100 protein-coding genes and 1 pseudogene (2 of these 101 cut by a window edge) are annotated in these 112,932 nt (G+C 72.0%); 50 read left to right on the forward strand and 51 right to left on the reverse strand.

The window, feature by feature from the left end; genetic code table 11:
• On the reverse strand, window positions 1–537 hold the 5' portion of the coding sequence (locus tag OG982_RS25875; RefSeq protein ID WP_266782668.1) for a response regulator transcription factor. It extends 114 nt beyond the left edge of the window; the window shows 537 of its 651 coding nt (coding positions 1–537); its start codon is at window positions 535–537; its stop codon lies off the left edge, out of view.
• 4 nt (window positions 538–541) lie between these two features.
• On the reverse strand, window positions 542–1,717 hold the full coding sequence (locus tag OG982_RS25880) for a sensor histidine kinase (protein ID WP_266782666.1): 1,176 nt from the start codon (window positions 1,715–1,717) through the stop codon (window positions 542–544).
• Between the two features lie 108 nt (window positions 1,718–1,825).
• Between OG982_RS25880 and OG982_RS25885 the strand changes: the two genes are divergently transcribed.
• From OG982_RS25885 to OG982_RS25895, 3 genes are read left to right on the forward strand one after another with little or no spacing between them, the layout of a single operon-like run.
• On the forward strand, window positions 1,826–2,737 hold the full coding sequence (locus OG982_RS25885; protein ID WP_266782664.1) for an ABC transporter ATP-binding protein: 912 nt from the start codon (window positions 1,826–1,828) through the stop codon (window positions 2,735–2,737).
• A gap of 36 nt (window positions 2,738–2,773) precedes the next feature.
• Window positions 2,774–3,523: an ABC transporter permease subunit gene (locus tag OG982_RS25890; protein WP_266782662.1), complete on the forward strand. Its 750-nt coding sequence runs from the start codon at window positions 2,774–2,776 to the stop codon at window positions 3,521–3,523.
• A gap of 40 nt (window positions 3,524–3,563) precedes the next feature.
• Window positions 3,564–3,998, forward strand: a complete 435-nt coding sequence (locus tag OG982_RS25895) for a hypothetical protein (RefSeq protein WP_266782660.1) — start codon at window positions 3,564–3,566, stop codon at window positions 3,996–3,998.
• 22 nt (window positions 3,999–4,020) lie between these two features.
• Here OG982_RS25895 and mug read toward each other — a convergent pair whose 3' ends face one another.
• The 5 genes from mug to OG982_RS25920 all read right to left on the reverse strand — a co-directional run bounded on the left by mug (window position 4,021) and on the right by OG982_RS25920 (window position 9,329).
• Window positions 4,021–4,569: a G/U mismatch-specific DNA glycosylase gene (gene mug, locus OG982_RS25900; protein WP_266791696.1), complete on the reverse strand. Its 549-nt coding sequence runs from the start codon at window positions 4,567–4,569 to the stop codon at window positions 4,021–4,023.
• Complete coding sequence (gene purB / locus OG982_RS25905) at window positions 4,566–5,999, reverse strand: adenylosuccinate lyase (RefSeq protein ID WP_266782658.1); 1,434 nt, start codon at window positions 5,997–5,999, stop codon at window positions 4,566–4,568. The genes mug and purB overlap by 4 nt, the downstream gene beginning before the upstream one ends.
• Window positions 6,000–6,070: 71 nt before the next feature.
• On the reverse strand, window positions 6,071–6,862 hold the full coding sequence (locus OG982_RS25910; protein ID WP_266782656.1) for an SGNH/GDSL hydrolase family protein: 792 nt from the start codon (window positions 6,860–6,862) through the stop codon (window positions 6,071–6,073).
• Between the two features lie 104 nt (window positions 6,863–6,966).
• Entirely contained in the window at window positions 6,967–7,992 is a 1,026-nt protein-coding gene (locus OG982_RS25915; protein ID WP_266782654.1) for a hemolysin family protein, read from the reverse strand.
• Window positions 7,989–9,329, reverse strand: a complete 1,341-nt coding sequence (locus tag OG982_RS25920) for a hemolysin family protein (protein WP_266782652.1) — start codon at window positions 9,327–9,329, stop codon at window positions 7,989–7,991. Before OG982_RS25920 ends, OG982_RS25915 begins: the two co-directional genes overlap by 4 nt.
• 216 nt (window positions 9,330–9,545) lie before the next feature.
• Here OG982_RS25920 and OG982_RS25925 point away from each other — a divergent pair, with 216 nt between their 5' ends.
• Window positions 9,546–9,971: a GNAT family N-acetyltransferase gene (locus tag OG982_RS25925; RefSeq protein WP_266782650.1), complete on the forward strand. Its 426-nt coding sequence runs from the start codon at window positions 9,546–9,548 to the stop codon at window positions 9,969–9,971.
• On the opposite strand, the gene OG982_RS25930 is transcribed toward OG982_RS25925, so the two are convergent.
• The 5 genes from OG982_RS25930 to bioB all read right to left on the reverse strand — a co-directional run bounded on the left by OG982_RS25930 (window position 9,972) and on the right by bioB (window position 14,467).
• Complete coding sequence (locus OG982_RS25930) at window positions 9,972–10,646, reverse strand: class I SAM-dependent methyltransferase (RefSeq protein WP_266782648.1); 675 nt, start codon at window positions 10,644–10,646, stop codon at window positions 9,972–9,974.
• A gap of 12 nt (window positions 10,647–10,658) precedes the next feature.
• Window positions 10,659–11,093, reverse strand: a complete 435-nt coding sequence (locus tag OG982_RS25935) for a hypothetical protein (RefSeq protein ID WP_266782646.1) — start codon at window positions 11,091–11,093, stop codon at window positions 10,659–10,661.
• A 123-nt stretch (window positions 11,094–11,216) separates the two neighbouring features.
• A complete protein-coding gene (gene bioD / locus OG982_RS25940) occupies window positions 11,217–11,936 on the reverse strand; it encodes a dethiobiotin synthase (protein WP_266782644.1) in 720 nt (239 codons plus the stop codon).
• Between the two features lies 1 nt (window position 11,937).
• Entirely contained in the window at window positions 11,938–13,260 is a 1,323-nt protein-coding gene (locus OG982_RS25945; protein ID WP_266782642.1) for an adenosylmethionine--8-amino-7-oxononanoate transaminase, read from the reverse strand.
• On the reverse strand, window positions 13,253–14,467 hold the full coding sequence (gene bioB, locus OG982_RS25950; RefSeq protein ID WP_266782640.1) for a biotin synthase BioB: 1,215 nt from the start codon (window positions 14,465–14,467) through the stop codon (window positions 13,253–13,255). Before bioB ends, OG982_RS25945 begins: the two co-directional genes overlap by 8 nt.
• A gap of 159 nt (window positions 14,468–14,626) precedes the next feature.
• Between bioB and OG982_RS25955 the strand changes: the two genes are divergently transcribed.
• Complete coding sequence (locus OG982_RS25955) at window positions 14,627–15,823, forward strand: 8-amino-7-oxononanoate synthase (protein WP_266782638.1); 1,197 nt, start codon at window positions 14,627–14,629, stop codon at window positions 15,821–15,823.
• Between the two features lie 25 nt (window positions 15,824–15,848).
• On the opposite strand, the gene OG982_RS25960 is transcribed toward OG982_RS25955, so the two are convergent.
• A complete protein-coding gene (locus tag OG982_RS25960) occupies window positions 15,849–16,070 on the reverse strand; it encodes a DUF397 domain-containing protein (RefSeq protein WP_266782636.1) in 222 nt (73 codons plus the stop codon).
• Window positions 16,071–16,082: 12 nt separating this feature from the next.
• Window positions 16,083–16,967, reverse strand: coding sequence for a helix-turn-helix transcriptional regulator (locus tag OG982_RS25965; RefSeq protein WP_266782634.1), 885 nt, complete (start codon window positions 16,965–16,967; stop codon window positions 16,083–16,085).
• A 197-nt stretch (window positions 16,968–17,164) separates the two neighbouring features.
• Here OG982_RS25965 and OG982_RS25970 point away from each other — a divergent pair, with 197 nt between their 5' ends.
• The 8 genes from OG982_RS25970 (at window position 17,165) to OG982_RS26005 (ending at window position 24,336) form a co-directional block, all read left to right on the forward strand.
• The gene (locus OG982_RS25970; RefSeq protein ID WP_266782632.1) at window positions 17,165–17,617 is read left to right on the forward strand and encodes an ATP-binding protein; all 453 of its coding nucleotides are present in this window, start codon (window positions 17,165–17,167) and stop codon (window positions 17,615–17,617) included.
• Window positions 17,618–17,958: 341 nt separating this feature from the next.
• On the forward strand, window positions 17,959–18,261 hold the full coding sequence (locus OG982_RS25975) for an urease subunit gamma (protein ID WP_266782630.1): 303 nt from the start codon (window positions 17,959–17,961) through the stop codon (window positions 18,259–18,261).
• A gap of 12 nt (window positions 18,262–18,273) precedes the next feature.
• The gene (locus OG982_RS25980) at window positions 18,274–18,585 is read left to right on the forward strand and encodes an urease subunit beta (protein ID WP_266782628.1); all 312 of its coding nucleotides are present in this window, start codon (window positions 18,274–18,276) and stop codon (window positions 18,583–18,585) included.
• Window positions 18,578–20,299, forward strand: a complete 1,722-nt coding sequence (locus tag OG982_RS25985; protein WP_266782626.1) for an urease subunit alpha — start codon at window positions 18,578–18,580, stop codon at window positions 20,297–20,299. The genes OG982_RS25980 and OG982_RS25985 overlap by 8 nt, the downstream gene beginning before the upstream one ends.
• Window positions 20,299–20,979 (forward strand): urease accessory protein UreF, encoded by a 681-nt coding sequence (locus OG982_RS25990; RefSeq protein ID WP_266782624.1) that lies wholly within the window; start codon window positions 20,299–20,301, stop codon window positions 20,977–20,979. Before OG982_RS25985 ends, OG982_RS25990 begins: the two co-directional genes overlap by 1 nt.
• A gap of 22 nt (window positions 20,980–21,001) precedes the next feature.
• Window positions 21,002–21,697 carry an urease accessory protein UreG gene (gene ureG / locus OG982_RS25995; protein WP_266782622.1) on the forward strand — a complete coding sequence of 232 codons (696 nt, stop codon included), beginning with the start codon at window positions 21,002–21,004 and terminating at the stop codon, window positions 21,695–21,697.
• On the forward strand, window positions 21,694–22,479 hold the full coding sequence (locus tag OG982_RS26000) for an urease accessory protein UreD (protein WP_266782620.1): 786 nt from the start codon (window positions 21,694–21,696) through the stop codon (window positions 22,477–22,479). Before ureG ends, OG982_RS26000 begins: the two co-directional genes overlap by 4 nt.
• Window positions 22,480–22,737: 258 nt before the next feature.
• A complete protein-coding gene (locus OG982_RS26005; RefSeq protein WP_266791695.1) occupies window positions 22,738–24,336 on the forward strand; it encodes an alpha/beta hydrolase in 1,599 nt (532 codons plus the stop codon).
• 47 nt (window positions 24,337–24,383) lie between these two features.
• On the opposite strand, the gene OG982_RS26010 is transcribed toward OG982_RS26005, so the two are convergent.
• From OG982_RS26010 to OG982_RS26035, 6 genes are all read right to left on the reverse strand, one after another.
• Complete coding sequence (locus OG982_RS26010; RefSeq protein ID WP_266782618.1) at window positions 24,384–25,094, reverse strand: 1-acyl-sn-glycerol-3-phosphate acyltransferase; 711 nt, start codon at window positions 25,092–25,094, stop codon at window positions 24,384–24,386.
• Window positions 25,095–25,195: 101 nt separating this feature from the next.
• Entirely contained in the window at window positions 25,196–25,354 is a 159-nt protein-coding gene (locus tag OG982_RS26015) for a hypothetical protein (RefSeq protein ID WP_266782616.1), read from the reverse strand.
• A gap of 32 nt (window positions 25,355–25,386) precedes the next feature.
• Window positions 25,387–26,343 (reverse strand): cytochrome c oxidase assembly protein, encoded by a 957-nt coding sequence (locus OG982_RS26020; RefSeq protein WP_266782613.1) that lies wholly within the window; start codon window positions 26,341–26,343, stop codon window positions 25,387–25,389.
• A gap of 92 nt (window positions 26,344–26,435) precedes the next feature.
• Window positions 26,436–27,464 carry a 6-phosphofructokinase gene (locus OG982_RS26025; protein ID WP_266782611.1) on the reverse strand — a complete coding sequence of 343 codons (1,029 nt, stop codon included), beginning with the start codon at window positions 27,462–27,464 and terminating at the stop codon, window positions 26,436–26,438.
• 190 nt (window positions 27,465–27,654) lie between these two features.
• Window positions 27,655–28,383 (reverse strand): type 1 glutamine amidotransferase, encoded by a 729-nt coding sequence (locus OG982_RS26030; protein ID WP_266782609.1) that lies wholly within the window; start codon window positions 28,381–28,383, stop codon window positions 27,655–27,657.
• 19 nt (window positions 28,384–28,402) lie between these two features.
• Window positions 28,403–29,641, reverse strand: a complete 1,239-nt coding sequence (locus OG982_RS26035) for a MurT ligase domain-containing protein (RefSeq protein ID WP_266782607.1) — start codon at window positions 29,639–29,641, stop codon at window positions 28,403–28,405.
• A 123-nt stretch (window positions 29,642–29,764) separates the two neighbouring features.
• Between OG982_RS26035 and def the strand changes: the two genes are divergently transcribed.
• A complete protein-coding gene (def, locus tag OG982_RS26040; RefSeq protein ID WP_266782606.1) occupies window positions 29,765–30,322 on the forward strand; it encodes a peptide deformylase in 558 nt (185 codons plus the stop codon).
• Between the two features lie 28 nt (window positions 30,323–30,350).
• On the opposite strand, the gene OG982_RS26045 is transcribed toward def, so the two are convergent.
• Window positions 30,351–30,995 (reverse strand): TetR family transcriptional regulator, encoded by a 645-nt coding sequence (locus tag OG982_RS26045; protein WP_266782604.1) that lies wholly within the window; start codon window positions 30,993–30,995, stop codon window positions 30,351–30,353.
• A gap of 206 nt (window positions 30,996–31,201) precedes the next feature.
• On the opposite strand from OG982_RS26045, the gene OG982_RS26050 reads away from it, so the two are divergent.
• Complete coding sequence (locus OG982_RS26050) at window positions 31,202–32,431, forward strand: acyl-CoA dehydrogenase family protein (protein ID WP_266782602.1); 1,230 nt, start codon at window positions 31,202–31,204, stop codon at window positions 32,429–32,431.
• A gap of 59 nt (window positions 32,432–32,490) precedes the next feature.
• Here the strand turns inward: OG982_RS26050 and OG982_RS26055 are convergent, their stop codons facing one another.
• A complete protein-coding gene (locus tag OG982_RS26055; protein ID WP_266782601.1) occupies window positions 32,491–33,285 on the reverse strand; it encodes a hypothetical protein in 795 nt (264 codons plus the stop codon).
• A gap of 91 nt (window positions 33,286–33,376) precedes the next feature.
• The gene (locus tag OG982_RS26060; RefSeq protein WP_266782600.1) at window positions 33,377–33,826 is read right to left on the reverse strand and encodes an SRPBCC family protein; all 450 of its coding nucleotides are present in this window, start codon (window positions 33,824–33,826) and stop codon (window positions 33,377–33,379) included.
• A 155-nt stretch (window positions 33,827–33,981) separates the two neighbouring features.
• Here OG982_RS26060 and OG982_RS26065 point away from each other — a divergent pair, with 155 nt between their 5' ends.
• Entirely contained in the window at window positions 33,982–34,167 is a 186-nt protein-coding gene (locus OG982_RS26065; protein ID WP_266782599.1) for a DUF5999 family protein, read from the forward strand.
• Window positions 34,168–34,310: 143 nt separating this feature from the next.
• Here OG982_RS26065 and OG982_RS26070 read toward each other — a convergent pair whose 3' ends face one another.
• Window positions 34,311–36,335 (reverse strand): NB-ARC domain-containing protein, encoded by a 2,025-nt coding sequence (locus OG982_RS26070; RefSeq protein WP_266949291.1) that lies wholly within the window; start codon window positions 36,333–36,335, stop codon window positions 34,311–34,313.
• Between the two features lie 161 nt (window positions 36,336–36,496).
• Window positions 36,497–37,471: a fibronectin type III domain-containing protein gene (locus tag OG982_RS26075; RefSeq protein WP_266949292.1), complete on the reverse strand. Its 975-nt coding sequence runs from the start codon at window positions 37,469–37,471 to the stop codon at window positions 36,497–36,499.
• A 238-nt stretch (window positions 37,472–37,709) separates the two neighbouring features.
• Here OG982_RS26075 and OG982_RS26080 point away from each other — a divergent pair, with 238 nt between their 5' ends.
• The 7 genes from OG982_RS26080 to OG982_RS26110 all read left to right on the forward strand — a co-directional run bounded on the left by OG982_RS26080 (window position 37,710) and on the right by OG982_RS26110 (window position 45,114).
• A complete protein-coding gene (locus OG982_RS26080) occupies window positions 37,710–39,308 on the forward strand; it encodes an ABC transporter substrate-binding protein (RefSeq protein ID WP_266949293.1) in 1,599 nt (532 codons plus the stop codon).
• A gap of 10 nt (window positions 39,309–39,318) precedes the next feature.
• On the forward strand, window positions 39,319–40,320 hold the full coding sequence (locus tag OG982_RS26085) for an ABC transporter permease (protein ID WP_266782591.1): 1,002 nt from the start codon (window positions 39,319–39,321) through the stop codon (window positions 40,318–40,320).
• Window positions 40,313–41,230: an ABC transporter permease gene (locus tag OG982_RS26090; protein WP_266782589.1), complete on the forward strand. Its 918-nt coding sequence runs from the start codon at window positions 40,313–40,315 to the stop codon at window positions 41,228–41,230. Before OG982_RS26085 ends, OG982_RS26090 begins: the two co-directional genes overlap by 8 nt.
• Before the next feature lie 125 nt (window positions 41,231–41,355).
• On the forward strand, window positions 41,356–42,399 hold the full coding sequence (locus tag OG982_RS26095) for an ABC transporter ATP-binding protein (protein ID WP_266791694.1): 1,044 nt from the start codon (window positions 41,356–41,358) through the stop codon (window positions 42,397–42,399).
• The gene (locus OG982_RS26100; RefSeq protein ID WP_266782587.1) at window positions 42,392–43,051 is read left to right on the forward strand and encodes an ABC transporter ATP-binding protein; all 660 of its coding nucleotides are present in this window, start codon (window positions 42,392–42,394) and stop codon (window positions 43,049–43,051) included. The genes OG982_RS26095 and OG982_RS26100 overlap by 8 nt, the downstream gene beginning before the upstream one ends.
• Before the next feature lie 98 nt (window positions 43,052–43,149).
• Window positions 43,150–43,344, forward strand: a complete 195-nt coding sequence (locus tag OG982_RS26105; RefSeq protein ID WP_266782585.1) for a hypothetical protein — start codon at window positions 43,150–43,152, stop codon at window positions 43,342–43,344.
• A 258-nt stretch (window positions 43,345–43,602) separates the two neighbouring features.
• On the forward strand, window positions 43,603–45,114 hold the full coding sequence (locus OG982_RS26110; RefSeq protein WP_266949974.1) for a hypothetical protein: 1,512 nt from the start codon (window positions 43,603–43,605) through the stop codon (window positions 45,112–45,114).
• Between the two features lie 20 nt (window positions 45,115–45,134).
• Here the strand turns inward: OG982_RS26110 and OG982_RS26115 are convergent, their stop codons facing one another.
• The 4 genes from OG982_RS26115 to OG982_RS26130 all read right to left on the reverse strand — a co-directional run bounded on the left by OG982_RS26115 (window position 45,135) and on the right by OG982_RS26130 (window position 48,117).
• A complete protein-coding gene (locus OG982_RS26115) occupies window positions 45,135–45,752 on the reverse strand; it encodes a cytochrome b/b6 domain-containing protein (RefSeq protein ID WP_266782583.1) in 618 nt (205 codons plus the stop codon).
• On the reverse strand, window positions 45,736–46,401 hold the full coding sequence (locus tag OG982_RS26120) for a molybdopterin-dependent oxidoreductase (RefSeq protein WP_266791691.1): 666 nt from the start codon (window positions 46,399–46,401) through the stop codon (window positions 45,736–45,738). Before OG982_RS26120 ends, OG982_RS26115 begins: the two co-directional genes overlap by 17 nt.
• Before the next feature lie 132 nt (window positions 46,402–46,533).
• Window positions 46,534–46,902, reverse strand: coding sequence for a CU044_2847 family protein (locus tag OG982_RS26125; RefSeq protein ID WP_266782581.1), 369 nt, complete (start codon window positions 46,900–46,902; stop codon window positions 46,534–46,536).
• Window positions 46,903–46,971: 69 nt separating this feature from the next.
• Window positions 46,972–48,117 (reverse strand): PP2C family protein-serine/threonine phosphatase, encoded by a 1,146-nt coding sequence (locus tag OG982_RS26130; protein ID WP_266782579.1) that lies wholly within the window; start codon window positions 48,115–48,117, stop codon window positions 46,972–46,974.
• Window positions 48,118–48,314: 197 nt separating this feature from the next.
• Here OG982_RS26130 and OG982_RS26135 point away from each other — a divergent pair, with 197 nt between their 5' ends.
• Window positions 48,315–49,379, forward strand: a complete 1,065-nt coding sequence (locus OG982_RS26135; protein WP_266782577.1) for a nitrous oxide reductase family maturation protein NosD — start codon at window positions 48,315–48,317, stop codon at window positions 49,377–49,379.
• A gap of 38 nt (window positions 49,380–49,417) precedes the next feature.
• The gene (locus tag OG982_RS26140) at window positions 49,418–50,521 is read left to right on the forward strand and encodes a methyltransferase (protein WP_266782575.1); all 1,104 of its coding nucleotides are present in this window, start codon (window positions 49,418–49,420) and stop codon (window positions 50,519–50,521) included.
• Window positions 50,522–50,621: 100 nt separating this feature from the next.
• On the opposite strand, the gene OG982_RS26145 is transcribed toward OG982_RS26140, so the two are convergent.
• Entirely contained in the window at window positions 50,622–51,755 is a 1,134-nt protein-coding gene (locus OG982_RS26145; RefSeq protein ID WP_266782573.1) for a SchA/CurD-like domain-containing protein, read from the reverse strand.
• A 257-nt stretch (window positions 51,756–52,012) separates the two neighbouring features.
• On the opposite strand from OG982_RS26145, the gene OG982_RS26150 reads away from it, so the two are divergent.
• Window positions 52,013–53,662, forward strand: a complete 1,650-nt coding sequence (locus tag OG982_RS26150; RefSeq protein WP_266791689.1) for an FAD-dependent monooxygenase — start codon at window positions 52,013–52,015, stop codon at window positions 53,660–53,662.
• Between the two features lie 72 nt (window positions 53,663–53,734).
• Here the strand turns inward: OG982_RS26150 and OG982_RS26155 are convergent, their stop codons facing one another.
• Window positions 53,735–57,232, reverse strand: a complete 3,498-nt coding sequence (locus OG982_RS26155; RefSeq protein ID WP_266791687.1) for a M28 family peptidase — start codon at window positions 57,230–57,232, stop codon at window positions 53,735–53,737.
• A 172-nt stretch (window positions 57,233–57,404) separates the two neighbouring features.
• Here OG982_RS26155 and OG982_RS26160 point away from each other — a divergent pair, with 172 nt between their 5' ends.
• On the forward strand, window positions 57,405–58,367 hold the full coding sequence (locus OG982_RS26160; RefSeq protein ID WP_266782571.1) for a LysR family transcriptional regulator: 963 nt from the start codon (window positions 57,405–57,407) through the stop codon (window positions 58,365–58,367).
• 16 nt (window positions 58,368–58,383) lie between these two features.
• Here OG982_RS26160 and OG982_RS26165 read toward each other — a convergent pair whose 3' ends face one another.
• Together OG982_RS26165 and OG982_RS26170 are read right to left on the reverse strand one after the other, a co-directional pair.
• Window positions 58,384–58,998, reverse strand: a complete 615-nt coding sequence (locus tag OG982_RS26165; RefSeq protein WP_266782569.1) for a TetR/AcrR family transcriptional regulator — start codon at window positions 58,996–58,998, stop codon at window positions 58,384–58,386.
• A 65-nt stretch (window positions 58,999–59,063) separates the two neighbouring features.
• The gene (locus OG982_RS26170; RefSeq protein ID WP_266949295.1) at window positions 59,064–61,052 is read right to left on the reverse strand and encodes a discoidin domain-containing protein; all 1,989 of its coding nucleotides are present in this window, start codon (window positions 61,050–61,052) and stop codon (window positions 59,064–59,066) included.
• Between the two features lie 222 nt (window positions 61,053–61,274).
• Here OG982_RS26170 and OG982_RS26175 point away from each other — a divergent pair, with 222 nt between their 5' ends.
• Window positions 61,275–65,498 carry a bifunctional nitrate reductase/sulfite reductase flavoprotein subunit alpha gene (locus OG982_RS26175; RefSeq protein ID WP_266949296.1) on the forward strand — a complete coding sequence of 1,408 codons (4,224 nt, stop codon included), beginning with the start codon at window positions 61,275–61,277 and terminating at the stop codon, window positions 65,496–65,498.
• 55 nt (window positions 65,499–65,553) lie between these two features.
• Here OG982_RS26175 and OG982_RS26180 read toward each other — a convergent pair whose 3' ends face one another.
• Both OG982_RS26180 and OG982_RS26185 read right to left on the reverse strand, forming a co-directional pair.
• Window positions 65,554–66,744 carry an aromatic amino acid transaminase gene (locus OG982_RS26180; RefSeq protein ID WP_266782563.1) on the reverse strand — a complete coding sequence of 397 codons (1,191 nt, stop codon included), beginning with the start codon at window positions 66,742–66,744 and terminating at the stop codon, window positions 65,554–65,556.
• Window positions 66,737–67,795: a DMT family transporter gene (locus OG982_RS26185; protein ID WP_266782561.1), complete on the reverse strand. Its 1,059-nt coding sequence runs from the start codon at window positions 67,793–67,795 to the stop codon at window positions 66,737–66,739. The genes OG982_RS26180 and OG982_RS26185 overlap by 8 nt, the downstream gene beginning before the upstream one ends.
• Before the next feature lie 139 nt (window positions 67,796–67,934).
• Here OG982_RS26185 and OG982_RS26190 point away from each other — a divergent pair, with 139 nt between their 5' ends.
• From OG982_RS26190 to recQ, 4 genes are all read left to right on the forward strand, one after another.
• On the forward strand, window positions 67,935–68,393 hold the full coding sequence (locus tag OG982_RS26190) for an Lrp/AsnC family transcriptional regulator (RefSeq protein WP_323139283.1): 459 nt from the start codon (window positions 67,935–67,937) through the stop codon (window positions 68,391–68,393).
• 109 nt (window positions 68,394–68,502) lie between these two features.
• Entirely contained in the window at window positions 68,503–69,069 is a 567-nt protein-coding gene (locus OG982_RS26195; protein WP_266782557.1) for a PadR family transcriptional regulator, read from the forward strand.
• Between the two features lie 72 nt (window positions 69,070–69,141).
• The gene (locus tag OG982_RS26200; RefSeq protein WP_266949297.1) at window positions 69,142–70,863 is read left to right on the forward strand and encodes an acyl-CoA dehydrogenase family protein; all 1,722 of its coding nucleotides are present in this window, start codon (window positions 69,142–69,144) and stop codon (window positions 70,861–70,863) included.
• A 124-nt stretch (window positions 70,864–70,987) separates the two neighbouring features.
• Entirely contained in the window at window positions 70,988–72,976 is a 1,989-nt protein-coding gene (gene recQ / locus OG982_RS26205) for a DNA helicase RecQ (protein WP_266949298.1), read from the forward strand.
• Window positions 72,977–73,013: 37 nt separating this feature from the next.
• Here the strand turns inward: recQ and OG982_RS26210 are convergent, their stop codons facing one another.
• Both OG982_RS26210 and OG982_RS26215 read right to left on the reverse strand, forming a co-directional pair.
• Window positions 73,014–75,773, reverse strand: a complete 2,760-nt coding sequence (locus tag OG982_RS26210) for a P-loop NTPase fold protein (protein WP_266949300.1) — start codon at window positions 75,771–75,773, stop codon at window positions 73,014–73,016.
• A gap of 55 nt (window positions 75,774–75,828) precedes the next feature.
• A complete protein-coding gene (locus OG982_RS26215) occupies window positions 75,829–77,313 on the reverse strand; it encodes a hypothetical protein (RefSeq protein WP_266949302.1) in 1,485 nt (494 codons plus the stop codon).
• Between the two features lie 420 nt (window positions 77,314–77,733).
• Here OG982_RS26215 and OG982_RS26220 point away from each other — a divergent pair, with 420 nt between their 5' ends.
• Genes OG982_RS26220 through OG982_RS26240 form a run of 5 tightly spaced genes read left to right on the forward strand, consistent with a single transcriptional unit; the run spans window position 77,734 to window position 84,912 of the window.
• Window positions 77,734–79,242, forward strand: coding sequence for an aldehyde dehydrogenase family protein (locus tag OG982_RS26220; RefSeq protein WP_266782547.1), 1,509 nt, complete (start codon window positions 77,734–77,736; stop codon window positions 79,240–79,242).
• Window positions 79,239–80,765, forward strand: coding sequence for a GMC family oxidoreductase (locus OG982_RS26225; RefSeq protein ID WP_266782545.1), 1,527 nt, complete (start codon window positions 79,239–79,241; stop codon window positions 80,763–80,765). The genes OG982_RS26220 and OG982_RS26225 overlap by 4 nt, the downstream gene beginning before the upstream one ends.
• A complete protein-coding gene (locus OG982_RS26230; RefSeq protein WP_266782543.1) occupies window positions 80,762–81,865 on the forward strand; it encodes a glycine betaine/L-proline ABC transporter ATP-binding protein in 1,104 nt (367 codons plus the stop codon). Before OG982_RS26225 ends, OG982_RS26230 begins: the two co-directional genes overlap by 4 nt.
• Before the next feature lie 52 nt (window positions 81,866–81,917).
• Entirely contained in the window at window positions 81,918–83,933 is a 2,016-nt protein-coding gene (locus OG982_RS26235) for an ABC transporter permease subunit (protein ID WP_266949303.1), read from the forward strand.
• 1 nt (window position 83,934) lies between these two features.
• Window positions 83,935–84,912: an ABC transporter substrate-binding protein gene (locus tag OG982_RS26240; RefSeq protein WP_266949305.1), complete on the forward strand. Its 978-nt coding sequence runs from the start codon at window positions 83,935–83,937 to the stop codon at window positions 84,910–84,912.
• A gap of 53 nt (window positions 84,913–84,965) precedes the next feature.
• Here OG982_RS26240 and OG982_RS26245 read toward each other — a convergent pair whose 3' ends face one another.
• The 3 genes from OG982_RS26245 to OG982_RS26255 form a co-directional block, all read right to left on the reverse strand.
• Window positions 84,966–86,408 (reverse strand): hypothetical protein, encoded by a 1,443-nt coding sequence (locus OG982_RS26245; protein WP_266782537.1) that lies wholly within the window; start codon window positions 86,406–86,408, stop codon window positions 84,966–84,968.
• Complete coding sequence (locus OG982_RS26250; protein ID WP_266949307.1) at window positions 86,405–92,254, reverse strand: ATP-binding protein; 5,850 nt, start codon at window positions 92,252–92,254, stop codon at window positions 86,405–86,407. The genes OG982_RS26245 and OG982_RS26250 overlap by 4 nt, the downstream gene beginning before the upstream one ends.
• 135 nt (window positions 92,255–92,389) lie before the next feature.
• Window positions 92,390–92,794, reverse strand: coding sequence for an FKBP-type peptidyl-prolyl cis-trans isomerase (locus tag OG982_RS26255; protein WP_266782533.1), 405 nt, complete (start codon window positions 92,792–92,794; stop codon window positions 92,390–92,392).
• 197 nt (window positions 92,795–92,991) lie between these two features.
• Between OG982_RS26255 and OG982_RS26260 the strand changes: the two are divergent.
• Window positions 92,992–93,261, forward strand: a pseudogene (locus tag OG982_RS26260) (WYL domain-containing protein); the annotation flags it as partial.
• A 67-nt stretch (window positions 93,262–93,328) separates the two neighbouring features.
• Here OG982_RS26260 and OG982_RS26265 read toward each other — a convergent pair.
• The 6 genes from OG982_RS26265 to rpmG form a co-directional block, all read right to left on the reverse strand.
• A complete protein-coding gene (locus tag OG982_RS26265; protein WP_266782530.1) occupies window positions 93,329–94,501 on the reverse strand; it encodes a GTP-binding protein in 1,173 nt (390 codons plus the stop codon).
• A 7-nt stretch (window positions 94,502–94,508) separates the two neighbouring features.
• Window positions 94,509–94,679: a 50S ribosomal protein L32 gene (gene rpmF / locus OG982_RS26270; protein WP_007267665.1), complete on the reverse strand. Its 171-nt coding sequence runs from the start codon at window positions 94,677–94,679 to the stop codon at window positions 94,509–94,511.
• Between the two features lie 128 nt (window positions 94,680–94,807).
• Window positions 94,808–95,047, reverse strand: a complete 240-nt coding sequence (gene rpsR, locus OG982_RS26275; RefSeq protein WP_266782527.1) for a 30S ribosomal protein S18 — start codon at window positions 95,045–95,047, stop codon at window positions 94,808–94,810.
• Between the two features lie 61 nt (window positions 95,048–95,108).
• Window positions 95,109–96,263 carry a GTP-binding protein gene (locus tag OG982_RS26280; protein WP_266949309.1) on the reverse strand — a complete coding sequence of 385 codons (1,155 nt, stop codon included), beginning with the start codon at window positions 96,261–96,263 and terminating at the stop codon, window positions 95,109–95,111.
• Window positions 96,263–96,517 (reverse strand): type B 50S ribosomal protein L31, encoded by a 255-nt coding sequence (locus OG982_RS26285; protein ID WP_266791685.1) that lies wholly within the window; start codon window positions 96,515–96,517, stop codon window positions 96,263–96,265. The genes OG982_RS26280 and OG982_RS26285 overlap by 1 nt, the downstream gene beginning before the upstream one ends.
• A gap of 37 nt (window positions 96,518–96,554) precedes the next feature.
• Entirely contained in the window at window positions 96,555–96,719 is a 165-nt protein-coding gene (gene rpmG, locus OG982_RS26290) for a 50S ribosomal protein L33 (protein ID WP_266782523.1), read from the reverse strand.
• Between the two features lie 69 nt (window positions 96,720–96,788).
• Between rpmG and rpmB the strand changes: the two genes are divergently transcribed.
• Window positions 96,789–97,025 (forward strand): 50S ribosomal protein L28, encoded by a 237-nt coding sequence (gene rpmB / locus OG982_RS26295; protein WP_266782521.1) that lies wholly within the window; start codon window positions 96,789–96,791, stop codon window positions 97,023–97,025.
• The gene (gene rpsN / locus OG982_RS26300) at window positions 97,025–97,330 is read left to right on the forward strand and encodes a 30S ribosomal protein S14 (protein WP_266949311.1); all 306 of its coding nucleotides are present in this window, start codon (window positions 97,025–97,027) and stop codon (window positions 97,328–97,330) included. The genes rpmB and rpsN overlap by 1 nt, the downstream gene beginning before the upstream one ends.
• Window positions 97,331–98,634: 1,304 nt before the next feature.
• Here rpsN and OG982_RS26305 read toward each other — a convergent pair.
• From OG982_RS26305 to OG982_RS26325, 4 genes are all read right to left on the reverse strand, one after another.
• Complete coding sequence (locus OG982_RS26305; RefSeq protein ID WP_266949312.1) at window positions 98,635–98,895, reverse strand: hypothetical protein; 261 nt, start codon at window positions 98,893–98,895, stop codon at window positions 98,635–98,637.
• A 318-nt stretch (window positions 98,896–99,213) separates the two neighbouring features.
• Window positions 99,214–99,993, reverse strand: a complete 780-nt coding sequence (locus tag OG982_RS26310) for a 5'-nucleotidase (protein ID WP_266782515.1) — start codon at window positions 99,991–99,993, stop codon at window positions 99,214–99,216.
• Window positions 99,994–100,410: 417 nt separating this feature from the next.
• A complete protein-coding gene (locus tag OG982_RS26320) occupies window positions 100,411–101,529 on the reverse strand; it encodes an acyl-CoA desaturase (RefSeq protein WP_266949314.1) in 1,119 nt (372 codons plus the stop codon).
• Window positions 101,530–101,536: 7 nt separating this feature from the next.
• On the reverse strand, window positions 101,537–102,592 hold the full coding sequence (locus OG982_RS26325; protein WP_266782513.1) for a ferredoxin reductase: 1,056 nt from the start codon (window positions 102,590–102,592) through the stop codon (window positions 101,537–101,539).
• An 86-nt stretch (window positions 102,593–102,678) separates the two neighbouring features.
• On the opposite strand from OG982_RS26325, the gene OG982_RS26330 reads away from it, so the two are divergent.
• On the forward strand, window positions 102,679–103,818 hold the full coding sequence (locus tag OG982_RS26330) for a helix-turn-helix domain-containing protein (RefSeq protein ID WP_266782511.1): 1,140 nt from the start codon (window positions 102,679–102,681) through the stop codon (window positions 103,816–103,818).
• Window positions 103,819–104,204: 386 nt separating this feature from the next.
• Here OG982_RS26330 and OG982_RS26335 read toward each other — a convergent pair whose 3' ends face one another.
• Complete coding sequence (locus OG982_RS26335) at window positions 104,205–104,336, reverse strand: hypothetical protein (RefSeq protein WP_266782509.1); 132 nt, start codon at window positions 104,334–104,336, stop codon at window positions 104,205–104,207.
• Between the two features lie 439 nt (window positions 104,337–104,775).
• Here OG982_RS26335 and OG982_RS26340 point away from each other — a divergent pair, with 439 nt between their 5' ends.
• From OG982_RS26340 to OG982_RS26380, 9 genes are all read left to right on the forward strand, one after another.
• Entirely contained in the window at window positions 104,776–105,438 is a 663-nt protein-coding gene (locus tag OG982_RS26340) for a hydrolase (protein ID WP_266949315.1), read from the forward strand.
• Window positions 105,439–105,443: 5 nt separating this feature from the next.
• Window positions 105,444–105,950, forward strand: a complete 507-nt coding sequence (locus tag OG982_RS26345; protein WP_266949316.1) for a DoxX family membrane protein — start codon at window positions 105,444–105,446, stop codon at window positions 105,948–105,950.
• Between the two features lie 92 nt (window positions 105,951–106,042).
• Window positions 106,043–106,621, forward strand: coding sequence for a Dps family protein (locus OG982_RS26350; protein ID WP_266949318.1), 579 nt, complete (start codon window positions 106,043–106,045; stop codon window positions 106,619–106,621).
• On the forward strand, window positions 106,621–108,045 hold the full coding sequence (locus tag OG982_RS26355; protein ID WP_266949319.1) for an NAD(P)/FAD-dependent oxidoreductase: 1,425 nt from the start codon (window positions 106,621–106,623) through the stop codon (window positions 108,043–108,045). The genes OG982_RS26350 and OG982_RS26355 overlap by 1 nt, the downstream gene beginning before the upstream one ends.
• Before the next feature lie 131 nt (window positions 108,046–108,176).
• Window positions 108,177–109,007, forward strand: coding sequence for an alpha/beta fold hydrolase (locus tag OG982_RS26360; RefSeq protein WP_266949320.1), 831 nt, complete (start codon window positions 108,177–108,179; stop codon window positions 109,005–109,007).
• A gap of 42 nt (window positions 109,008–109,049) precedes the next feature.
• Window positions 109,050–110,003 (forward strand): alpha/beta hydrolase, encoded by a 954-nt coding sequence (locus tag OG982_RS26365; RefSeq protein WP_266782497.1) that lies wholly within the window; start codon window positions 109,050–109,052, stop codon window positions 110,001–110,003.
• Window positions 110,000–111,886, forward strand: a complete 1,887-nt coding sequence (locus OG982_RS26370; protein ID WP_266782495.1) for an amidohydrolase — start codon at window positions 110,000–110,002, stop codon at window positions 111,884–111,886. The genes OG982_RS26365 and OG982_RS26370 overlap by 4 nt, the downstream gene beginning before the upstream one ends.
• A gap of 14 nt (window positions 111,887–111,900) precedes the next feature.
• On the forward strand, window positions 111,901–112,641 hold the full coding sequence (locus tag OG982_RS26375) for a GPR1/FUN34/YaaH family transporter (RefSeq protein ID WP_266782493.1): 741 nt from the start codon (window positions 111,901–111,903) through the stop codon (window positions 112,639–112,641).
• A gap of 45 nt (window positions 112,642–112,686) precedes the next feature.
• A protein-coding gene (locus OG982_RS26380) for a GNAT family N-acetyltransferase (protein ID WP_266782491.1) crosses the window boundary here: on the forward strand, window positions 112,687–112,932 show its 5' portion. The gene runs 69 nt beyond the window's last position; 246 of the gene's 315 nt are visible here — the first part of the coding sequence; it begins with the start codon at window positions 112,687–112,689; the stop codon falls past the right edge of the window.

Below are 112,932 nucleotides of genomic sequence, written 5' to 3' on the forward strand. Positions count from 1 at the left end.
GACGATCAGCTCGCCGGCGATCTCCACATTGGTCAGCCCCCGCGCCATCAGCCGCAGCACGGCCTCCTCCCGCTCGGTCAGCGCGGCCCGCTCCAGCAGCACCCGCGCCTTGCGGTTCCCGTACTCCGCGGCCAGGGCCCGCACCGCGGCGGGGAAGAGCAGGGTCTCGCCCTCCGCGACCAGCCGTACCGCGTGCACGATCTCCGAGGGACGGGAGCGCTTCAGCAGGAAGCCGTCCGCCCCCGCCCGCAGCGCCTCGTAGACGTACTCGTCGTTCTCGAAGGTCGTCACCACGAGGATCTTCGGCGGGCAGTCCACCGTCCGCAGCACCGCCCGCGTCGCCTCGATCCCGTCGAGCAACGGCATCCGCACGTCCATCGCCACCACGTCCGGACGCAACTGCCGCACGAGCGGGACCACGGAGGCCCCGTCCGCGGCCTCACCCACCACCTCGATGTCGGGCTGGGCGTCCAGGACGGCGCGCAGACCCGCGCGCACCAGGGGTTCATCATCGACGAGCAGTACGGTAACCGGCATCCGGTCAGCGTATTCGCTCCAGCGGAAGCCGGACGCGCACCCTCCAACTGCCCTCGTGTGGACCGGTCTCGGCCTCCCCGCCCAACAGGCCGGCGCGCTCCCGTATCCCGCGCAGCCCGCTCCCGCTACCCGACATCACGGAGGGTCGCTCCGGCAGCGGATTCGACACCTCCATCGCCAGCCGGCGCTCGCTCATCTCGATCCTCACCCGGACGGACACGGGACCGCAGTGCCGCAGCACATTGGTGAGCGCCTCCTGAAGGATCCGGTACCCCTCCCGGGTGACGGGCCCGGGCAACTTCTCCAGCGGACCCGTCAGTTGCGCGTCCACCGTGGCCCCGGAGGCGCGGGCCGACTCGAAGAGCCGGTCCGCCTCCACCAGCGTCGGCCGCTGGGAGGGCGACTGCCCGGACTCGCGCAGCACCATCAGCACCCGCTCCAGATCCTCCAGCGCGGCCCGGCCCGTCTCCTCGATCGCGCTGAGCGCCCGCTCGGTGAACTCCGGGTCGCCGGCGGCGCGGGCGGCGCCCGCCTGCACCACCGCCACCGTCAGCGCGTGCCCGATGGAGTCGTGTAGCTCGCGCGCGATCCTGGTCCGCTCCAGCAGCTGCTCGGTGCGTGCCTCCAGCGCGGTGAGACGCTCGGCCGCCGAAGGTCCCAGCAGCCGCTTGGCGATCGCGGTGATCAGGTCACCGAGCAACGCCACTATGCAGATGAGCAGGACCGGCGGCACCGGCACGAGCAGTGCGGCGGCCCAGCGCGGCGGGTAGAACGGCAGCATGTGATCCGCTGCCAGTGGATGCCCGGACGCGATCGCCACCAGCTCGACGGTCATGAACGGCAGCCACACCGTGGGGAACATGGCGGCGAGCGAGACCACGCACCGGACCTCCAGCCACAGCAGCGTCCGCCACCGGTCGCTCCAACGCGCCGACGGGGCCGTACTGATGGTGCTCTCGGCCCCGTCCCAGTCGTGCGGGGTGAGCAGGAACCGCGCCTGCAGCCCCTCGGCGAGCCGCACCCACGGAACCAGCCCCAGCGGAATGACGACGAGCAGCGGTACCCACGGCGCCTCGGGCTCTATGAACATCCAGACGGCCAGCATCAGGATGGGCACGCAAAGGTGCAACCAGCGTGAGTAGGTCACTGGTTGGAACGGGGCGCGGAGCAGTCGGTACATGCACTCATCGTGACAGGGTGCAGGTCACGGCCGTCTCCCCCACGTGGGGGAGACGCTACCCCCGCGTGGGGGAGGGAGGGGGAGGGGGCCGGCGGCGAGTCTTGAGCCATGAACAGCATCGAGATCCGAGAACTGACCAAGGAATACGGCCGTACCCGGGCCGTGGACCACCTCACCTTCGACGTTCTGCCCGGACGGGTCACCGGCTTCCTGGGCCCCAACGGCGCCGGCAAGTCCACCACGATGCGCCTGCTGCTGGGTCTGGACCGGGCCACGTCCGGTACGGCCACCATCGGCGGGCAGCGGTTCACCGACTTCCCCGACCCGCTCCACCGGGTCGGCGCGCTCCTGGACGCACAGGCGGCCCACGGCGGTCGCACCGCCCGGGACCACCTCCGCTTCCTCGCCGCCGCGAACCGCATCCCGATGAGCAGGGTGGAGGAGGTCCTGGAACAGGCCGGGATCGCCTCGGCGGCCAAGCGGCGGATCAAGACCTTCTCGCTCGGGATGCGCCAGCGCCTCGGCATAGCGGCCGCGCTGCTGGGCGACCCGGGGGTGCTGCTGCTGGACGAGCCGACGAACGGGCTCGACCCCGAGGGCATCATCTGGATCCGCGAGCTGATGCGCACGCTCGCCGCCGAGGGGCGCACGGTCCTGGTCTCCAGTCACCTGATGTCCGAGACGGCCGCGTTCGCCGACCACCTGGTCGTGCTCGGCCAGGGGCGGCTGCTGGCCGACACCTCGATGAAGGCGTTCATCGACGCCCGCAGCACCCCGAGAGTGCGGCTGCGGACCTCGGATCCGATCCGGCTCAGGGCCGCCCTCGCCCGGGACGACTTCGAGATGGTCACCGCCGATGACGGGCGCTGGACCGTCGAGGGCATACAGGCCGAGCAGCTCGGCGCCCTGGCGGCCCGTGAAGGCATCCCGATGCTGGAACTCTCCGACGAGCGCGCCTCGCTGGAGCAGGCCTACCTGGATCTCACGGCCGATCACGCCCAGTTCGCCGCCACCCGCTGACATTCCCCCGTCCCTCTCCACCCAGGAGGCTTCGCCATGAGCACCGCCCTGCCCACCAGGCCCGTCCTGCACTCGGAATGGATCAAGATACGGTCCCTGCGCGGCACGTTCGGGTCCCTGATCGCCATCTTGTTCGTCACCGCCGGGATCCAGGCGCTGACGTCCGCGGCGATAGGCCAGGCCGAGGAAGGCAGCATGGGGGACGATCCGCTCCTCGCGGCCTTCTACGGGATCACCTTCGGCCAGATAGCCGCCATGGCCTTCGGCGCGACCGCTCTCTCTTCGGAGTTCCACGACGGAGGCCTGCGCACCTCGCTGGTCGCGGTCCCGAACCGGGCCCGTTTCTACCTGTCGAAGATCGCCACGGTGGGCGGACTGGCCTTCGTGGCGGGCCAGGTCGCCGGGTTGGCGACGTTCGTGGCCGGCCAGTCGTTCATGGGGCCCTACACCATCGAGCTGGGAGCCCCGGGCACCTTCCGGGCCGTGTTCGGCTGCGGGATGTACCTGACGCTGATGGCCCTGTTCGCGGCGGGCCTGACGGCCGTGCTGCGGAGCGCGACGGCCGTGCTGAGCCTCCTCATACCGTTCGTGCTGATGCTGTCCTTCGTCATCGGCGCGGGTGCCAAGGGCGTGGCCGAGTTCCTGCCGGACCGGGCCGGCCAGATGATGATGCGGGCGGAGGCCGGCAGTGTCGTAGGCCACTGGCAGGGTCTCGGTGTGCTCACCCTGTGGGCGGCGCTCGCGGTCATCGGCGGCTGGCTGGCGGTGCGTCGGCGCAACGCGTGACGCCGGGCCAGTTGTCAGTGGCCCCCGGGATACTGACGGTATGACCACGGCAGAGCATCTCGACACGATCGACCGGCTCCGGACGCGTGATTTCCCCGAGGTCCAGGGCCGGTCCGAGGTGGGCACCAGCGGCCCCGGCTATCACCTGGCCGAGCTGGGCGGCAGCCGCTGGTACGGGGACGAGGACGCGGCCGACCGGATAGCGGAGGAGGAGCAGGTCTCGGCCGAGTTCGATGCGCTGAGCCTGAGGCTGGCGGAGCGTTGGGGAGAGGCCGACACCTTCAGTCTCGGCAGCCTCGCACTGCGGCCGCCGGGCGAGGAAGTGCCGCAGCCCTGGCGGGAGATCGGCGACACGTCCGAGCAACTGAACCTGTGGCGGGCCGGGGACCGCTGGGTCGCGCTCTACGAGGCCCGCTGGGGAACCGACCACTCGCCCCAGCTGATGGCGGCGGTGACGGTGATCGATCCGCCGTAGGGGTCGCTGGCCCTCGGGGTCGTCAGTCCCCGGGGGCGGGGTCGGCGGCCGCCCGGAGGCGGGCGTACTCCTGGGCCATGGACTCCGCGGTCCAGTGGGCGTTGAGGCCGCTGGGGTTGGGGAGGGCCCAGATGCGGGTGGAGCCGATCATCCGCTCCTGGGGGCCGATCTGGGCCCTCCGCTCGCCGAATGCCGTGCGGTAGGCGGTAACGCCGACCACCGCCAGCCACTGCGGGCGCAGGAGCTCCACCTTCGCCGTCAGGATGCGCCCGCCCTCGCGGAATTCCTCGGCGCTCAGCTCGTCGGCCCGGGCGGTGGCGCGGGCGACCACGTTGGTGATGCCGAGCCGGTAGGTCAGCAGCTCCTCCTGCTCGGCGGGGGCCAGCCGGCGCGGGGTGAAGCCGGACAGGTGCAGCACCGGCCAGAAACGGTTGCCGGGGCGGGCGAAGTGGTGGCCCGTCGCGGCGGAGAGGAGACCCGGGTTGATCCCGCAGAACAGCACACGCAGACCGCCCGCGACCACGTCCGGGAGGACGCGGTCGCGGGCGGCGTTCAGCTCGTCGGGGGTCAGAGGATCGACCCCGGCGCGTACCCGGCGGCCTCCGGGTGCTGCTTGGCGATCGCCTCGATACGGGAGACCACCGCCGCGACCTGGTCGCCCGCGGCGCCCGTGAAGGACAGCTTGTCGGCCATCAGAGCGTCGAGCTGGGCCCGGTCGAGCGGCATCCGCTCGTCGGCGGCCAGCTTGTCCAGCAGCTCGTTGCGCTCGGCGCCCTGCTCGCGCATGGCGAGCGCGGAGGCCACCGCGTGCTCCTTGATGACCTCGTGGGCGGCCTCGCGGCCCACCCCGGCCCGCACCGCGCCCATCAGCACCTTGGTGGTGGCGAGGAATGGCAGGTAGCGGTCCAGCTCGCGCGCGACGACGGCCGGGAAGGCGCCGAACTCGTCGAGGACCGTCAGGAAGGTCTCCAGCAGGCCGTCGAACGCGAAGAACGCGTCGGGCAGGGCCACGCGGCGGACCACGGAGCAGGAGACGTCGCCCTCGTTCCACTGGTCGCCCGCCAGCTCGCCGGTCATCGAGGCGTAGCCGCGCAGGATGACCATCAGGCCGTTCACGCGCTCGCAGGAGCGGGTGTTCATCTTGTGCGGCATCGCCGACGAGCCGACCTGGCCGGGCTTGAAGCCCTCGGTGACCAGCTCGTGGCCGGCCATCAGGCGGATGGTCTTGGCGATCGAGGACGGGGCGGCGGCCAGCTGCACCAGGGCGGTGACCACGTCGTAGTCGAGCGAGCGCGGGTAGACCTGGCCGACGGAGGTGAAGGCCTGGGCGAAGCCGAGGTGGGCGGCGATCCGCTGCTCCAGGTCGGCCAGCTTGGCGGCGTCGCCGCCCAGCAGGTCGAGCATGTCCTGGGCGGTGCCGACGGGGCCCTTGATCCCGCGCAGCGGGTAGCGGCCGAGCAGGTCCTCCAGGCGCGCGTACGCGACCAGCAGCTCGTCGGCGGCGGTGGCGAAGCGCTTGCCCAGGGTGGTCGCCTGCGCGGCGACGTTGTGGGAGCGGCCGGCCATGACCAGCTCGGCGTGCTCGCCGGCCAGCTTGCCGAGGCGGGCGAGGACGGCGACCGTGCGGTCGCGGGCCAGCTCCAGGGAGAGCCGGATCTGGAGCTGCTCGACGTTCTCGGTGAGGTCGCGCGAGGTCATGCCCTTGTGGACGTGCTCGTGGCCGGCGAGGGCGTTGAACTCCTCGATCCGGGCCTTCACGTCGTGCCGGGTGACCTTCTCGCGTTCGGCGATGGAGGCGAGGTCGACCGTCTCCAGGACGCGCTCGTAGTCGGCGAGGGCGGCGTCCGGAACCTCGATACCGAGGTCCTTCTGGGCACGCAGGACGGCGAGCCACAGCCGCCGCTCCAGCGTCACCTTGTACTCGGGGGACCACAGGACGGCGAGCTCCGCGGAGGCGTAGCGGCCGGCCAGGACATTGGGGATGCGGGGCTTGGCTGTCACGTGGAGTGATTCTACTTGGGCCGCCGCTGTGGCTTTACGCAGGTAGGGGCCATGCTCCGGATTGTGGCTTGCTACGAGAGCCGGTCGGCGGCGCGGTCCCCGTACGGCAGCAGTTCCGGCCGCTTGGGCGGGAGCCCGTCGCCGCTGGAGCGGCCGGTCAGCCGGCGCCCTATCCAGGGCAGCAAGTGCCGGCGGGCGAAGCTCAGGTCCTGGGAGCGGCGTGCGGCCCAGCCCGGCGCCGCCTCGGCGGCCAGTTCGGTGCGCCAGTCCCCCTCGGGCGGCAGGCCCAGGGTCTGCCAGACCGCCTCCGCCACGCGGCGGTGGCCCTCGGGCGTCAGGTGCAGCCGGTCCACGTCCCACATGCGGGGGTCCGCGAGCGCGGGAACCCCGTACAGGTCCACGACGAGGGCGCCGTGCCGGTCGGCGAGCTCCCCGATGACGGCGAACAGCTCCTCCATGCGCGGCCGGAACCGGTCCATCACCGGACCGTTGCGCCCGGGGGAGCGCATCAGGACCAGCTGCCGGCAGGACGGGGCGAGGAGGGCCACGGACTCCTCCAGGTGCGCGCGCACCCGGCCCATGTCGACCTTGGGCCGCAGGGCGTCGTTGAGGCCGCCGACCAGGGTGACCAGGTCGGCGCCCATGGCCGCCGCCGTCGGGGCCTGCTCCTCGGCGATCTGCCCGATCAGCTTCCCGCGGACCGCGAGGTTCGCGTACCGGAAGCCCGGTTCGCGCGCGGCCAGCCGGGCGGCGAGCAGATCGGCCCAGCCCCGGTAGGAGCCGTCGGGCAGCGCGTCGGACATGCCTTCGGTGAAGGAGTCGCCGACCGCGACGAAACTGGTGTAACGCGCATTCATCTCCATGGCGGGAGAGATGTTACCGCGCGGTACCGCCACCCCGTGGACGGAGTGGCGGCACCAGCGCGCTGACCTGTGCCGATCCGGTGCAGGCGATGACCGCGAGACGGTTACATGGACGCGGGCCTGTCGAACAGCTCGCGCAGCACGTCCTCCATCGTCACCAGGCCCGTCATGGCGCCGTCCGCCCCGAGCACCGCCGCCAGATGCGTACGGCTGCGCCGCATCGCGGTCAGCACGTCGTCCAGCGGGGTCTCCGCCCGTACCTGGGCGATCGGCCGCAGCGTGGGCACCGGGAACGGCTCGTCCCGCTCCGTCGCGTCCGCGTCCAGGGCGTCCTTGACGTGCAGGTAGCCGAGGATCCGCTGCTCCGCGTCGATCACGGGGAAGCGGGAGTACCCCGACTCGGCGGACAGCCGCTCCAGCCCGGCCGGGGTGATGCCGACCCGCGCCGAGACCACCCGGTCCGCGGGCAGCACCACATCGGTGACCGGCCGCCGCCCCAGTTCCAGGGCGTCGTACAGCCGCTCGCGCGCCCGGTCGTCGAGCAGTCCCGCGGCGGAGGAGTCCTTGACGATCCGGGCCAGCTCGTCGTCGGAGAAGGTGGCCGAGACCTCGTCCTTGACCTCGACGCGCAGGAGCCGCAGCAGGGCGTTGGCGAACGCGTTGATGGCGAAGATCACCGGCCGCAGCGCCCGGGTCAGGGTCACCAGCGGCGGCCCCAGCAGCAGAGCGGTGCGCACCGGCTCCGCCAGCGCCACGTTCTTCGGCACCATCTCGCCGAAGAGCATGTGCAGGTACGTGGCCAGCGCCAGCGCCACCACGAAGGAGATCGCGTGCGTCACCCCGCCCGGCACCCCGACGGCGTCCAGCAGCGGGGTCAGCAGGTGAGCGATGGCCGGCTCGGCCACCACACCCAGCACCAGGGTGCACAGCGTGATGCCCAGCTGCGCCGCCGCCATCAGCGCCGACACGTGCTCCAGGCCCCACAGCACGGCGCGGGCGCGCCGGTCGCCCTGCTCGGCGTACGGCTCGATCTGGCTGCGCCGCACCGAGATCAGCGCGAACTCCGCGCCGACGAAGAAGGCGTTGACGACCAGGGTCGCCAGGCCGATCAGCAACTGGATCGCGGTCATCGGGTCCCCTCCGCACCGTCGTCGCCGGTGGGCTCGACCGGCTCGTGCAGCAGCACCCGCGCGGCCCGGCGCCCGCTGGCGTCCACCACGTCCAGCCGCCAGCCGTCCAGCTCCAGGCTGTCGCCGACTGCCGGGATCCGGCCCAGCTCGGTCGCTATCAGCCCGGCCAGCGTCTCGTACGGCCCGTCCGGCACCCGCAGCCCGATCCGTTGCAGCTGATCGGTGCGCGCGGCGCCGTCGGCGGAGTAGAGCGCGCGCCCGGAGGCGTCCGTACCGGCCGGGGCCAGGTCCGGGGTCTCGTGCGGGTCGTGCTCGTCGCGGACCTCGCCCACGACCTCCTCGACGATGTCCTCCAGGGTGACGACACCGGCGGTGCCGCCGTACTCGTCGATCACCACGGCCATCGTCTGCTTGCCGGACAGCCGGTCCAGCAGCCGGTCCACGGTCAGCGACTCCGGTACGAGGAGGGGCGGGCGCAGCAGCTGTGAGACGGATGTGCGGTGCCGCTCCTCGGCCGGCAGGGCCAGTACGTCCTTGATGTGGACGGTGCCCACCACGGTGTCGAGGTTGGACCGGTAGACGGGGAAGCGCGACAGGCCGGTGGCCAGCGTCGCGTTCGCCACGTCCTCGGCGGTGGTCTGGACGTCGAGGGCGGTCACCTGGACGCGCGGGGTCATCACGTTCTCCGCAGTCAGGTCGGCCAGGTTCAGGGTCCGCACGAACAGCTCGGCGGTGTCCTTCTCCAGAGCGCCCGCCTTGGCGGAGTGCCGCGCCAGCGCCACCAGCTCCTGCGGGCTGCGCGCGGAGGCCAGCTCCTCGGCCGGCTCCAGGCCGAAGCGGCGCACCGTGTGGTTCGCGGTGGTGTTCAGGTGCCCGATGAGCGGCCTGAAGGTGCGGCTGAAGATCCGCTGCATGGTGGCCACGCGCTTGGCGATGGCCAGCGGCGAGGAGATGGCCCAGTTCTTCGGCACCAGCTCGCCCACGACCATCAGGACGACGGTCGACAGCGCGGTGCCCAGGACCAGGGCGGTGGAGGAGGCGGCGCCGGCCGACAGCCCCATGGACTCGAACGGACCCTGTAGCAGGGCGGCGATCGAGGGCTTGGAGATCATGCCGATGACCAGGCCGGTCACGGTGATGCCGAGCTGGGCGCCGGACAGCTGGAACGTCAGGCTGCGGACGGCGGTCAGGGCGCTCTCCGCGCCCCGCTCGCCGCGCTCGACGGCGCCTTCGAGCTCGCTGCGCTCGACGGTGGTCAGCGAGAACTCCGCCGCGACGAAGACTCCGCAGGCAAGGCAGAGCAGCAGCGCCACGACGAGCAGGAGCACTTCGGTCATCGGTCGGTCACCTCCGTCCCATGATCAGTCAGGCGGAGGGGGAGCGCGCGATGTCGGCTGCGGCGGTGTCGGGTACTGGGAGGCTCGCCCATGGGCGGACGCTCACACCTTTCGATCGAGGGGAACGGGTCGAACAGCTGCTCACATGGTAAAGGACGGGCAAAGGCGTCGGATCGTCCTTCTGGCGGAGCGGACCCGGATGATGGGATCCGGGGCATGAGCGATCTTCACATCGGCCCTGCGTCGGCGGCCGATCTGCCCGCCGTCCTGGCATTCTGGCGGACCGCCGCCGAGGGTACGAGCATCAGCGACGATCTCGCCGGCGTCGAGCGGCTCCACGACCGCGACCCGCGGGCGCTGCTGCTCGCCCGCCGCGACGGCGAGCTGGTCGGCACCGTGATCGCCGGGTTCGACGGCTGGCGCTGTCACCTCTACCGGCTCGCCGTGCACCCGGGCCACCGGCGCCGGGGCATCGGGTCCGCGCTGCTGGCCGCCGCCGAGGAGCGCTTCGTGGAGCTGGGCGGACGGCGCGCGGACGCGATGGTGCTCGACCGCAACGAGGGGGCCCACGGGGCGTGGGACGCGGCCGGCTACCACCCCGAGGGCCACTGGACGCGCTGGGTCAAGCCGCTGACCGGGTGACTACCCGGCGTCCGGGCGCCGGCGGGCCGCGCCGATCACGCAGTACGAGGACGGCAGCGCGGGTCCGCCCTCCGGGACCCGGACGCCGCGCACGGCCGTGATCTCGAACCCGGCCTCCTCGATCGCGGCCAGCGGCTCCCGCGCGGTGTGGCAGCCTCCGCACAGCCGCGGCCACACCGTCCGGTCCAGCACCCGCTGGACGGCGGCCATGCCCCGGCCGGGGGCGCGGCCGTGCTCGAAGAAGCGCAGCTCCGAGCCCGGGCGCAGGACGCGGTGGAGCTCGGAGAGGGAGCGCGGCAGGTCCCGTACCGAACACAGGACGAGACAGGCCACCGCCCCGTCGAAGGACTCGCTCTTGACCGGCAGGGCCTCGGCCACGCCCGGCACCACGTCGACGGGCACCTCGACGCGCAGCCCCGCCTCCACGGCGTGCCGGCGCAGCAGGCGCTCCGGTTCGACCGCGACGACCTCGGACACGGCGCCGGGGTAGTGCGGGAAGTTGAGGCCGTTGCCCGCGCCGATCTCGATGACCCGGCCGCTCAGCCCGGCCAGGAGCTCCTCGCGGAGTCTGCCGACCCCGGCGCGCGCGTCGGCCTGCACGCTCATGCGAGCGTAGAAACGGGCGAACAGGGGATGGTGAACCGGATCCTGCGGCGGGCGGCTGCGACGGGGCACGGCGACTCCTCCTCATGCGGACGGGCGCATACCGCCATGTTCCCCCGCCGGCGGCCGCCTCATCCCGGGAACGCGCCGGGCTCCGCGGCGGCTACCGCGCGGGGCCGGAGCGGCGGCCCGCCCCGAGCCCCGCCCTGAGCCTCGATCCGAGCCCCGCTCCGAGCGCCGCACCTCGACCCGTCCCACGCCCCGACCCGTCCCGCGCCCCGACCCGCGTCCCAGCAGGGCCGACTGCTCGCTCTTCAGACGGGTGAAGCGGTCGCGGGTGTACTCCATCAGCTCCCGCCCAGGGAACGGCATGACGGACAGGTGCTCGGCGTAGTCGCCCTGGGCCCACCGCGCGGCGGTGATCTCGTAGCCGGAGACGTGCGCGCAGAGCTGGAGCAGGGCCGGCGGCATCTCCTCCTCGATGAGGAGATCGGCCTTGGTGACCACCACGTCGCGCATCGCCCGGATGTTGGGCCTGGCGCTGCGCCAGCCGCAGCCCGTTGAGGTACGTCGCCAGGTACCCGACGAACGCCGGCGTGACGGTCACGATCGCCGTGGCCACGAGGGACGCCGCCCCGCCGGTCAGGCCGGCCAGGCGGCGGCGAAGGCCTCCGGGGACCAGGTGCCGTGCAGGGAAGGGGCCAGCCAGGAGGGGGCCGAGGCGCGGAAGTCGGCGGGCGACAGGGTGCCCGAGCCCTCCGGGACCGCGCCGAGCAGCGGCAGCCCCGAGGAGCCGGGGAGGTCGGCCAGGTTGCAGCGGCAGGCCAGGTCCGGGTCGGCCGGCCAGCTGCCGATCACGACGCCCAGCGCCGCCAGCTCGCGCGCCCGCAGGGCCTCGGCCGTGAGGGTCGTGGAGTTGAGCGTGCCGAGGGCCGGCGGGGTGACGACCAGTACCGGCGCCGCCAGCAGCCGGGCCGCGTCGGCCAGCGTGTGGCCGGCCTCGTCGAAGCGGACGAGGAGCCCGCCGGCGCCCTCCACCAGGACCAGCTCGTGGTCCAGGGAGAGCCGCCGCGCCGCCTGCGCGATCTGCGCGGGGGAGAGCGTGGGCAGCCCGGAGCGCCGGGCCGCCGTGTCCGGGGCCAACGGCTCCGGGTAGCGGGCCAGTTCCACCGCCGTCACCTGCGCGCCGGCCAGCCGGACCGCTTCCGCGGCGTCCCCGGGCTCCGTCGGCCCCACGCCCGTCTGGGCGGGCTTGAGGACCGCGACGGAGCGGCCGGCGGCCACGGCGGACGCCGCGATCGCGGACGTGACCACCGTCTTGCCGATCTCCGTGCCCGTGCCGGATATGAAGACGACCGGCATGTCAGCCCTCCTTCGCCGCGGCGCACACCGCGCGGCAGATACGGGCGACGTCGGCGTCGCCCGTGACGAACGGCGGCATGGTGTAGATCAGGTCCCGGAACGGGCGCACCCAGACGCCCTCGCGGACCGCCGCCCGGGTGGCGGCCGCCACGTCGACCGGGTGGTCCAGCTGGACGACGCCGATCGCGCCCAGCACCCGGACATCTCGAACACCGGGCAGTTCCGCGGCCGGGGCCAGGCCCTCCCGCAGGCCCGCCTCGATGCGCTTGACCTCGCGCTGCCAGTCCTGGCCGAGCAGCAGGTCGATCGAGGCCGACGCCACCGCCGTGGCCAGCGGGTTGCCCATGAAGGTCGGCCCGTGGGCGAGGACCGGGACCTCGCCCCGGGAGATCCCGTCGGCCACCCGCGCCGTGCACAGCGTCGCCGAAAGGGTGAGGTAGCCGCCGGTCAGGGCCTTCCCGACGCACATCACGTCCGGGGTGATCCCCGCGTGGTCCGCCGCGAACAGGGCGCCGGTGCGGCCGAACCCCGTGGCGATCTCGTCCAGGACGAGCAGGACCCCGTACTCCTCGCACAGTTCGCGCAGCACCCGCAGGTACCCGGGGTTGTGGAAGCGCATGCCGCCCGCGCCCTGCACCACCGGCTCCACGATCACGGCCGCCAGCTCGTCCGCGTGCGCGGAGATCATGGAGCGCAGGTGGTCGGCGTACGCCGGGTCAACGGGCGTGTCGAAGCCGCCGGGCGGGGCGTCCGCGAAGACCTGGCGCGGGAGGGCTCCCGACCAGAGTTCGTGCATGCCGCCCTCGGGGTCGCAGACGGCCATCGGCTGCCAGGTGTCCCCGTGGTAGCCGCCGCGCCAGGTCAGCAGCCGCGTCTTGCCGGGGCGGCCGATGGAGCGCCAGTACTGGAGGCACATCTTCACCGCGACCTCGACCGCGACCGAGCCGGAGTCGGCGAGGAAGACGTGCTCCAGGCCGGCCGGGCTGATCTCGACGAGCTTCGCGGCCAGCCGGACGGCGGGCTCGTGGGTGAGCCCGCCGAACATGACGTGTGACATCCGGCCGAGCTGGTCGGTCGTGGCCTCGTTCAGCACCGGGTGGTTGTAGCCGTGGATCGCCGACCACCAGGACGACATGCCGTCGACCAGCTCGTCCCGGCCCTCGGCCGGCTCGGCCAGCCGCAGCCGCACCCCCGAGGCCGAGGCGACGATCAGCGGCTCCTGCTTCCCGGGCATCGGGCCGTACGGGTGCCAGACGTGCTGCCGGTCCAGCGCGAGCAGTGCGGAGGCCGGCAGCGCGTCGTACGCCTGGGTCTGATCAGGCATTCGGTGCGATGTCCGTTCCCGCCCCGCGTCGGCGCACCGCCACCAGGTCCGAGCGCACCTCGCCCGCGTCCGCCTGGGCGGGGACCGCCTCGTGGCCCGAGCAGCCTCCGCACGCCGAACCGCAGCCCGCCCCGGCCGGGGCGGCCGCGCCGGCCGCGGAACCGCAGACCCCGCCCGCGGGCGCCGCCGCGGCCGTCGCCTCGGAGCGGTGCGCGGGGAGGGTCGTCGTACCGGCGCCCTCCACCTCGAAGCCGGCGTCGGCGATCATGTCGAGGTCGGCCTGGCCGGCCTGGCCCTCGCTGGTGAGGTAGTCGCCGAGGAAGATCGAGTTGGCCAGATGCAGCGCCAGCGGCTGCATCGTGCGCAGGTGCACCTCGCGGCCGCCCGCGATCCGGACCTCCACGTCGGGGCAGACGAAGCGGACCATCGCGAGGATCCGCAGCGCGCGCTGCGGGGTGAGGTTCCACTCCTTGGCGAGCGGGGTGCCCTCGAAGGGGATCAGGAAGTTGACCGGCACCGAGTCGGCGTCGAGCTCGCGCAGCGCGTAGACGACGTCGATCAGGTCCTCGTCGCTCTCGCCCATGCCCGCGATCAGGCCCGAGCAGGCCGACAGGCCGGCGGCGTGCGCCTTCTGCACGGTGTCGACGCGGTCGGCGTACGTGTGGGTCTTGGTGATGTCCCCGTACGTCGCCTCGGAGGTGTTGAGGTTGTGGTTGTACGCGTCCGCGCCCGCGTCGCGCAGCCGCTCCGCCTGGCCGTCCGAGAGCAGGCCGAGGCACGCGCAGACCTCGATGCCCTCGTTGCCCTCCTTGATGGCCTCGATGGTCTTGCCGACCCGGTCCACGTCGCGGTCCGTCGGACCGCGCCCGCTCGCCACCAGGCAGACCCGCTTGGCCCCGCCCGCGACCCCGGCCGCGGCGGCCTGGGTGGCCTCCTCGGGCTTCAGCCACGTGTACTTGAGGATCTCCGCCTTCGATCCCAGGCGCTGGGAACAGTAGGAGCAGTCCTCCGGGCAGAGGCCGGATTTCAGGTTGACGAGGTAGTTCAGCTTGACCCGACGTCCGAACCACTGGCGGCGCACCTTGCCGGCCGCGGCCACAACGTCGAGCAGTTCGTCGTCCGAGGTCGCCAGTACGGCCAGCGCCTCTTCGCGGGTCGGCAGCTCACGCCGCAGTCCCTTGTCCACCAGGGTGTTCAGCAGGTCCATGGTCCGAATCCTGGACCACACGACCACTCCCGGCCAAGGAGAGATCGGACAACATGGCCTGATTGGAGTGTGTGTATCACCACACCTGACACAGAGGTCACGCCCACTAGGGTCGGTCGCAGCTCTGTGGACAGCCGACAAAACGCGAGGACCCCGCCGATGCCCCAGCACACCCCCGACGCCGCGGCCGCCGGGCCCGGTCCGGCCTTGGACGTCTTCGCCTGGATCGACGACGCCGAGCGGGCGCGCGAAGAGGCGGGGCTGGTGCGGACGCTGCGTCCCCGGCCGGCCTCCTCGCCGCTGCTGGACCTCGCGAGCAACGACTACCTCGGCCTGTCCCGGCACCCCGAGACGGTCCGGGGCGCCCGGGACGCCGCCGAGCGCTGGGGCGCCGGAGCCACCGGATCGCGCCTGGTCACCGGCACGACCGAGCTGCACGCCGAGCTGGAGCGGGAACTCGCCGACTTCTGCGGTTTCGAGGCCGCGCTGGTGCTCTCCTCGGGATACGCCGCCAACCTCGCCGCCGTGACCGCCCTCAGCGACCGGGGCACGCTGGTCGTCTCCGACGCCGGGAACCACGCCTCGATCGTCGACGGCTGCAGGCTCTCGCGCGCCGAGACCGCGGTGATCCCGCACGCCGACGTGGACGGGGCGCGCAAGACCCTGGCCGCGCACTCGGGCCGGGCCCTGCTGGTGAGCGACTCGGTGTTCTCCGTGGACGGGGACGCCGCCCCGCTCGCCGGGTACGCCGCGGCCTGCCGGGACGAAGGCGCGGCCCTGGTCGTGGACGACGCGCACGGGCTGGGCGTCCTGGGCGCGGGCGGGCGCGGCGCGCTGCACGCGGCCGGGCTCGCGGGCGCGCCCGGGGTGGTCGCCACGCTGACCCTGTCGAAGTCGCTGGGCAGTCAGGGCGGCGCCGTGCTCGGCCCGGCCAAGGTGATCCGGCACCTGGTCAACACGGCCCGGACCTTCATCTTCGACACCGGGCTGGCCCCGGCCGCCGCCGGAGCGGCGCTGGCGAGCCTGCGCCTGCTCGGGCGGGAACCGGAGCGGGCCGGCCTGGCCCGCGAGGTGGCCGCCGAACTGTACGGACGGCTCACCGCGTCCGGCCTGACCGCGGCCCGGCCGGACGCGGCCGTGGTGTCGGTACGGGCCCCGTCGGCTTCGGCGGCACTGCGCTGGGCCGCCGACTGCCGCGAGGCAGGTCTGTCCGTGGGGTGCTTCCGGCCGCCGTCGGTGCCGGACGGCATTTCCCGGCTGCGGCTGACCGCCCGGGCCGATCTCACGGGGGACGAGATCGATCGGGCCGTCAAGACGATCCTGCGGACCGCTCCGGCCGGAGCCACGGACCGGTAGGCGGGACTGGCTTCCTACGACACGGCTAGGGGAGCGCGTCCGCCCGTACACAGGTGAGGAAGCCGTCCCAGGCCGGCCCGGTGAAGAGCACGGCCGGGCCGTCCGTCCGCTTGGAGTCGCGGACGGCCAACAGACCGCCGCGGAGGGCGGCGGCTTCCACACAGTTGTTCATTCCGGTGCTGCGGCTGCTCCGCCGCCACCGCGCGCTGATCAGAAGTCCGCTGGTGGATAAGAGGGTTGCGGACACGGGGGTGCCTCCTTACGCGTCGTCAGCGAGTGAGCTGATGAGATCCGACGAGTCACGGGGCGGGAGGGCGTGCGCCTGGATCGCGCGGAACGCGGCGCTGTAGGCCTCGAGGTCTTCCTTCCGCTCCAGATAGAGGCTACTCGTCAAATGGTCGAGTACCACCACATCCAGATCAGCGATGTCCGGAAATGAAAAAATCACGAACGGTCCTGTCAGGCCGAGATGGCCGCCCACACTGAACGGCAGTACCTGAAGACAGACTTGGGGCAGCTCCGCCACCTCCCTCAGGTGCCGCAACTGCTCGGCCATCACCCCCGGGCCGCCGATCTGCCGCCGCAGCACCGCCTCGTCCAGCACCGCGCTCAGCTTCAGCGGCGGATCCGCCCGCAGCACCGACTGCCGCGCCAGCCGTACGTCGACCAGCGCGTCCACCTTCGGTTCCGGAAGCCCGCCCAACGCGGCCCGGGTCACGGCCCGTGCGTAGTCCGGGGTCTGGAGCAGGCCGGGCACCACCGACAGCTCCACCGTCCGGGCCGAGCGGGCGCCCGCCTCCAGGCTGATGAAGTCCCGGTACTCCTGCGGCAGCAGCCCCCGGTAGTCGTGCCACCACTCGCGACCCCGCCCCGTCCCGGCGCCCGGCCCGGGGCCGGCCGCCGAGGCCGACAGGGCCTCCAGCAGGGCCCGCTGCTGGGCGCTGACCACGTCCCCGTAGGCGTCGAGGAGCGAGCGGATGTCCTCCGGTTTGACCCCGCTGCGCCCCGTCTCGATGCGGCTGATTTTCGACTGGTGCCACCCCACGATCCGGGCCGCCTCACCACTGGTGAGTCCGGACCGGTCGCGCAGGGCTCGCAACTCCTCGCCGAGCTTGCGCCGACGTACCGCGGGACCGTGCTGCATACCCGCTCTCCTTCCACCGGCACAGCTCGCACCAGTCTGCCGTCCAAATACGCTCTTCCGTAGCAGAGTTCACCGCATTGAGCGACAGATATATGCATATCTTGGAGGAACGGCAGCACGGGCGGGACGATGGGTGCCACTCTGGCGCTCAGCACAGATCCGGGGCGGCTCCGCCCCGGTGGGAAAGGGACGTCGCCATGGCAGACCAGCAGGAAGCCTCCATCACTCTGCCGAGCGATCCCGCCTCGGTCTCCGTCGCCCGCCGCTACGTCGCGGAGGTGCTCGAAGAATGGGGACTGCCCGAGGACGCCCAGACCGCCGACACCGTCCGGCTGATCGTCTCGGAGCTCGCGACCAATTCCGTACAGCACACATTCGGCCAGTCGCCCACCTTCACCGTCGAGGTGCGGCTGGAGCGCGGGGAGTGGCTCCGGGTCGGGGTCACCGACAGCCACCCGCGCTGGCCCAAGCGCCTGCCGGCCGCCGTGCAGCAGGACAACGGCCGGGGGATGGTCATCATCCGCTGGCTCGCCGCCGAGGCGGGCGGGCGGCTCTCCGTCTGCCCCACGGAGGACGGCGGCAAGACGGTGTGGATCGCGCTCCCCTGGACCGCGGGCGCCCCGGTGAAGAGCGCCGTCACGGGCTGCTGAAGCGCGCCGGGCGCCCATGAGCGTCCGGGGCCGCGAGCGTCCGGGGCCGCGAGCGTCCGTATACGGAACCGGGTCCGCGGCGGACGCGGGTGTTGAACCGGGAACCTTCCCGAAACGTGGGTTAACTCGGCGGAAAAGCACGGCCCTTAGCGTGAGGGTCACGGCTGTCCGCCAATGATCACCCATGAGCGTGCAAAGCCGTGGTGGTCGGGACGGAAAGCCTTTCTCTGCGTTGGGCAAGACATGCTTGGCACGGATATGCGCAGGTCAACAAAGTGTTGACGGCCCGTAGGGTCGGCCCGGCGCGACGTTGATCATGTCCCGGAAGCTTGGTGATTCGAGTGCAACTGACACCGCATGAGCAGGAGAGACTGCTCATCCACGTGGCCGCAGACGTGGCCGAGAAGCGAAAAGCGCGCGGGGTCCGCCTCAACCACCCCGAGGCGATCGCCCTCATCACCTCCCACATCCTCGAAGGCGCCCGCGACGGCCGGACCGTGGCCGAGCTGATGGCCTCCGGCCGTACGGTGCTCAGCCGTGCGCAGGTCATGGAGGGGATCCCCGAGATGATCCACGACGTCCAGGTCGAGGCGACCTTCCCGGACGGCACGAAGCTCGTCACCGTCCACGACCCGATCGTCTGAGGAGGAGCACCCGTGATTCCCGGCGAAATCCGCTACGGGGACGGCCCGGTGCGCCTCAACGAGGGCCGTCCCGTCACCCGCATCACCGTGCTCAACGCCGCCGACCGGCCGGTCCAGGTCGGCTCCCACTACCACTTCGCCGAGGCCAACCCCGGCCTCGACTTCGACCGCCCGGCCGCCCGCGGGCTCCGGCTCAACATCGCCGCCGGAACCGCCGTCCGCTTCGAGCCGGGCATCCCGGTGGCCGTGGAACTCGTACCGCTGGGCGGGCTGCGCACCGTCCCGGGGCTGCGCGGCGAGACCGGGGGGCCGCTCGATGGCTGAGCTCTCCCGCCCCGTGTACGCCGACCTCTTCGGGCCGACGGCCGGCGACCGGATCCGGCTCGCCGACACCGACCTCTTCGTGGAGATCGAGCAGGACCTCAGCGGCGGCCCCGGACGCTCCGGCGACGAGGCCGTGTTCGGCGGCGGCAAGGTCATCCGCGAGTCCATGGGCCAGGCCCGCACCACCCGCGCCGAGGGCGCCGCCGACACGGTGATCACCGGGGTCGTCGTCCTCGACCACTGGGGCATCGTCAAGGCCGACCTCGGCATCCGCGACGGCCGGATCTGCGGCATCGGCAAGGCCGGCAACCCCGACACCATGGACGGGGTGGATCCCGCCCTGGTCATCGGCCCCGAGACCGAGATCATCGCGGGCAACGGGAAGATCGTCACCGCCGGGGCCATCGACGCCCACGTGCACTTCATCTCCCCGACCGTCATCGAGGAGGCCCTCGCCTCCGGCATCACCACCCTCGTCGGCGGCGGCACCGGCCCCGCCGAGGGCACCAAGGCCACCACGGTCACGCCCGGACCCTGGCACCTGGCCCGGATGTTCGCCGCGCTGGAGGCCTACCCCGTCAACATCGGGCTGCTCGGCAAGGGCAACACCATGTCCCGCGAGGGCATGCACTCCCAGCTGCGCGGCGGTGCCCTCGGATTCAAGATCCACGAGGACTGGGGCGCGACCCCGGCCGTCATCGACGCCTGTCTGAGCGTGTGCGAGGAGACCGGAGCCCAGGTCGCCATCCACACCGACACGCTCAACGAGGCGGGCTTCGTCGCCGACACCCTCGCCGCCATCGCCGGCCGGACCATCCACTCGTACCACACCGAGGGAGCGGGCGGCGGGCACGCGCCCGACATCATCACCGTGGTCTCGGAGCCCAACATACTGCCCAGCTCCACCAACCCGACCCGGCCGCACACCGTCAACACCGTCGAGGAACACCTCGACATGCTGATGGTCTGCCACCACCTCAACCCGGCCGTCCCCGAGGACCTCGCCTTCGCCGAATCCCGGATCCGGCCCTCGACGATCGCCGCCGAGGACGTCCTGCACGACCTCGGCGCCATCTCCATCATCTCCTCCGACTCCCAGGCCATGGGCCGCGTCGGCGAGGTCGTGCTGCGCACCTGGCAGACCGCCCACGTGATGAAGAAGCGGCGCGGCTTCCTGCCCGGCGACGGACCCGCCGACAACCAGCGGGCCCGCCGCTACGTCGCGAAGTACACGATCAACCCCGCCGTGGCCCAGGGACTCGCCCGCGAGATCGGCTCCGTCGAGACCGGCAAACTCGCCGATCTGGTGCTGTGGAACCCTGCCTTCTTCGGCGTCAAGCCCGAGCTGGTCATCAAGGGCGGCCAGATCGCCTACGCGCAGATGGGCGACGCCAACGCCTCCATCCCGACCCCGCAGCCCGTGCTGCCCCGGCCGATGTTCGGCAGCCTGGGGCGGGCACCCGGGCTGAACTCCGTCAACTTCACGGCACAGGCCGCGCTCGACGACGCACTGCCCGAACGGCTCGGACTCGGCAAGGAGTTCGTGGCCATCGAGAGCACCCGCAAGGTGGGCAAGGCGGACATGCGCAACAACGACGCCATGCCGAGGGTCGAGGTCGACGCCGACACCTTCACCGTCACCATCGACGGCGAGGCCGTGGAGCCGGCGCCCGCCGCCGAACTGCCCATGGCACAGAGATACTTCCTCTTCTGATGGCGACCAGCCTCGCCGCGCTGCTCGTCCTCGCCGACGGCCGCTTCCCCGCCGGAGGGCACGCCCACTCCGGCGGGGCGGAGGCCGCCTGCAAGGCGGGCCGCATCCACGACGCCGCCACCCTGGCGGACTTCTGCCGCGGCCGCCTGCACACCGCCGGGCTCGTCGCCGCCGGGCTCGCCGCGGCCGCCGCCCTCGGGCTCGACCCGGCGGAGCTCGACGCCGCGGCCGACGCCCGCACTCCGTCGCCCGCCCTGCGCGCCGCCGGGCGGCGGCTCGGCCGGCAGCTGCTGCGGGCCGCCCGGGCCACCTGGCCCGCCGCCGAACTCGACGCGCTGGCCGCCGCCTTCCCGCGCGGGGCCCACCAGCCCGTGGTGCTCGGCCTCACGGCCCGGGCCGCCGGGCTCGGGCCGCTCGACGCCGCGCACGTGGCCGCGTACGAGAGCGTCAGCGGGCCCGCCACCGCGACCGTACGGCTGCTGGGCCTCGACCCCTTCGAGGCGAGCGGGGTGCTGGCCCGGCTCGCACCCGAACTCGACGCCGTCGCCGCCGAGGCGCAGGCGGCCGCCCTGCGCGCCCGGGCGGCAGGCGTGGAGGAGCTGCCCGCCGCCTCCTCGCCGCTGCTGGAGATCGCGGCGGAGATCCATGCCGACTGGCCGGTACGGCTGTTCGCGTCCTGAGCCACCCCCCAAGGAGAACCCCATGCACCTCGACCACGGCGTGACCTACCCCCACCGCCACACCCACAGCGCCGAACCCCTGCGGGCCGACGGCACCCGCCGCGCCCTGCGCATCGGACTCGGCGGACCCGTCGGCTCCGGCAAGACCGCGACCGTCGCCGCCCTCTGCCGGGAGCTGCGCGCCGAACTGTCCATGGCCGTCGTCACCAACGACATCTACACCCGCGAGGACGCCGAGTTCCTGCTCCGCGAGGCCGTGCTGCCGCCCGAGCGGATCACCGCCGTCGAGACGGGGGCCTGCCCGCACACCGCCATCCGCGACGACATCTCCGCCAACCTGGAGGCCGTCGAGGAGCTGGAGGAGGCCTTCCGGGAGCACGCGCCGCTCGACCTGATCCTCGTCGAATCCGGTGGGGACAACCTCACCGCCACCTTCTCCCGGGGCCTCGTCGACGCCCAGATCTTCGTCATCGACGTGGCCGGCGGCGACGACATCCCGCGCAAGGGCGGCCCCGGCGTCACCACCGCCGACCTGCTCGTCGTCAACAAGACCGACCTCGCCCCGCACGTCGGCTCCGACCTGGGCCGGATGGCCCGCGACGCCGCCGAGCAGCGCGGTGAACTGCCCGTCGCCTTCCAGTCGCTGCGCGGCCCGGAAGGCGTGATCCCGGTGGCCTCGTGGGTGCGCGAGCGGTTCGCCGCCTGGGCCGTACGGTGACCAGCGCGCCCCCCGTCATCCCCGTCCCGGCGGGCCTGCGGGCCACCGCCCGGATCCGCGCCACCGCCGACGGCCGCGGCGGCACCGCCCTGCCGCTGCTGGCCGGCGAGGGCCCGCTGGCGCTGCGCCGCACCCGGGGGGAGGGCGCCGAGGCCGGGGTGATGCTGGTCGGCGCGATGAGTGCCCCGCTCGGCGGGGACCACCTCACCGTCGAGGCGGAGGTCGGCCCGGGGGCCCGGCTGGCACTCGCGTCGGCGGCGGCCACCCTGGCGCTGCCCGGCCGGGGCGGTGAGCCCGCGCGGTACGACGTACGTCTGACGCTCGGGCAGGACGCGGCCCTGCGGTGGCTGCCGGAGCCGCTGGTCTCCGTCCGCGGCAGCGACCTGCGGGTCCGCACCCGGGCCGAGCTCGCCCCCGGGGCCCGGCTGCTGCTGCGCGAGGAGCAGGTGCTCGGCCGCGCCGGCGAGCCGGGGGGTCTGCTGCGCAGCCGGCTCACCGTCACCCGCGCGGGTCGCCCGCTGCTGGACCAGGAGCTGGCCTGCGGACCCGGCGCCCCCGGCGGCTGGGACGGCCCGGCGGGTCTCGCGGGGCACCGCTCGCTCGGCCAGCTCCTGGTGGTCGACCCGGTGTTCGAGCAGGCCCCGCCCGCCGCCGGGGTGCTGGGGGAGTTCGCCGCGGTCACCCCGCTGGCCGGTCCCGCCGTCCTGGTGACGGCGCTGGCCCCGGACGCCCTCCGGTTGCGGGAGCTGCTGGAGTCGGCCCGCCGGACGTACGGCTGGTGACGGGCGTCCGAACTCCGGACGAATCAGACCCCGCTCAGCGGTACACGCCTTTCCGGTTATCGGTTGGGCAAAGAACCTTGCGCTCCTCTGTTGTCGGGTATCGGTCAGGCGCAAGGATCCCCCTGCACGCCGACGACCGAATCCACCGAACCCGGCCGCCCACGGCGGCACATGAGCAGGGGGAACAACCACGTGATACGCAACGCGGCGCTGGGGAGCGCCGCCACACTGATCACCGGCACGCTGGCGGCGAGCCTGATGCTGGCCCCGTCCGCCTCGGCGGCCCCGGCCGGCCGCGACAACGGAGCGGCGGAGGCGATCGGCGTTCAGATCGCGGCCGCCCGGGCCGCCCGCACCGGGATCGACTGGAAGGACTGTCCTGCCGACTGGGGCTTCGAGAAGCCGATCCAGTGCGGCTGGGTGAAGGTCCCGCTGGACTACCGCAAGCCGTTCGGCAAGACGATCGACCTCGCGGTCGACCGCGCGCTCAGCACCGGCACCAAGGAGGAGCGCCAGGGCTCCCTCGTCTACAACCCGGGCGGCCCCGGCGGCTCCGGCATGCGCTTCCCGCGCCGGATCACCACCAAGAGCCCGCTGTGGGTCAACACCGCCAAGGCGTACGACTTCGTGGGCTTCGACCCGCGCGGTGTCGGCCACTCGGCGCCGATCTCCTGCATCGACCCGCAGGAGTTCGTCAAGGCCCCCAAGGCCGACCCGGTCCCCTCCAACGAGGCCGACAAGCGCGCCCAGCGCAAGCTCGCCGCCGAGTACGCGGACGGCTGCAAGGAGCGCAGCGGCGAGATGCTGCCGCACATGACCACGCCGAACACCGCGCGCGACCTGGACGTCATCCGCGCCGCGCTCGGTGACAAGAAGCTGAACTTCATCGGCGTCTCGTACGGCACCTACATCGGCGGGGTCTACGCGACCCTGTTCCCGACCCACGTGCGCCGCATGATCGTCGACAGCGTGGTCAACCCGGCGCAGGACAACATCTGGTACGAGGCCAACCTCGGCCAGGACGTCGCCTTCCAGACGCGCTGGAACGACTGGCAGGACTGGGTCGCCAAGAACGACGCGGTCTTCCACATCGGCGACACCCGCGCCAAGGTCGAGGCCAAGTACCAGGAGCTGCGCGCCAAGGCCAAGGCCAACCCGATCGGCGGGGTCGTCGGTCCGGCCGAGCTGATCGGCTTCTTCCAGGGCGCCCCGTACTACGACTCCTCCTGGGTGCCCGTCGCCCAGACCTGGAGCAAGTACATCGCCGGTGACGAGCAGGCCCTGGTCGACGCCATCGCCCCGGACATGAGCGACACCGCGGGCAACGCGGCCTCGGAGAACAGCAACGCCGTCTACACCGCGGTCGAGTGCGCCGACGCCAAGTGGCCGACCAGCTGGGCCAAGTGGGACCGGGACAACACCAAGCTGCACGAGAAGTACCCGTTCCTGACCTGGTCCAACGCGTGGATGAACCTGCCCTGCGCGACCTGGAAGTCCAAGCAGAGCACCCCGATCGAGGTCGGTGCCAAGCGCGGTATCGCCCCGGTGCTGATCGTCCAGTCCGAGCGGGACGCGGCCACGCCGTACGAGGGAGCGGTCGAGCTGCACCGCCGCCTCGCCGGCTCGCGCCTGATCACCGAGCTGAACGCCGGCTCGCACGGTGTGACCAGCCTGGTGAACCCCTGCATCAACACCCGGGTGGACGCCTACCTGCTGACCGGCAAGGTCGACGCCAAGGACGTGAAGTGCCAGCCGCACGCCACCCCGGTGGCGCCGGCCCCGGCCGCCGCGAAGTCGCTCGCCCGCGCTCAGGGCGCCGAGCTCGCGCCGCGTGAGGAGCTCCCGGCCGTCCGCTAGTCGCGGACCGGCGGGGCGGTACGACGCACCACGGCACGGGAGGAGGCTCAGCGCGTTCGGCGCCGGGCCTTCTTCCGTGCTTCCTCTTCCTCGGCCTTGACCTCGGCGGCGTACCGGTCGACGTACTCCTGGCCCGACAGACCGAGGATCGCGTACATGATCTCGTCGGTGACGGCCCGCAGGATGGCCCGCTCGCCCTCCAACCCGGCGTACCGCGAGAAGTCCAGCGGCTCGCCGAAGCGGATCGTCACCCGCCGGATCTTCGGGATCCTCTGCCCGGGCGGCTGGATCTCGAAGGTGCCGAGCATCGCGCAGGGGATCACCGGCACCCCGGCGCCCAGCGCCATCGCGGCCACGCCGACCTTGCCCTTGTAGAGCCGCCCGTCGTGCGAGCGGGTGCCCTCGGGGTAGATGCCCAGCAGCTCGTCCTTGGCCAGCACGCCCAGCCCCTCCCGCAGCGCGGCCTGCCCGGCGTCCTTCCCGGAGCGGTCCACCGGGATCTGCCCGGCGCTGCGGAAGAACGCCGCGGTGAGCCGCCCCTTCACCCCGGGGCCGGTGAAGTACTCGGCCTTCGCGAGGAAGGTGATGCGGCGCCTCAGGATCGCGGGCATCAGGAAGTGGTCGGAGAACGACAGGTGATTGCCCGCGACGATCGCGGCACCCTCCGCCGGGATGTTCTCCAGCCCCTCGATCCGCGGCCGGAACAGCAGCCTCAGCAGCGGACCGAGCAACACGTGCTTGAGCAAGTGGTAGAACACCAGGCCGCTCCCGTCGATGCCTCGTTGTCACGGACATCCTACGGACAGTCAGCCCTGTGTCAGGAGGGGGCGGCGATACCCGAGCGACGGGTGGCCGGTATTCAGGTGTTGCGGGACGCGGCCATGCCGACGGTGATCAGCCCCAGCACCACCCAGCCGAACCACAGCCAGCCGTTGCTGCCGAGGGCCACCGAGTACGTGGCGACGGCCACCAAGGCGGCGAAGGTCATGATCGCCATCGCCTTAACGGATCCGGTCATGCCCCATGGTGCCGCGCGAAGGCGCCGGTGCGCTACTGGCCACGCGCTTGGAGTGAGGCCAGATACGCGTTGTACGCCTCCAGCTCCTGGTCACCGTCGCGGTCCGCGGCCCGGTCGGAGCGCTTCGCCGTGCGCTGCTCGGAGTGGTACCACTGGTAGACCAGCGCGATCAGCACCAGCACCGAGGGGATCTCGCTGAAGGCCCAGGCGATTCCGCCGCCCCACTGCTGGTCGAGCAGCGGATCGATGGTGAGGGAGGCCGGCGGGTTCGCGTACGTCTTGATCATCGGCTCGCTGGCCATCATCAGCGCGATGCCGAAGAACGCGTGGAACGGCATGCCCGCGAACAGCTCCAGCATCCGCATCACGTAGCCGGGGCGGTGCGGGCCCGGGTCCACTCCCATGATCGGCCAGAAGAAGATCACACCGACGGCGAGGAAGTGCAGCATCATCGCGATGTGCCCGGTCCGGCTCTCCATGAGGAAGTCGAAGAGCGGGGTGAAGTACAGCGCGTAGAGGCTCGCGATGAACATCGGGATCGTGAAGGCCGGGTGCGTGATCACCTTCATGTACCGGCTGTGCAGCAGCATCAGGAGCAGCTCGCGCGGCCCCTTGTGGCCGCGGGCGGCCGGCGGCAGCGCGCGCAGCGCCAGAGTCATCGGGGCACCGAGCAGCAGCAGGATCGGGGTGATCATGCTGATCACCATGTGCTGGACCATGTGCACGCTGAACATGACCATGCCGTAGTCGTTCAGCTTGGTGCACATCACCAGGATCACGGTCAGCACGCCGGTGGTGAAGGCGGCGGTCCGGCCCAGCGGCCAGGCGTCCCCGCGCCGGCGCAGCCGCAGCACGCCCCAGACGTACAGGGCGAGCCCCAGCAGTGAGCCGAACAGGAAGAAGGCGTCGAAGGAGAACTCCAGACCCCTCCCGAGAGTGAACGGCGGCAAGTCCATGTCCATGTCCATGCCGTGCCCGCTGTGATCCATCTGTTCACTCCCTTGACCTGTGGTGCCCCACCACAGTAATGCCGCCCCCGGGCGCTATCGCGTCCGGGGGCGGTGAGGGAAGGGGGTGGGGATCACAGAACCGTCTCGGCCTCGGCGTAGCGCTCCGCCGGGACCGTCTTCAGGGTCTGCACGGCCTCGGCGAGCGGCACCATCACGATGTCGGTGCCGCGCAGCGCCGTCAGCATCCCGAACTCGCCCCGGTGCGCCGCCTCCACCGCGTGCCAGCCGAAGCGGGTGGCGAGCACCCGGTCGTACGCGGTGGGCGTGCCGCCGCGCTGGACGTGGCCCAGGATCACCGGGCGGGCCTCCTTGCCGAGCCGGTCCTCCAGCTCGACGGCGAGCCGGTTGCCGATGCCGGCGAACCGCTCGTGGCCGTACATGTCCGTACCGCCCTCCTCGACCGCCATCGAGCTGCCCGGGGCGGGCTTGGCGCCCTCGGCGACCACGACGATCGCGAACCGCTTGCCGGCGGAGAAGCGCTCGCCGACGATCGCCGTCAGCTCGTCGATGTCGAAGGGGCGCTCCGGGACGACGATCGCGTGCGCGCCGGCGGCCATGCCCGAGTGCAGGGCGATCCAGCCGGTGTGGCGGCCCATGACCTCGACGACCATCACGCGCTGGTGGGACTCGGCGGTGGTCTTCAGCCGGTCCAGGGCCTCGGTGGCGACCCCGACGGCGGTGTCGAAGCCGAAGGTGACGTCCGTGGAGGCGATGTCGTTGTCGATGGTCTTGGGGACGCCGACGATCGGCAGGCCGCCCTGCGCGAGCAGGTTCGCCGCCTTCAGGGTGCCCTCGCCGCCGATCGGGATGATCGCGTCCAGGCCGAGGTCGGCGACGTGCCCGCGGGCCCGCTCGACACCGTCGCGCAGGTGCGCGGGCTGGACCCGGGAGGAGCCGAGGATCGTGCCGCCGCGGGCCAGGATGCCGGCCACGGCGTCCAGGTCGAGCTTGCGGTAGTCGCACTCCAGGAGGCCGCGCCAGCCGTCGTGGAAGCCGATGACCTCGTCACCGTGGTCGACGACGGCGCGGTGGACGACGGAACGGATGACGGCATTGAGGCCGGGGCAGTCGCCGCCGGAAGTGAGCACACCAATGCGCATGGCAGGGAAAACCTTTGCAACGTGGGCCGACGACCGGACCACGTCGTCCGGTTGGAACTACCTGTCACCCTACAAGCGGATCCGCACCGCGCTGAACCATCCTCCACATGCTGGTCAGATCCGTCGTGCGAACGCACGTCGGCCCGGATCCCCCAGGGGAATCCGGGCCGGACGCGAGGTGACGCGGGTGTTACGCGGGCTGCGTGGCCGCCGCGATGCGCTCGGCGCGCAGCGCGTCGTACCAGCGGTCGTCGATCGGCGGCAGCGCGTTCACGTCGAGGGCCAGCTTCAGCAGCAGGTCCGCGATCAGCGGGTTGCGGGCCATGACCGGGCCGTGCATGTACGTGCCGAACACCGTGTCGTTGTACGCGCCCTCGGTGCCGTCGCCGGTGCCGTTGCCGCGGCCCAGCTGGGTACGGGCGAAGGGCCGCGCCGTCGGACCGAGGTGGGTGACGCCCTGGTGGTTCTCGAAGCCCGTCAGCTGGGGCAGGCCCAGGCGCGGGTCGATGTCGGCGAGCACGTCGCCGACGCAGCGCTCGCCCTCACCGCGCACGGTCTCGACGTCCAGCAGGCCGAGGCCCTCCTGGCGCTGGCCGACGTCGTTGACGAAGGCCTTGCCGAGGATCTGGTACCCGGCGCACACGGAGAAGACGATCGCGCCGTTCGAGACGGCCCGCTCCAGACCGCCGTCGCGCAGCAGGCGCTCCGCGGCCAGCCGCTGGGGCCGGTCCTCGCCGCCGCCGATCAGGTAGATGTCGCCCGAGGTGGGGATCGGCTGGTCGCTGCGCACGTCCACGCGGTGGACGTCCAGGCCGCGCTGGCGCGCCCGGCGCTCCACGACCAGGGCGTTGCCCTGGTCTCCGTACGTGCTCAGCAGGTCCGGGTAGACCCACACCAGACGCAGGCTGTTGTCGCTCATGCTGTTGTCCTTGAGGGTTCTAGTTGCCGACGCGGCGGCGCACGTCCTGGAATGCGGTGTAGTTGGCGATCAGCTCGATCTGCCCGGGCGGCGCCAGCTGCACGGCCTCGTCGAGGGTCTCGCACACCCGGAAGTCCAGGCCCGCGACCTCCAGGCGGACGGCCAGGTCCAGCTTGCGGTCGCCGATCACGAAGATCGGGTGGCCGGCCAGCCGCGGGTAGTCCACGTCCCACAGCCAGGAGGTGTCCGTGCCGTCGGCGCCGCGCGCGTTCACCGACAGGATCACCGGGGTGGGCGGCGGGTCGATCAGCGAAAACGTTTCGAGCCAGCCCGCCGGGTTCTTCGCGAGCAGCAGCCGCAGCTCACGGCCCTGGAAGTTCACCACGTCGTAGCGGCCGGCGACGGCCTGCACCTGGTACATCCGCTCCAGCGCGACCTGCGGCGGCACCCCGAACACGGCGGCCACGGCGGCCGAGGTCGCGGCGTTCGCCTTGTTGGCGCGGCCGGGCAGCTGGAGGTGGATCGGCCAGGCCGAGCCGTGCGGGTCCAGGACGTGGTCGCCGGACAGCACCCAGCTGGGGGCGGGGCGGCGGAAACCGCACTCGCCGCAGAACCAGTCGTCGCCCGGGCGCTGCATGACGCCACCGCAGGAGGGGCACGACCAGGCGTCGTCCTTCCACTCCTGACCGGCCGCGACCCACACCACGTTCTGCGACGAGGAGGCCGACCACACGATCAGCGGGTCGTCGCAGTTCGCGACGATGACCGCCTTGGAGCCCTGGAGGCCCTCGCGCCACTTCTCCGCCAGCATGCGGGTCTCGGCGGCGCGGTCCAGCTGGTCGCGGGAGAGGTTCAGCAGGGCGATCACCTTGGGGGTGACGTCCCGGGCCACGCCCGCCAGGTACTTCTCGTCGACCTCGATGACGCCGTACTTGGCGTCCGAGCCGCCCGCCAGCGCCGAGGTGATGCCCGCCGGCATGTTCGCGCCGAGCGCGTTGGACACGACCGGACCGCTGGCCCGCAGGGCCTCCGCGATCAGTCGCGTCGTCGTGGTCTTGCCGTTCGTCGCGGAGACGAGGACGACATCGAGATGCTGCGCCAGCGCTCCGAGCAGATCGGGGTCGAGCCTGAGTGCGACCTTGCCACCGATCACCGATCCGCTTCCGCGTCCCGCGGCCCGCGACACCGCCGCCGCGGCCTTGCCCGCCGTCACGGCCAGCTTGGCCCGCGGCGAAAGCGGCTCTGTGTTGCCTGCCATCGTCCCTTGTCCTCCTTGCGTCGGTCGGCACCAGCCTATCCAGTACCGGCCGGAGCCCTGACCGCGGCGCCCCAGTGCCGCCGCGGATCTCCTCATATATTCGCCCGTCGTACCCTTACGGCCATGCGACAGCGCCCCATTCCCGGTACCACCGGCCTCGTCCGCACCATGAGCCTGCTGGGCGATCCGGTGCTCCACTCGGCCTGCGCGGAGGTCACCGAATTCGGCCCGGCCCTCGACCGGCTCATCGAGGACATGTTCGCCACGATGTACGCCGCCGAGGGCGTCGGACTCGCCGCGAACCAGATCGGCGTGGGGCAGCGGGTGTTCGTGTACGACTGCCCCGACGACGATGATGTCCGCCATGTCGGGCACGTCGTCAACCCGCGTCTGGTGGCGGCCGACGGGGACGTGTTCCGCGGTCCCGAGGGCTGCCTCTCGCTGCCCGGCCTGGAGGCGGGCACGGACCGGTTCGACCGCGCGGTCGTCGAAGGGGTCACCTCCGACGGCGCGCCCGTGCGGATCGAGGGCACCGGGTTCTTCGCGCGCTGCCTGCAGCACGAGTGCGACCACCTGGACGGCACGGTGTACGCGGACCGGGTGACGGGGCTGCGGGCGCGTCGGCTGCGGAGGGCGATCCGCAGGACGTCGTGGGGCGCGCGGGCCCTCGTACAGCCGTAGCCGGGCCCGCCGCGCGCGCCAACTCCCGTTAGAAGCCCGGCCCGTCCACGCGGTTGCCGGCCGTCGCCAGGCGGCCCCACAGCAGATCGGTGAGGCCGGTGACCAGCTCCGCGCGCTCGCAGGGGCGCTCGCCGAGCCACCAGTCCCCGGCGGCGTGCATCATGCCGACGATGCCGTGGCCCCAGACGCGGGCGAGGCGTTCGCCGCCGGGGCCGAGGTCCACGCGCTCGCCGATCACCTGCGCCAGCTCCTCGCCGAGCCGGCGCAGCAGCGGGGCCGAGTGCAGGCCGACGTCGAAACCGCGCTCGGAGGCCTGCGAGTCCTCGGCCGGGTGCATCAGGAACCGGTAGACCTGCGGGCGGGCCTCGATGGCGGCGAGATACGTATCGAGGGTGGCCTCCACCCGGCGCCGGCGCTCGGCCGGGGCGTCCAGAGCCGCCCGCAGCGAGTCGAGCAGCGCGTCGGTGTGCCGGACGGCGAGCGCCTGGTAGAGGCCCGCCTTGTCGCCGAAGTGGCGGTAGAGGATGGGCTTGGTGATGCCCGCCTCCGCCGCGATGGCGTTCATGGACGCCTTGGGGCCGTCCCTGAGGACGACCCGGTCGGCCGCTTCGAGCAGTTCCCGCCTGCGGCGGTCGGCCGCTCCCGGCTCCCCGGCCTGCTGAGTGGTCTCCATGACGTGTTTCTCTCCCCGCCCTTGCGATGTGCGTGACGCCCACGCAACGTAACACCCCGCACACCCTGGCGATCGACTCGGCATCCGCCGCCTCGGCGCCCGGACCGCGCTTGACAGTGCTTACTCGCCGGTAACAGACTGTGGCCATTGTTCGGGTTACCGGCAGTAACAGTGGTTACCGGTAGTAAACAGTAGCTGGAGGGGACATGGCGGAGTTCACCATGGAGCTCAACGACGACCAGAAGCAGGTGCGGGACTGGGTCCACGGCTTCGCCGCCGATGTCATCCGGCCCGCGGCCGCGGAATGGGACGAGCGCGAAGAGACTCCGTGGCCCGTCATCCAGGAGGCCGCCAAGGTCGGCATCTACTCGCTCGACTTCTACGCCCAGCAGTTCTTCGACCCCACCGGCCTCGGCATCCCGATGGCGATGGAGGAGCTCTTCTGGGGCGACGCCGGCATCGCCCTGTCGATCGTCGGCACCGGCCTGGCCGCCATCGGCGTCGTCGCCAACGGCACCGAGGAGCAGATCGGCACCTGGATCCCGCAGATGTACGGGGACCAGAACGACGTGAAGGTCGCCGCGTTCTGCTCCTCCGAGCCCGACGCCGGCTCCGACGTCGGCGCCATGCGCACCCGCGCCGTCTACGACGAGGCCAAGGACGAGTGGGTCCTCAACGGCACCAAGACATGGGCGACCAACGGCGGCATCGCCAACGTCCACATCGTCGTCGCCGTGGTGGACCCGGAGCTGGGGACGAAGGGGCACGCCTCCTTCATCGTGCCGCCGAACACCCCGGGCCTGTCCCAGGGCCAGAAGTTCAAGAAGCACGGCATCCGCGCCTCGCACACCGCCGAGGTGGTGCTGGAGGACTGCCGCATCCCCGGCTCCTGCCTGCTCGGCGGCAAGGACAAGCTGGACGAGCGCCTCGCGCGGGCCCGCGAGCGGGCCAGGGCGGGCGGCGGCGAGCGCGTGAAGAACGCCGCCATGGCCACCTTCGAGGCCTCCCGCCCGGCCGTCGGCGCGATGGCCGTCGGCACCGCGCGCGCCGCCTACGAGGTCGCCCTCGACTACGCCAAGACCCGGACCCAGTTCGGCCGTCCGATCATCGACAACCAGGGCGTGGCCTTCCAGCTCGCCGACATGCGGACCCAGATCGACGCGGCCCGGCTGCTGGTGTGGCGGGCCTCCTGGATGGCGGTCGCGGGCAAGCCGTTCACCTCGGCCGAGGGCTCGATGTCGAAGCTGTTCGCGAGCGAGGTCGCCAAGAAGGTCACCGCCCAGGCCGTGCAGATCCTCGGCGGCAACGGCTTCACCCGCGAGTACCCGGTCGAGCGGATGCACCGCGACAGCGCGATCTACACCATCTTCGAGGGCACCAGCGAGATCCAGCGACTGGTGATCGCCCGGACGATCTCGCAGATGCCGATCCGCTAGCCGCGGCGCGAACGGCGCCCCCGGACACCGCGAGGCGTCCGGGGGCGCCGTCGTCCGCCTCAGCCCTGGCGCAGCGGCGTCAGACAGCTCCGGGTCCACTTGTCGGCGCTGTACTTGGTGTCCGCTATGAGGTCGAGGGGGGCGCAGGTGTCGCCGACCCCCAACTCCTTGGTGACGGTGTACTGGGCCCGCGGCGACCCGCACTCCACGACCCGCAGGTCCTGCTCGTGCCAGCTGCCCTCGTTGCGCGCGCACTGCCCCACGGTCAGCGTCGGCGGCTCGTCCTCGCCCACCAGCAGGCCGATCACGATCAGCGTGGGGATCGAGAGGAACAGCAGCAGCGCCGGTACGAGGAACAGCATCGCCGCCGGCCGGCGCCACAGCGGCTTGCCCGGGTCGAGCGCGGGACGGAAGCCGCCCGCCGGGGGCGGGAGCCTGCGGAATGCGGCGCGCGGGCCGAGGTTCGTCAGCAGCGTGACGGGCGTGATGAAGAACGACAGCGGCCCCCACCAGCCCTGCCAGAGCGTGTCCGAGGACATCCGGCGGTAGGTGGAGAGCCCGCAGTCGCGGCAGAACGGCCCCGGCATGCTCAGGAACCGCATGATCACGAGGAAGCCCTGGTGGCCGCGCACCGTCGCGTGCGCGGCCGGGTAGGCCCCGCAGAAGCGGCAGCCGTGCATGCCTTGGGGCGGCGGGTAGGCCGGGCCGTACGGGGCCGGGGCCTGCTGCGGGGGCCAGGGGCCGTACGGGCCCGCCTGCTGCGGGGCCATCGGGTACGGCCCCGGGGGCGGGCCCGGCTGCGGGGCGTACGGGGAATGGGGGCCGGCGCCGTACTGCGGTGGCGGAGTGGCCACGGATTTCTCCTCGGGTCTGACTCGGGTCCACCCGGAGCGGTGAAACCGACGGTGATCACGGAAGGTGATCACGGAACCCTAGCGGGAGCCCTCACGGGCGCAGCAGCCGGGCAAGGGCGCGGCCGAAGAGGAACCGGCCCGCCGCGGCGACCAGCGGGTCGAAGGCGCGGCCGAGGCCGCGCAGCCGCAGCTCCTCCCGCCAGTGGATCTCCGTGCCGCCGGCCGGGAGGGGGCGGACTTCGATCTCCGCCCAGCCCCGGACCGTCCGCCCGCGTTTGACCAGCCGGACCAGGCCCGAAGAGGCGCCCCGCGAGGCCGCTGCCGGAGGTCGCCAGACCACCACTTCCATGGGATCGTCGAACGTGATTCTCCCCACGCCCGTGCGCGCCGTGAACACCGTTCCGACGTGGGTGGGAGGCGCCGTCTCGATGATCGTCCGGGTGAGCGGAACCTGTGCGCCGTGCCGTTCCCAGTCCGTGAGCCTCTTCCATGCCTCCGCCGGAGCCAGCGACGAACGGTGAACGATCCGGATAGCGGGCATGAGCGCATGGTAAGCGGGCATACACATCCTGAACTGGACCTCGAATATGGGTTCCGTCCGGGGGCGGCGATCAGTAATACTCACCGCCACCGTGGATCGCGGATTCGACCGGGTGACCACCGGCCCTCCCGCCCCACACTGCGAGGAGGTGCACCATGTGCTCCCACCAGCCCCCATGCCCGGCCGCCGATGAAGCCGATCACGACGCCGCCCGCACCGTGGCCTTCCACCCCGAACAGGGCTGGAGCCTGCTCTGCAACGGCCTGGTGATCTTCGACGACACCGGCGAGCTGCTCCCCGACGGCCGCGCGGTGGACCCCCGCCGCCCGGCCCTGGTCTGAGCGAGGAGACAGCATGCGCCAGCAGCTGATCCGTAAGCCCGTCCCCAAGCCCGCCCCCCGAGACCTGGATCTGCGCACACCGTCGGGCAGACCCCTCCCGTACTGACGGGAGCCCCGGAGTTACGACGTCCACCGGCTGGCAGTCAGCCGGTGGAAGCCGCCGCGCCGCCCCGGAAGGCGCTCTCGTACGCCGCGTCGCCGATGGCCGCGCGGGCCTGGCGCTCGCCCTGGTCCCGCAGGGCCGTCAGGGAGGGCGAGCCGCCCATCTGCGGGCGGCCCACCGTGCGCCACCAGGCGTGCCCGGTGCCCAGCAGGCGCGCCGCCAGTTCCCCGTCACCCAGCGCCGCCACGGCCGCCGCGAGCAGGTCCAGGCCCAGCGCGATGCCGAAGCGGTCGCCCAGCAGCCGCTTGCCGGAGAGCATCGCGCGCACGTGCCGGGCCGCCTCCCCGTGCTCGCCGAGCCCCAGCGCGGACACGGCCAGGATGTAGTCCGCGTACGCCCGCAGCCAGCGCTCGCCCAGCTCCGCGCACGCCTCCCGCAGGCCCCGCGCCTCCTCGGCGGCCTCCTCGAAACGCCCCAGGTCGCACAGCGCGTACCCGGTGGCCAGCCGGCACAGCAGCCAGCCCGGGCCACTGGTGCGGCCGCCGTGGCCCGCCCGGGCCCGGGGGCCCACCAGCGCGAGGGCCCGGACCGCGTCGCCCGGCATCATCAGCGCCACCGCGTGCAGATAGGCCGCGCGCAGCTCCCGCTCCGGGTCCGCCAGCCGGTCCGCCTCGGCGGTGCACTCCTCGCCGAGCCGCCGGGCCGCCGCCAGGTCGCCCTGGAGCAGCGCCGTCAGGCCGAGCGCCCACACCGCCTGGGTGTACGCGGCGCCCGTGCGCGGGCCCACCGCCATCGCGCGCTCCAGGAAGGCCCGGCCCTCGCGGACGTGCCCGCACGAGAACCAGAAGAACCAGAGGGACCCCGCCATCTCCAGCGCCGCCGTCGGATCGGCGCCCAGCAGGTGCTCCAGGGCGGTGCGCAGCTGCGCGTGCTCGGCCGTCATCCTGCGGTACCAGTCCACCTGGGCGGGGCCGAGCCAGCCCCGGTCGGCGGCCTGGGAGAGCGCGGCGTACCAGTGGGCGTGCCGGTCGGCGACGGTCCGTACCTCGCCGAGTTCCGTCAGCCATTCGTGGCCGTACTCGCGGATCGTGTCCAGCATCGCGTAGCGGGCCCCCGCGCCCCGCTCCTCGCTGCGCCGGACGACCGACTTCGCGACGAGGCCGGCCAGCACCCGCTCCACCCGGGACGCGGGCAACGGGCCGCCGGAGCACACCGCGCGGGCGGCGGCCACGTCGAAGTCCCCGGTGAACACCGACAGCCGGGCCCACAGCAGCCGCTCCAGCGGCTCGCACAACTCGTGGCTCCAGCCGACGGCGGTCCGCATCGTCTGGTGCCGGGCCAGCAGCGGGGTCCCGGTGTCGGTGAGCATGTCGAAGCGGGCGCCGAGCCGTTGCGCCGTCTGCTCCAGGGTCCACAGCCGCAGCCGGGCCCCCGCCAGCTCCAGGGCGAGCGGGATCCCGTCCAGCCAGCGGCACACCTCGGCGGCGACCGCGGCCCGCCCGGGGTCGTCGAAGACGGCCGCGAGCTGCGGGGTCGCGGCGACGGCCCGCTCGCGGAAGAGGGTGAGGGCGTCGCTGTCGGGGCCCTCGCAGGGCAGCGGCCGGATCTCCATGACCTGCTCGCAGGGGGAGTCGAGCGGCTCCCGAGAGGTGACCAGCACGGTCAGTCCGGGAGCGGACTGCAGGAGTTCGCCGACCAGGTGGCGGCAGGCGGAGACCAGGTGCTCGCAGGTGTCGAGGACGAGGAGCAGTTCCTTGTCGGCCATCCACGCGCACAGTTCCTCTTCCAGGGAGCGCGCGGAGTGGTCGGCGAGGCCGACGGCCTGGGCGACGGTTGCCGCGAGCAGGCCGGCGTCGCGCAGCGGCGAGAGTTCCACCCAGATGACCCCGTCCCGGCGCACGGGGCGGCCGCCGGAGACGGCGCGCAGGGCCAGCCGCGATTTCCCGACACCGCCCACCCCCGTCAGGGTGATCAGTCTCCGGTCCCGCAACAGGGCGTCGAGTTGGCCGAGTTCGGACCCCCTGCCCACGAAGCCCGCCGGTTGTGGCGGAAGATTTCCCTGCATGGAGTCGGAGTCTGGCCGAGGGTCGCCCGCCGCGGAATCCGACTGATTGTTGTTGACCGAGTACTCACCGAACACGGTTGTATTGTGCGTGATCTTCTTTGCCGACAGGGGCGTTCCGGCCATTACCTCGTCAGGTCCTTCGGACCGCCCGCCGCGCACGGCTACTTCGCGAGGGTGATCCGGCGTTCCGCGGAGAACGCTCCCCAGTTGCCGTCGGGCAGGCGGGCCCGCAGTTTCACCGTCCACGCGGTGCCGGCCGGCTCGGTCACGGTGAGCCGGTGCTCCACCCGGCCGCCCGGGGGCGGGACCGCGGCGCCGATGCCGAATTGGATGACGGTGGTGGGCCGCCCGTTGACGTAGAGCTGGTACTCGGTGGTGGGGCGGCCGGTGTCCGGGGCGGTCCAGGACAGGGCGACCTCGCCGGGCGAGGCGAGCGCGGTGAATCCGTCGGGAGAGGTGGCCGGTCCGTCGCCGTCGGCGGGTGGGGTCGTCACGTCCACGGCCGGGCCGTCGGGGGAGGAGTTGTCGGCGCCGTCCCGGGCGCGGACGGTGAAGGTGTAGACGGTGTCCGGCCGCAGACCGGTGACGGTGGTGCCGGTCTCCCCGGGGCCGGCGGTGTGGATCCGGACGCCCCCCTGGTAGACGTCGTAGGCCGTCACGCCCGTGTCGTCGGTGGCCGCGGCCCAGGTCAGGCGGGCGGCGCGGGGTCCGTCCGGGCGGCCCGCGGTGGTCGCCGGGGCGGTGGGGGCCCGCCGGTCGTCGGCCTTGGCGGCCGGGGTGGTGACCGAGGCCGCAGTGCTGGGGCCGGAGAGGTTCCCGGCGGCGTCCTTGGCCCGGACCGTGAAGGCGTAGGCGGTCAGCGGAGCGAGGCCGGTGACGTCCACCATCGTCTTGTCCGCCGGGAGTTCGCGCACGAGCCGGTCCGCCTGGAACACCTGGTAGCCGGTCACCCCGTCGGCCTCCGCGGCCGCCCGCCACATGACGTGCACGGAGCCGGCGCTGCCGGCCTGGGCGGTGAGGCCGGCGGGGGGCGGCGGGCCCTGGGTGTCGGCCGGGGTGCAGGCGGTGAGGGCGACGAGGACCGTGAGGGCGGCCCCGGTGAGGGGGAGGGCGAGCGTGGGGGCGGTGCTTCGCACGGGGAGCCTTCCTCGGCTTCCTGGTAAAGGTCTAGACATTTATGGCACGCGGCGTGGCGGCCGGGCAAGACCCTTGCGGCCTGCGGGAGTTGTGATCCGGTTCGTCTTCTTCTGATCCCTTCTGGCATTATTGCGACCTCTTTGCAATAGCGGTGCGGTGGCGACTGATCGCGGACAGCGTCATTTCCGGCCACCCACCGGCACCACGGCGACACGGCAACACAGGGATGTGCACAGCATGACGGCCCGGACAGCACGGGGAGCGGCCGCGGCGACGCTGGCCCTCGCACTCATCACGGGAGCGGCGGCCTGCTCGGCCCCCTCGGCGGGCGGCGCGGCGAGCGCCCGGGCGGACTCCGTCGTGGTCGGCACGGCCACCGAGCCGGAGAGCCTGAGCCCGCTGCTGGGCTACGGCAAGGACGGCAACTCCAAGATCTTCGACGGGCTGCTCACCCACGACGCGGACATGAAGCTGAGGCCCGCACTGGCCGAGGCCCTGCCGGAGGTCTCCGCGGACGGGCTCACGTACACGTACAAGCTCCGCACGGGCGTGAAGTTCAGCGACGGGCAGCCCTTCAGCGCCAAGGACGTCGTCTTCACCTACCGGACGATCCTCGACCCCAAGACCAACAACGCGTCCAAGAGCGAACTGGACGCGGTCAAGGACGTGACGGCGCGGGGCGAGGACACGGTCGTCTTCACCCTCAAGTACCCCTACGCGCCCTTCGCCGAGCGCACCGTGCTGCCCATCGCCCCCGAGCACATCGCGGGCCGGCAGGACGTCAACAGCGGCGACTTCACCACCCGGCCCGTCGGCACCGGCCCCTACCTGCTCACCGGCTGGTCCAAGGGCGAGAAGCTGAGCTTCAAGGCCAACCCGTCGTACTGGGGCGGCGAACCGGCGGTGAAGAAGTTCACCATGGCCGTCATCAAGGACGACGACGTACGCGCCACCCGGCTGCGCTCCGGCGAACTCGACGCGGCGATCCTCCCGCCCAACCTCGCCAAGGGCCTCGGCCGCGACAAGGGGCGCAGGACCTACGCCGCCAAGACCTTCGACTACCGCAACGTGACCCTGCCGACGCACAACACCGTCACCGGTGACGTGGCGGTCCGCCAGGCGCTGGACATCGCCGTGGACCGCGAGGCCATGGTCGACCGGCTCCTCGAAGGCGCGGGCAAGCCGGCCTACGGCCCCGTCCCGACCGACAGCCCCTGGTTCACGGCCGGCACCGAGCGCGCCCACGACCTCGACAAGGCGAAGAGGATCCTCGACGACGCCGGCTGGCGGACCGGCGAGGACGGCATCCGCGTCAAGGACGGGGTCCGGGCCTCCTTCCCGCTCTGGTACACCTCCGGCGACAAGATCCGCCAGGACCACGCGCTCGCCTTCGCCTCCGACGCCAAGAAGGCCGGCATCGAGGTCCGGACCGAAGCCGGGACCTGGGAGGTCATCGAGCCCCGGATGAAGACCGACGCCGTCCTCGCGGGCGGCGGCTCCCCAGCCGACCCGGACTTCGACCAGTACCTGCTGCTGACCTCCTCGCTCGGCGGTGACGGCTTCAACAACATGGCCCGGTACGACAACCCGGCCGTGGACCGGGCCCTACAGGACGCCCGCGAGAGCGGCGACCCGGCCGCTCGCAAGGCGGCGTACGACACCGTCCAGCGCGAACTGGTGAAGAACCCCGGTTACGTCTTCCTCACCCACATCGACCACCTCTACGTAGTCAACGACACCTGGGACGGGCTCAGCACCCAGGTCGAACCGCACGACCACGGCCTCGGCGCCGGCCCCTGGTGGAACGTCGAGACCTGGAAGCCGAAGCAGAAGTGAGCCGTACGCGATGATCCGCCGCCTCGTCCGGTTCCCGTGGGGGCCGATGGCGCGCATGGCGGGGCGCCGGGCCCTGTTCGCCGCCCCCGTCCTGCTCGCCGTCACCTTCGGGGTCTTCGCCGTCGCCGCGCTGTCCCCCTTCGACCCGGTCAAGGCGTACGCCGGCACGGCCGGACTCACCGCCTCCCAGGCCGAACTCGACCAGCTGCGCGCCAACCTCGGCGTGGACCGGCCGCTGCCCGAGCGCTGGTGGGACTGGCTCACCTCGGCGCTCACCGGCGACCTCGGGACCTCGGCCGTCATGCGGCAGCCGGTGGCCGACGTCATAGGCGAACGCGTGGGCTGGTCGGCGCTGCTCGCGCTCTGCGCGTTCGCGGTGGCGGTACTGGCCGGGACGGGGCTCGGCGTGCTCGCCGCGCGCCGCCAGGGCGGCCCGCTCGACCGGGCCGTCTCCTCGCTCGCGTACACCCTGGAAGCGGCCCCCGCCTTCTGGCTCGGGCTGCTCGCCATCTGGTTCTTCTCGGTCCGCCTCGGCGTCCTGCCGTCCGGCGGGCTGACGGACGCGGGGAGCGACGTGGTCACCTTCGGCCAGGTCGCCTCCCACCTGGTGCTGCCCGCGCTGGTGCTGGGACTCTCCCAACTCCCGTGGTTCTTCCTGTACGTCCGCCAGGGCGTGGCCGACGCGCTGGACGAGGACCCCGTACGAGGAGCCCGCGCGCGGGGTGTGCGGGAGCGGCGGGTCCTGCTCGGCCACGGTCTCCGCTCCGGGATGCTCCCGATGCTGACGCTCATCGGGTCGCGGGTGCCGGAGCTGATCACCGGGGCGCTGCTGGTGGAGACCGTGTTCAGCTGGCCGGGCATCGCGGCGGCCACCGTCCAGGCGGCCACCTCGGTGGACTTCCCGCTGCTGGCGGCGCTGACGGTGCTGGCGACGGCGGCGGTGCTGGCCGGGAACCTGCTGTCCGACCTGCTGTACGGGGTCGCGGACCCGAGGGTGGGCTTCGATGGCTGACGTTCGGGCCGGCGTGGGCACTGACGTGAGCACCGGCGTGAGCACCGGCGTACGGGCCTGGCGCTCGCGCGGGCGCGACCGGCGTTCCACGCGTACCGTGCGGGTGCGGACCTCGGCGGCGGTGGTCGCGCTGATGGTGGCGGCGGTGTTGCTCGTGCCCCCGCTGGCGCAGCTGGACCAGCAGGCCGTCGACTTGTCGATGAAGCTCCGGCCGCCTTCCTGGGCCCATCCGTTCGGCACCGACGACGTCGGTCGGGACCTGCTGCTGCGGTGCGTCTACGGGCTGCGGGTCTCGCTGCTGGTCGGCCTGGTGGCGGCGCTGGCCGCGACCGTGATCGGCACGGCGGTGGGCGCGGCCGCCGGGGCGCTGGGCGGGTGGACCGACCGGCTCGCGATGCGGGCGGTGGACACCCTGTCCTCCATCCCGCACCTGCTGCTGGGCATCTTCATCGTGGCCGTGTTCCGGCCCGGGGTGTGGCCCGTCGTGGTCTCCGTCGCGCTGACGCACTGGCTGTCGACGGCCCGCATCGTGCGCGCGGAGGTGCTGTCGCTGCGGTCGCGGCCGTTCGTGGACGCGGCGATCTCGGGCGGGGCCTCGCGGTGGCGGGTCGCCGTGCGGCACCTGGTGCCGGGTGTGCTGCCGCAGGCCGGGCTGGCGGCGGTGCTGATGATCCCGCACGCGATGTGGCACGAGTCGGCCCTGTCGTTCCTGGGCCTCGGGCTGCCCTCCCACCAGGCCAGCCTGGGCGGCCTCGTCCAGGGCGCCCGGGGCTCCCTGCTCGCCGGCCACTGGTGGCCCACGCTCTTCCCCGGCCTGCTGCTGATCATCCCGACCCTGGCCCTCGCCGGCCTCGCGGGCGCCTGGCGCGACCGCCTGAACCCCCGTCGCCGCTCGGAGCTGACCCTGTGAAACCGTTCGGCCGGCCGGACCGGCGCAGTGCAACCCGTCTGGGACGGGGGACGGGCGGGGGAGGCCCCGCCGGGTCTGCCCCGGCCCCCGTGCTCGCCGTCGACGGGCTGTCCGTCCGCTTCCGGATGCCCGGCGGGCGGTACGTCGAGGCGGTCACCGACGCCACCTTCGACCTGGCCCCCGGCGAGTGCCTCGCCCTCGTCGGCGAGAGCGGCTGCGGCAAATCCGTCCTCGCCTCTGCCCTCCTCGGCCTCCTCCCCGACAACGCCGAAACCTCCGGCACGGCCCACCTCGCCCCGCCCGACCCCGGCGGGGCCGAGCCCGGCGGAGCCGACCTCGGCTCGACCCGGCCCGGCGGGGCCCACCTTGGCGCGGCCCGGCTTGGTGTGGACGGGCCCGGTGCTGGCCGGCTCGGCTCGGGTGCCTTCGGTGTGGACGGCACCGGGCGGTCCGGACTTGAGCTGCTCGCCGCCGACGAGCGGACGCTCGCCCGTGTCGTGCGCGGGCGTCGGATCGGGCTGGTGCCGCAGAGTCCGGCCGCGCACCTGACCCCGGTCCGGACCATCCGCTCGCACCTGGAGGAGACGGTCCGGGAACTCACGCCCACCCCCAAGGCAGGGCTCCGCGCAGCGGCCGAGGCGGCGGCGCGCCGGGCCGCCTTCCCGGAGAGCCACCTCGACCGCCACCCCCACGAACTCTCCGGCGGCCTCGCCCAGCGCGCCGCCACCGCCCTCGCCCTGATCGGCGACGCCCCGCTGCTCCTGGCCGACGAGCCGACCACCGGTCTCGACCGGGACCTCGTCCACCGCACCGTCGACGAGCTGCGCGCCCACACCCGCGAGGCCGGCCGCGCGCTGCTGATGATCACGCACGACCTCGCGGCAGCGCACCGCATCGCGGACACCGTCGCCGTCATGTACGCCGGGCGGATCGTGGAGATCGCGGCCGCCGGGGCCTTCTTCGGCGAACCCGGCCCCCGCCACCCCTACGCCCGGGGCCTGCTCGACGCCCTTCCCGAGCGCGCCTTCACCCCCATCCCCGGCGCCCCGCCCGAGCTCGGGGACCTGCCGCGCGGGTGCGCGTTCGCCGCCCGCTGCCCGCGCGCCGACGCCGTCTGCCGCGCCGGGCGGCCCCCGCTCACCGAAGGGGTGGCCTGCCACCATGCTTGAGCTGACGGACATCACCGCCGGGTACGACCGCCGCGCCCCGGTGGTGCGCGGCGCGCGGCTCACCCTGCGACCCGGCGAGGCGCTCGGGCTGCTCGGTCCCAGCGGCTGCGGGAAGTCCACCCTGGCCAAGGTCGCCGCCCTGCTGCACCGTCCCGACCGGGGCACCGTGACCCTCGACGGCCGCGCCGTGACCGGCTTTCGCCATCGGGCCCCGCGCTCCCTCCGCGTCGACGTCGGGGTCGTCTTCCAACAGCCCCGCCTGTCGGCTGACCCCCGGCTGCGGCTGCGCGACCTGGTGGCCGAGCCACTCCGCGCAACCGGCCGACGTAAGGAAGCGGACGCGAGGGTCACCGAGTTGGCGCGTCGCGTCGGCCTCGGCGCCGACCTCCTCGCCCGGCGCCCGCACGAGGTCAGCGACGGGCAGCTGCAACGCGCCTGCCTGGCACGGGCATTGGTGCTGGAGCCGCGCTGGCTGGTGTGTGACGAGATGACCGCGATGCTGGACGCCTCCACCACCGCCGCCCTGGTCGGCGTGGTCGAGGAGTATCGCGCCGAGACGGGCGCGGGCCTGCTCGCCGTCGGCCACGACCCCGTGCTGCTCGCGCGCTGGTGCGACCGGACGACCCACTGGGAAGAGATCGTCAAGGACTGAACGCCCGTCACGGACGGTCAACACCCGTTTGGCGGACACGGGTTTCGCCCGAAAGAGCCCCCTTCTGCGCCACCATGGCGCCGCGTAAGGAGGTTTCGATGGTGATTTCCCTCTCCGTGGTCGTCCTGCTCCTCGTCCTCGCGTGGATCTTCCTGCGCGGCGGCGGCCTGAAGTTCTCACACGCCCTGGTCTGCGTCCTGCTCGGCTTCTACCTCGCGAGCAGCAGCATGGCCGCGACCATCCACGACGGCCTCGCGGCCACCGCGAGCGTGGTCTCCAGCCTCAGGCCGTAGCGGCGGCCCGTAACGGCGGCCCGTGGTGGCCTCCGTAGCGGCACCCCCTGGCGGAGCGGCCTCGATTCTTGATCGACTGTTGCGCCTTCGTGAATCATCCGGCTCCTCCATGGACTCCTCGGGCAGCGCGACTTAGCGTCTGGCGGCGGCGCGATGTCAGACGCAGTGTCAACAACACCGAAGAGGATGGGAGGAAGCCCGATGTTCCGAAGAGCGCTGAACTGTGCTGTGGTCCCGGCCCTCGTCGCCTTCACGGCGATGTACGGGATCGGTCCGGCCCAGGCCGAGGAGATACCCAAGGCCCCCGGCCACCGCCTGGTCAGCCACTACGACGGCAGTCCCGCCACCGCCGTCCCGCTCCCCGGCGAACAGCCGCCGCAGCACCCGTACCTCGCGCCCAATGGCCGCAGCGGCATGCACTCGGACGCGGCCGGCAGCGCCACCTCGCCCTGGTCCGGCCCGCTCGGCAGGAACCCGCAGGTCACCAGCGAGAAGATCGCCGCGCTCGGCGGCGAATGCGCCACCGCCACCTTCGACTCGGGCGGCCGCCTGGTCACGGTGTGCGGCACGTTCTCCGGCTTCAAGGTCAAGCTCCTCGACCCCCGTACGCTCGCCACGCTCGCGGAACACCAGCTCCCGCAGCGCTCTTCGACGGTCGAGGCGATCACCTCGCTCGACTTCGCGAAGATCTTCAAGGACACCTCCGGCGGGGCCTACTTCTACCTGGACAACCAGGACCGCGCGGTACTGGCCGACTCCCGCCAGCACGTGCTCCGCCTCTCCCACGCGCAGCGGCCCGACGGCAGCTGGGCGTTCACCGTCGACGACGACTGGGACCTCACCGGTCACGTCCCGCACGACTGCGTCAGCTGGACGAACCTGTGGCCCAGCGGCAGCTGCGACCCCGTCACCTCCGTGATGCCCGACTGGGACGGCCGCATCTGGTGGGTCACCCGGCAGGGCCGCGTCGGCACCGTGGACCCGCGGACCTCGCAGATCCGCTCCGTCCTGCTCGCCGGCGAGGAGATCCAGAACTCCTTCTCGGTCGCCGAGGACGGGGTCTCCATCGTCACCGACCACGCGCTCTACGGCTTCCGCGCCACCGCCGACGGCACCCCCGAGGCACAGTGGCGCCAGACGTATGACCGCGGCACCGGAACCAAACCCGGCTCCGTGAACCAGGGTTCGGGCACCACCCCGGACCTCTTCGGCAACGGCTACGTCGCCATCACCGACAACGCCGACGACCGGATGAACGTCCTGGTCTACAAGCGGGGCGTGGACGTCCCCGCAGGTCAGCGGCTCGTCTGCAAGGTCCCGGTGTTCGGCACCGGCGCCTCGACCACCGACAACTCCCTGATCACCTGGGGCAACAGCATCGTCGTCGAGAACAACTACGGCTACGAGAACCCCACCACGCTGCTCCTGGGCAAATCGGTCGTCGGCGGTGTCACCCGCATCGACGTCCGCGCCGACGGCAGCGGCTGCGACACGGTGTGGCAGAGCGGGATCCGCTCACCCTCCACCGTGCCGAAGCTCTCCACCGCGAACGGGCTGCTCTACTTCTACGAGAAGGAGCCCAACGCCTGGGGCATCGACGCCTGGTACCTCACGGCGGTGGACTTCCGCACCGGCGAGCGCCGCTGGCGCACGCTGACCGGCACGGGCCCGCTGTACGACAACAACTGGGCCCCGATCACCCTGGGACCCGACGGCACCGCCTACGTCGGCGTCTTCAACGGCATCATCGCCGTCCGCGACGGGGGCTGACCGACCGCGCGGGCACCCGTTCAGCGGCCGTGCCGCCACAGCGGGTGCTCGCGCTCGGCCCACTCCCGCTCGACGGAACCCGTGCGCATGCCGCGCCGGGCCTCCGGATCGGCCAGGGCCTTGGCGATGTGGCCGGCGAGCACGATGCCGAGGGTCAGGGCCAGCCAGTCGTGGACGAAGGTGGCGCCGGTCCGCCACACGAGCGGGGCGAGCCCGGTGAACCACATCAGCAGCCCGGTGCCCGCCATGACGAGGACCGCACCGCCGAGCCAGCCCGCGTACACCTTCTGACCGGCGTTGAACTTCCCGGCGAGGCGCCCGCCGTCGCCCCCGCGCCGCAGCGCGGCCCGAAGCCAGACCCGGTCGTGCGGCCCGAACCGGTTGAGCCGCCCCAGATCGGCGCGGAACGCCCGCGAGGCCAGGCCCAGCAGGAACGGCGCGAGCAGCAGCAGCCCGGACCATTCGTGCACGACGACCACCAGGTGCCGGCGGCCCACCAGCTCCGCGAGCGGCGGCAGGTACAGGCAGGCCGCGGTGGCGACGCACAGCCCCATCAGAGCGGCGGTGCCGCGGTGCACCCAGCGCTCGGCGCGGCTGAAGCGGCGCACGCGCCGCGGCTGGTCAGACGGTAGGGGCATCGTCGCGTCCGTTCGACTTGCCGACCCAGGCGTCGACGTCATAGCCGAGGCGCTCCCAGTAGCCGGGTTCGACGTCGTCGGTCAGGGTGATCCCGGAGAGCCACTTAGCCGACTTGTAGAAGTACATCGGGGCGACGTACAGCCGCACCGGGCCGCCGTGCGAGTGGCCGAGCGGCTCGTCGCGCATCCGCAGCGCCACCATGACGTCGTCCCGCTTGGCCTGGGGGAGCGTGAGGCTCTCCGTGTACACGCCGTCGAAGCAGCTGAAACGGATCGCCTTCGCCTCGGGCCGCACCCCCGCGGCGTCCAGCAGCCGGGTCAGCGACACCCCCTCGAAGGGCGTGCCGGGCACCCGCCAGCCGGTGACGCACTGGACGTCGCGGACCACCCGGGTCTGCGGGAGCCGCCGCAGCGCGTCGAGGGTGTACGTGGCCGGCCGCTCGACCAGCCCGTCGACGGTGAGCCGGTAGTCCTGCGGCCTCCGCTCGGGGACGGACGAGGCGACCGAGTAGTAGCGGAACCCGCCGCCGTTGGGCAGCAGCCCGGTCAGCCCCGTGGGGTCCTTGTCGGCGGTGGCCCCGAGGACGGATTCGAGCCCCCGCTGCAGGTGGGGAGCCCCGGCCAGGCCGGCCGCACCGAGCCCGACCATGCCCAGGACCAGACGGCGCCCGACCGGCGTGCCCCGTCCGTCGGGATCCGCGTGCTGTTCTGTACTCACCCGCCGATTCGACCACCCCCGGCGCCCGGGGACCAGCCCCGGCGGGGTTGCGTCAGACTTCCGTCACACTTCGGCGCCGTCCTGGGCGGGCGCGGCGGCCGGGACGGAGTTCCAGGTCAGGGTCACGGAGAAGTTGGCCTGGGTGGCGGTGCTCGCGATGACGATGTCGGCCTCGGCCGACAGGGACAGCCCGAACTCCAGCGTGATCTCGTCCGGCGGGTGGACCAGCCCGCTGAGGCGTCCGACGAACCCGTCCGCCACCGGACGCACGCTGTCCACCATCTCGCCGAACGTCCGGGACGCCCGGGTCACGGAACGCCCGCCGCGTCCGACCCGCGCCAGCGATTCGTCCACCTCGCGGATCTGCACCCGCAGGACGCCGTCCCCGGCGCCGTCCAGCGGTACCTCGACCGTGTGTACGTCGGTGCTCATGGATGCCCCACCCCTCCTCCACCGCCCGGATCAACTGCCGTGTGTCCGGACCGAGTTCGAGGGATGGTACTACCGGCCGCCGCCGACCCGCTCGATCGCCACCATCGCCGCGTCGTCCCCCAGCCGGCCGCCCGTCGCGTGGCCGAGCAGGTCCGCGCACAGGTGGCGCAGCAGCGCGTCCGGTCCGTCGTCGGGCCAGTCGGCGGCCCGCTCGGGCAGCGGGTAGAAGGTCCCGGCCTTGTCGCGGGCCTCGATGACCCCGTCGGTGTAGAGCAGGACCATGTCACCCGGCTCGAAGGCGAAGCTCTGCGCGCCGAAACCGGTCTCCACGAACTGCGTGAGACCGAGCGGCGGCGCCGGATGGTCCACCTCCAGAGGGATGACCCGCCCGCCGCGCAGCAGCAGCGGCGGCGGGTGCCCGCAGCTGACGAGCTGCAAGGACGCGCCCCGGTCGGGGATGTCGATGACGGCCGCCGTGGTGAAGCCCTCGCCCGGCGGCGCGAGGTCTTCCCCGTCGCCCTCCAGGCCCTCCCGGCCCTCCCCGCCGTCCGGGTCGGCGGCGACGGCCGCCTCCAGGTAGGCGACCAGCCCGGGCAGGTCGTCCTCCTGGTGCGCGGCGGCCCGGAACGCGCCGAGCACGATGGCCGCCTCCCCGACCGCCTCCAGCCCCTTGCCGCGCACGTCCCCGATGATCAGCCGGGTGCTGTCCGGGGTCCGCGCGGCGGCGTAGAGGTCGCCGCCGATCTGCGCCTCGGCCTCGGCCGCCAGGTACACGGCGGCCACCCGCAGCGGCCCCATCCGGGCGGGCAGCGGTCGCAGCACCACCTGCTGGGCGGCCTCGGCCACCGAACGGAGCTGGGTGAGCTGCTCCTCGTGGACCTCGCGCAGGTGCGCGAAGAACGTCACGAAGGCCGAGATCAGAATCAGCGCGATGATCTGGAAGGTGTGGTTCAGGTCGGTCAGGGTGGTCCGCCAGATCGCTACCACCGACTGTGCGAGGACCGCCACCGCGCCGACGAACGCCGTCATCCAGGGCCCCGCGAACGAGGCCGTCACAGCCGGGGCGGCGACCAGGAACGGTCCGAGGTGCACGTCGGGCGGCGCCAGGACGTCGACCACCGTGACGATCGCGATCAGCGCGAAGGGAACCGACAGCAGCGCAAGGCGCGGTTCCGGTGGCCGGCTGAACGGTGGGGGCGGCGGCCGGTGGTCCATGACTCCTGAATACACCGCGCGTCCTGCTCCCGCCCACCGCCGCACCGGCCGCACCCGTCCCCGCGCGGCGGCGGACGCACCGTCAGCAGTCGCGCGCCTCACCCTCTCGCCGCGGAATGAAGCCATTTGCGCGCCGGATGTATCCATCCGCTTACCTTGTGTGGCGAATCGCGAAGATCGCCCATAACTTCGGGTTCATGACGAATCGGCAGCTCAAGTGCCTCGCATCCATCTCGGTCGTGATGGCCACCGGAATCGGCGCCGCCGCGCCCTCCGCCGGATCGGCCATCCACAGGGTGAGTGCGGGCCAATCGATCCAGGCAGCGGTGGACGCCGCGAGCCCGGGAGACACCGTCCTCGTACTCCCGGGCACCTACCAGGAGAGCGTGCTCATCACGAAGCGGCTGACCCTGCGCGGGTACGGCCAGGGCCGCACCGTGATCACGCCGCCCGCGACCGCGCCGGCCGCCGGCAACGCCTGCGCCGCGGCGGGCAACGGAATCTGCGTCATAGGGTCCGCGGAGAAGAGCGTCGAGCGGGTCACCCTCAAGGGGCTCAGCGTGTCCGGCTTCGCCAAGTCCGGCATCTGGGCCAGCAGCACCGACCGGATGCGGGTCGAGCACGTGACCGCCGAGAACAACAAGGTCTGGGGCATCGCCCAGCAGATGTCCACCCGTGCCGTGTTCCGCGACAACACCGCGCGCGACAACGGGGAGTCCGGCCTCTTCATCGCCAACACCGTCGAACACGAGGGCGGGGCCACCGACACCCTCCGCTCCGTGATCCGCGACAACACCGCGACCGGCAACCGGATCGGCATCACGGTCCGCCGCGTCCGCAACCTCACCGTCAGCGGCAACACCCTCACCGGCAACTGCGGCGGCGTGTTCGTCGTAGGGGACGAGGGCACCCCCCGCGCCGGGGCCATGACCGTCCGGGACAACCAGGTCCGCGCGAACAACAAGTTCTGCCCCGCCACCACCCGCCTCCCGGCCATCCAGGGCAGCGGCATCGTCCTCACCGGAGCCGAGAAGACGGTCGTGCGCGGGAACTCCATCACCGACAACGTCGGATCCTCGCCGCTGTCGGGCGGGATCGTGCTGTTCCAGAGCTTCGTGGGCGCGGCGAACACCGACAACGTCATCAAGGACAACGTGGTGACGGGCAACAAGTCGGTGGACCTGGCCAACCGGGGCACCGGAACCGGCAACACGTTCACCCGCAACAGCTGCGCGCTCTCCGAGCCCGCCGGAATGTGCTGACCGGTGCCCCCCGTCATCCTCAGGAGAATCGAGGCCGTATGACCACGGTAAGTACCACCCCCACCACCATCGCCACCCCCACCATCGAACCCACCGTCATCCCCCTCACCACGGAGAGCGCCCCCGCCCCGCAGCCGGCGATGCGCCTGCGCGAACTCGTCTTCGGAGCGGCCTGCGCCGCCGCGGTCCGGGCGGCCGCCCGCCTCGGCGTCGCCGACGCGCTCGGCCAGTCGCCCGCCACCGCGGCGGAACTGGCGGAGGCCCTGGAGTGCGAGACACAGCCCCTGCGGCGCCTGCTCCGCGCGCTGACCTGCTACGGGATCTTCGTCGAGACCGAGGACGGGAAGTTCGCGCACACCGAGATGTCCCGGCTGCTGCGCGAGGACGACCCGCACAGCCTGCGCTACATCACCCTGTGGTGCACCGAGCCCTGGACCTGGCAGGCCTGGCCGCGCCTCGACGACGCGGTGCGCTCCGGCGGCACCATCTTCCACGAGCTGTACGGCAAGGGGTTCTTCGACTACCTGCACGAGGACGCGCACGAGTCGGCCCACGTCTTCAACCGGGCGATGACCACCTCCAGCGCCCAGTCGGCGCTCGACGTCGCGGAACTCCTCGACCTCACCGGGATCTCGGTGGTGGCGGACATCGGCGGCGGCCAGGGCCACGTCCTGGCCAGTCTGCTGGAGAAGCACCCCGAGGTACGGGGAACCCTGCTCGACCTGCCCGGCGTGGTGGAGCGGGCGGATCCGCGGCTGCGCGAGGGCGGCGCCCTGGCGGCGCGCGCCAGCATCGTCGCCGGGGACTGCCGCGAGGACATCCCGGTCGAGGCCGACCTCTACATCATCAAGAACATCCTGGAGTGGGACGACGACAGCACCCGCAGGACCCTGCGCAACGTCATCGAGGCGGCCCGCCCCGGAGCCAGGGTCGTGGTCATCGAGAACCTCGTCGACGACACCCCGTCGATGAAGTTCACCACCGCCATGGACCTGATGCTGCTGCTCAACGTGGGCGGCGCCAAGCACACCAAGGAAAGCCTGGTCAACCGGATGACCGCCGCCGGTCTGGTGCTCGGTGAGATCCGGCCGGTCAACCCGTACCTGCACGCCTTCGAGTGCACGGTGCCGCTGTCCGTCTGAGCGGCGTCCGCCACCACGACATCGCCCCGAGTCCGGCGTCCTGCCGGGCTCGGGGCGATCGTCCGTAGGGCCGGCCGGGGCGTGCGGCCGGGCGGATGGGTCAGGAGGCCTCCGACGTCCGCCGGTCGGTGATCAGCCGCATGCTGCAACGTTCGAGGCAGCGCGCCACCTCCTCGTCGGAGGCCAGGACACCGTCCTTGGCCTCGTCCAGGAGCCGCGCCAGCACGGCCGCCTTCTTGCCGCCCTCGATGCCGAGCGCCAGGGCGGGCCGGGCGTCGATCGGGCCGCGCACGTCGAGGAGACGGACGACGATGTCGTCGCGCTGGAAGACGGTGCTGCCCGCGATGGGATTCGTCGGATCGTCGGCGGCCGCCTCGTCCTGGCCCGCGAGCAGCTTGGCGAGCGCGGTTCCGCAGCCCTTCTTGGCGGGGTAGAACAGCGCGTGCCGCCGGACGTCCGCCGGCTCGTCGCCGCCCGCCGCCACCCGGTGCACCACCGGCAGGGCCGCCCGGGTGAAGAACACCCGCGCCGAATCCGGGTCGCCGAGGTCCCGGTCCTGCTCCAGGTACGGGTTGATGGCCTCTTCGAGGGCCCTGACCTCGGGCTGTTGCGCCACATGGCGCAGCGCCGCCGTCAGGTCCCCCTCCACCTCCATCGCCCGGACCACGCGGTTTCCGTGCATGAAGACCGAGCTGCGCCGCAACAGGGTGTTGTCGTCGACCCGGGCGCGGGGGGAGGTGTACCCGGCCAGCAGCTCCGCGACGGCGGCCTCGCTGCCCGGCTTGACGGTGAAGGTGAGGGCGTGGCGCACCACGCCGTCCCCGTGCCGGGGCGTCGCCCGCAGACCGCCGCCGATCGTGTCCGGAACGCCGGCGAGGGCCTTTCCGCCCTGGCCGGCCGTCTCCTGCAGCACGCTGAAGCGCAGCGACCGGGTGTCCCGTACGCAGCCGTGCAACGGCCGCACCGTCTTCACGTGCTCTTCGCTGCCCACCCAGGCCAGGAAGGGGGAGGCGCTCTCCCATTCGCTGGTGATGAGCCACTGCGAGGGGTTCTCGATCGACTGGCACAGCTCGTCGCTGATGTGTCCGGGGACGGACGACACCTGGTTGCGCAGATGCTCGTAGACCTCCAGGAACTGCTTCTGGGCTCCGTCGTACAGGTCCAGCAGCAGCACGACCCGAAGTCTCGAGCCGTCGAAGGCGGACTGCGATATCCGTTCCGACACGGTTGTCATCTTTCACACTCCTTCGAGACCCGGTCGCCACAGCCGGTGGCATGTCGCCGGTCGCTCGTGGAATCCGCGTGGGTGACCACCTGCGGATGCGGTCTGTCAGCACCCGGTCACGGGTGGCACTACCGAAACCGATCGTCGTCCGGTACGGCCACCGGCGCGAGACGGGAGAACCATGCGGGTGAAGGGGCGGGGGGAATGTCCCGGAAAAGGGCATGAAAAGAGCATTCCCCCTCGGGCGGCAGGAGCTGGAGCAACTGATGGAAGAACACGTCGACCACCGCGTGCCGGTCCTCATCGTGGGCGGCTCACTCGTGGGCCTGTGCACCTCGCTGTTCCTGGGCCGTCACGGCATCAGGCACATGCTGGTCGAAAAGCACTCGGGCACGTCGAAGCACCCACGCGGGCGCGGCATCAACGTAAGGACGATGGAGGTGTTCCGCGTCGCCGGCGTCGAGGAGGCGATCCGGGCGGCCGCCTCGGTCCTGGCGGACAACCACGGGATCCTCCAGGGCGGCTCGCTGACCGGCGACGACCAGGAGTGGCTGTTCAAGGAGATCGACGCGGGCGGCGCGATCGCGCGCTTCAGCCCGTCGACGTGGTGCCTGTGCAGCCAGAACGACATCGAGCCGGTCCTGATGTCGGTGACCCCGACCCTCGGCGCCGACCTGCGGTTCTCCATGGAACTCCTGTCGTTCGAACAGGACGACACCGGGGTGACCGCGCTCGTGAAGAACCGCGAGACGGGCGAGCACAGCACGGTCCGGGCGGACTACCTCGTCGCGGCCGACGGGCCGCGCAGCCCCGTCCGCGAACAGCTGCGCATCGGCCAGAGCGGCCCCGGAGACCTGTTCCACAACGTCAGCATCACCTTCCGCTCCCGCGGGCTCGCACAGGTCGTCGGCGACCGGCGCTTCATCGTCTGCTACCTGACCAAGCCCGGCGCCGACGGGGCGCTGCTCCCCGTGGACAACGAGGAGAAGTGGGTCTTCCACGCGCCCTGGCACCCCGACCAGGGCGAGACCCTGGAGGACTTCACCGACGAGCGCTGCGCGGACCACATCCGGCGCGCGATCGGCGCCCCCGACCTGGACGTGGAGATCACCGGGAAGGCCCAGTGGCACGCCGCCGAACGGGTGGCACGGCACTACGCGTCCGGCCGGGTGTTCCTCGTCGGCGACTCCGCGCACGAGATGTCCCCGACCGGGGCGTTCGGCTCCAACACCGGCATCCAGGACGCGCACAACCTCGCCTGGAAGCTGGCCGCCGTACTGGAGGGCGCCGCGCACCCCCGGCTGCTCCTGACGTACGAGGCCGAGCGCCTGCCGGTGGCCCGGGCGACGAGCGAGCGCGCCTCGGCCCGCTCGGCGGAGCACAGCCACCCCGGGTACGCCCCGGCCCCCGGCGGGGGTGGCGGACGGCAGGGCGGGGTCCTCTCCGTCGCCATGGGGTACCGCTACAACGCGGGCGCCGTCGTGGGCGGCGACGCCGAGCAGCCGATCGTGCCCGAGCAGATGCGGCTGGCGGGCGATCCGGGCTCCCGGGCACCGCACATGTGGCTGCGCCGGGCCGGCGAGCGGATCTCCACCCTCGACCTGTACGAGCGCTCGTTCGTCCTGCTCAGCGCCGAGGGCACCCGCTGGGGCCGGGCGGCGAGGCGCGTCGGCCAGCGCCTGAACATGCGCCTGGAGGCGTACGAGGTCGGCACCGGGCCGGACGCCGGTCTGCTCCCCGAGGACGACGGGGGCGACTGGGCCGAGGTCCACGGCGTGACCCCGGAGGGCGCGATCCTGGTCCGACCCGACGGGTTCGTCGCCTGGCGCTCCCCGAAGGGCGAGGCCGATCCGGAGCCGGTCCTGTACGAGGTCCTCAGCACCCTCCTGGGCCGGGCCGGAGCCGACTGGGCCTAGCCGCGCGAGCCGGGCGGCACGCCCCTGGCCGGGGGCCGGGGGCATGCCGCCCGGTGGTGGTGCGGGCGGGTGTCAGCTCACCTGGAGGGTGACGTCGTCCACCACGAAGGAGGTCTGGAGGGACTGGTCCTCCACGCCCTTGAACTGGAGGGTGACGGTCTGGCCGGCGAACCGGGAGACGTCGTAGGTCTTCAGCGCGTACCCGGAGCCCGCGTCCACGTTGGACAGGGTCGCCAGGGTCTGGCCGCCGACGGAGACGGTGAACCGGTCGTAGACCACGTCCTCGTACTCGTCGGTGTCGATGTGCAGGTAGAAGGCCAGCTGGTGCGAGGTGCACCCGGACGGAATGGTCAGCGACTGCGAGGCGCTGTCCGTACGGGAGGAGCCCCAGCCGTTCAGCCACGCCATGTACGAGCCGGCGTGCGGGGCCTGGCCGGACTGGTTGGTGATGACCCCGGACGTGGCGGTCCAGGGGCCGCTGCCGTTCTCGAAGCCGCCGTTGACGACGAGCTGGCGCGGGGTGCAGGTGCCGCCGCCGCCCCCGACGGTCAGGGTGTAGGTGGTGGCGTGGCTGGTGGTGCCGCTGCCGGTGACGGTCAGGGTGTACGTGCCCTGCGCGGCGCCCGCGCCGACCTGGACGGTGAGCGTCGAGGAGCTGCCGGACTGGACGGAGGACGGGCTGAGCGTCGCGGTGACGCCGGCGGGCGCGCCGGAGACCGACAGGGCGACGGTCTGGGCGGCGCCGCTCACGGTGGTGGTGTTCACCGTGGAGGTGACGCTGCCGCCCGGGTTCGCGGAGCCGGCTGCCGGGGAGGTGCTGATCGAGAAGTCCTGCGCGGGGGTGTCACCGCCGACGGCCTGCTTCCAGACCGCGTAGGCGACGCCGTCGGCACTGCGGTCGAGGACGGTCGCGTTGATGTTGCTCGCGGTGTCGCAGGAGCTGTGGTAGCAGGCGTCGTACGCCGAGTTCGCGGTGCCGCCCCACTTCGTGGCCTGAGCCGAGGTCTTGCGGGCGCTGGCGCCCGCCGCGTAGCCGGAGGTGGGGATGCCGGCCTGCTGGAAGGAGTAGTCGTCACTGCGGCCCTGGCCCTCGGTGTTCTCCTCGGGGGCGAGGTTCAGCGAGGTCCAGTACGCCTTCAGGGGCGCGGCGGTGGCGGAGTTGACGTTGTTGATGAAGTAGCCGCCGTTGGGCGAGCCGACCATGTCGAAGTTGTAGTAGCCCTTGATGGCGGCCTTCTCGGCGCTGCCGAGCCGGCCCACGTAGAACTCCGAGCCGTTGAGGCCCTGCTCCTCGTCGGTCCACCAGGCGAAGCGCACGTGCTTGGTCATGGTGGGGTTCTTCTGGGCCAGGACCAGCGCGTTCTCCAGCAGGGTCGCGGACCCCGAGCCGTTGTCGTTGATGCCGGGGCCGGCCGAGACGCCGTCGAGGTGGGCGCCGAACATGACGACCTGGTCGGCCGGGCCGCCGGGCCAGTCGGCGATCAGGTTGTTCGACGGGTAGGTGCAGGAGGTGCAGTTCTGCTCGGTCACCGTGTATCCGGCGGCCTGCAGCTTGCCCTTCACGTACGCCAGCGACTGCGTGTAACCGGCGCTGCCCGCCCGGCGGTTGCCGCCGTTCTGGGAGGCGATCGTGTTGAACTGGGTCAGGTGCGCCCGCACGTTGTCGACGCTGATGTCCGGCGGGTCGGTGGGCGTGGTGGTGCCGCCGACGCTGAGCGCGTAGTCGACGGTGTGCGCGAGGCTCGGGCCCTGGCCCTTGACCGTGACGGTCGACGCCCCGGGCGCCGCGCTGGAGCTCGCGGACAGCGTCAGCGTCGAGGACTGCCCGGACTGGACGGTGGCCGGGCTGAAGGAGGCGCTCACCCCGGCCGGCAGGCCGGTGGCAGTGAGCGTCACCTGCTGCGCGGATCCGGTGGTGGTGCTGGTCGCCACGGTGGTGGTCACGGAGCCGCCCTGCTGGACGGTGCCCGAGGCCGGGTTCAGCGCGAGCGAGAAGTCGTCGTTCTGGCCGCTCGGCGTGCAGGTCGGGTCGGCGGACTGGGCGGGCACGCTGATGGCGTCCCAGGCGGCCTTGGTCTTGTTGAACAGGTTGCAGGTGGCGGGGTCGAGCGACTTGGCGGAACTGAGGGTCGCCGTCCGGTACTTCTTGTACGACATGCCGCTCGTCTTGAGCAGCATGCCTCCGTAGAAGATCTTGCCGGCGTTCTGGACGCCCACGCCGGTCAGCGTGCTGGAGTTGCAGGTGGAGCTGCCGGGCTTGCCGCCGCCCGGGTTGGTGCCCTCGGCCAGCAGGTAGAACCAGTGGTTCAGGGGTCCGGCGGCCGCGTGCACCTCGGTGCCGGGTATCGCGGAGCTGTAGCAGGCCGGGTCGTTGTTGACGGCCGGCGGGTTGTACATGTTCCGGATCGGCCCACGGCCCTGGAGGTTGATCATCTCGCCGACGGTGTAGTCCGGGACGTCGTACGGGGCGGGCTCGTTGGCGTACGCCTCGGTGAGCGCGCCGAAGATGTCGCCGGTGCCCTCGCCCAGCCCGGACTCCTGGCCGCTGGTGCCGCCGGGGGTGTTGGAGTCGATGGCGTGCCCGTACTCGTGGCCCACCACGTCGATGCCGGCGATCCACTCGTTGGCGCTGTTGTGGCCGATGGTGACCGAGCTGCCGTCCCAGTAGGCGTTCAGGTCGTTCAGGCCGACCTTGCCGGGGAAGCTGCGGCCGTTGCCGTTGACGCCGTTGCGGCCGAGCCACTGGCTCAGCATGTCCCACTGCTTCTGCGCCGCGAACATCAGGTCCGTGCAGCCGGTCTCCTTGGAGGTGGCGTTGCCGGTGCCCCAGGAGTCGGACGACTTCGAGAAGACGCTGCCGGTGCTGTAGTCGGCGCAGCTCAGGCCCGGCCGGTTCGGGTCGCGCAGCGAGTACGTGCCGCCCGAGGCGGTGGTGTCGAGGGTCAGCGGGTTCGGGCCGTTCCACTTGCTGTTGCCGCTGCCCGCGACGACCTCGTCGTGGCGGTCGACGACCTTGCCGGTCCGGGCGTCCACGAAGACGTGCAGCTTGCTGGGCGCCGTCTTCGTCCGGCCGGACAGCACGGTCTCCCAGGCCAGGATCTGCCGGTCGTCCTTGAGCCGGACGACGAGGCGGCTGTCGAGGACCTTGTCGACCTTCGCCAGCTCGCCCCGCGAGGTGGCTTCCGCCGTCTTCGCGGTCACGGTCGGCGTGGTCGCCACGTCGATCGCCTTGGCCGAGGCCGACTGGAGGGCGCGGACCTTGCCCGCGCCGTCGGCGAGCACGACCGCGTCGCCGCCGACGACGGGCAGGCCGCGGTAGCTGCGCTCGTAGGCGACGGAGTAGAGGTCCTGCACCCAGGGGGTGACCAGGCGCCGCTCGTACCGTTGCTGAGGTGAGTTGACCAGCGTGTCGAGGCCGCTGCGGACCGCGGCGTCCGCGGCGGCTACCGCGCGCTCGGCTGACGTGGGGGCGGGCTGTGACCGCTCCCGGGCCGGCTGCGCGGCCGACGCGGTACCGGCCAGCGCTCCGGTGAGGCCCGCGGTCAGCGCCAGCGCCGCCACGGAGGCCATCCATCTGGTGGGCTGCAAGAGTCCACTCCGATCGTGTGGGGGGTTCGTGAAGGGGATGTGGTCCGGCTGTTCGCCGCCGAGTATGAGCGTGGACATGGCGAGATTGGGACATCCCTGAGCACATAAGGTCCGCGTTATGGTGCGTTGGGGTCACGCTGCGTAAGCTGCCCGGATGCAGCTGGAGTTGAGGCATCTGCAAGCCGTCTGCCAGATAGCGGAAGTCGGCAGTCTGGGCGGCGCGGCACGGCGCCTGGGGGTCTCCCAGCCCGCGCTCTCCGCCCAGCTGCGCCGGATCGAACGGGTCACGGGAGGCGAGCTGTTCGTCCGCGGCCGACACGGCGTGGAGCCCACCCCGCTGGGTCAGTTCGTCCTCGCCAAGGCACGCCGGGTGCTGAGCGAGATGGACGCCCTCGGCGCCGAGACCCGCGCCATGGCGACCGAGGCCGCTCCGCTGCGGCTCGGCTGCATCCTGCTCGTGCTGATCGATGCCCTGCTCGCGCGGACCGACCTGACCCTGTCCGGGCGGGAGATCACCGTCGACGTGGAGCACTCGGTGACCTCGCTGGTACGGATGCTCGGCGCGGGCCGCTACGACGTCGTCGTCTACGGGGAGGTCAACGACCACGAGGTCGCGGTGCCCCGGGGAGCCGTGGCCCGGACCCTGGTGCCCAAGGAGCCGTTCTGCATCCGGATGTCCACCGGCCACCCCCTCGCCGGCCGGGAGGTCCTCGATCTGGCCGACCTGGCCGGCGAGCAGTGGATGACGCTGGTCGAGGACGACGACGGCGGCCCCGAGGCCCTCGTCGAGGCCTGCGCGAAGGCCGGCTTCGTCCCCTCGCTGCGCTACCGGATCACCGACCGCAAGATGCGCCACGACCTGGTCGCGGCGGGCCGCGCGATTTCCCTCACCCAGCCCACCGCGCCCGGCGTGGAGGGCACCGTGATGCGCCCGCTGCTCGGCACCCCGATCACGGGCCGCATCCGCCTCGCCTGGAACCGCTCGGCGGTCTCAGCGCCCCAGGCGGAACTCCTCTACCGGGCGGCCGCCGGGGCGTACCTCGCCAACATCGACAACAACCCCTTCCACCGCCGGTGGTGGAACGCCCACCCGGAGGCGCACCCGCCGCTCGACTGAGCCGCCCCGACAGGGCCTAGGCCAGTGCGACGGGCGTGTCGTCGAGGATGAGGCCGGCGACGTGGTCGGTGACCATGTCGAGGACGGCCGCCGCGGCCGTGTCGTCGCCGAGGACGAGGAAGTTCAGGGTCAGCCCGTCCGTCATCGCCGCCAGGTAGCGGGCCAGCACGGGGACGGGGACCCGGAGCTCGAAGCGCACGCTGCGCCGGAGCTGCTCGATGAGCTCGCCGTAGGTCGTGGAGTACAGCTCGTACTGGCGTCGCGCCAGCTGCTCGAACCCTGGCTGGCGCAGCGCGTACTGGGTGAGCTCGTACGTGAGCATGTGCTCGCCGGGGTGGGCCACCACGTGGTCCCAGTAGGCCTGGAACCCGGCCCGGATCGTCTCCCGCAGGGTGGCCCGCGGCCGGATCGCCTCCTTGGCCAGCGACACCGAGTGGTCGGCGATCGTCGTGATGACCGACTCCAGCAGCGCCTGCTTGGAGTCGAAGCAGTAGTGGAAGACGCTCAGCGACACGCCCGCCTCGGCGGCGATCGACCGCGTGGTCGTCCTGGCGACGCCGTCGCGGGTCATCGCCCGGATCGCCGCCTCGGTCAACTGCCGGCGCCGCTCGGCCGACGGCATCCGTGCCATGCGTGGTTCCCTCCGGTTCTCGCGCGGGGGCGGGCGGCCGTCATCGCCCGCCCGCCCCGGCGCGGTCAGCTGCTGTAGACGCCGACCTCGTGCAGGGAGTAGCCCCACTTGGTGCCGCGCTGCACCCCGTGGATCCGTACGTGGCGGGCCGTGACGCCGGCGAACCGCGCCGTGTCCAGGCCGCCGTCACCCGTGGTCGTGGACCACGCGGTCTGCCAGCTCGTGCCGTCGGTCGAGACCTCGACACGGTACGCCTTCCCGTACGCGGCCTCCCAGTCCAGGGTGACCCGCGAGACCAGGTTCGCGGATCCGAGGTCGACCTGGAGCCACTGGTCGTCGCTCCAGTCGCTGGCCCAGCGGGAGCCGGTGTTGCCGTCCACCGCCCTGCCCGGCGCGTAGCTCGTGAACGGGTTCCACTCCGAGGAGCTGGCGGAGGCGGGCGCGCCCGCCGCGAGGTTCACCCCGGCCTTGTGCTTCTCCGAGGCCCCCCAGGTGCGGAGGTAGGACTCGGCGCCATTGAACAGGTCGTCCACGACGCCCTGCCCGCCGACGAGCCGGATGTCCTCGATCCAGTCCGGCACCAGGCCGTAGTGCGAGGCGCCGTCGGTGTTCAGGTCCCACGTGCGCTGCCCGGTGGTCTGCTTGTCGATGACGGAACCGCCGTCGACGCTGCGGAACGGGTACGTCACCGGGTTCGAGGTGTTCGCCCCGCGCGGGCCCGGCCAGCCGCCGACGCCGTTCATGTCGGTGCCGTAGCCGTACCCGACCTGGTACTTGTCGCGCAGCGCATCCGTGCGCTTCGCCTCCGCGCTGAACGCCTCGCTGCCGTTCATGTACTGCGCGGCGAACCCGCCCAGCTTGTACAGCCGCTCCAGCCAGTCCATGTCCATCCAGCTGTGCGAGGAGATCACACCCGGGTACGACTCGGCTTCCAGGATGTCGAAGGCCCGGCCCGCGGCCTTGACGCTCATGTGGTCGACTTCCAGCATCATCTTGCGTTTCATCATGCCGCGCACCGCGTACTCACCGAGGTCGGTCAGACCGCGGGTGTTGCACCGGGCGCCCGCCGCGTACCGGGGCACCGAGACCCCCGCCGGCAACTCCTTCTGCGCCGCGGGCGCCGCCGCGAGGCCGATGGGGTTGTCGTGCTGCGGCCCCTTGCACTCCTCCGTCTGCCAGAACGTGCCGGTCGACAGGAACTGGCCCACGTTGATCGCCGTACCGAGGGCGCCCTCGTCGAAGCGGACCCCGCACAGCGCGTTGTCGAACTTGTGGCACAGGAACATGCTGCGCACCCCGAGCCGGTGCAGCTCGTCGAGGCCCCGGTCGATGTCGGCCTTGGAGCACTGCGCGACGTCCAGGATCATCTTGCAGCCGAACGGCTCGGAGGTCTCGACGCCCAGGATCACCGCCAGCTTGCCCTGCGCGATGACCTCGCGGGCCTGCGCGGAGTCGGTGACGATCCGGAACCAGCCCTTGCCCGCGCCGCCGTACATCTTGTCCACGTACGCCTGCATGTCGTACGTCTTCTGCGCCTGGAGACGGATGGAGGTCATCTCGTCACAGGAGCGGTCCTTGAAGAAGTAGACCGAGCAGATCACCCCGTTGGTCACGAGGTCGTTGACCAGCACCCGCTGCCCGCCGCGCCAGGCCCGCTCGATCCAGGCGTAGTAGTTCTGCTGGTGGGTCAGCGAGTCGTGCGCGGGCCAGTCCTTGAAGGTCGGCCAGCCGTCGGGGTCGTGCTTGCCGTCCCCGCCCTTGGTGATGAAGTCGAAGACCGCTAGGGAGCCGTCGGGATAGTGCTCCGGGCAGTCCTTGAGGGCGTCCGCCACCCCCAGCTCGGAGAAGGCCTTGCCGCAGATCAGCCGGCCGCCGAAGGCCTCGTTCGACATGATGTGGTCGTGGGCGTCGACGAAGCCCCGTACCTGTCCCTGGGCGTCCGTGCCCTTGAAGGGCTCGCCCGTCACGTTGACCTGGGAATCGGGAGCCGGGCGGGCCGTCGGGTTCCACCAGCCGGGATCGGCCGAGGCGCCGGACGCGGGGCCGAGTGTCATGGCCACCATGCTGAGGAGTAACACCAGGAGCGCGAGAGGTCTGCGCCCACCGTGCGGGTGAGGGGTCATGGTCGAGGAGAATCGCGACTGCCGCATGCAGAGTCAATAGTCCGGGACACATGACCTGAAGACCGCGGGACACACACCTCCAGGACCCGGCGTGAGCGCGATGTGACATGGGCGTAAGGAACCGTTGGTACGGTCGCTGAGCGTGATCCGATCATGAGAGGAACCCGCCCCGTGGCTCTACCGGACTCCTCGGCCGGCACCGGACAGGTGCGGACGGTCTGCTCGTACTGCGGCGTCGGATGCGGCATGCTCCTCGACATCGGGGTGGGCCCGGACGGCAGGCGCACGGTCCTGCGGGCGACCGGGGACAAGGCCCATCCCGCCAACCGCGGCCGCCTGTGCACCAAGGGCGCGACGACCGCCGACATGCTCGCGGCGCCCGGCCGCCTGACCACCGCGCTGCTGCGCCCCGAGCGGGACGCCGAGCCGCGCCCGGTGCCCGCCGACGACGCGATCGCCGAGACCGGGCGGCGGCTGCGGGCCATCGTGGACGAGCACGGTCCCGACGCCCTCGCCTTCTACGTGTCCGGGCAGATGAGCCTGGAGGCGCAGTACCTCGCCAACAAGCTCGCCAAGGGGTTCGTCCGGACGAACCAGATCGAGTCCAACTCGCGCCTGTGCATGGCCAGCGCGGGCACCGGCTACAAACTGTCGCTCGGCGCCGACGGCCCGCCCGGCTCGTACGACGACCTCGACCGCGCCGACGTCTTCCTCGTCATCGGCTCCAACATGGCCGACTGCCACCCCATCCTGTTCCTGCGCATGATGGACCGGGTCAAAGCGGGCGCCAAGCTGATCGTCGTCGACCCGCGCCGCAGCGCCACCGCCGACAAGGCCGACCTCTTCCTGCCCGTCCGCCCCGGGACCGACCTCGCGCTGCTCAACGGGCTGCTCCACCTGCTCGTCGAGAACGGCCACACCGACCCCGACTTCATCGCCGGCCACACCGAGGGCTGGGAGGCAATGCCCGAGTTCCTCGCCGACTACCCGCCCGCCACCGTCGCGGAGATCACCGCAATACCCGAGGCCGACCTGCGCACGGCGGCGGAGTGGATCGGGCGGGCGGGGGAGTGGACGAGCTGCTGGACGATGGGGCTCAACCAGTCCACCCACGGAACCTGGAACACCAACGCCCTGATCAACCTGCACCTCGCCACGGGCAAGATCTGCCGTCCGGGCAGCGGCCCCTTCTCCCTCACCGGCCAGCCCAACGCCATGGGCGGCCGCGAGATGGGCTACATGGGACCCGGCCTGCCGGGCCAGCGTTCGGTGCTCGTCGACGGGGACCGCGCCTTCACCGAGCAGCTGTGGGGACTGGAGCCGGGTGCCCTGCGCGCCGACGGCTCCGGGCAGGGCACGATCGAGATGTTCCGGCGGCTCGCCGACGGTGAGATCAAGGCCTGCTGGATCATCTGCACCAACCCCGTCGCCTCGGTCGCCAACCGCAAGACGGTCATCGAGGGCCTGGAGGCCGCCGACTTCGTCATCACCCAGGACGTCTTCGCCGAGACCGAGACCAACGCCTACGCCGATGTCGTCCTGCCGGCCGCCCTGTGGACCGAGACCGAGGGCGTCCTGATCAACAGCGAGCGCAACCTCACCCTCGCCCGGCCCGCCGCGGACCCGCCCGGCGAGGCCCTGGCCGACTGGCGGATCATCGCGCAAGTCGCCTGCGCGATGGGCTACGCGGACGCCTTCACCTACGACAGCGCGGAGCAGGTCTTCGAGGAGCTCAAGGGCGCCGCCAACCCCAAGACCGGCTACGACCTGCGCGGCGTCTCCTACGAGCGGCTGCGCGCCACCCCCGTCCAGTGGCCCGCTCCCAGCGCCGACGGCCCGGACCGCAACCCGATCCGCTACGTCGACGGCGGCGCCGATGCCGCCGGGCCGGTGTTCCCGACGTCGAGCGGCCGGGCCGTTTTCTTCGCCCGCCCGCACATCCCGTCGGCCGAGATGCCGGACGACGAGTTCCCGTACGTCCTGAACACCGGGCGGCTCCCGCACCAGTGGCACACCCTGACCAAGACGGGGAAGGTGGCCAAGCTCAACAAGCTCAACCCCGGGCCGTTCGTGGAACTCCACCCGCAGGACGCGCGCGAGCTGGGCGTCGAGGACGGCGACACGGTCGAGGTGGCCTCGCGGCGCGGCCGGGCCGTGCTGCCCGCGCTGGTCACCGACCGGGTGCGGCCGGGCTGCTGCTTCGCGCCGTTCCACTGGAACGACCTGTTCGGCGAGTACCTGAGCATCAACGCGGTGACCAGCGACGCCGTCGACCCGCTCTCCTTCCAGCCCGAGTTCAAGGTCTGCGCGGTGACCCTGACGAAGGTCGCCACCGCGGTCACGGCGGGGCGCTCCCCGGCGACCGCGACGGCGACGGGCGTCGAGGGCGTCCCGGGCCTCGCGGGTGCGGCGGGTGCGGCGGGCCCCGCGTCGGCCCAGGTCCAGGCCCAGTCGCCGGTCCTGCCGACGGGCGTCGCACCCGGACCGGCCACCGCGTTCGGCATCGAGACCGGGCCGCCGCCGGTCCTCGCCGAGCACGAGCGCCAGTACCTCGTCGGCTTCCTCGCCGGACTGGGATCGGGCCTGCCCGGCATTCCCGTACTCCCGCCCGGCGCGCCGTTCAGCGAGGAACACGCCCGCTGGGTGAACGGCGTGCTCGCCGGGCTGTACTCGCGGGTCGGCCGGTCCGCGCCGGATGCGGCCGGCGACGCCGCGTCCGGGCGCGAGGTGGCCGTCCTGTGGGCCTCGCAGACCGGCAACGCCGAGGAGTTCGCCGCCGCCGCGGTCCGCGAGCTCACCGCGGCCGGCCATCGGGCGGCGCTCCTCGACATGGACGCCACCCACCCCGGCGCCCTCCCCGACTCCGCCGACCTCCTCGTGATCACCAGCACCTTCGGCGACGGCGACGCCCCCGACAACGGGGCCGCCTTCTGGGACGCGCTGGCCGCCGCCGACTCCCCGCGCCTGGACGGCCGCCGCTACGCCGTCCTCGCCCTCGGGGACTCCTCGTACAGCGACTTCTGCGGACACGGCCGCCGCCTGGACGAGCGCCTCGGGGAGCTGGGCGGCGTCCGGCTGGCTCCCCGTACGGACTGCGAGCCCGACTACGAGGCGTCGGCGGCCGCCTGGCTGGAGCAGGTGCTGACCTCCCTCCAGGGCGTGGGCAGGGCTCCGGGCCGGCCCGCGAACCCGGCCTCCGGGGGATCCGCACCGGCCGCCGGGGGAGGGGTGCGCACGCCCGCGCCGGTCACCGCCCGCCTCGTCGGCAACCGGCTGCTCAGCCTGCCCGGCTCGGCCAAGGAGGTGCGCCGCTTCACCTTCGACACCCGCGACAGCGAGGTCCCGCTCGGCTACGAGACGGGGGACGCGCTCGGCATCCACCCCGTCAACGCGCCGGACCTCGTGGCCGAATGGCTGGAGGTCACCGCAACCGACGCCTCCGCGGAGGTGCACCCCGGGGCGAGCGCCGGCGCGGCGGCCACCGGCCCCGGACCGGTCGCCTGGGCCGGGGCGCTGCGCCACCACCTCGACATCACGAAGATCACCCCCGGCCTGCTCCGCTTCCTCGCCGAACGCAGCGGCGACCACGGACTGCGCCGGCTGCTGCGCCCGGACAACAAGGACGCCCTCGCCCAGTGGTGCTGGGGCCGCCAGGCCGTGGACGCGGTGGCCGAGTTCCCCGTACGGGCCGGGGCGCACGAGTGGGCGCAGGTGCTCGGGCGCCTCCAGCCGCGCCTGTACTCCATTTCCTCCAGCCCGCTCACCGACCCGCACCAGGTCTCCCTGACCGTCTCCGTCGTCCGGTACGAGAACCTCGCAGGCCGCCCCCGCCATGGCGTCTGCTCGCCGTTCCTCGCCGACTCCGAGGACGGCGCCCCCGTCCCCGTCTTCGTCCGGCGCTCCCCGGCCTTCCGGCCGCCGGCCGACCCGGCCACCCCCATGATCATGGTCGGCCCCGGCACCGGCGTGGCCCCGTTCCTGGGCTTCCTCGACGAACGCCGTGCCCGCGGCCACCGAGCCCCGAACTGGCTGTTCTTCGGGGAGCAGCACCGGGCGACCGAGTTCTACTACGAGGACGAACTGGGCGCCCTGCGCGCGGACGGCACCCTCACCCGCCTCGACACCGCCTTCTCCCGCGACCAGCGGGCCAAGGTCTACGTACAGGACCGGATGCGCGAGCGCGGACCGCAGCTGTGGTCCTGGCTCCAGGACGGGGCGCACTTCTACGTCTGCGGGGACGCCTCCCGGATGGCCAAGGACGTGGACCGGGCGCTGCGCGAGATCGCGCGCGTCCACGGCGGCCTGACCGAGGGCGAGGCCGCCGTGTACGTCAAACAGCTCGCCGCCGACAAGCGCTACGTCCGGGACGTGTACTGACGGCGGCGGCGGTCGGCCGCCCGGCCGACCGCCGCCACCGCCAGTACGGCTGGCGTCAGCCGGTCCGTTCGAGGACTCCCGCGATGCCCCGCGCCAGACACGGGATCCGGTCCGCCGATATGCCCGCGATGTTGATCCGGCCCGCGGTCGTGCCGTAGATGGCGAACTCGCCGCGCAGCCGCAGCATCTGCTCCGGGGAGAGCGGCAGCATCGAGAACATGCCCTTCTGGCGTGCGAGCGACGCCGCCTGGGTGTCCCAGCCGAGCGCGGCCAGGCGCGCCGTCAGGTCGGTCCGGTTGTCCTCGATGCGGCCCCGCATGGCGTCGAGCTCGGCCCGCCAGGCGGCCCGCAGCCCGTCGTCCTCCCAGATGGCCGTCACGACGGCCGCGCCGTGCTCCGGAGGCATCGAGTACAGGGTCCGGGCGGCGTTCTGCAGCGCCGTCTCGACGTGCCGCAGCGACTGGCGGGACGCGCCCAGCACCACGGCGCATCCGGTGCGGTCGCTGTAGAGCCCGAAGTTCTTCGAGCAGCTGATGGCGATGAGCATCTCCGGCACCCGCTCCGCGAGCATCCGGGTGGCCGCGAGGTCCGCTTCGAGGCCGTCGCCGAGCCCGTGGTACGCGAGGTCGACGAACGGGACCCACCCGGCCCGGGCCGCGAGGTCGGCGAGCGCCTCCCAGGCGTCCGCGTCCGGGTCCACCCCGGTGGGGTTGTGGCAGCAGCCCTGGAGCAGCACCACGTCGTCGCGGCGCGCGTCCGCGAGGTCGCGCAGCATGCCCGCCGTGTCGGAGCGGCCCTCGGCGTCGACCCAGCCGTACGTACGCACCGTCAGCCCGGCGGCCTCCAGGATCGGCCGGTGGTTGACGTATGCGGGGTCACTGATCCACACCGTCGTGCCCGGGCGGGTCCGGCAGATCAGGTCCGCCAGCAGCCGCAGCGCCCCACTGCCCGCGACGGTCTGGACGGCCACGGCCCGCTCGGCCGCCCCGCCGGAACCCAGCACCATCGACAGCATCGCCCGGTTGAAGGCGGTATTGCCGGAGAGCCCGCGGTACTCCTTGGAGACGGAGCGCTGCGCCAGCCGTATCTCGGCCTCGCGCACGGCCGCCATGACCGGGGTCCCGCCCGTGTGGTCACGGTAGACGCCGAGGACCAGGTTCAGCCGCTCGGGGCGCGCGTCGGCGCCGAAGGCCTCGGTCAGGTCCCACAGCGGGTCGACGGGCGGCGGAAGGAGGAGCTCAAGCATCTGCGGGAACCTCGGCTCGGGGGTGGGAGGGGGACACGGGCTGGGAGGGGGGCTCGGGCGCGGGCTGGGGTTCGGGCTCGGGCTCGGGCTCGGGCTCGGGCCGTGACGCGGACCGGGGGCGCCGGTTGGCGAGGACGACCCCCGCGGTGATCAGGGGCACGCCGATGAGGACGGCGACGGTCGGGGACTCGTGGAGCAGCGGGATGGCGAGCAGTACGACGGCCACCGGGCTGAGGCTGCCCACGACCGAGCTGCGCTCCGCGCCCAGCCTGCGGATGGCGAACGCGTACAGCAGACCGGCGCAGAGGCCGACGCCGAGCCCCTGCACCACCAGGAACAGCAGGATGTCGCCGCCGGCGGCGGAGGCGATGCCGGTGGGGAGCACGCCCGTCGCGACCAGGAGCACCATCACGGCGAACGAGGGCAGGCAGAGCAGACCTATCGAGCCCACGGGGTCGAGGTCCACCTCCTTCAGCCCGACCGTGTACAGCGCCCACAGCCCGCTGGCGACGAGGAGCACGCCGGCGCCGGCCAGCACCCCGGTGTCCGGCGGGGCGACGTAGCGCCAGACGAGGGCGACCACACCGGCCGCGATCAGCGCGAGCCCGGCGACCTGCGTGCCGCGGGGCACGCCGCGGCCCGCGGCGACCATCAGCGCGGAGACGAACAGCGGCACCATGCCGGGGACGATCGAGCCGACGAACGCGGCCGAGGTCAGCGAGCCGCCGTACATCGCGGCGAGGAAGAACGGCACCCCCGCCCCGCAGATGATCTTCGCGGCGGCCGCCGGGCGCACCGCGGCGATCCGCCGGCGCCGCCGCCACAGCGCGGGCGCCAGGACGAGGACCGGAACGCCGAAGCGCAGCAGCGCGGCGTCGGCGGGGAGCAGGGAGGAGCTGCTGAGCGCGCGGGCGCTGAGCGCGAACGCGGCCCAGATGGTCACGGTCACCAGCAGCGCCAGCATCCCCCGCGCGTGCGGGGACAGCCGTGCGCGGCCCGCTTCCGGGGCCTTCGGGGGCGCCGTCGCGAGCGGGGTGTTCGGTGTCGCCAAGACGGCTCCTCCAGCCTCAAGGGGGCCGGATCCGGCCATGTGGCAACGCTAGATCTTTGTGCGAAGCAGCCGATTGCCAGTTCTGCCTCCCAGGCATAGGTTTGGGGCAGAATCTGCCAAGGACGGCCAAGGAGTGGTGATGGACGCAGTCGATCTGCAGATCATCCGTGAGTTGCAGGCCGACGGGCGGCTGTCCAACCAGGACCTCGCCGACCGCGTCCGGCTGTCCCCCTCCCCCTGTCTGCGCCGGGTCCGGCGGCTGGAGGAAGCGGGCCTGATCCGCGGCTATACGGCCATGGTCGACCAGGTCGCCTTCGGACTCCCGATCACCGTGTTCGTCCGGATACGGCTGGAGCGCCACACGGGCGAGGCGGTGCGGGTCTTCGAGGAGCACGTCGCCGTCATCGAGCACATCCAGGACTGCTACCTGATGGCCGGAAGCAGCGACTACCTGCTCAGGGTCGTCATCGAGAGCCTGGAGGCCTACGAGGCCCTGGTGCGGCACCGGATCCACGCCATCCCCGGCATCGCCTCGATCGAGTCGAGCTTCGCGTTCGGCAGCGTGAAGCAGTCCCGCGTCTACCCGCGCCCGGCCTGACGGGTCCGCCACCGGGGTGAGCCGCCGCCCGGGAGCCGCCGGGGTGAGTCGCGTCTCACCCGGGCGCAGCCGCTTGTCTGTGCAACCAGTTGCATAGAAAGATCGCGGCATGGCGCTCGAACACGCGATCCTCGTCTCGCTGCTGGAGAAGCCGGGCTCAGGCTATGAGCTCGCCCGGCGTTTCGGCCGGTCCATCGGCTACTTCTGGACCGCCACCCACCAGCAGATCTACCGCGTGCTGGGGCGCATGGAGAGCGCCGGCCTGCTCGTCGTCCGCGAGGTCGCACAGCAGGGCCGGCCGGACAAGAAGGAGTACTCCGTCGCCGCCCCCGGCCGCGCCGCGCTCTCCCAGTGGCTGCACGAGCCGATCGAGCCCGAGAGCCTGCGGCACGACCTCGCCGTCAAGATCCGCGGCGCGGCCTTCGACGACCCCGCCGCGCTGGTCCGCGAGGTCGAACGGCACCGCCAGGTGCACAGCGACCGCCTCGCGCACTACCTCGCCGGAGAACTGCGCGACTTCACCGGCCCCGACGCCCCCGCAGTGCCCGACGCCGGACAGGAACTCCAGCACGTCGTGCTGCGCGGCGGCATCGCGTACGAGCGCATGACGATCGCCTGGCTCGACGACGTACTCGCCACCGTCCACCGGATCGGCGCGCCCCGCCCGCGCGCCTGAGCCGCTCCGCCCCCCGCATCTTCGTCAACGCCGCACCCGGCGACCCCTCAATCCCTCGGAAGGCGAACCTCCATGGCCGACTCCCTGCTGTTCAACCCGCGCACCTACGACCCGCAGCACTTCGACCCCGAGACCAGCAGGCTGCTGCGCGCCACCGTCGACTGGTTCGAGGAGCGCGGCAAGCGGAAGCTGATCGAGGACTACCGCACCCGCGCCTGGCTGGGTGACTTCATCGCCTTCTCCGCCAAGGAAGGCCTGTTCGCCACCTTCCTCACCCCCGCCTCCGCCGCCGACGGCCGGCCGGACCAGCGCTGGGACACCGCCCGCATCGCCGCCCTCAACGAGATCTTCGGCTTCTACGGCCTCGACTACTGGTACGCCTGGCAGGTGACCATCCTCGGCCTCGGCCCCGTCTGGCAGAGCGACAACGCCGCCGCCCGCGCACGCGCCGCCGAACTCCTCTCCCAGGGCGAGGTGTTCGCCTTCGGCCTGTCCGAGAAGACCCACGGCGCCGACATCTACTCCACCGACATGCTGCTGGAGCCCGACGGCGAGGCCGGGTTCCGCGCCACCGGTTCCAAGTACTACATCGGCAACGGCAACGCCGCCGGTCTCGTCTCCGTCTTCGGCCGCCGCACCGACGTCGAGGGCCCGGACGGCTACGTCTTCTTCGCCGCCGACAGCCGCCACCCGGCGTACCACCTGGTGAAGAACGTCGTCGACTCCTCGAAGTACGTCAGCGAGTTCCGCCTGGAGGACTACCCGGTCGGCGCGCAGGACGTCCTGCACACCGGCCGCGCCGCCTTCGACGCCGCCCTCAACACCGTCAACGTCGGCAAGTTCAACCTCTGCACCGCCTCCATCGGCATCTGCGAGCACGCGATGTACGAGGCCGTCACCCACGCGCAGAACCGCGTCCTCTACGGCCGCCCCGTCACCGCGTTCCCGCACGTGCGCCGCGAGCTGGCCGACGCGTACGTCCGGCTCGTCGGCATGAAGCTCTTCAGCGACCGCGCCGTCGACTACTTCCGCACCGCCGGCCCCGACGACCGCCGGTACCTCCTCTTCAACCCGATGACGAAGATGAAGGTGACCACGGAGGGCGAGAAGGTCATCGACCTGATGTGGGACGTCATCGCCGCCAAGGGCTTCGAGAAGGACACGTACTTCGCGCAGGCGGCCGTCGAGATCCGCGGCCTGCCCAAGCTGGAGGGCACCGTCCACGTCAACCTCGCGCTGATCCTCAAGTTCATGCGCAACCACCTGCTGGACCCGGCCGAGTACGCGCCCGTCCCGACCCGCCTCGACGCGGCCGACGACGACTTCCTCTTCCGCCAGGGCCCGGCCCGGGGCCTGGGCTCCGTACGCTTCCACGACTGGCGCCCCGCCTTCGACGCGTACGCCGAGGTGGCGAACGTCGCCCGCTTCCGCGAGCAGGCCGACGCGCTGTGCGCCTTCGTCACCACCGCCGCCCCGGACGAGGAGCAGAGCCGTGACCTCGACCTGCTCCTCGCCGTCGGCCAGCTCTTCGCGCTCGTCGTCCACGGCCAGCTGATCCTGGAGCAGGCCCGCCTGACCGGCCTCGACCAGGACGTGCTGGACGAGCTGTTCTCCGTCCTCGTACGCGACTTCTCGGCGCACGCCGTCGAGCTGCACGGCAAGGACTCCGCCACCGAGCAGCAGCAGGCCTGGGCTCTCGGCGCGGTCCGCCGCCCGGTCGTCGACGAGGCCCGCGCGGCCCGCGTCTGGGCCCGCGTCGAGGCCCTCTCCGGCGCCTACGAGATGGCCCCGTAACCCCACGCGAGACAGGCGTCCGGCCCGCTCCCGGGCCGGACGCCCCCGGGTCGCGGGGACCGCGTTGTCCACAGGTTCGGGCGGACGGATCCGGGGTGTCGGCGGGTGCGGATAGGCTTCGGGAATGGCCCTTCCGGACGCTTCCCCCGAGATCTCCGACGCTCTGCAGGTACTGCACCGAGTCTTCGGTTACAGCTCCTTCCGCGGTGAGCAGCAGGAGATCATCGAGCAGCTCGTCGGCGGCGGTGACGCCCTCGTGCTGATGCCGACCGGCGGCGGCAAATCGCTCTGCTACCAGATCCCGGCGCTCGTCAGAGACGGCACCGGCGTCGTGATCTCACCCCTCATCGCCCTGATGCAGGACCAGGTGAACGCGCTCACCGCCCTCGGCGTCCGGGCCGGGTTCCTGAATTCGACGCAGCTGCCGCACGAGCGGCAGGCCGTCGAGCGCGCCTTCCTCGACGACGAGCTGGACCTGCTTTACCTGGCCCCCGAGCGGCTGCGCACCGAGAGCACGCAGCGGCTGCTCGACCAGGGCAAGGTGGCGCTCTTCGCGATCGACGAGGCGCACTGCGTCGCCCAGTGGGGCCACGACTTCCGGCCCGACTACCTCGCGCTGTCCATGCTGCACGAGCGCTGGCCCAAGGTGCCGCGGATCGCCCTGACCGCGACGGCCACCGAGGCCACCCACGCCGAGATCGTGGCCCGCCTCGGTCTGGAGGACGCCCGGCACTTCGTCGCCAGCTTCGACCGGCCGAACATCCAGTACCGCATCGTCTCGAAGAACAACCCGCTCAGGCAGCTGCTGGAGCTGATCCGGACCGAGCACGACGGGGACGCCGGAGTCGTCTACTGCCTCTCTCGGTCCTCGGTGGAGAAGACCGCGGCCTTCCTGGTGGAGCAGGGCATCGACGCCGTGGCCTACCACGCCGGCATGGATGCCCGGACGCGCGCGGAGAACCAGGCCCGCTTCCTGCGGGAGGACGGCGTCGTCGTGGTGGCCACGATCGCCTTCGGCATGGGCATCGACAAGCCGGACGTCCGCTTCGTGGCACACCTGGACCTGCCGAAGTCGGTCGAGGGCTATTACCAGGAGACCGGCCGCGCCGGCCGCGACGGGGAGCCGGCCACCGCCTGGCTGGCCTACGGCCTCCAGGACGTGGTCCAGCAGCGCAAGCTCATCGACGGCTCCGAGGGCGACGAGGCGCACCGCCGCTCCCTGGGCATGCACCTCGACGCCATGCTCGCGCTGTGCGAGACGGTCGCCTGCCGCCGGGTCGGCCTGCTGGCGTACTTCGGGCAGGCGGGCGAGCCGTGCGGCAACTGCGACACGTGCCTGACTCCGGCCGAGTCCTGGGACGGGACGGTCGCGGCGCAGAAACTGCTGTCCACGGTCTGGAGACTGGCGAAGGAACGGCGCCAGAAGTTCGGCGCCGGCCAGATCATCGACATCCTGCAGGGCAAGAAGACCGCCAAGGTGATCCAGTTCGACCACGACGGACTCTCCGTGTTCGGCGTCGGCGCGGACCTGAGCACCGCGGAGTGGCGAGGGGTCGTACGCCAGCTGCTCGCGCTCGGGCTGCTGACGGTGGAGGGGGACTACGGCACGCTCGTCCTGACGGACGCCAGCGGCGAGGTCCTCGGCGGCCGCCGGACCGTCCAGATGCGCAAGGAGAAGGCGGCCGCCGCCGCGCCCCGCAAGGAATCCGGATCGCGCTCCGGGAAGGGCGCCCGCGTGCCGGTCGACCTCCCGGCCGCGGCCGAACCGGTCTTCCTGGCCCTGCGCGCCTGGCGGGCCGCGACGGCGCGGGAGCAGGGCGTACCGGCATACGTCGTCTTCCACGACGCGACCCTGCGCGAGATCGCGACGCGCCTGCCCACCACGACGGAGGAACTGGGCACGATCGGCGGCGTCGGCGAGGCCAAGCTCGCCAAGTACGCCCAGGGCGTCCTGGACACCCTCGCGGACCGCGCCCCCGCCGACACCGCGGCAGCCCCCGCCCCGCCGCCCCCGACCACCCCACCCGCACGGCCCACGGCCCCGCACACCGACGAGGAGCCGCCCTTCGACCCGGACGAGGAGGAGCCCCCGCCCTGGGACGACTGGCAGTAGGCCTCGGACACCGGGGAGGATCCGCACAGGCCCTGGCTCAGGGCGTCGGCCGCGGATGAAGGGGGCAGTCGGCGCGGCGCGAGGGGGGCACGGTCGGCGGCAGGCCGTCGGCCGGGCCGTCCGAGAGCTGCCACGCGGTGCGGATGGAGCCGATCAGATGCCGAGCGCTGTACGGCGAGACCTCCAGCTCCTGACGGGCCTCGCCGAGCAGATCCAGGTCCCCTTCCGGACCCCGCGCCTCCGCCGCGGCCCGCCGGCGGGCGAGGTCACCCTCGCCGAAGACGTCGAGCAGCGTCAGGGAGAACAAGACGTACGCCGACGCCTCGTCGATGAGTTCCCGGGCCTCTTCCGGCAGCTCCGCGGCCGCCTCTTCCCCCAGATGCCGGCGCAGATCGTGGAAAGCCACGTGCTCCAGCGCCCGCCGGAGCTCGGCGGAGCCACAGGGGCAGCCCGGACGCAGATGGCCCATCAGGTTCCGGAACGCGACCAGGATCGCGCTGGTCCGCGGCGTCCACCGCTGCTTGCTCAGGAGCGTGCGGATGCCGGCGAGCGTGTCGGCGAGCTCTTCGAGGATCAACTGGCGGGCGATGTCGGTGAGTTCGATGAACCGGGTCTTGTCCTTGATCTCGTCCAGACGCAGCCCGTAGCGGATGAGATCCCTGGGTATGCCGCCCGAGAGGGCGTGCGTGAGCACCTTGTAGGGCTCGGACAGACCCGATGCCCGGCGCCCCAGGATCTCCTTGGACTCCTCCAGCGTGCAGGGCAGGACGTGCACGATGTCGTCCAGCGAGCTGTCGGTGACCCCGCGGTGAGGAAGCCCCCGGCGCACGAAGGAGGCGCCGACGTCCTCGGCGACCGAGATCAGGTAGTGGACGTGCGGCACACCGAGAATGGCCTTGATCTCGCTCAGGAACGCGAGCGCCTGGGTGTCGGAGCCCAGCCGGTCCACCTCGTCGATCGCGATGACCACCCGCTGCTCCAGCCGGTGCTGCTCGTCGGCGATCCTCGTCAGCAGGTCGCGGAAGTCGGACACCAGCTCGGGGAAGTTCGGCGGCAGGGTCGACAGTGAGGTCGTCTGCGTGGTGAGGAACTGCGGGACACCGGAGGCGACCGCGGAGGACGCCGTCTGCGCGGTCTGGAGCCGGTAGAGCTTGTCGCGGCATGCGGTGACGAGGGGCGGGGGCGGGGCCTTGGGGCTCCACAGGGCCACCTTGATCAGCAGCAGCCCCACGATGATGCCGGCGAGACGGAGGGGATTCTCCGGGTCCGTCGCGATCGCCTGGGGCAGGGGCCTGGTGAAGACCAGCGCGAGTGCGACGAGGCATACGACGAGAGCGACGCGGCTTCGGAGGTACATGCCGACGAGGCGGCGCTGCCCGCTGGTTCTCCACTCCCATTCGGGGGACAGACTCGCGAACGCCGCGAACGACATGACCAACAGCAAGAGCGCCAGCGGGCCGTCCCGGCCGCTGATCTTCCCCAGGGTGGCGCGCAGACCGTCGTCGAAGAACAGCGACGCGAAGCCGGCGATGATCAGCGCCGCGCCGACGGCGAGCGAGGCGTACCAGGCACCCCGGCGGGCGGTCGCCCACCACTGCCACCGCCTCAGATGCCACAGCAGAACGCCGGCGAGGACGATGAGGACGGCCGCCCCGATCCGCTCTCCCCGCCATGTGCCGAGCGCCACGTCCGCCGCCCCGTGCCAGAGCTCCGCCGCGTGCGCGCGCACGGACCGCTCGTGTCTGGCCGCGAGGGCGCGCACGCTCGACGCCACGCCGAGCACGACGAGCGCGCCCGCCGCGAGCCCGAAGGCCAGCAGGGGCAGCGCCTTGCGGAGTGCGGGGAGCAGGCGGCGTGCCGCTCTGCCGAACGCGGAGAGCCGGGTGAACGAGGGAGGGACGTAGCCCCGGTGGACGATGTACCTCTCGCAGGTCCTGACGTAGAGGGACAGCAGGAAGTCGTACGGCGAGTACGTGGCCGGTGCCTGCGCGACGACCGCGAACCCGGCGTCGTTCGCGCAGGTTTCCAGCAGGGTCGTCTTGCCCGCGCCCCGGGATCCGCTGACGGCGATGGTCCCGCCGCTTTCCAGCTGGGCGACCTTGCGGGCGAGGCTCCGGGCGGCCCGGCTGTCGATCACGTACTGGGGATTGCGCGGCGAGCGCAGGCCGGCGTAGCTGTCGGCGAGGAGCAGCGAGTCGTGGTCGTCACCGAGGAGCGCCCGCACCACACGGTCGACGAGGGGGCGCACCCCGTTCTCCAGGAGGTCTCGGCGCCAGGAGTCTTCGGCCCACGCGGTTCTTCTCCTCCCGAGGAGGATGCGGGGCCTCAGCGCCCACTCCCGGAGGTTGAGCAGGACGTGCATGCGCCACACCGGGTGCCGCCAGATCACCGTGGCGGTCAGGGGAGGGATCACGGAGACGGCGAGGGCCGTCGTCCAGGATGCGAAGACGAGGAACACGAGGGCCGGCAGCGTGGTCGCGCCAAGAAGCACGGTGGCGGGATGCGTCCCGCTGCGGAGGTAGTCGAGCCGTCGGCTCAGCTCCTGCCCCTCTTCGAGCAGCGAGCGGAAGCGCGTCTGGGTGTCCCGGCAGGGTTCGACGGCCCGCGCGACATTGGCCTCGGTGAGCATGGCCGCGCGGGCGTTCTCCCTGGTCGCCAGGGGACGCACGTCCAGGCGCCTCGCCATCGCCGACTCGGCCAGGCAGGCGTCCACCACGGCGAGGTACACCTCCGCTTCCCGCTCCAGGGCGAAGAAGCCGGCGACCTGCCATGCGCGGCGCGGTCGGGATCGGGGCATGGACGCAGGGCCTTTCGGGAGAGACGTCGGTCAGCGTGGGTGGGGACGGCGGCGGTCAGGACGAGAGGCGCACGCGTATGAGCTCCCGGCGCGAGATGCGCGTTCCCCGCTTGTGCTTGATCCGGAAGTACTCCCGGAGTCCTGGCTCGTCCGCGTCGTCGTCGAAGGTGACGGCGTGTGCGCTCCCGTCGTCGAGCAGCCGCCCGACGCACTCGGAGAGCGTGGTGGGCCCCGTGCCGCGGTACCCCCAGGACAGCCCCGGGGCGCCCATGGCGGGGGCCGGGTACAGCACGCCGTCGCTGGTGCGCACCCAGATCGGGTCGTCCAGGATGACTTCCTTGAGGACGGACCCCGCCGGAAGGCGCTTGGGGGCCCGTCCGATGTAGGTGATCTCGCGGGCGTCACGGAAGATGAACTTCCCCTTGACGGCGACCACGGGGCTTCCGGTCGCCGGATCGACGAAGGTGCCCACGGTGTCGTAGTCCTCCTCCCACATCCGGTGGAGGGCGGTCGGCGGCACGGCACGCAGCCGGTTGATCCACTCGGCCGCGGCTCGGCTGACATTCGTCCGCATCACGTTGAACGTGCCCCCGTACGGAAGGTCCTCCGCGCCGCTCCACTGGCTGACCTGTTCCAAGCACTCCACCGCCAAGTCGTCGGTGCGCGCGCAGAGTTCGGCGAGGCCGGCGCCGACGATGTCGTCCGTGGCGACCTGCGCGAGACCGGGGTCGGCTGCCGTCTCCGGCACGGCCGGGAACACCATGGAGGCCGCCACCCTCCCAGCCCGACCACGGAGGTCCGCCATCTCTTTCAGGGCGCCGTCCGCGGCTCCGGCCCGGATCCGGTGGCCGATCGTGAAACAGGCACGCCGGAGCGGGGAGCCTTCGGGCTCCTGCCGCGCCAGCGTGTAGAGCGGCTCCCAGGAGGGGGAGGTGACCACTTCCACGCGCCGGGGTTCGTCTCCCGGCCGCCATGTGGTCAGGTGCTCCTCGCGGCGCAGTGCATCGGGCCACCACGGGACGCCCGTCCCCAGATGTGCCGCCAGCTCCGCCCAGGACGGGTGGTAGACGAGCTCGGGCCGCTCCCGGTCGACCGCGCGCAGCTCGGGCCCGTCGAGGTCGTGGGCGTAGCCGACGGCGACGACGGTGTCGGCGTCGTCGTGAAGGTCGAGGAGTCCGCGTTCCGCGTCGATCCAGTCGTACAGGGGGTAGGCCACGCCGACGACCACACCCTGTGGCGTCCGCCACAGCCCGGTGAAGCGGTCGGCGCGGTCGCTCGCGTCGTCCCGTGGGGCCCGGCACGCACCGCCGAGGTATTGGGGCTGGGCCGGGGCCGCCGGGCGCAGGAGCAGGGGGCCCTTGCCCGCCAGTCCGGGATGTCCGGTGGCGAGCCAGCGGCCGAAGGCGTGCCCGGACCACATCGTCTCGCCGCCGGTGCGGGCGGGATCGAGCGGGGAGGGCATGCCGGTCGCGAGGCTCGCCCACGCGGCCTCCGACAGGCGGAACACGTCCTTCAGCTCCGCCGCGGTCAGCTTCTCCAACTCGGCCCCCCTCCAAGATCCTTGACGCTGTTCATCATGAGGGAAGGGGCTGACAACTCGATAACTCGACAACTCGACCACATGGCCCCGGCCGCGGTGTCCGGAGCGCTCGTCATGAACCGCCGGAGGGCTCCCTCACCCTGTGTGACGGTGCGCGATGGTCGTAGGTCCCGCCCCGCCCCTTGGCCGGGCCGGCCGTGTTCGCACGTCACCCGCCCCGCGCGGATTCCCGCTCCGCCTCGTGCGTCGCCGCCGCAACTCCCCTCCGTGCCGTATGTCCGCATTTGCGGTGACTTTGTGAGTGAAGCAGAACACTCTCCGCAAGGCATTGCGCATGGATCCCGGAAGCCGGGGCAGGCGGCCGGATCGTGCCGGTCTGACCGGCAGGGGGATCGCAAGCACGGAAAGGCCATACGCAACGTGACGGCAGCACAACAGACCATCCATGTGGGCGGAGAGTGGCGCACAGCACTGTCCGGGGCCACGCGCGAGATCATCGACCCCGTCGACGCGACCGCCTTCGCGGTCGTGGCGGAGGGCGGCGTTCAGGACACGGACGACGCCGTGGCGGTGGCGCGCGCCGCGTTCGACGACGGTGCCTGGCCGCGTACGCCGGTCGCCGAGCGGGCCGCCCTGCTGCGTCGGGTCGCCGCCCTGCTGGAGCGAGACCGCGAGCGGATCGGCGCCCTGGAGAGCCAGGACGCGGGCAAGACGCTGGAGGAGGGCCGCGTCGACGTCGACTGCGTCCGCGACGCCTTCCTCTACTTCGCGGACCTCGTGGCGAACGAGGCCGCCGCACGGGTCGTCGACGCCGGTTCGGACGAGATCCACAGCGTCGTCGTGCACGAGCCGGTCGGGGTCTGCGCCCTGATCACGCCGTGGAACTACCCGCTGCTCCAGGCCAGCTGGAAGATCGCTCCCGCCCTCGCCGCCGGCAACACGTTCGTGATCAAGCCCAGCGAGATCACCCCGCTGTCCACCGTCGTACTGGTCGAACTGCTCCTGGAAGCGGGACTTCCGCTCGGCGCGGCCAACATCGTCACCGGCCCCGGCGACACCGTCGGCGCCCGGCTCGCCGAACACCCCGACGTCGACCTCGTCTCGTTCACGGGCGGCCTCGTCAGCGGTACGAAGGTCGCCAGGGCGGCCGTCGACAGCGTGAAGAAGGTCGCCCTCGAACTGGGCGGCAAGAACCCCAACGTCGTGTTCGCCGACGCCTGTTCGACGCCCGAAGGGTTCGACACCGCCGTCGACCAAGCACTCAACGCCGCCTTCATCCACAGCGGCCAGGTCTGCTCCGCCGGCTCCCGCCTCATCGTCGAGGAGCCGCTGCGCGAGCGTTTCGTCGCCGAACTCGCCCGCCGGGCCGAACTGATCCGCCTGGGACGCGGCACCGACGAGGGTGTCGAGTGCGGTCCGCTGGTCTCCGCCGCCCAGCTGGCGAGGACACAGGGCTACGTCGCCTCCGCCCTCGCCGAGGGCGCGGTCCTGCGGGCCGGCGGCGAGAAGCCGGCCGGTCCCGGCTACTTCTTCCGCCCCACGGTCCTGGACCGCTGCCACCGCGGCATGCGCGTCGTCCGCGAGGAAGTCTTCGGCCCCGTCCTCACCGTGGAGACCTTCCGCACCGAGGAAGAGGCCGTCGCCCTCGCCAACGACACCGAGTACGGCCTCGCCGGAGCGGTGTGGACCTCCGACGAGCACCGCGCCCAGCGCGTCGCGGCCCGGCTGCGCCACGGCACCGTCTGGATCAACGACTTCCACCCCTACCTGCCGCAGGCGGAATGGGGCGGTTTCGGGAAGTCCGGCATCGGCCGCGAACTGGGCCCCGGCGGCCTCGCCGAATACCGCGAGGCCAAGCACATCTACCGGAACCTCGCCCCGCGCCCCGTGCGCTGGTTCGCGGGCACGACGGAGAAGGACCAGGCATGAACGACCAGCACGTGTACGACTACGTCGTCGTCGGCGGCGGCACCGCGGGATCCGTGATCGCCTCCCGGCTGACCGAGGACCCCGATGTCAGCGTCGCCGTCATCGAGGGCGGCCCCAGCGACGTGGGCCGCGACGACGTCCTCACCCTGCGCCGCTGGATGGGGCTCCTCGGCGGTGAGCTGGACTACGACTACCCCACCACCGAACAGCCCCGGGGCAACTCGTACATCCGCCACAGCCGTGCGCGGGTGCTGGGCGGTTGTTCCTCGCACAACACCCTCATCGCGTTCAAGCCCCTCCCCTCCGACTGGGACGAGTGGGCGCAGGCCGGCGCCGACGGGTGGGACGCGGCGGCCATGGATCCCTACTTCGCCCGGCTGCGCAACAACATCGTCCCCGTCGGCGAGGCCGACCGGAACGCGATCGCCCGGGACTTCGTCGACGCGGCGCAGAGCGCGCTCGGCGTGCCGCGCGTCGAGGGCTTCAACAAGCGCCCCTTCCACGAGGGCGCCGGCTTCTTCGACCTCGCCTACCACCCGGAGAACAACAAGCGCTCGTCCGCGTCGGTCGCCTACCTGCACCCGTTCCTGGACCGGCCGAACCTGCACATCGCCCTGGAGACCTGGGCGTTCCGCCTGGAGCTGGAGGGCACCCGCGCCACGGGCGTGCACATCCGTACCAAGGAGGGCGCGGAGCACGTCGTACGCGCCCGGCGCGAGGTCCTGGTGTGCGCCGGGGCCGTGGACACCCCGCGCCTGCTGCTGCACTCGGGCATCGGGCCGCGCGCCGACCTGGAGAAGCTCGGCATCCCCGTCGTGCACGACCTGCCGGGCGTCGGGGAGAACCTGCTAGACCACCCCGAGTCGGTCATCGTGTGGGAGACGCACGGTCCGATCCCGGAGAACTCCGCGATGGACTCCGACGCCGGCCTGTTCGTCCGCCGGGACCCGGCGTCCGAGGGTCCGGACCTGATGTTCCACTTCTACCAGATCCCCTTCACCGACAACCCCGAGCGCCTGGGCTACGAACGGCCCGCGCACGGCGTGTCGATGACCCCGAACATCCCCAAGCCGCGCAGCCGCGGCCGGCTCTACCTGACCAGCGCCGACCCCGCGGACAAGCCCGCGCTCGACTTCCGGTACTTCACCGACGAGGACGACTACGACGGCCGGACCCTCGTCGACGGCATCCGCATCGCCCGGCAGATCGCGGCGAGCCAACCGCTGGCCGGATGGCTCAAGCGCGAGGTGTGCCCGGGGCCCGAGGTGACCTCCGACGAGGAGCTCAGCGCGTACGCCCGCCACGTCGCGCACACCGTCTACCACCCGGCCGGCACCTGCCGGATGGGAGCCGTCGACGACGAACTCGCCGTCGTCGCGCCCGACCTGAGGATCCGGGGCCTCGACGGCATCCGGATCGCCGACGCGTCCGTCTTTCCCACCATGACCGCCGTCAACCCCATGATCGGCGTGCTCATGGTCGGCGAGAAATGCGCCGACCTGCTGGGAGGCACCACCCGATGAACACTCCGCCGCACACCACGACCCCGCACGCCGCGACCCCGTCGCAGACGTCCGCGGACTCCGTCTTCTCCGTACGAGACCTGTGGAAGGTCTTCGGTCCGAAGGCCGACCGCGTGCCCGCCGACAAGGAGCTCGCCTCCCTCGGCGCCGCCGAGCTGCGCGAGCGCACCGGCTGCACCGCGGCCGTCCGCGACGTCTCCTTCGACGTCCGCAAGGGCGAGGTCTTCGTCGTCATGGGCCTGTCGGGCTCGGGCAAGTCCACGCTCGTACGCTGCCTGACCCGGCTCATCGAGCCGACCTCGGGCAGCATCTCCATCGACGGCGAGGACGTGCTGTCCATGGACACCGGCCGGCTCCGCGAGCTGCGCCGGCACCGGGCGGCGATGGTCTTCCAGCACTTCGGGCTGCTGCCGCACCGGACGGTGCTCGACAACGTCGCCTACGGGCTGGAGATCCAGGGCGTGGGCCGCGGCGAACGGCGCGAGCGGGCGGCGGAGTTCATCACCAAGGTCGGTCTGGACGGCATGGAACAGCGCAGGCCGAGCCAGTTGTCCGGCGGCCAGCAGCAGCGCGTCGGCCTGGCCCGCGCACTCGCCGTGGACCCCGAAGTCCTGCTGTTCGACGAGCCGTTCAGCGCGCTGGACCCGCTCATCCGCCGGGACATGCAGGAGGAGGTCGTACGCCTGCACCGGGAGGAAGGCCGCACGATGGTCTTCATCACGCACGACCTGAGCGAGGCGCTGAAGCTCGGCGACCGCATCGCGCTCATGCGCGACGGCCGGATCGTGCAGCTCGGCACGCCGGAGGAGATCGTGGGCGCCCCCGCCGACGACTACGTCAGGGACTTCGTCCGGGACGTGCCGCGCGAGCAGGTGCTGACCGTCCGCTCGGCGATGCGCCCCGCGCTCGCCGACGAGCGCGAGGCCGGTCCCGCGCTCGCCCCCAGCGCCACCGTCCACGAGGCCATCGAGGCCGTCGCCCGGACGGGCGAGAACGCGCGGGTCGTCGAGGACGGCCGGTGCCTCGGTGTGGTCGACCACGCGGGACTCCTCGGTGTCGTCGCCGGGGTCCCGGCCGCGACAGGGAAGGCGGTGGCCTGATGTATCCCCATACGACCTGGCCGCCGCCGTGCGACACGGGGAGGTGTGGCCGATGACCGCCACCGTCACGCCCGCTCCCTCGGGCTCCCCGACCAAGACCGACACCGCCACCGCGACCGGCAACGCGACCGACACCGCCACTGGCGCCGGGCCCGGGCTGCTGCGCGCGCTGGCGCACCACCGCGGTCGGCTGATCGGCGCCGGCGCGGCCGTCGCCCTCGTCCTCGGCTGCGTGCTCCTGGGCCGCGGCAGCTGGCCGGCGTCGCTCGCCGTCGACCTGTCCGGGCCGCTGGAGCGCACCAGCGACTGGATCATCGACAACCGTGACGGCCACCCGCTGTTCCTCTACTTCCTCGGGCACGTCAGCAACGTCGTGGTCGTGTCCGTCCGCGCCGTGTACCTGGTGCTGCTCGCCCTCGGCTGGGCCGGCGTCACCGCCGCCGCCGCTCTCGTGGCCTGGCGGGTCGCGGGAGTCCGGCTCGCGCTGACCTCCCTCGCCGCCTTCGCCGTGTGCGGACTGCTCGGCATGTGGGTGCCCACCATGCAGACGCTCGCCCTGATGGTGGTCGCCGTCGCCGCGTCCGTGCTGCTCGGAGGTCTCCTCGGGCTGGCCGCCGGCCTGTCGGACCGTACGCACCGCATGCTGCGGCCGGTGCTGGACACCATGCAGGTGCTGCCGGCCTTCGCGTACCTCCTGCCCGTCGTCCTGGTCTTCGGCATCGGCGTGCCCGCGGCCGTCCTCGCGACCGTCGTCTACGCGGCCCCGCCCATGGCCCGCCTCACCGCGCTCGGACTGCGCGGCGCCGACGCCGGCGTCGTGGAGGCCGCCACCTCCCTCGGCGCCACCGGCAGGCAGCGGCTGCTGACGGCCCGGCTGCCGCTGGCCCGCAAGGAACTGCTGCTCGGCGTCAACCAGTCGATCATGATGGCGCTCGGCATGGCCGTGATCGCCTCCGTCATCGGCGCGGGCGGTCTCGGCGACCGCGTCTACCAGGCGCTGGCCTCCGTCGACGTCGGTGCCGCGCTCGCCGCCGGCGTGCCGATCGTGCTGCTCGCCATCGTCTTGGACCGGGTCACCGCCGGGGCGGGGGAGCGGATCGGCGCGGCCCCGACCCACCGGGCGGGGCTCCGCTGGGCCGTCGCCGCCGCGACGACCGCCGCCGTCGCCCTCGCGGGACGCCTGTCCGACCGGCTCTCCTGGCCCGACGCGTGGACGGTCGACATCGCCGGACCCGTCAACGGCGCGGTCGACTGGATGACCGCCCACCTCTACTCCGGCCTGCCCCTCGTCGGCGGCACCGCCGACTGGGCGGCACGGTTCACCACCTGGGTCCTCAACCCCCTGCGCGGGGGCCTGCAGTGGCTGCCCTGGTGGGCGGTCCTTCTCACCGTCGGCGTCCTCGCCCTGCTCATCGGCACCTGGCGCACCGCCGGGACCGCCGTCCTCGCCATGGCCGCGATCGGCGTGCTCGGCGTCTGGGACCCGGCGCTCGACACGCTGTCCCAGGTACTGGCCGCGGTCGCCGTGACGCTCCTGCTCGGCTTCGCGCTCGGCGTCGCCGCCGCCCGCAGCGCCCGCCTGGGACGCGCGCTGCGACCGGTGCTCGACGTGTTCCAGACGATGCCGCAGTTCGTGTACCTGATCCCCGTGGTCGCCCTGTTCGGCGTGGGCCGTGCCCCGGCGGTCGCGGCCGCCGTGGTCTACGCGCTGCCCGCGGTCGTGCGGATCACAGCCCAGGGCGTGCGCGCGGTGGACCCGGCCGCCCTGAAGTCCTCGCGCTCGCTGGGCGCGACGGGGCGGCAGCAGCTGCTCCAGGTCCAGCTTCCGCTGGCCCGGCCCGCGCTGCTGCTGGCCGTCAACCAGGGCGTGGTGCTGGTCCTCGCCGTCGTCGTCATCGGCGGCCTCGTGGGCGGCGGGGCGCTCGGCTACGACGCCGTCTTCGGCCTCGCCCAGGGCGACCTGGCGACCGGTCTCGTCGCCGGCGCGGCGATCGTCTGCCTCGGCCTGATGCTCGACCGCGTCACCCAGCCGACCCAGCGCCGCGACCTCGCCGGAAAGGGGGCCTGACATGGCTCGCACACGCTTCGCACTCGGCGGCTCCGCACTCGCGGCCGCCGTCGCCGTCGCCCTGACGGCCCTCACGGGCTGCGGCGCCGCCGACATGACCCGCCAGGCCTCCCCGTACGCCGACGCGAAGGGCTCCCGCACGGTGACGCTGTCCGTGCAGTCGTGGGTGGGCGCACAGGCCAACGTCGCCGTCGCCCAGTACCTGCTGGAGCACGAGCTGGGCTACCGGGTGGACACCGTCCAGATCGACGAGGTACCCGCCTGGGACGCACTCAGCCAGGGCCGCGTGGACGCCATCCTGGAGGACTGGGGCCACCCGGAGCAGGAGAAGCGGTACGTCGAAGACAAGGCGACGATCAAGCGGGGCGGCGACCTCGGCGTGACCGGCCACATCGGCTGGTTCGTGCCGACGTACTTCGCCGAGGAACACCCGGACGTCACCGACTGGAAGAACCTGAACAAGTACGCCGACGAGTTCCGCACCGCGGAGAGCGGCGGCAAGGGCCAACTGCTCGACGGCTCCCCCTCGTACGTGACGAACGACAAGGCGCTCGTGAACAGCCTGGACCTCGACTACCAGGTCGTCTTCGCGGGCTCGGAGGCGGCGCAGATCACCCAGATCAAGCAGTTCGCCAAGGAGAAGAAGCCGTTCCTGAGCTACTGGTACAAGCCCCAGTGGCTCTTCGAGAAGGTCCCGATGACGGAGGTGAAACTGCCCGCCTACCAGGAGGGCTGCGACGCCGACCCGGCGAAGGTGGCCTGCGCGTACCCGCACACGCCGCTGCAGAAGTTCCTCAACGCCCGCTTCGCGGACGGCGGGGGCGACGCCGCCGCGTTCCTGAAGAAGTTCCGCTGGACGACCGACATGCAGAACGACGTCTCCCTGATGATCGCGGAACAGAAACTGGCCCCCCAGGAAGCGGCGGCCCGCTGGGTGAAGGAGAACGAGCCCACCTGGCGGACCTGGCTCCCGTCCTGACACCCGTGCCCGGAGGAGGATCCCCGAGACCCCCCTCCGGGCACGCCGGGACCTCAGGAGCACAGGACGTGCACCAGGGCCTCCAGTGCGGAGTTGTCGAGAGTGGTGCGGTGGGCGAGTTTGTTGCGGGACATCCACAGGGTGCGCAGCCGGTCGGCCTCCGGCTGGGTGAGCCGTACGTGGCCCTGCAAGTGAGCGCGCCACATCGCGCCGAGTTCCATTTCGGCCCGCTGGCCGTAGAGGACGGCGAGTTCGGTTGCGGGGAGGCGTGAGCGGACCCCGATGACCTCGGTGAACTGCTCACGCGCCTCGTCGAGCAGGGGCAACAGGGCGTGATTCTGAGCCAGCCAGATACGGGCGCGCACACTGTGCTCGTGTTCGCCCGCGCCGTCGGGGCGGCGGCGCAGCCGCCCGTCCCACCTGTCGAGCGTGCCCAGGTTCCATTCGGGGCGCAGCGAGGCGTTCGGATGGAGCAGGGCCGCGGTCGGCTCCGTCTTACGCGGGCCGGGCACGGGGATCGGGTCGGGTACCGGTCCGGCCGTGAGCAGCCGCAACTGCGAGGGAAGGCTGTCCGGGAGTCCGTCCCACTCGACCGCCAGTCGCGCCGCCAGATCGAGGAAGGGCCCGCACACTTCGACCACGGTGGCCTGCGCCACCGCTTCGAGGAGCTGGTGCCGGGCGGCCGGACCGGACGGGCGGGGCCGGGCCATGGCAACCACGGTGGCGGTGTCCAGCCGGCCGAGGGCACCCCACCACCAGTGCACGCCGACATCCTCGCGCGCGATCTGCTCAGGCAGTTCCACGGGCAGCCCCGCTGACGTGGCCAGCACCAGCAGCCGCGGGCGCCGTCCCGGAGGCAGGCCGGCCGCCTTGACCGTGGCGGACAACCGCCGCAGCAGGTCGGTCGCAGCGGTCGGAGCCGGTTCCCGCCAGCCGCGCACCACGATCACCCGGGTCGCGTCAGGGCCGCCCGCAGCGGTGGTGAGGCGTTCGAGGAGACCCTCGATCCCCGTGTGCCCCCCCTGGTACTCGCCGGAGACCGAGTCTCCGAGTTCCTTGGCGATCCGGTCGGCCAGGGCAGGGACGCCGGACTCCTCCCGCTGGACGTCTGGGGCCGAGGCCGCACGAGCCTGCGGAACCGCCGCGTCGTGCGCCCGCACGGCCGAGAAGGCGGACAGCCCGTCGTCGTAGTCCAGGATCGGGTCCGTACCGCCCCACGGGTCCGAGGGCGCGGGCGGCGGTGGGGCCGGGGCAAGGCTCCCGGGCGCCGCGCCGTCGCCGGGTGCGGGAACGAGGACGAAGTCCGCCAGTTCGTGGAGCAGCTCGTCCAGCAGGGCTTCGGCGGCGGCCGGTACGCCGGTCAACTGGGCCTGCGGGAACAGGCAGAGGCAGCTCTTTCCCGCCCGAAGGTCACCCAGCAGCCGCCGCATCCACAACCGCACTCCGGGCAGCGCGGTCACCGGGGTCCCGGAGGGCGCGTGGGACACGGGAGTCACGACGGTTCCGACAGGACCTGGAGCGCCCGGAAGGTGATCCGGTCCAGCGAGCAGCCCTCCGGTCCGTCGTCCAGCACGCCGTGGTCGAGCAGTCGGCCCACGAGCGATCCGACTTCCTCGATCTGCAGCCCGGTGACCGAAGCGATGTCGGCATAGGCACACCCCTCGCCCGGTTCCACGTACTGACTCCACTCGGTCAGCACCTCTGTCAGACGGGTGTCGAGCTCGACCCGCTCCAGGTGCACACGGGCGAACTCACGCTGCCCGATGAAGTCCCTGGCGTCCTCCAGGGCTGCTTCGAGCGTGGAGCCCTCCCGGGTGATGCGGTGCACGGTCCGCTCCAGCAGGTGGGGCCAGCCACCGGTGAGCTCGATGACCCGCCGCCGCTTGTCCGGCGTGTCGAACGGACACTCCGGCCAGGCGCGGAGACTGTCGGCGGTCCACCGTTCGGGACGCACCACGCAGGTGATGAGTTCGTCCTTCTGGTCGAGCTCGGCCGGGTCCACCAGCAGGACGGCCGTCCGGTGGGGTACTCCGCCCTCCGGCGAAGAGGTATGGGCGTGCAGGGCCTTCGCCCAGTCGGCGACCTCGGCGGACCCGCGACCCCGGACGTCGGCCAGGAGCAGGAACGGTCGGCCGTCCGCGTTCTGCGTCAGAGCCTGGGGCAGGGCCCCGGCGGGCGCGTCCCGGAAGTCCAGTCCGCGCGCGGTGGAGTACGACTTCACCGCACGCTTCACGAGCGCCGGACCGTGGGCCTCGGTCAGGCACACCGCGGCCACTCCGGGCGCCGTCACCAGGTGCAGCTGGTGCTCCGTCAGCGGGCTGTAGCGGGAGATGCCCGCGCGGTCCGGCCCGACGAAGCGCCTGGAGAAGCGCGGGTTGTAGTCGTAGGGCAGGTCGAATTCGGTTTGGCGCAACTCGAGTTCGAGGTCTTCCCGGGTTCCCAGCATGCTGACGACGTTCGGGCTGCGGACGGCGTACAGACGCGCGTCGGCCAGCTGGATGAGCAGGCCCAGGCCGACCATCTCGTCCAGGTAGATCCGTACGTCGCTCGCGGTGAGCGAGCTGAACCCCTCCCGCCAACGCTCCTTGGCCGCCCTCAGGAGCTCGTCGGCGTCGTAGCCGTACCGGTACCGGTCCTCCTGGCTGCGCAACGCGATCACCAGGGCGAGGACCCGGTAGCGGTCCTCCAGGTTGATGGTGATCCGCAGCCGCTCGGCGATGTGGCGGTGGACCTGGGCGGATCCGGTCACGGACCGGACGTCCTCGTCGGTGACCGTGATGGGCCACTTCGCCGAGGCGAGCGACTTCCCGCGGAGCGTCGCGACGAGCCGCTCGCAGAAGATCTGGACCAGGCAGGCCTGGTAGTTCGTCGCGGCGAGTACCCGCCAGACCAGCTCGGGCCGCTCGAAGCGGTACCCGAACGCCGCCATCGGCTCGACGACCAGGCGCTGTGCCTCGGCCGGCTTCAGTGTGCTGATCAGCACGTCCGGGCCGCCGTGCGTCAGGGGCACGTTGGACAGGTGGCTGAAGCGCTGGACCTGGTGCAGACCGGCGAAGACGATTTTGAAGCGACGGTCGGTGCGGTCCATCAGCCCCTTGAGACGGAGCACGTTGGAGAACGTGGCCTCCCCGCCCCGCCCGCGTACGGCCTTGGAGTCCGCGGTCAGGAAGGCGTCGGCCTCGTCGGCGAGCACCAGCACCCGCCTGTCGTGACTCTCCTCCAGCCACCTCTCCACCCTGTCGAGCATCGCATCCGGGGCGTGGCCGGAATCCACCGACTCGCCCAGCACGCCCACGCGCTTCAGCTCGTCCTCGAGTACCGCCCAGATGCGCTCGGCCGGCTCGGCCTCACCCACTCCACGCGCCTTGAGGTCGACGTAGATGGCCTTGCGGCCGGGGGTGCCCGGGAAGGTCGCCTGCACCTTGCGCAGGAGAGCGGACTTGCCCAACTGGCGCCCGCCGTAGAGGAACAGCGCGCCGAGCGGGTCCGTGACGGCGGCGATCTCCTCCTGCCGCCCGTAGAAGACCTCCGGCGGCACGAGCCCGGCCACGAAGGGCGTGTACGGGTTGTACGCCGTCCAGGGCAGGGTCACGCGTTGGGTGGCCCGGAAGGATCGCGGCGAGCGCGCCGCGACCCAGCCGAACACGGCAGGGTCCACCACCAGCGCCTGTTGGGAGGAGGCGGTGCGCGCGCGGGCCGCCATCGCCCGGCGTCCGTTCAGCCCGAGCGGGTACAGGTAGAGGATCAGGCAGGCCCCGGAGTCGCTGCTGTCCAGCAGTTCCAGCGGGCTGCGGCCGCGCTGTTCGTCGGAGACCACGAGGATCGTGTACGAGGACGCGGCCGACCCCAGGGCGGCGACGTAACCGGGCGCCGTCTCGCTCGCCCGAGCCCGGGCGGTGAGCCGCAGAACACCCCGCACCTCGTGCTGCTGGTCCCGGACGGGCGTCTGGGGGCATTCCAGCCCCAGCACGCGCAGGACCGACGGGATGTGCCGCTGCCACTCCGAGCCCCGGGTGGCGGGCCGGCACAGGGCGTCCCACGAGTCCAGCCCGCTCTTCGCGCCCTCGGTGAGGGGCTCCCCGTCCACGTAGAAGTCGGCCCAGGGCCGGGCGGAGTAGCCCTGGGCGCCGGCCTTGCGCACCCCGGACAGCTCGATCCCGGCGGTGAAACGCTCCAGCTCCGCCCCCGAGTCCGTACTGCTCCAGTCGGGGAGGGGTTTGCCCTCGCGCAGCAGCGCCAGACATTCCTCGGCGGTGACCGTGTCCCCGGCGTGGAGCAGCGAGGTGAGGCGCTGTAGTTCCTCCGCCGGGGGGTTCAACGCGGCCAGGCTTTCGTGGAGGCGCTCCACGTACTCCTGGACCTTCGCCCGCATCTCGCCCTCGAGGACGGTGATGCCGGCGCAGGCACGGCCGAACGCGCCCTCCGGGGCGGGTCGGCGCAGCTCTTCGAGGCGGCCGACGAGTTCCCGCTCCGTCTGCATGTCGAGCTGCTGGGTCCGCAGTTCGGCGAGGAGGGCGCTCGCCGCGGCGTGGGCCTTGCGGTGAACGGCACTCCAGCGGGTCCACTCGGGGTCGCGCAGTTGCCGCCAGTCGCGGGGCACGGCTTCGAGGCCCTCCGGCAGGGCGGGAACGAGGTCCTGCTCCAGCGCCGAGACCAGGGCGTCGGCGAGATGAAGGTCGCCCCGCTCGAAGTACCTCCGGAGCACCGTGCGCACGTCGACCGGCTCCAGCAGCGTGAGCACCGCCTCCCCGAAGCCCTCCTCGTCGGGCCGGGGTGCCCCTTCGGCCGACCGCGGGAGCTCCGGCGCGGCGAGCAGAGCCTCCGTCCGGGGTTGGTCCATCACACGCGGGGCGTCGGGGTCACGCGCCGGGACGGCGGCGCCGGGTGACCGGTCACCCTCGAGCAGCCACGTGCGCAGCCGCAGCAGAGCGGCCCCTTCGACGCCCGGCGGGGGCGCTTCGTGAAGTACCTGGTCCAAGGCGTGGCGGAGGCCGGTGGTGCTGTCCGCTCGCTCGTCGACGGCGGGGGCGGCCAGCGCACGGGCACGGGACAACAGGTCGGACACCTGCTCGATGCTGCGGAGCAGAGCCCTTTTGGCGGCGGCCTCGATCGGTTCCTTCGCCTGCTTCGGCGTGCGGATCTCGGCGTCGGCCTCCTCGATCATGCGTTCCGCGGAGCCGCGCTTGCGGAAGAGCTCCCAGATCTGGTCGAGGTCGGCCGCTCCGGCGGTGCCGGCCGCCCAGGCGCTGACTCCGTCCAGAGCCTTCCCCAAGGGCTGGTCCGAGCCGATCAGACGGGTGCGGACCTGGGTCGCGCGGGTGTAGCCGATGCGCTGGCGCCGCAGGGCATCACGCAGTGCGGCGGCTTCCGAGGAGAGTTGGTCCGCGGTGAGTCCGGTCATGTCGTCGGTGGTGAGACGGGTCGCGCTCAGGTCGAGCCGGTGGTAGCGGCGCAGCGCGTCGACGGCCCGTTCGAGGAGCTTGCCCCAGTTCCCGGGCACGGTGGAGGAGAGGTCCGTCTGGATCAGGAGGTCGTTGGGCCATCCCGCCAGCAGACCGGCCCGCAGCGAGGCCACGGCGGCGAGCACCAGGGCGGGCCGGTCGGCCTGGAGCAGCTGGATCTCCGGGTCGAAGCCGGTCATCACGGCCACGGCCTCTCCCTCGTCGCCGCAGGCGAAGGCGGCCTCGGCGAAGGCGAGGCAGTCGGCGCGGTGCGGGGGCTCCGCCGAGCCGGCCGTCGTCCAGTAGGCCTCCTGGAAGCGGCCCTGGCCGATCAGTCGGGCCACCGCGGCCTCGTCGTCGCCGGGCGTCGTCGGGGTCTTCCAGGGCAGGAAGGACGATTTCGCCGCGGCCGCCGGATCGAGGGCCGGGGCCGGCGTGTCCGTCGGGGCGCCGGAGGCTTCCGTGTAGGTCCGTTTCGACGGCGGGCTCTGTGTCCCCGCCGCGCGCGACCCGCCTTCGGTCTCGACCTCCCGAGTGGGGACGGATCCGGCGGCCGATGCCGCGGGCGGGGCGGGCGGGGCGGGCGTGGATGCCGCGGCCGGTTCGGCCTTGGAGGATCGGGCCGCGGCCGGCTCCGCATCCGGGACCGCTTCGGGCTCCGGCTCCGGCTCCGAGTGCGAGCCCGAGTCCGAGTCCGAGGGCACGGTCGACACCGCGACCGTGGCGGTCTCGACAGCCGGCTCCGGGACCACATCGGGTGCGTGGTTCTGCTCCGCCGTGAGATCCGGCGTCGGTTCCGTAGCCGGTTCCGTTGCCGGTTCGGATCCCTCGCCGGGATCGATGCTCCGGGCGCGTTCGGGCGCGGCGGCGGGCAGGGCGTCGTCCGGCGGTGCGGCGGCATGGGCCCCCGCCGCCACGAGTTCGCCGATGCGCGCCTCGAGCGCGGTCAGTGACTGCTGCAGCGGTATGCGGTGCGGTGCGTCGGACGCGGTCCTGTCCAGGAGGACGCGAAGTCCCTCGCGGTCCTCATCCAGCCTGCGCAGCTCCTCGGCGCGCTCTGCCGCGGTGTCCCGCAGCTCCTGCGTGATCGCGTCGAGTTCGGCGAATCCCGCTTGCCCGGACCACTCCCGGCCGTTGGCGGCGAGGCTGTCCGCGATGCGGGACCGAGCCTGGCGCCATTCCTCCAACCGCAAGGCCAGCAGACCCGGAACAGCCCGTCCCGCCTGGACCTGCCCCAGTGCCTCTTCCAACACCCGGCCCAGTTCCGCCGACCGCTCTCTCAGCACCTGCCGCGACGCAACCACCTGCTCCTCAGTGATCCCCACGATCGACGGTTCGCCCTCTTCTCCTTGTATGACATCCGACTCGACGGCTTCCCCGTCGGCGTCGGATCCGTCTTCGGATCCGTCTTCGGCTTCGCCGGCCGGACGGCATGGTCCGTGGCCCCGCCCGCACCTGCACGGTGTCCCGGCGGCCGAGGCGGCCGCCCACAGGTCTTCCCAGTGGTCCCCGACCGACCCGCCGTCGGCGACGGGACGGTCGCAGAGGCCGTACAGGGTGATCTGCGCGAGCACGGGATCGACCTCGCTCAGCATCTGCCGCAGATGCTGAGCGGCGGGTGCCGACAACTGCTCCGCCGGATGTCCGTAACACCGCTCCAAGCGGTACATCGTCCAGCCCGAGGCATATTGCGCGATCGCCGCGAGGCTGCCCGCACTCGTGCGGCTCAGCCATGTACGAGCCGCCTGGACCTCGCGGCGCCGCAAGCGCGGCGCCAGCCCGTTCACGGCGGCGATTCCCGGTATGTGCGCCAACATGCCCGGGATCATGAGCAGTTCTCGGAGTGCGCGGTCGTCCAGCCCGGTCACCCAGGCGCGGAGCGCGTCCCCCTTGGTGTGCATGGACGGATCTTGCCAGAAGCGCGTGCTGCCGCAGGCGGTTTCCGGCAGATCCGGCGACCCGGGGTGCACGGCGGCAGCAAACCCGGGAGACGACGCAGCGCGTCGAAGGGGTGGGAGCGGCCAGGGTCACTACAACTAGGCTTTGCTCCACCCGGCTGTGCCGGAATACGAGTCCAGCAGGTCCACCACGAAGACCAGGGTCGACCCCGCCGGGATCAACGGCGATGGCGACTGATTGCCGTAGCCGAGACGCGGGGGAACGATGATCTCGCGCCGACCGCCGACCCTCATCCCCCTCACCCCCCGGTCCCAGCCCTTGATGACCTTGCCACTGCCCAGGGCGAACTTGTACGGCTGGCCCCGGTCCCAGGAGGCATCGAACTCCTTCCCGGACTCGAAGGTCACCCCGACATAGTGGACCCTCACCACCATGCCCGGCTTCACCTCGGCCCCGTCCCCGACGACCAGGTCCCGGATGGTCAGCTCGGTAGGAGCGTCACCCTCCGGAACCTCGACCTCGGGCTTCGTCGGTTCACTCATTGCAGCCTCATTCACTCTCCGTCGAAAGCCCCGCACGGACCAGCCGGACACATGGACACCCCATGCGGCTGATGGTCACGTTACCGAGAATGCCGATCCCCGGAGCGCGGCCTCGCAGCCGTGGGTGACCGGAGAGTGTGACCTCCAGCGCCAGCCGCTCCAGCCCGAGGTCCAGCGGGCCCCAGATCGGACCGGCCATGCTCGCCGTCCTGGCCGCCGCTTCCCGCGACCACGAGATCGTCACCTTCGACTACACCACGCGCCAAGGCGCCTCCAGCTCCCGCCGCGTGGAACCCCACAGCCTCGTCCCCGCCATGGGCCGCTGGTACCTCGTCGCGTGCGACACCCGTGCGAACGACTGGCGGATCCACCGCCTCGACCGCATGACCGGTCCCGCCCCCACCGGCCACCGGGTCCCCGCGCGCACCGTGCCGGCCCCCCACCCCCCGTCAACCACGCCGGCCTTCTTCTGGGCGAGGTGGGCGTGCCGGGCTGGGCGGTGCCGTGGCTGCGACCACCGCCCAGCCCGGAGTTTCAGGCCGCCTCGGGGAGGGGGTGTTCGTGCTCGCAGGCGTCGTCGATGCCGTACGTCTCCCACGCCGGGAAGTCGTCCTCGGCGGGTACCGGCTCGCCCGGGTCGAGCAGGCAGGCTTCGAGGGCTGCGCGGAGGGCGTCGGGGCGAAGCCCGGTGCCGATGAAGACCAGCTCCTGACCCTGGGCGGTATCCGGACCGAGGGCGCCCGAGGGTTCGAAGCGGGCGACGGCGCCGGCCTGGGACCAGAGGCCGGTCACGCGGGGGCGGCCGGCGAGCCGGAAGAATCCCTTGGAGCGCAGGATCTGCCCGAAGGTGCCGCTGTCGAGGCCCTTGGTGACGAACGTCCACAGCCGGCCGGGGTGGAAGGGCAGGTCGGCGCGGAAGACGAGCGAGGAGATTCCGTACTCCTCGGTCTCCGGAACGTGGTCGCCGTTGAGCTCCTTGACCCAGCCCGGGGCCTGCTGTGCGCGCTCGACGTCGAACAGGCCGGTGCCCAGCACCTGTTCGAGGGTCACCTGCCCGCGGACGGCGGGAACGATCCTCGCCTCGGGGTTCAGCCGCGAGAGCGTGGCGCGCAGCCTGGCGACCTCGGTCGGCCCGACCAGGTCGAGCTTGTTGAGGACGATGACGTCCGCGAACTCGACCTGGTCCATGAGGAGGTCGCTGACGGTGCGTTCGTCGTCCTCGTACTGGTCGAGGCCGCGGGCGGTGAGTTCGTCGCCACCGGTGAGTTCCGGCAGGAAGTTCGCGGCGTCCACGACGGTGACCATGGTGTCGAGCCGGGCGAGGTCGTCCAGGGTGGCGCCGTCGTCGCGCGGGAACGAGAACGTGGCCGCCACGGGCATCGGCTCGGAAATTCCGCTGGACTCGATGAGGAGGTGGTCGAAGCGCCCCTCGCGGGCCAGCCGGGCGACCTCCTCCAGCAGGTCGTCGCGCAGGGTGCAGCAGATGCACCCGTTGGTCATTTCGATCAGCCGCTCCTCGGTGCGCGACAGCGCGGCCTGTCCGCCGCGGACGAGCGCGGCGTCGATGTTGACCTCGCTCATGTCATTGACGATGACCGCGACGCGCAGGCCCTCGCGGTTGCCGAGGATGTGGTTGAGCAGGGTGGTCTTTCCCGCGCCGAGGAAGCCGGACAAGACGGTTACGGGCAGTCGGTCGTACGTCGTCATGGCCTGCTCAGCCCTCGGGGCGGAGCAGGCCGCGCTCGTACGCCTTCACCAGGCGCTGCGGCACCTGGTACACCGAGCCGTCGACCGTGATCGGAACGAGCTGTGGGGTGGTGGCCTTCCACTGGGCGCGGCGGTGGCGGGTGTTGCTGCGGGACATCTTCCGCTTGGGGACAGCCATGGGTATCTCCTGTGTGAGTCGGGGCCGGGCCTCGTCGGCGACACTATGTGAAAATGGATTCCATTACCAATTATGCTCTCCGGTGGGGTCGCCGTCGAGGAGTTCTCGCTCGGCACACCACCGTGTGGTTACCGGCTGCTGCCGTATGGGAGCAGGGCCATCTCGCGAGCGTTCTTGATCGCCGCGGCGAGGCGGCGCTGCTGCTGGGCCGTGACGCGGGTGACGCGGCGGCTGCGGATTTTCCCGCGGTCGGAGATGAACTTCCGCAGCAGGTCGGTGTCCTTGTAGTCGATGTAGGTGATCTTTGCCGCGTCCAGGGGGTTGGGGCGGGGCTTGAGCGGCTTGTGCGGGGTTTGGCGGCGGGCCATGGGGACTCCTTGCGGGGTGTGGGTGTGGGTGTGGGTGTCGGAGGTTCTCGGATCCGGATGTTCAGGCGACGGGGTCGAGGAGGGAGTCGAAGACAGCGGGGAATTCCCGCCATGCCTCGCGTCCGGCGGTGTATTCGGCGTCTGTGAGCAGGCAGGACTCGAGGAGTCGCTCCAGCCCGTCGCGGTCGAGGTCGGGCGAGGTGAAGACGAGGTGCTGGCAGCAGTCCCCGTGCTCGGGATGCCAGTCGAGGGAGGCAGCCGCCCTGCGCATCGGCGGCACCATCTCCCAGGCGGCGTCCGGCAGGGAGGCCAGCCAGGGCCCGGCGTTCTCCACGCACAGGGCGCCGCCCGCGGCGTCCCAGGCGAGCAGGGTGTCGGGGCGGTCGGCGAGCCAGAACCGGCCGCGGCTGCGGGCGGCGGCGCAGCAGAGGTCTTCCAATGCCTCGTAGAGGCGCTCGGGGTGGAAGGGGCGACGGCGGTGCCAGACGAAGGTGGTGATCCCCGCTTCCTCTGCCTCTTGGGGCAGGAGGGCGCAGGCCGGGTGCTGAGCGGCTGCCGCCGTTTCCACGTCGAAGCCGGCGAAGGCCAGCTGGGCGAGCTCTCCGGATCCGGCCGATACTCGGCGGGCGGTCGGGTGGAGTTGGGCGAGGAGGGCGCGGTCCTCGTCGTCGGCGTCTTCGCTGTCGACGAGGGCGAGTACGGGGGCGTACTCCAACTGGCGCGCCCAGGTGTCCCCGACGGTGCGCTGGTCGGTGGGGGCCGCGGCGAGGCCCGCCTCGGCCAGGTCGTCGCCATTGACCAGGTAGGGCAGCACGAGCGCGGGGTCGACCGCAGTCATGACACCGGTGAGATCGAGTACGTCGCCACCGTGTTCGGTGATGACCTCGGCCATCGCCTTGGGCTCGACGGAGTCCCACAGCTCGACGATGGCCAGTCGGGTCATGCCGCTTTCCGCCAGCCGTTCCAGCTCCGGGACGAGGTCCTCGCGCAGTGCGCAGCAGGCACAGTCGTTGAAGAGCGGGGCCTCGTCGCGGGACAGCTCGCCCGAGGCGTCGCGCACCAGACGCTGGACCGTGCCCGCCGCTGCCGTGGCGAGGTCGTGATGGAGGGCGACGCTTCCGAGGACGGTGTGCAGCAGCCGGTCCACCACCTCCTTGCGGGCGTCGCAGTGGAGCCCGCCGACGATGACGACGGGCAGCCGGGCTCTGTCCCGCATCAGTTCGCACCGTGGCGTGCGTAGCGGCGCTCGAAGCGCTCGACGCGGCCGGCGGTGTCCAGGACGCGGGCGGTGCCGGTGTGGAAGGGGTGGCTCTGCGAGGAGATCTCCACGTCGATGACGGGGTGGGTATTGCCGTCCTCCCATTCGACCGCCTTGTCGCTGGTGGCGGTGGACCGGGTGAGGAAGGCGAAGTCGGCGGCCTTGTCGCGGAAGACGACGGGGCCGTAGGCGGGGTGGATTTCAGGCTTCATGGCGGTGTCCTTCTGGGGTGTGTCGGCGCGGGCGGGGTCAGCGCTCATCGCGGAAGTCGACGTGTCGGCGGACCACCGGGTCGAACTTGCGCAGGCCCATCCGGTCCGGGTCGTTCCGGCGGTTCTTGCGGGTGACGTCGGTGTAGCCGGTTCCGGCGGTGGAGCGGAGCTTGATGATCGGGCGTACTTCGGGGCGAGCCATGAGGCTAGTATACGACAATGGTTTCCATTACCAATAGGCGCTCCGTCGCCTGGAGAGGCAGGTAGTCCCATGTCCGCCCACTGCCAACTGACCGGCGCCCAGCCGGGCTTCGGCAACAACATCTCCCACTCGCACCGACGCACCTCCCGCCGCTTCGACCCCAACATCCAGCGAAAGCGGTACTGGCTGGCGAGCGAGGGGCGACACGTGCGCCTCACCCTGAGCGCGAAGGCGATCAAGGCCATCGACACCATCGGCATCGAGGCCGCGGTGTCCCGGATCCGCGCTCGGGGGGTGAAGGTCTGATGGCCAAGAAGAGCAAGATCGCGCAGAACGAGAAGCGCAAGGCGATCGTCGAGCGGTACGCCGCCAGGCGCGCCGAGCTGAAGGAGGCCCTCCGGCAGCCGTCCTCGACAGAGGCCGAGCGGCGCGCGGCGCTCGAGGAACTGCGCAAGCAGCCCCGCAATGCCAGCGCCACGCGGGTGCGGAACAGGGACAGCGTCGACGGTCGGCCCCGCGGGCACCTGCGGAAGTTCGGGCTCTCGCGTGTCCGGATGCGTGAGCAGGCGCACGCCGGATTCCTCCCCGGAGTCACCAAGTCGTCCTGGTAGTACCCGTGTATCCGGCGGGAGTGCGTGGGCCCACATTCCCGGCGGGGTGTGGGCCTACGCGTCACCCTGCCCGTATCGACTGATGGGAAGCGAAATGCCCAAGGGTCTGCTGAGCGTGGTCGCCGGCAGTGCCCCTTGCATCCGGGGCCTGGTGGTGGATCAGCAGCCGCAGGCCGGCCCGCGTGCGGTGGTGCTGTCGGTGTCGCTCCACTGCCGCGACGAGGGCTGTCCCGTCGTGCAGCGATTCAGTACCGGGCCGATGCGGAGCCGGCCGAGACCGTGACGCGGGGCGCGTCCGGTGACCCGGTGGTGATCCTCCGCCAGGACTTGCCGGCCATCCGGCGGGCGATGGGACAGCCCCACGTCATCCTCGCCCTCCCTCCGGAGCTGGATGTCCTACCGTTCCTGTTGGAGTTGTGGCAGCCGCGGACCGCGGTGAGGGCCGTGTGCGACCACTACGATCCCGCGCCGGTTCTGGTCGGCGTCGATCTGGATTCCTTCACGGCCGACATCGGGCGTGTCCACCGGGCCGTGAGCCTGTGGGAGGGCGGGGCCTGCGCCACTCCCGCGACACCGGCCGAGGTCGCTGCCCGTCAGGTGGAGGCGGCGAGCCGTTCGTCGCCATGCCCGCACGGAGCATGGCGCAGTACATCTCCTACGGGGGGCCGTCGCCGAAGGCTGAGCTGCAAACCTACTGCCGACCGCAGCTACATGGAGGCTGGGGTCTACGGCATCACCTGGTCGAGTGCGAGGAAGTACGTCTTGGCCCGGACGGAACTCGCCACGGGTCTGGCCAAGCGTCCTGGACGGTGTTCAGGAGCAGGCCAACCGTCTCATCGAGCAGTCGGTGGAGGAGCGGAACCGCGTCAGCCAAGGCGCCGGACCTGCGAGGTGAGCCGGGTTTGGTCCGTGACTGGTCCGGAAGTGCTGGTCAGATGCGGGATACGAGTGGGAGGAACTGGGAGGAAAGGAGTAGATCGAAGCTCACCTCGAGCGAGTCGAGCTGAAGGCGCCTGCCGGGTAAAGGCCCAGGTCAGGCGCCTTCTTCTATGTCTCTAGAAGAAGCCGAGACGCTTCGGCGAGTACGAGACGAGGAGGTTCTTCGTCTGCTGGCGGTACAGCAGCTGCACTCATCCTGACCTGCTGAAATGGTAGTCGGTGAAGCCTTCTGCCAGGGGCTGGCCCGGAAATGGTCCGGATCTTGGTAGGTTCCGGCCCGGGCGGCAGGGATCGGGCAGGAGCGGGAAGCCGTGGGAGCGATCGGCAGCGGGGAGGGCGCTCCCTCGGGTGGCCTGAGCTTTCGGCTAGGAAGGGGGAAACCGCTTCATGATCAGTTCCAGAGGTACGCGACCGGTACGCAACCACGGAACCGTCGTGTCCCGCGCCGTGTCCTGGCTGTCCGTCTGCCGTGCGTCCAGCACGTCCGCCCGTCGGGCCGCCACATCCCGTGCCTGAATCTCGCGCGGGTTGCCGTCCTCGGCGTCGCTTTGCACGTGGGCGGCGATGACTCTGCCCATCCGCTGGTACACCGACATGCGCTCGATGAAGCCGCGTTCCTCGCGCACTTCTGCACAAGTGAGGCGGCGGGGTACGTGCAATCGGCGATCACGGAGGTCTTGTTCGAGCAGTGCCGCGCCGCCTGCCGCTCCGAGGTCCGGTTTGTCAGGTCCAGATGTCGGTCGAAACCTGAGAGCCGCACGTACCGGTTGGGCATGCCGGCCTCCGCTCGCTGTACGGCCACCCTGGGCCGCTGCTTCTGTCAGGGGCATTCCCCCGGTGCAATGCGATAGTCCGAGCTCCGATCGTGACAGGGACAGCTGCGCTCGTCCGGGGGCTGGCAGGCGCGCTGGCCGATGCACGAGGCATGGTCGCAAGTACGCCACTCATTCAGGCCCCGGAAGGGGTGCATTGACGACTCCGAACGGTACGTGAACGCTTGGGGTGGCCGGCGCCGTGCCGGCCAGGTGGGAGACCTGGTCGTCGAAGAAGATGTGCGGGTCGAGGGCGCTCATCACGGCGGCCTCGTCGATGCCGCCGAGGAAGAAGGCGTCGTTGACGCGCAGTCCCCACTGCTTGAGGCTACGCACGGCACGTTCGTGCGCGCGGAACCCGTCGATGCCGGCGGTTCGGTAGATCCGCTCAGAGGAGTCGCCCGCCAGTACGCCGTCGAAGTCGAAGGCGATACGGAGTTCCTGGTCGGTGTCGTCATCGACTCGCTCGGTCTCGAGTACATGCCCCGCCGGCAGGCCGTCGGCCACTGCTTCCCGAACGTCGGAACCGTTGGCCGACAGGAACAGGGACATGTTCAGAGCGGGTATGAAGCGGTGTGACGACCGGCCTTGCTGGAACACGGCCCGACTGATGTGCAGGCCGTGCGCCGCGATGGAACGCATGACGCGGAGCCCGGTGTCCGGGTCATTGCGTGACAGGATGATGACCTCGACCAGCGGATCGAGGGGCTCCGCGAGGTCGTTCAGCGACAGCAGGCGCCGGACGAAGGGGAAGGCCACCCCCTTGTCGAGGACGTCGTCCACGTGGGCCTCCTGGTACCTCCGGTGCGCGTCCTCACCCTGCTCCCGGAACACCGCGTCGCAGTCGGCGAGGTCGAACAGGGCGCTGGAGGCGATCCCGATGACGACACGGTCGGACAGGTCGTACTCCATCTCGCCCCCTGCTGGCACACGTGCAACATCGAGATGGTTATCGCCTGTTCGAATATGCCGAAAACGTGCGCGCCCCCTGCTCTGTAACCAGCTGCGCTCCGGGCGGCCGCGTCCGGTGACTCGTGGACGGGGCGGCGTGCAGAGCGAGAACGGCCGACCGCACGGGTCGCAGCCGTCCTTCTCCGGTACCCCTTCGCGCCTCCGTGTCCCCTCGGGGAGTCAGGGATCCATCCCGTGAAGGGGATCTTCGTGACCACCACGGCCGCAGCCGCGGCAGCAGCCGCCACTGCCCACGGCTACCCCCGCCAGGGCGGGAACCGAGAGCTGAAGAAGGCGATCGAGGGCTACTGGAAGGGCGTCTCACCGAACCCGGCGGCGCCGCCGGTACGGCCGAAAGATCTGAACCGGTACTGGGAATCAGGCAGCGACGAGCTCCTGCTCGCGGTCCGGCGCATCGACCTTGGGCTTCTTGTTCGGCAGCGAGAGCCGGAAGACCTTGTGCCACGCGGAGAACACCTGCTTGGGCAGCGGCCCGGTGACGTACTCCAGCTCGTACTTTTCGAACAGCGCGCGCACCTTCACCGCGACCTCGGCGTACCGGTTGCTCGGCAGGTCCGGGAACAGGTGGTGCTCGATCTGGTGCGACAGGTTGCCGGTCATGAAGTGCATGGCCCTGCTGCCGCTGATGTTTGCCGAGCCCATCATCTGGCGCAGGTACCACTGGCCGCGCGTCTCGCCCTTGATCGACCGGCGCTCGAAGACCTGCACGCCCTCGGGGAAGTGCCCGCACATGATCACCGAGTGGGACCAGATGTTGCGGACCAGGTTCGCGGTGAACGTGGCGGCGAGCGTGGTGAGGAACGACGGGCCCGACAGCAGCGGGTGGATCACGTAGTCCTTGAGCACCTGCTTGCGGATCTTGCGGCCCACGGCCTTGGCCCGCGCGCGGAACTCCGGGTTCTTGCGGCGGCGCTTGTGCAGGTTCTTGCCGAGCTCCAGGTCGTACGCCGCGATGCCGTACTCGAAGAAGCAGGCGTTGAGGAAGTTCCACAGCGGCTGGCCGAGGTGGAACGGGTGCCACTTCTGGTCCTCGTCGACGCGCATGATGCCGTAGCCGAGGTCGTTGTCCTTGCCGATCACGTTGGTGTGCGTGTGGTGCAGCTCGTTGTGCGAGTGCTTCCACTGATCGGACGGCGAGACGTGATCCCACTCCCAGGTGGTGGAGTGGATCTTCGGGTCTCGCATCCAGTCCCACTGGCCGTGCAGGACGTTGTGGCCGATCTCCATGTTGTCCATGATCTTCGCCACGGACAGACCGGCGGTGCCGAGCAGCCACGCGGGTGGGAAGAACGAGAACAGCAGTACGCCCCTGCTGACCAGCTCGAGCCTGCGCTGCGCCGAGATGACCTTGCGGATGTAGGCGGCGTCCTTCTCGCCGCGGCTGGCGATCACCTCGTCGCGGATCGCGTCCAGCTCGCGGCCGAGCTCCTCGATCTGCTCCGCGGTCAGGTGGGCGGTGGGGTCGATGGCGGTCAAGGTGCTCCTACCGTTCGATGTCGCAGGGGCCCGCCGCGGCGGACACGCAGGTCTGGATGAGGACGCCCGGCTCGGCCTCGGTGATCTCGCCGGTGCGCAGGTCGCGCACGGCGCCCGCCTTGAGCGGCGTGATGCAGCCGAAGCAGATGCCCATGCGGCACCCGGAGGGCATGAGCACGCCGGCCTCCTCGCCGACGTCCAACAACGGCGTGGCGCCGTCCGCCTCGACGGTCTTGCCGGTGGCGCTGAACGTGACCTCGCCGCCGTCACCGGCGACGACGATGCCGGGGCGGAAGCGTTCGGTGTGCAGGCGCTCTCCGACGCCGTGGCCGCTCCAGAACTCCTCGGCGGCGTCGAGCAGGCCGGCGGGCCCGCAAGCCCAGGTCTCGCGCTCGGCCCAGTCGGGTACCAGCTCGTCGAGACGGGCGATGTCGAGCACGCCGTCCGTGTCAGTGTGCACCTCGGTGAGCCGCAGCTTCTCGGCCGCGACCAGGTCGTGCAGTTCATTGCGGAAGATCACGTCTTGCGGCTGTGGCGCGCAGTGGACCATGACGACGTCGTCGAACTCGATGTCACGCAGCATGCCCATCACAGGCGTGATGCCGCTGCCGGCCGTCAGGTAGAGCACCTTGGCGGGCTTGGCCTTCGGCAGTACGAAGTCACCGGTTGGCTGGTCGAGCTGGACCAGCGTGCCCGGTTTCGCCCTGCGGACCAGGTGGTTGCTGACCTTGCCGTCCGGGATCGCCTTCACGGTGATCGTGACGCGGCCGTCCTGGCGGTTCGTCGGCGAGGTGATGGAGTAGGCACGCCACAGGCGCCTCCCGTCGACGTCGACCCCGATCCGCACGTACTGACCGGCCGTGTGACCGCGCCAGCCCCTTCCCGGCCTGATCACGATGGTCGCGGCGTCACCCGTCTCCGGGTGCACGGCCTCGATGCGCCCACGCAGGTCAGCGCCCGCACGCAGCGGGCTGACCAGGTCGAGGTAGTCCGACGGCAGCAGCGGCGTCGTGATCATCTCCAGCAGCTTCCACGCCCCACTGCGGAGGGTTGCACTCGTCATGACCCCAGCTTGATGCGCCTCAGGGCGTAAAGTCCTGACCGCAGGACGTAAATCTGGCCGGTCGAATTGTTCGCAGGGAATAAAAAATGAGCCATCCCATCCGGAGGGTCACCGACCTGACCCTGGACCGGACGACGGTCACCGCAGTTCGGGCCGCGCTGAAGACCACCGCCGACGAGGTCGTCCAGGCGATCATCGACGAGGTCCCTCCCTACGCCAACGCCCTCTCGGGCCGCATGGGCGTCACCATCCGCCGAGCCGTCCGCACCGCCCTGGGGCACTACCTGGACCTCGCGAGCGGGAACGCCACCGGCGGCGACGCCGGTGACGCGGCCTACGAGCTGGGCCGCGGCGAGGTGCGCGACGGGCGTTCGATGGACGCCCTGCTCAGCGCCTACCGCGTCGGCGCCCGCGTGGCCTGGCGATGCCTGGCGGCGGGTGCCGTACCCGCAGGTCTGCCCGCCGCCGAGGTCGCCAAGTTCGCCGAGCTGACCTTCGCCTACATCGACGAGCTCTCCGCCGCGAGCGCCGCGGGCCACGCCGACGAGCTGGCCGCCCGGGGCCGTGACCACGAGCGCCACCTGGAACACCTGGCCCGCGACCTCCTCGCCGACGCGAGCCCCGACGTGCTGCTGGCCTCTGTTCAACGGGCTAGGTGGCAGCCTCCGGTTTCGCTGACCGCCGTCTTGCTGCCCGCTGCCCAGGCCCGGCCCGCCTACCGCGCGCTCGACCCGAGCACCCTCGTCCTCGACGATCTGCCGGACGCCTTCGGGGTGCTGCTCGTCCCCGATGCCGACCGGTCACATCTCTTGCGGCAGCTGACCGACCGCACGGCCGTGGTCGGCCCGGCCCGGCCGTGGACTCGTGCATCCGCCTCGTACGCACGAGCCGCACGCGCGCGCTCCCTCTCCTCCGATATCCGCGACACCGAGGACCACCTGCCCGAGCTGGTGCTGAGCGCCGACGTGGACGCGTTCGCAGACCTGCGGGCCCGAGCCCTCGCACCCCTCCGGACCTTGCCTGTCGCGACCGCACGGCGGCTGGAGGAGACGTTGCGGGCGTGGCTGCTTCACCAAGGCAGGCGGGACGAGGTGGCGGCGGCGTTGTTCGTCCATCCCCAGACCGTCCGGTACCGGATGTCGCAGCTGCGGGAGCTGTTTCCGGATCTCGCATCGCCACACCGGGTCCTCGAACTGACGCTGGCGGTCGGTCTTCGGGTCAGCTGACGCGTACTTCGACCGTGGGAGAGGGGCTGGATGAACCGGGAAGAACAGAAAGAGTTGACACCCGTGTCGAGCGGGTCGCGCCGACGGCTCCTGACGGGCGAAAGCCCAGGTCAGGCGCCGTCTTTCATGCCCTAAAAGAAGCCGAGCTTCTTGGGGGAGTAGCTGGTCAGTATGTTCTTCGAGTACTGGTGGTACACCCGCCACACCCCTCCTGACCAGGCAAGATGAAGGTACCTGCCATCGGTGGTCCGGTGCTGGCCCGCCACTGGCCCGGATCTTGGTCGGTGAGGGAGGGGGCACTGTAGTTCCGTGGCCAGGGCCCGAAGCGATGGTCGTGGGTGGAGGGCCTCAGGGCTTGGGCTGTGCGACGGCGCGCCAGCCGAAGATCACTCACTGCTGCTGCTCGCCCACTGGAGGCCCGGCGTGGTTTCGAAGTTCATGCCGTAGACCGTGCCAGCCAGGGTGGGGGCGAAGAGGGTGGCGGCCCAGGAGGAGATCTTCTTGAAGTCCTCGCCCACAACGCGCTGACCTGGGCAGATTGCTGTACGAGCCGGGCTGACCTGCGAATTTGCTCGTTTCCGGGGCTTTCAGGGTGACGCCGTTTTGCGCGGTCGCTTCTCCCCAGCCGCTCCCCAGAACGGCTTCGTTCTCCCCAGATTCTCCCCCTCCGCGGCTCGTTCTTGGCGATGTTTCCGCTGGTGAGGCGGCCCTTCGTTGGGTTGGGGTGTGGTGACGCGCCGTTTCGGGGGGTCTCGGGGCGAGTGTGCGGGTGTCGCGACCTTGCGCGTTCGCGCCCGTGACACTGCGCGGATCTCGTCCTTGACCGGTTGTGCGCTGTCGTGCCAACCCCTGGGCGCAGGAGGTCAATGCGGTCGGTCGGGTCGCTCGTAGCTTGAAGAAGTGCCGAGCCGCGGACGCGGCGGGGGCACGTTACCGATTGCTTCGAGAGGACCCCTCATGTTCGACGTCAACAAGGTGCAGGCCGCCCCGAGCAAGGATCTGCTCACGCCCGACAACGCGGTCATGCTCTTCGTGGACCACCAGCCGCAGATGTTCTTCGGCACCGGGAGCGGCGATCGCGCCGCGATCATCAACAGCACCGTGGGTCTCGCCAAGGCGGCTCAGGCATTCGATGTGCCGGCCGTGCTGACCACGGTCGCCGCCGAGTCGTTCTCCGGGCCCCTGCTGCCCCAGCTTGCCGAGGTGTTCCCCAAGCACGAGGTCATCGACCGTACGACCATGAACGCCTGGGAGGACGAGGCGCTCGTGGCGGCGGTCAAGGCTACCGGCCGCAAGAAGATCATCCTGTCCGGCCTGTGGACCGAGGTCTGCCTGGTGCTGCCCGCGCTGTCCGCCCTGGAGCAGGGTTACGAGGTGTACGTGGTCTCCGACGCCTCCGGCGGCGTCAGCCCGGCCGCCCACGAGCACGCGCTCCAGCGGATGATCGCCGCCGGCGCCGTACCGGTGACCTGGGTCCAGGTCCTCCTGGAGCTGCAGCGCGACTGGGCGCGCCAGGAGTCGTACGGCGCGGTCATGGAGATCGTCAAGGCCCACGCGGGCGCGTACGGCCTGGGCGTCGTGTACGCGCAGAGCGTCATCGGCGCGCACGCCGCCGGCTGACCCCTGTGGACACCGGCATTCTGATCCTGCGTCTGCTGGTGGGACTGCTCGTCGCCGGCCACGGTGTGCAAAAGATCAGTTCGCACCTGGGCGGCAATGGACTCAACGGCGGTACCGAGGAGTTCCGCGCCGACGGTTTCCGCGGCGGTGCCCTCACCGCCCTGGCGGCGGGCGGTGGTCAGATCGGATCGGGCCTGCTGCTCGCCGCCGGCCTCCTGACCCCGCTCGCCGCGACCGGCGCCATCGGGGTCATGACGGTCGCGCTCACCGTGAAGTGGCGCCACGGGCTCTGGGTGCAGAACGACGGATACGAGTACCCGCTCGTCCTCATCGGCACCGCCGCCGCCCTCGCCGCCACCGGCCCCGGCGCCTGGTCCGTCGACGCGGCCCTCGGCCTCACGCCGTACCCGCTGTGGTGGGCGGCCCTCGCGCTCGTGGCCGGTCTCGGTAGCGGACTCCTCACCCGGCTCGTCCTGCACCGGCCCCCCGCCCCGGCGATCGCCGACCGCTGAGCGCGAGCCGCACAGACCGGGTCCGGCCGCCCGCGTACCCCCGACCGGGCGGCCGGGCCCTTCCCACCCTCTCTCCCGAACAGGAGCACCCGATGGACACCCTCACGACCCCACACGGCGGCGGCCAGCCGCTGCTGCGTCAGAAGGGAGCCGAGACCCAGGCGTTCGGCACGCTCAAGCAGCTGCCGATCGGCCTCGGCCACGACACCCGCATGTACGCGTGCCAGCGGCTGAACCGCGTACTCGCCGACGCGCAGATCCTGTACTCCCTCTACAAGAAGCACCACTGGCTCATGCGCGGAGCGACCTTCTACTCACTCCACTTGATGCTGGACAAGCACGCGGAAGCCCAGCTGGCCATCGTTGACGCGCTGGCCGAGCGGGTCCAGAGCCTCGGCGGCGTCGCCGTCGGAGACCCGCGCCACGTCGCCGAGCTGACGTCGATCCCCCGGCCGCCGGACGGCGTCGAGCCGGTGCCCGTCATGCTGTCGCGGCTCCTCGACGCGCACGAGCGGATCCTGATCGACGCCCGGGACGCCGCCGCCCGGCTCTCCGGGGAGGGCGACGAGGGCAGCGCCGACCTGCTCGTCTCCGATGTCATCCGCACCGGCGAGGCGCAGGTGTGGTTCCTCGCCGAGCATCTCGTGGACACTCCTCTGGTGCGCGGCTGATGGACACGTACGACCTCGTCGTGGTCGGCGGCGGTCCGGCCGGCGAGGTCGTCGCCGACCGGGCCGTCCGATCGGGACTGACCGCCGTCGTCGTCGAGGCCGAGGCGGTCGGCGGCGAGTGCTCCTACCGTGCCTGCGTGCCGAGCAAGGCCCTGCTGCGACCCGGCGCCGCCCGAGCGGCGGCCCGGTCGGTCGACGGGGCCCGGCAGGCGGTCACGGCGGCACTCGACCCGGCGCGCGTCCTGGCCCGCCGTGACCGTTTCACCGGGCGCGGTGACGACACCGGCCAGGCCGACTGGCTCGACGGTGCGGGCATCGCGCTCGTACGGGGGCACGGACGGCTCGCCGGTGAGCGCCGGGTGGAGGTGACCGGGGCCGACGGCACGGTCCGTACCCTGCGGGCCCGGCGCGCGGTCGTGGTCTGCACCGGCACGGAGCCCGCCCTTCCGCCGGTCGAAGGGCTCGACCGGATCGGTGTGTGGACCAGCCGGCAGGCCACCACGGCCGACGCGGTGCCCGAGCGGCTCGTCGTCATCGGCGGGGGAGTGGTGGCCTGCGAGATGGCCACCGCGTGGCGCACGCTCGGCTCCTCCGTCACTCTGCTGGTCCGCGACCAGGCCCTGCTGACCGGCTGGGAACCGTGTGCCGGCGAAGAGGTCACCCGGGGGCTGAGCGATCTGAGCGTCACGATCCGCTTCGGGGTGTCGGCCGTCCGGGTCGCCCGTGACGCCGACACCCGCACGGTGACCGTGAACACGGACGACGGCACCGCACTCGTCTGCGACGAGGTCCTCGCCGCCGTCGGCCGGCGCCCGCGCACCACAGACCTCGGCCTGGACTCCGTCGGACTGCCGGCGGGCGACTGGCTCCCGGTCGACGACACCTGTCGGGTCACCGCGGTCGAGGGCGCATGGCTCTACGCCGTCGGCGATGTGAATCACCGTGCGCCGCTGACCCACATGGCCAAGTACCAGGCCCGCGCCTGCGCGGCGGCGATCGCAGAGCGAGCAGCGGGCCGCCCCGCCGACACCGGCGGCGGGCAGCCCTGGAGTGCGGAAGCCGACCGCTTCGCCGTCCCCCAGGCCGTCTTCACCCACCCCGAGATCGCGAGCGTCGGTCTCACGGAACGCGCCGCACGCGAAGCGGGTCTCGCGGTACGCGTGGTCGAGTACCGCATCGACGACGTCGCCGGTGCCGCGCTCCACGCGGACGACTACCGCGGCCTCGCGAAGCTCGTCGTCGACGAGACCCGAGGGGTCGTCGTCGGCTGCACGTTCACCGGTCCGATGGCGACCGAGCTCATCCACACGGCCACCGTGGCCATCGTGGGTGAGGTCCCCCTGGAGCGCCTGTGGCACGCCGTGCCCGCCTTTCCGACGGTGAGCGAGGTCTGGCTCCGGCTCCTGGAGGCGTACGGCCTCTGAGGCCTGGTCCCCTTCTCCCGCGCCGGGTCCCGTCCGCCCGGCCGGCGCACCCCTCCGCCCGAGCGGCGCACCCCTCCTGCTCGACCGAGCGCACCCCCACGCTTCCCCATCCGACAAGGAAACACCCACCCATGCAGCTCACGAGGCGCACCCTCGCCCTCGCCATGCCCGCGACGCTGGCCGCCCTGATCGGCGCCGCACCCGCCGCACCCGCGAGCCGCCCGGCCGCGGCCGACACCGACCGGCACGACCCGAAGCCGACGATCGTCCTGGTCCACGGAGCGTTCGCGGACGCCTCCAGCTGGAGCGGCACGATCCGGCGGCTGCAGCACGCCGGCTACCCCGTCCTGGCGCCCGCCAACCCGCTGCGCGGTCTCGCCGCGGACACCGACTACCTGCGCAGCGTGCTGGCCGCCGTCGACGGGCCCGTCGTCCTGGTCGGCCACTCCTACGGCGGCGCCGTCATCAGTGGCGCCGCAGTGGGCAACAGCCGTGTGAAGGCCCTCGTCTACATCGCCGCGTTCACCCCGGACAAGGGGGAGAGCGCGGCCGAGCTCGCCGCCAAGTTCCCGGGCTCCACCCTCGGCGACACCGTGAGCCCGCGGTCGTACCCGCTGCCCGGCGGTGGCACCGGTACCGAACTCGTCATCGAACGAGCCAAGTTCCACAGGCAGTTCGCCGCCGACGTACCCGCCGCCGAAGCGGCGGTCATGGCCGCGACCCAGCGCCCGGTCGCCACCGCCGCGCTGGAGGAGAAGGCCGGGGAAGCGGCCTGGAAGACGATCCCGTCCTGGGCGCTGATCGCCACCGCCGACAAGAACATCCCGGCCGCCGCCGAACGGTGGATGGCCCGGCGTGCCGGTTCGCACATCACCGAAGTGGACGCGTCCCATGCAGTGGCGGTCTCCCGCCCGGCCGTGGTCACCCACGTGATCCTCGCCGCCGTGCGAGCGACCCGCTGACGCTCCGACCCGCCCCGTACATCCTCTGAAGGAGAGCCCCTCATGAACAACCGTCCGGTCCTCGAACCCGCAGCCCAGGCCTTCGCCGACGCCACCGCCCAGCCGCCGTACCTCTACCAGATCCCCGTCGCCGAAGGCCGTAAGGCCGTGGACGACGTCCAGAACGGTGAGGGCGTCCCCCTGCCGGACGTCGACGAGGAGTGGACCACCGTCCACGGCGGCCCGACCGGCGACGTCCGCGCCCGGATCGTCCGCCCCCGCGGCGCCACCGGCCCGCTCCCCGTCATCCTCTACATCCACGGCGCGGGCTGGGTCTTCGGCAACGCCCACACCCACGACCGGCTCGTCCGCGAACTCGCCGTCGGCACCGGGGCGGCCGTGGTCTTCCCCGAGTACGACCTGTCGCCCGAGGCGCGTTACCCCGTCGCGATCGAGCAGAACTACAGCGTCGCCCAGTGGGTCGCCCGCGAGGGACACCACAAGGACCTCGACGGCACCCGGATCGCCGTAGCCGGTGATTCCGTCGGCGGCAACATGAGCGCCGCCCTCACCCTCATGGCCAAGCAGCGCGGCGATGTCACGCTCGTCCAGCAGGTCCTCTTCTACCCGGTGACCGACGCGAGCTTCGACACGGATTCGTACCACGCCTTCGGCGAGGGCTACTTCCTGCGCCGCGACGCCATGAAGTGGTTCTGGGACCAGTACACGACCGACGAGGCCGAGCGGGCCCAGATCACCGCTTCCCCGCTGCGCGCCTCCACCGAGCAGCTCACCGGCCTGCCGCCGGCCCTGGTCATCACTGCCGAGGCCGACGTCCTGCGCGACGAGGGCGAGGCGTACGCGGCGAAGCTCCGTGCCGCCGGCGTCCCCGTCACCGCCCTGCGAGTCCAGGGCGTCATCCACGACTTCGTGATGCTGAACGCACTGCGCGATACGCAGGCCGCGGAACTCGCCATCGGCCTCGCCACCGACATCCTGCGCAAGGCCCTCGCATGACCGGGCCGTCGACGAGCATGCCGGTGGCGGGCCTCGTCCCCGCCCCGCGTCGGGAGCACGAGCACGCCGACCTCCTCGTCCGTAACGCCAAGGTCTTCACCGGTGACCCCGACCGGCCAAAGGCCCGTGCCGTCGCGATCCGCGACGGCCGGGTCCTGGCCCTGGGCGACGACCACGACCTCGCCCACCTCGTCGGGCCGGGAACGAAGGTCGTCGACGCCCTCGGCCGCCGGGTGATTCCCGGCCTCAACGACTCGCACCTGCATGTCATCCGGGGCGGCCTGAACTACGTTCTGGAGCTGCGCTGGGACGGCGTACGAAGCCTCCGACACGCCCTCGCGATGCTGCGCGAGCAGGCTGGCCGCACCCCGAAGGGGCAGTGGATCCGGGTGGTGGGCGGCTGGACCGCCGAGCAGTTCGCCGAGCGCAGGATGCCGACCGTCGCGGAGCTGAACGCCGCCGCCCCCGACACCCCGGTCTTCGTCCTGCACCTGTACCAGTCGGCGCTGATGAACCGGGCCGCGGTCAAGGCGGCCGGGTTCACCCGGGAGACCCCCGACCCCCGGGGCGGGCAGATCGTCCGCGGCCGGGACGGCGAACCCAACGGCGTGCTCCTCGCGGCGCCGAGCGCTCTCGTCCTGTACTCGACGCTGGCCAAGGCGCCTGCCCTCGACGAGGCCGACAAGCGGACGTCGACGCGCCACTTCCTGCGCGAGCTGAACCGCTTCGGCCTGACGTCCGCTGTCGACGCCGCCGGCGGCTTCCAGAACTTCCCCGACAACTACGCGACGGTCACCGACCTCGCCAGGTCCGGGGAGCTGACCCTCCGGATCGCCTACCACCTCTTCCCGCAGACGGCCGGGCAGGAACTCGCCGACCTGAAGCGCTGGACCGAGATGGTCAAGCCCGGGGACGGGGACGAGTGGCTCCGGCTGAACGGCGCGGGCGAGAACCTGACCTGGGCCGCCGCCGACTTCGAGAACTTCTCCGAGCCCCGGCCCGAGCTCGCCGCGGGCTACGAGACCGAGTTCGAGAGCGCCGTACGGCTCCTGCTCGAAAACGGCTGGGGCTTCCGGCTCCACGCGACCTACGACGAGACCATCCGCCGCGACCTGGCCGTCTTCGAGAAGCTCGCCGGGGAGGGACTCTTCCCCGGCGGCAACCGCTGGCTCTTCGACCACGCGGAGACGGTCTCGGCCGACAGCCTGGACCGGATCGCGGCCCTCGGCGGCGCCGTGTCCGTGCAGAACCGCATGTCCTTCCAGGGCGCCGCGTTCCTCGACCGTTACGGCGCCGAGGCCGCCGCCCACACCCCGCCGGTCCGGGCCATGCTCGACCGCGGCCTGACGGTCGCCGCCGGAACCGACGCGACCCGCGTCTCTTCGTACAACCCGTGGGTCGCGCTGCACTGGCTGGTGGCCGGGCGCACCGTCGCCGGCACCGTGCTCTATCCGGCGGGGAACCTGCTCGACCGGGAGACCGCCCTCGGCCTCTACACCCGGGGCGGAGCGCAGCTCACCGGCGAGCAGGACGTCAAGGGAACCCTGCGAGAAGGGTCGTACGGCGACCTCGCGATCCTGTCCGACGACTACCTCACCGTACCCGAGGACGTCATCCCCGACATCGAGTCCGTCCTCACCGTCGTCGGCGGCCGCATCGTCTACGCGACCGCGGAGTACGAAGGTCTCGACGAGGCCGTCCCGCCGGTGAGCCCCGAGTGGAGCCCCGTGGCCCACTTCGGCGGCTACCAGAGCGGTGCCCGTCAGGCCTCGCTCGTGGCCGAGGCCGTCGCCGAGTCCGAGCAGTACCGCCGGTGGCGCGTCGCGCGTGGCTCCCTCCCCGACACACAGCCGTCGTTCGTCGACCCCTGCTTCGAGCACTGAGAGGGATCCACACCATGAGTACCGCCTCACCCACCGCAGACAGCGGCGACGACGCCCGGGCCACCCCGCGGGACGTCCCCCCGGGACGCCGTTTCGAACCGGACCTCCGGTCGATGACACGGATCAACCTGCGCCCCATCGCCTCACCCATGCCGCTCGGCTTCTTCACGATCGCCATCGCGTCCGTGATGACGGGCTGCCTCCAGCTCGGGATCCTCGGCGAGGAGGCCCGTACCGCCGTCGCCTTCACCGTGCTGCCGGCCTTCGTCCTCCAACTCCTGGTCAGTGTCCTGGCCTTCGGCGCCCGTGACGTGATCGCGGCGACCCTGATGGCCGTGTTCGCCGGAAGCTGGCTGCCCTACTCGCTGATCATGCTCAGCGGCGCGGCCGACGGCCTGAAGGTCCTCGGCGTCTTCAACCTGGCGCTCCTCTGCTTCGGCGCGCTGATGACCGCCGTGACCGGGCCCAAGCGGGCGCTGTGGCTCGTCCTCGCGGTCTCCCTGCCCCGCTGGGCGGCCACCGGCCTCGCGGGCGTCACCGGCGCCGAATGGCTGACGCGCACGTCCGGGGCGCTCGGCCTGCTGGTGGGGGTCGTCGCGATGTACACGGCGTTCGCCCTGATGCTCGAGGACATGCGCAGCGAGCAGGTCCTGCCCATCGGCCGCAGCGGCCCCGCCCACCTCGCCGTGGAAGGCGACCTGTCCGTCCAGCTCCGCAACCTGGAACGGCAGGCAGGCGTACGCCGCACGCTCTGACCGCGCGCACCCACCCCGTCACACCACGACCGCACAGGAGCACCCATGGAACCGCAGGTGACGGACCGGCCCCAGAAGTCTCGGTACGAGATCCTCGCCGGCGACGACGGCACCGAGACCGCGGGCTTCGCCGAGTACCACCTCTCGGAGGGTGAGATCGCCTTCATCCACACCGAGATCGACAGCCGGTTCGCCGGCCAGGGCTTGGGCGGTCTCCTTGCCCGGGGAGCGCTCGACGACGCCCGGGCTCGTGGGCTGCGCGTCCTGCCGTACTGCCCCTTCATCCGGGGC

Origin of the sequence: Streptomyces sp. NBC_01551 (assembly GCF_026339935.1) — a bacterium.
GTDB lineage: Bacteria > Actinomycetota > Actinomycetes > Streptomycetales > Streptomycetaceae > Streptomyces.

What these genes read in the sequence shown, in the direction of transcription:
- OG982_RS26105 (WP_266782585.1), top strand. Translation starts at nt 43,150, where the DNA reads ATGGTGATTTCCCTCTCCGTGGTCGTCCTGCTCCTCGTCCTCGCGTGG.
- OG982_RS26020 (WP_266782613.1), bottom strand. Translation starts at nt 26,343, where the DNA reads ATGGATCACAGCGGGCACGGCATGGACATGGACATGGACTTGCCGCCG.
- OG982_RS25920 (WP_266782652.1), bottom strand. Translation starts at nt 9,329, where the DNA reads ATGACCGAAGTGCTCCTGCTCGTCGTGGCGCTGCTGCTCTGCCTTGCC.
- OG982_RS26200 (WP_266949297.1), top strand. Translation starts at nt 69,142, where the DNA reads ATGGCCGACTCCCTGCTGTTCAACCCGCGCACCTACGACCCGCAGCAC.
- rpsR (WP_266782527.1), bottom strand. Translation starts at nt 95,047, where the DNA reads ATGGCCCGCCGCCAAACCCCGCACAAGCCGCTCAAGCCCCGCCCCAAC.
- OG982_RS26370 (WP_266782495.1), top strand. Translation starts at nt 110,000, where the DNA reads ATGACCGGGCCGTCGACGAGCATGCCGGTGGCGGGCCTCGTCCCCGCC.
- OG982_RS26120 (WP_266791691.1), bottom strand. Translation starts at nt 46,401, where the DNA reads ATGGTCGGGCTCGGTGCGGCCGGCCTGGCCGGGGCTCCCCACCTGCAG.
- OG982_RS26150 (WP_266791689.1), top strand. Translation starts at nt 52,013, where the DNA reads ATGGAAGAACACGTCGACCACCGCGTGCCGGTCCTCATCGTGGGCGGC.
- OG982_RS26350 (WP_266949318.1), top strand. Translation starts at nt 106,043, where the DNA reads ATGGACACCCTCACGACCCCACACGGCGGCGGCCAGCCGCTGCTGCGT.
- OG982_RS26005 (WP_266791695.1), top strand. Translation starts at nt 22,738, where the DNA reads ATGCTGGCCCCGTCCGCCTCGGCGGCCCCGGCCGGCCGCGACAACGGA.
- rpmG (WP_266782523.1), bottom strand. Translation starts at nt 96,719, where the DNA reads ATGGCTCGCCCCGAAGTACGCCCGATCATCAAGCTCCGCTCCACCGCC.
- OG982_RS26015 (WP_266782616.1), bottom strand. Translation starts at nt 25,354, where the DNA reads ATGACCGGATCCGTTAAGGCGATGGCGATCATGACCTTCGCCGCCTTG.
- OG982_RS26030 (WP_266782609.1), bottom strand. Translation starts at nt 28,383, where the DNA reads ATGAGCGACAACAGCCTGCGTCTGGTGTGGGTCTACCCGGACCTGCTG.
- OG982_RS26210 (WP_266949300.1), bottom strand. Translation starts at nt 75,773, where the DNA reads ATGCCCCGATCCCGACCGCGCCGCGCATGGCAGGTCGCCGGCTTCTTC.
- recQ (WP_266949298.1), top strand. Translation starts at nt 70,988, where the DNA reads ATGGCCCTTCCGGACGCTTCCCCCGAGATCTCCGACGCTCTGCAGGTA.
- OG982_RS26330 (WP_266782511.1), top strand. Translation starts at nt 102,679, where the DNA reads ATGAGCCATCCCATCCGGAGGGTCACCGACCTGACCCTGGACCGGACG.
- OG982_RS26225 (WP_266782545.1), top strand. Translation starts at nt 79,239, where the DNA reads ATGAACGACCAGCACGTGTACGACTACGTCGTCGTCGGCGGCGGCACC.
- OG982_RS26095 (WP_266791694.1), top strand. Translation starts at nt 41,356, where the DNA reads ATGCCCGGCGGGCGGTACGTCGAGGCGGTCACCGACGCCACCTTCGAC.
- OG982_RS26230 (WP_266782543.1), top strand. Translation starts at nt 80,762, where the DNA reads ATGAACACTCCGCCGCACACCACGACCCCGCACGCCGCGACCCCGTCG.
- OG982_RS26175 (WP_266949296.1), top strand. Translation starts at nt 61,275, where the DNA reads ATGAGAGGAACCCGCCCCGTGGCTCTACCGGACTCCTCGGCCGGCACC.
- OG982_RS26090 (WP_266782589.1), top strand. Translation starts at nt 40,313, where the DNA reads ATGGCTGACGTTCGGGCCGGCGTGGGCACTGACGTGAGCACCGGCGTG.
- OG982_RS26310 (WP_266782515.1), bottom strand. Translation starts at nt 99,993, where the DNA reads ATGGAGTACGACCTGTCCGACCGTGTCGTCATCGGGATCGCCTCCAGC.
- OG982_RS26050 (WP_266782602.1), top strand. Translation starts at nt 31,202, where the DNA reads ATGGCGGAGTTCACCATGGAGCTCAACGACGACCAGAAGCAGGTGCGG.
- OG982_RS26365 (WP_266782497.1), top strand. Translation starts at nt 109,050, where the DNA reads ATGAACAACCGTCCGGTCCTCGAACCCGCAGCCCAGGCCTTCGCCGAC.
- OG982_RS26025 (WP_266782611.1), bottom strand. Translation starts at nt 27,464, where the DNA reads ATGCGCATTGGTGTGCTCACTTCCGGCGGCGACTGCCCCGGCCTCAAT.
- OG982_RS25965 (WP_266782634.1), bottom strand. Translation starts at nt 16,967, where the DNA reads ATGCAGCACGGTCCCGCGGTACGTCGGCGCAAGCTCGGCGAGGAGTTG.
- OG982_RS25935 (WP_266782646.1), bottom strand. Translation starts at nt 11,093, where the DNA reads ATGCGCGACGTGGTGGTCACCAAGGCCGATCTCCTCATCGAGGAGGAG.
- OG982_RS26195 (WP_266782557.1), top strand. Translation starts at nt 68,503, where the DNA reads ATGGCGCTCGAACACGCGATCCTCGTCTCGCTGCTGGAGAAGCCGGGC.
- rpmB (WP_266782521.1), top strand. Translation starts at nt 96,789, where the DNA reads ATGTCCGCCCACTGCCAACTGACCGGCGCCCAGCCGGGCTTCGGCAAC.
- OG982_RS26100 (WP_266782587.1), top strand. Translation starts at nt 42,392, where the DNA reads ATGCTTGAGCTGACGGACATCACCGCCGGGTACGACCGCCGCGCCCCG.
- OG982_RS26035 (WP_266782607.1), bottom strand. Translation starts at nt 29,641, where the DNA reads ATGGCAGGCAACACAGAGCCGCTTTCGCCGCGGGCCAAGCTGGCCGTG.
- OG982_RS26165 (WP_266782569.1), bottom strand. Translation starts at nt 58,998, where the DNA reads ATGGCACGGATGCCGTCGGCCGAGCGGCGCCGGCAGTTGACCGAGGCG.
- OG982_RS25990 (WP_266782624.1), top strand. Translation starts at nt 20,299, where the DNA reads ATGGCGACCAGCCTCGCCGCGCTGCTCGTCCTCGCCGACGGCCGCTTC.
- OG982_RS26250 (WP_266949307.1), bottom strand. Translation starts at nt 92,254, where the DNA reads ATGCACACCAAGGGGGACGCGCTCCGCGCCTGGGTGACCGGGCTGGAC.
- def (WP_266782606.1), top strand. Translation starts at nt 29,765, where the DNA reads ATGCGACAGCGCCCCATTCCCGGTACCACCGGCCTCGTCCGCACCATG.
- OG982_RS26235 (WP_266949303.1), top strand. Translation starts at nt 81,918, where the DNA reads ATGACCGCCACCGTCACGCCCGCTCCCTCGGGCTCCCCGACCAAGACC.
- OG982_RS25915 (WP_266782654.1), bottom strand. Translation starts at nt 7,992, where the DNA reads ATGACCGCGATCCAGTTGCTGATCGGCCTGGCGACCCTGGTCGTCAAC.
- OG982_RS25945 (WP_266782642.1), bottom strand. Translation starts at nt 13,260, where the DNA reads ATGCCTGATCAGACCCAGGCGTACGACGCGCTGCCGGCCTCCGCACTG.
- OG982_RS26110 (WP_266949974.1), top strand. Translation starts at nt 43,603, where the DNA reads ATGTACGGGATCGGTCCGGCCCAGGCCGAGGAGATACCCAAGGCCCCC.
- rpmF (WP_007267665.1), bottom strand. Translation starts at nt 94,679, where the DNA reads ATGGCTGTCCCCAAGCGGAAGATGTCCCGCAGCAACACCCGCCACCGC.
- OG982_RS26135 (WP_266782577.1), top strand. Translation starts at nt 48,315, where the DNA reads ATGACGAATCGGCAGCTCAAGTGCCTCGCATCCATCTCGGTCGTGATG.
- OG982_RS26180 (WP_266782563.1), bottom strand. Translation starts at nt 66,744, where the DNA reads ATGCTTGAGCTCCTCCTTCCGCCGCCCGTCGACCCGCTGTGGGACCTG.
- OG982_RS26140 (WP_266782575.1), top strand. Translation starts at nt 49,418, where the DNA reads ATGACCACGGTAAGTACCACCCCCACCACCATCGCCACCCCCACCATC.
- OG982_RS26190 (WP_323139283.1), top strand. Translation starts at nt 67,935, where the DNA reads ATGGACGCAGTCGATCTGCAGATCATCCGTGAGTTGCAGGCCGACGGG.
- OG982_RS26125 (WP_266782581.1), bottom strand. Translation starts at nt 46,902, where the DNA reads ATGAGCACCGACGTACACACGGTCGAGGTACCGCTGGACGGCGCCGGG.
- OG982_RS25955 (WP_266782638.1), top strand. Translation starts at nt 14,627, where the DNA reads ATGCCCCAGCACACCCCCGACGCCGCGGCCGCCGGGCCCGGTCCGGCC.
- bioB (WP_266782640.1), bottom strand. Translation starts at nt 14,467, where the DNA reads ATGGACCTGCTGAACACCCTGGTGGACAAGGGACTGCGGCGTGAGCTG.
- OG982_RS26280 (WP_266949309.1), bottom strand. Translation starts at nt 96,263, where the DNA reads ATGCGGGACAGAGCCCGGCTGCCCGTCGTCATCGTCGGCGGGCTCCAC.
- ureG (WP_266782622.1), top strand. Translation starts at nt 21,002, where the DNA reads ATGCACCTCGACCACGGCGTGACCTACCCCCACCGCCACACCCACAGC.
- OG982_RS26285 (WP_266791685.1), bottom strand. Translation starts at nt 96,517, where the DNA reads ATGAAGCCTGAAATCCACCCCGCCTACGGCCCCGTCGTCTTCCGCGAC.
- OG982_RS26060 (WP_266782600.1), bottom strand. Translation starts at nt 33,826, where the DNA reads ATGCCCGCTATCCGGATCGTTCACCGTTCGTCGCTGGCTCCGGCGGAG.
- OG982_RS26265 (WP_266782530.1), bottom strand. Translation starts at nt 94,501, where the DNA reads ATGACGACGTACGACCGACTGCCCGTAACCGTCTTGTCCGGCTTCCTC.
- OG982_RS26080 (WP_266949293.1), top strand. Translation starts at nt 37,710, where the DNA reads ATGACGGCCCGGACAGCACGGGGAGCGGCCGCGGCGACGCTGGCCCTC.
- OG982_RS25885 (WP_266782664.1), top strand. Translation starts at nt 1,826, where the DNA reads ATGAACAGCATCGAGATCCGAGAACTGACCAAGGAATACGGCCGTACC.
- OG982_RS25890 (WP_266782662.1), top strand. Translation starts at nt 2,774, where the DNA reads ATGAGCACCGCCCTGCCCACCAGGCCCGTCCTGCACTCGGAATGGATC.
- OG982_RS25895 (WP_266782660.1), top strand. Translation starts at nt 3,564, where the DNA reads ATGACCACGGCAGAGCATCTCGACACGATCGACCGGCTCCGGACGCGT.
- rpsN (WP_266949311.1), top strand. Translation starts at nt 97,025, where the DNA reads ATGGCCAAGAAGAGCAAGATCGCGCAGAACGAGAAGCGCAAGGCGATC.
- OG982_RS25910 (WP_266782656.1), bottom strand. Translation starts at nt 6,862, where the DNA reads ATGGAGATGAATGCGCGTTACACCAGTTTCGTCGCGGTCGGCGACTCC.
- OG982_RS25970 (WP_266782632.1), top strand. Translation starts at nt 17,165, where the DNA reads ATGGCAGACCAGCAGGAAGCCTCCATCACTCTGCCGAGCGATCCCGCC.
- OG982_RS26360 (WP_266949320.1), top strand. Translation starts at nt 108,177, where the DNA reads ATGCAGCTCACGAGGCGCACCCTCGCCCTCGCCATGCCCGCGACGCTG.
- OG982_RS26170 (WP_266949295.1), bottom strand. Translation starts at nt 61,052, where the DNA reads ATGACACTCGGCCCCGCGTCCGGCGCCTCGGCCGATCCCGGCTGGTGG.
- OG982_RS26045 (WP_266782604.1), bottom strand. Translation starts at nt 30,995, where the DNA reads ATGGAGACCACTCAGCAGGCCGGGGAGCCGGGAGCGGCCGACCGCCGC.
- OG982_RS26085 (WP_266782591.1), top strand. Translation starts at nt 39,319, where the DNA reads ATGATCCGCCGCCTCGTCCGGTTCCCGTGGGGGCCGATGGCGCGCATG.
- bioD (WP_266782644.1), bottom strand. Translation starts at nt 11,936, where the DNA reads ATGCCGGTCGTCTTCATATCCGGCACGGGCACGGAGATCGGCAAGACG.
- OG982_RS26070 (WP_266949291.1), bottom strand. Translation starts at nt 36,335, where the DNA reads ATGCAGGGAAATCTTCCGCCACAACCGGCGGGCTTCGTGGGCAGGGGG.
- OG982_RS26325 (WP_266782513.1), bottom strand. Translation starts at nt 102,592, where the DNA reads ATGACGAGTGCAACCCTCCGCAGTGGGGCGTGGAAGCTGCTGGAGATG.
- OG982_RS26240 (WP_266949305.1), top strand. Translation starts at nt 83,935, where the DNA reads ATGGCTCGCACACGCTTCGCACTCGGCGGCTCCGCACTCGCGGCCGCC.
- OG982_RS25925 (WP_266782650.1), top strand. Translation starts at nt 9,546, where the DNA reads ATGAGCGATCTTCACATCGGCCCTGCGTCGGCGGCCGATCTGCCCGCC.
- OG982_RS26155 (WP_266791687.1), bottom strand. Translation starts at nt 57,232, where the DNA reads ATGGCCTCCGTGGCGGCGCTGGCGCTGACCGCGGGCCTCACCGGAGCG.
- OG982_RS26340 (WP_266949315.1), top strand. Translation starts at nt 104,776, where the DNA reads ATGTTCGACGTCAACAAGGTGCAGGCCGCCCCGAGCAAGGATCTGCTC.
- OG982_RS25880 (WP_266782666.1), bottom strand. Translation starts at nt 1,717, where the DNA reads ATGTACCGACTGCTCCGCGCCCCGTTCCAACCAGTGACCTACTCACGC.
- OG982_RS26160 (WP_266782571.1), top strand. Translation starts at nt 57,405, where the DNA reads ATGCAGCTGGAGTTGAGGCATCTGCAAGCCGTCTGCCAGATAGCGGAA.
- OG982_RS26255 (WP_266782533.1), bottom strand. Translation starts at nt 92,794, where the DNA reads ATGAGTGAACCGACGAAGCCCGAGGTCGAGGTTCCGGAGGGTGACGCT.
- OG982_RS26065 (WP_266782599.1), top strand. Translation starts at nt 33,982, where the DNA reads ATGTGCTCCCACCAGCCCCCATGCCCGGCCGCCGATGAAGCCGATCAC.
- OG982_RS26130 (WP_266782579.1), bottom strand. Translation starts at nt 48,117, where the DNA reads ATGGACCACCGGCCGCCGCCCCCACCGTTCAGCCGGCCACCGGAACCG.
- OG982_RS26355 (WP_266949319.1), top strand. Translation starts at nt 106,621, where the DNA reads ATGGACACGTACGACCTCGTCGTGGTCGGCGGCGGTCCGGCCGGCGAG.
- OG982_RS25985 (WP_266782626.1), top strand. Translation starts at nt 18,578, where the DNA reads ATGGCTGAGCTCTCCCGCCCCGTGTACGCCGACCTCTTCGGGCCGACG.
- OG982_RS26375 (WP_266782493.1), top strand. Translation starts at nt 111,901, where the DNA reads ATGAGTACCGCCTCACCCACCGCAGACAGCGGCGACGACGCCCGGGCC.
- OG982_RS26115 (WP_266782583.1), bottom strand. Translation starts at nt 45,752, where the DNA reads ATGCCCCTACCGTCTGACCAGCCGCGGCGCGTGCGCCGCTTCAGCCGC.
- OG982_RS26145 (WP_266782573.1), bottom strand. Translation starts at nt 51,755, where the DNA reads ATGACAACCGTGTCGGAACGGATATCGCAGTCCGCCTTCGACGGCTCG.